At 39.3% G+C, this 115,343-nt stretch carries 98 protein-coding genes (2 of these 98 only partly in view); 49 read left to right on the top strand and 49 right to left on the bottom strand.

Annotated elements, in window-relative coordinates; all coding sequences use genetic code 11:
* From HUW48_RS20175 to ytxJ, 4 genes are all read left to right on the top strand, one after another.
* Positions 1–573: the 3' end of an alpha-ketoacid dehydrogenase subunit alpha/beta gene (locus tag HUW48_RS20175; protein WP_182412659.1), read on the top strand. 1,407 nt of this gene lie to the left of the window's left edge; only the last 573 of its 1,980 coding nucleotides appear in the window; its start codon lies beyond the left edge, outside the window; the stop codon is at positions 571–573.
* Positions 574–732: 159 nt separating this feature from the next.
* Complete coding sequence (locus HUW48_RS20170; protein ID WP_182412658.1) at positions 733–1,008, top strand: hypothetical protein; 276 nt, start codon at positions 733–735, stop codon at positions 1,006–1,008.
* A 33-nt stretch (positions 1,009–1,041) separates the two neighbouring features.
* Positions 1,042–1,395 carry a hypothetical protein gene (locus HUW48_RS20165; protein WP_182412657.1) on the top strand — a complete coding sequence of 118 codons (354 nt, stop codon included), beginning with the start codon at positions 1,042–1,044 and terminating at the stop codon, positions 1,393–1,395.
* A gap of 28 nt (positions 1,396–1,423) precedes the next feature.
* Positions 1,424–1,765 (top strand): bacillithiol system redox-active protein YtxJ, encoded by a 342-nt coding sequence (gene ytxJ, locus HUW48_RS20160; RefSeq protein WP_394368418.1) that lies wholly within the window; start codon positions 1,424–1,426, stop codon positions 1,763–1,765.
* A 152-nt stretch (positions 1,766–1,917) separates the two neighbouring features.
* Here the strand turns inward: ytxJ and HUW48_RS20155 are convergent, their stop codons facing one another.
* Complete coding sequence (locus HUW48_RS20155) at positions 1,918–2,325, bottom strand: OsmC family protein (protein ID WP_182412656.1); 408 nt, start codon at positions 2,323–2,325, stop codon at positions 1,918–1,920.
* A gap of 69 nt (positions 2,326–2,394) precedes the next feature.
* On the opposite strand from HUW48_RS20155, the gene HUW48_RS20150 reads away from it, so the two are divergent.
* From HUW48_RS20150 to HUW48_RS20125, 6 genes are all read left to right on the top strand, one after another.
* Positions 2,395–3,141 carry a hypothetical protein gene (locus HUW48_RS20150; protein WP_246343554.1) on the top strand — a complete coding sequence of 249 codons (747 nt, stop codon included), beginning with the start codon at positions 2,395–2,397 and terminating at the stop codon, positions 3,139–3,141.
* 381 nt (positions 3,142–3,522) lie between these two features.
* Positions 3,523–4,407: a lipoyl synthase gene (lipA, locus tag HUW48_RS20145; protein ID WP_182416457.1), complete on the top strand. Its 885-nt coding sequence runs from the start codon at positions 3,523–3,525 to the stop codon at positions 4,405–4,407.
* 248 nt (positions 4,408–4,655) lie between these two features.
* Positions 4,656–7,625, top strand: a complete 2,970-nt coding sequence (locus HUW48_RS20140) for an ice-binding family protein (protein ID WP_182412655.1) — start codon at positions 4,656–4,658, stop codon at positions 7,623–7,625.
* Between the two features lie 26 nt (positions 7,626–7,651).
* Positions 7,652–8,593 carry a PorP/SprF family type IX secretion system membrane protein gene (locus tag HUW48_RS20135; protein WP_182412654.1) on the top strand — a complete coding sequence of 314 codons (942 nt, stop codon included), beginning with the start codon at positions 7,652–7,654 and terminating at the stop codon, positions 8,591–8,593.
* Positions 8,594–8,613: 20 nt separating this feature from the next.
* Complete coding sequence (locus HUW48_RS20130) at positions 8,614–10,623, top strand: OmpA family protein (protein ID WP_182412653.1); 2,010 nt, start codon at positions 8,614–8,616, stop codon at positions 10,621–10,623.
* Positions 10,624–11,132: 509 nt separating this feature from the next.
* A complete protein-coding gene (locus HUW48_RS20125) occupies positions 11,133–13,412 on the top strand; it encodes a TonB-dependent receptor (protein WP_182412652.1) in 2,280 nt (759 codons plus the stop codon).
* A 109-nt stretch (positions 13,413–13,521) separates the two neighbouring features.
* Here HUW48_RS20125 and HUW48_RS20120 read toward each other — a convergent pair whose 3' ends face one another.
* From HUW48_RS20120 to HUW48_RS20090, 7 genes are all read right to left on the bottom strand, one after another.
* A complete protein-coding gene (locus HUW48_RS20120; protein WP_182412651.1) occupies positions 13,522–14,802 on the bottom strand; it encodes a M16 family metallopeptidase in 1,281 nt (426 codons plus the stop codon).
* A gap of 8 nt (positions 14,803–14,810) precedes the next feature.
* Positions 14,811–15,941, bottom strand: a complete 1,131-nt coding sequence (gene porV / locus HUW48_RS20115) for a type IX secretion system outer membrane channel protein PorV (RefSeq protein WP_182412650.1) — start codon at positions 15,939–15,941, stop codon at positions 14,811–14,813.
* 46 nt (positions 15,942–15,987) lie between these two features.
* Positions 15,988–19,452 (bottom strand): type IX secretion system sortase PorU, encoded by a 3,465-nt coding sequence (gene porU / locus HUW48_RS20110; protein ID WP_182412649.1) that lies wholly within the window; start codon positions 19,450–19,452, stop codon positions 15,988–15,990.
* Between the two features lie 109 nt (positions 19,453–19,561).
* Positions 19,562–19,813: a phosphoribosylformylglycinamidine synthase subunit PurS gene (purS, locus tag HUW48_RS20105; RefSeq protein WP_182412648.1), complete on the bottom strand. Its 252-nt coding sequence runs from the start codon at positions 19,811–19,813 to the stop codon at positions 19,562–19,564.
* Positions 19,810–20,520 (bottom strand): CDP-diacylglycerol--serine O-phosphatidyltransferase, encoded by a 711-nt coding sequence (gene pssA / locus HUW48_RS20100; RefSeq protein ID WP_182412647.1) that lies wholly within the window; start codon positions 20,518–20,520, stop codon positions 19,810–19,812. Before pssA ends, purS begins: the two co-directional genes overlap by 4 nt.
* 125 nt (positions 20,521–20,645) lie before the next feature.
* Positions 20,646–21,281 (bottom strand): MBL fold metallo-hydrolase, encoded by a 636-nt coding sequence (locus HUW48_RS20095; RefSeq protein WP_182412646.1) that lies wholly within the window; start codon positions 21,279–21,281, stop codon positions 20,646–20,648.
* Positions 21,282–21,444: 163 nt separating this feature from the next.
* A complete protein-coding gene (locus HUW48_RS20090) occupies positions 21,445–22,032 on the bottom strand; it encodes an O-methyltransferase (protein WP_182412645.1) in 588 nt (195 codons plus the stop codon).
* A 382-nt stretch (positions 22,033–22,414) separates the two neighbouring features.
* Here HUW48_RS20090 and HUW48_RS20085 point away from each other — a divergent pair, with 382 nt between their 5' ends.
* Together HUW48_RS20085 and HUW48_RS20080 are read left to right on the top strand one after the other, a co-directional pair.
* Positions 22,415–23,488, top strand: coding sequence for an NAD(P)/FAD-dependent oxidoreductase (locus tag HUW48_RS20085; protein ID WP_182412644.1), 1,074 nt, complete (start codon positions 22,415–22,417; stop codon positions 23,486–23,488).
* Between the two features lie 10 nt (positions 23,489–23,498).
* Entirely contained in the window at positions 23,499–26,759 is a 3,261-nt protein-coding gene (locus tag HUW48_RS20080; RefSeq protein ID WP_182412643.1) for a TolB-like translocation protein, read from the top strand.
* Positions 26,760–26,848: 89 nt separating this feature from the next.
* Here HUW48_RS20080 and purQ read toward each other — a convergent pair whose 3' ends face one another.
* Entirely contained in the window at positions 26,849–27,541 is a 693-nt protein-coding gene (gene purQ, locus HUW48_RS20075) for a phosphoribosylformylglycinamidine synthase subunit PurQ (protein WP_182412642.1), read from the bottom strand.
* Positions 27,542–28,123: 582 nt separating this feature from the next.
* Here purQ and HUW48_RS20070 point away from each other — a divergent pair.
* Both HUW48_RS20070 and HUW48_RS20065 read left to right on the top strand, forming a co-directional pair.
* Positions 28,124–29,008 carry a YicC/YloC family endoribonuclease gene (locus tag HUW48_RS20070; protein WP_182412641.1) on the top strand — a complete coding sequence of 295 codons (885 nt, stop codon included), beginning with the start codon at positions 28,124–28,126 and terminating at the stop codon, positions 29,006–29,008.
* Positions 29,009–29,045: 37 nt separating this feature from the next.
* Entirely contained in the window at positions 29,046–30,035 is a 990-nt protein-coding gene (locus HUW48_RS20065; protein WP_182412640.1) for a 2-hydroxyacid dehydrogenase, read from the top strand.
* A gap of 119 nt (positions 30,036–30,154) precedes the next feature.
* Here the strand turns inward: HUW48_RS20065 and HUW48_RS20060 are convergent, their stop codons facing one another.
* From HUW48_RS20060 to HUW48_RS19985, 16 genes are all read right to left on the bottom strand, one after another.
* Positions 30,155–30,541, bottom strand: coding sequence for a VanZ family protein (locus HUW48_RS20060; protein ID WP_182412639.1), 387 nt, complete (start codon positions 30,539–30,541; stop codon positions 30,155–30,157).
* A 42-nt stretch (positions 30,542–30,583) separates the two neighbouring features.
* Positions 30,584–30,964 carry a glycine cleavage system protein GcvH gene (gene gcvH, locus HUW48_RS20055; protein WP_182412638.1) on the bottom strand — a complete coding sequence of 127 codons (381 nt, stop codon included), beginning with the start codon at positions 30,962–30,964 and terminating at the stop codon, positions 30,584–30,586.
* A gap of 142 nt (positions 30,965–31,106) precedes the next feature.
* Entirely contained in the window at positions 31,107–38,411 is a 7,305-nt protein-coding gene (gene sov, locus HUW48_RS20050) for a T9SS outer membrane translocon Sov/SprA (protein WP_246343553.1), read from the bottom strand.
* A 19-nt stretch (positions 38,412–38,430) separates the two neighbouring features.
* A complete protein-coding gene (gene ruvA / locus HUW48_RS20045; RefSeq protein WP_182412637.1) occupies positions 38,431–39,021 on the bottom strand; it encodes a Holliday junction branch migration protein RuvA in 591 nt (196 codons plus the stop codon).
* Positions 39,022–39,211: 190 nt separating this feature from the next.
* Positions 39,212–41,536, bottom strand: a complete 2,325-nt coding sequence (locus HUW48_RS20040; RefSeq protein ID WP_182412636.1) for an NADP-dependent malic enzyme — start codon at positions 41,534–41,536, stop codon at positions 39,212–39,214.
* Positions 41,537–41,745: 209 nt separating this feature from the next.
* A complete protein-coding gene (locus HUW48_RS20035) occupies positions 41,746–43,332 on the bottom strand; it encodes a lytic transglycosylase domain-containing protein (protein WP_182412635.1) in 1,587 nt (528 codons plus the stop codon).
* A 7-nt stretch (positions 43,333–43,339) separates the two neighbouring features.
* Positions 43,340–44,779, bottom strand: coding sequence for an Asp-tRNA(Asn)/Glu-tRNA(Gln) amidotransferase subunit GatA (gene gatA / locus HUW48_RS20030; RefSeq protein WP_182412634.1), 1,440 nt, complete (start codon positions 44,777–44,779; stop codon positions 43,340–43,342).
* Positions 44,776–44,985 (bottom strand): twin-arginine translocase TatA/TatE family subunit, encoded by a 210-nt coding sequence (locus HUW48_RS20025; protein ID WP_182412633.1) that lies wholly within the window; start codon positions 44,983–44,985, stop codon positions 44,776–44,778. Before HUW48_RS20025 ends, gatA begins: the two co-directional genes overlap by 4 nt.
* An 8-nt stretch (positions 44,986–44,993) precedes the next feature.
* Positions 44,994–45,212, bottom strand: a complete 219-nt coding sequence (locus HUW48_RS20020; protein ID WP_182412632.1) for a Sec-independent protein translocase subunit TatA/TatB — start codon at positions 45,210–45,212, stop codon at positions 44,994–44,996.
* 452 nt (positions 45,213–45,664) lie between these two features.
* Positions 45,665–46,945, bottom strand: a complete 1,281-nt coding sequence (locus HUW48_RS20015) for a murein hydrolase activator EnvC family protein (RefSeq protein ID WP_182412631.1) — start codon at positions 46,943–46,945, stop codon at positions 45,665–45,667.
* A 203-nt stretch (positions 46,946–47,148) separates the two neighbouring features.
* On the bottom strand, positions 47,149–47,910 hold the full coding sequence (locus tag HUW48_RS20010; RefSeq protein ID WP_182412630.1) for a DUF4292 domain-containing protein: 762 nt from the start codon (positions 47,908–47,910) through the stop codon (positions 47,149–47,151).
* On the bottom strand, positions 47,903–49,657 hold the full coding sequence (locus HUW48_RS20005; protein WP_182412629.1) for a tetratricopeptide repeat protein: 1,755 nt from the start codon (positions 49,655–49,657) through the stop codon (positions 47,903–47,905). The genes HUW48_RS20010 and HUW48_RS20005 overlap by 8 nt, the downstream gene beginning before the upstream one ends.
* A gap of 33 nt (positions 49,658–49,690) precedes the next feature.
* A complete protein-coding gene (locus HUW48_RS20000; RefSeq protein ID WP_182412628.1) occupies positions 49,691–50,698 on the bottom strand; it encodes a sugar phosphate nucleotidyltransferase in 1,008 nt (335 codons plus the stop codon).
* 346 nt (positions 50,699–51,044) lie between these two features.
* Positions 51,045–51,479 carry a dUTP diphosphatase gene (gene dut, locus HUW48_RS19995; protein WP_182412627.1) on the bottom strand — a complete coding sequence of 145 codons (435 nt, stop codon included), beginning with the start codon at positions 51,477–51,479 and terminating at the stop codon, positions 51,045–51,047.
* 130 nt (positions 51,480–51,609) lie between these two features.
* The gene (locus HUW48_RS19990; protein ID WP_182412626.1) at positions 51,610–53,106 is read right to left on the bottom strand and encodes a lipopolysaccharide biosynthesis protein; all 1,497 of its coding nucleotides are present in this window, start codon (positions 53,104–53,106) and stop codon (positions 51,610–51,612) included.
* A gap of 278 nt (positions 53,107–53,384) precedes the next feature.
* On the bottom strand, positions 53,385–54,167 hold the full coding sequence (locus tag HUW48_RS19985; protein WP_182412625.1) for an enoyl-CoA hydratase/isomerase family protein: 783 nt from the start codon (positions 54,165–54,167) through the stop codon (positions 53,385–53,387).
* 220 nt (positions 54,168–54,387) lie between these two features.
* Here HUW48_RS19985 and mscL point away from each other — a divergent pair, with 220 nt between their 5' ends.
* The 5 genes from mscL (at position 54,388) to HUW48_RS19960 (ending at position 59,889) form a co-directional block, all read left to right on the top strand.
* Positions 54,388–54,804, top strand: coding sequence for a large-conductance mechanosensitive channel protein MscL (mscL, locus tag HUW48_RS19980; protein WP_182412624.1), 417 nt, complete (start codon positions 54,388–54,390; stop codon positions 54,802–54,804).
* A gap of 51 nt (positions 54,805–54,855) precedes the next feature.
* On the top strand, positions 54,856–55,827 hold the full coding sequence (locus HUW48_RS19975) for a DUF3078 domain-containing protein (RefSeq protein WP_182412623.1): 972 nt from the start codon (positions 54,856–54,858) through the stop codon (positions 55,825–55,827).
* Between the two features lie 280 nt (positions 55,828–56,107).
* Positions 56,108–58,024: a 1-deoxy-D-xylulose-5-phosphate synthase gene (gene dxs, locus HUW48_RS19970; protein WP_182412622.1), complete on the top strand. Its 1,917-nt coding sequence runs from the start codon at positions 56,108–56,110 to the stop codon at positions 58,022–58,024.
* 304 nt (positions 58,025–58,328) lie between these two features.
* On the top strand, positions 58,329–58,970 hold the full coding sequence (locus HUW48_RS19965; protein ID WP_182412621.1) for a hypothetical protein: 642 nt from the start codon (positions 58,329–58,331) through the stop codon (positions 58,968–58,970).
* 133 nt (positions 58,971–59,103) lie between these two features.
* On the top strand, positions 59,104–59,889 hold the full coding sequence (locus HUW48_RS19960; RefSeq protein ID WP_182412620.1) for an alpha/beta fold hydrolase: 786 nt from the start codon (positions 59,104–59,106) through the stop codon (positions 59,887–59,889).
* Between the two features lie 271 nt (positions 59,890–60,160).
* Here the strand turns inward: HUW48_RS19960 and HUW48_RS19955 are convergent, their stop codons facing one another.
* Positions 60,161–61,150, bottom strand: coding sequence for an aspartate-semialdehyde dehydrogenase (locus HUW48_RS19955; RefSeq protein ID WP_182412619.1), 990 nt, complete (start codon positions 61,148–61,150; stop codon positions 60,161–60,163).
* A 146-nt stretch (positions 61,151–61,296) separates the two neighbouring features.
* Here HUW48_RS19955 and HUW48_RS19950 point away from each other — a divergent pair, with 146 nt between their 5' ends.
* The gene (locus HUW48_RS19950; RefSeq protein ID WP_182412618.1) at positions 61,297–62,400 is read left to right on the top strand and encodes a hypothetical protein; all 1,104 of its coding nucleotides are present in this window, start codon (positions 61,297–61,299) and stop codon (positions 62,398–62,400) included.
* Between the two features lie 199 nt (positions 62,401–62,599).
* Here the strand turns inward: HUW48_RS19950 and HUW48_RS19945 are convergent, their stop codons facing one another.
* From HUW48_RS19945 to HUW48_RS19935, 3 genes are all read right to left on the bottom strand, one after another.
* Positions 62,600–62,833, bottom strand: a complete 234-nt coding sequence (locus HUW48_RS19945) for a hypothetical protein (protein WP_182412617.1) — start codon at positions 62,831–62,833, stop codon at positions 62,600–62,602.
* Positions 62,834–62,837: 4 nt separating this feature from the next.
* Positions 62,838–63,413 (bottom strand): hypothetical protein, encoded by a 576-nt coding sequence (locus HUW48_RS19940; RefSeq protein ID WP_182412616.1) that lies wholly within the window; start codon positions 63,411–63,413, stop codon positions 62,838–62,840.
* A gap of 74 nt (positions 63,414–63,487) precedes the next feature.
* On the bottom strand, positions 63,488–63,871 hold the full coding sequence (locus tag HUW48_RS19935; RefSeq protein ID WP_182412615.1) for a S24 family peptidase: 384 nt from the start codon (positions 63,869–63,871) through the stop codon (positions 63,488–63,490).
* A gap of 148 nt (positions 63,872–64,019) precedes the next feature.
* Here HUW48_RS19935 and HUW48_RS19930 point away from each other — a divergent pair, with 148 nt between their 5' ends.
* From HUW48_RS19930 to HUW48_RS19895, 8 genes are all read left to right on the top strand, one after another.
* Positions 64,020–64,367 (top strand): helix-turn-helix domain-containing protein, encoded by a 348-nt coding sequence (locus tag HUW48_RS19930; RefSeq protein ID WP_182412614.1) that lies wholly within the window; start codon positions 64,020–64,022, stop codon positions 64,365–64,367.
* Positions 64,368–64,376: 9 nt separating this feature from the next.
* Entirely contained in the window at positions 64,377–64,592 is a 216-nt protein-coding gene (locus tag HUW48_RS27625; protein WP_182412613.1) for a helix-turn-helix domain-containing protein, read from the top strand.
* A gap of 79 nt (positions 64,593–64,671) precedes the next feature.
* The gene (locus HUW48_RS19920; RefSeq protein WP_182412612.1) at positions 64,672–64,980 is read left to right on the top strand and encodes a hypothetical protein; all 309 of its coding nucleotides are present in this window, start codon (positions 64,672–64,674) and stop codon (positions 64,978–64,980) included.
* 412 nt (positions 64,981–65,392) lie between these two features.
* On the top strand, positions 65,393–66,049 hold the full coding sequence (locus HUW48_RS19915; protein WP_182412611.1) for a hypothetical protein: 657 nt from the start codon (positions 65,393–65,395) through the stop codon (positions 66,047–66,049).
* A 153-nt stretch (positions 66,050–66,202) separates the two neighbouring features.
* On the top strand, positions 66,203–66,592 hold the full coding sequence (locus HUW48_RS19910) for a DUF4265 domain-containing protein (protein WP_182412610.1): 390 nt from the start codon (positions 66,203–66,205) through the stop codon (positions 66,590–66,592).
* Between the two features lie 49 nt (positions 66,593–66,641).
* Complete coding sequence (locus HUW48_RS19905) at positions 66,642–66,887, top strand: hypothetical protein (protein ID WP_182412609.1); 246 nt, start codon at positions 66,642–66,644, stop codon at positions 66,885–66,887.
* A gap of 279 nt (positions 66,888–67,166) precedes the next feature.
* Positions 67,167–67,610, top strand: coding sequence for a hypothetical protein (locus tag HUW48_RS19900; protein WP_182412608.1), 444 nt, complete (start codon positions 67,167–67,169; stop codon positions 67,608–67,610).
* Positions 67,611–67,646: 36 nt separating this feature from the next.
* Entirely contained in the window at positions 67,647–68,336 is a 690-nt protein-coding gene (locus HUW48_RS19895) for an SOS response-associated peptidase (protein WP_182412607.1), read from the top strand.
* A gap of 5 nt (positions 68,337–68,341) precedes the next feature.
* Here HUW48_RS19895 and HUW48_RS19890 read toward each other — a convergent pair whose 3' ends face one another.
* Complete coding sequence (locus tag HUW48_RS19890) at positions 68,342–68,536, bottom strand: hypothetical protein (RefSeq protein ID WP_182412606.1); 195 nt, start codon at positions 68,534–68,536, stop codon at positions 68,342–68,344.
* A gap of 24 nt (positions 68,537–68,560) precedes the next feature.
* Positions 68,561–68,860: a hypothetical protein gene (locus HUW48_RS19885; protein WP_182412605.1), complete on the bottom strand. Its 300-nt coding sequence runs from the start codon at positions 68,858–68,860 to the stop codon at positions 68,561–68,563.
* 123 nt (positions 68,861–68,983) lie between these two features.
* On the opposite strand from HUW48_RS19885, the gene HUW48_RS19880 reads away from it, so the two are divergent.
* From HUW48_RS19880 to HUW48_RS19850, 7 genes are all read left to right on the top strand, one after another.
* The gene (locus HUW48_RS19880; RefSeq protein ID WP_182412604.1) at positions 68,984–69,340 is read left to right on the top strand and encodes a hypothetical protein; all 357 of its coding nucleotides are present in this window, start codon (positions 68,984–68,986) and stop codon (positions 69,338–69,340) included.
* 219 nt (positions 69,341–69,559) lie between these two features.
* Positions 69,560–69,943, top strand: coding sequence for a hypothetical protein (locus HUW48_RS19875; RefSeq protein WP_182412603.1), 384 nt, complete (start codon positions 69,560–69,562; stop codon positions 69,941–69,943).
* A 56-nt stretch (positions 69,944–69,999) separates the two neighbouring features.
* The gene (locus tag HUW48_RS19870) at positions 70,000–70,749 is read left to right on the top strand and encodes a DUF3800 domain-containing protein (RefSeq protein WP_182412602.1); all 750 of its coding nucleotides are present in this window, start codon (positions 70,000–70,002) and stop codon (positions 70,747–70,749) included.
* A gap of 223 nt (positions 70,750–70,972) precedes the next feature.
* Positions 70,973–71,539 (top strand): hypothetical protein, encoded by a 567-nt coding sequence (locus HUW48_RS19865; protein WP_182412601.1) that lies wholly within the window; start codon positions 70,973–70,975, stop codon positions 71,537–71,539.
* Between the two features lie 950 nt (positions 71,540–72,489).
* Positions 72,490–73,062, top strand: a complete 573-nt coding sequence (locus HUW48_RS19860) for a hypothetical protein (RefSeq protein ID WP_182412600.1) — start codon at positions 72,490–72,492, stop codon at positions 73,060–73,062.
* 12 nt (positions 73,063–73,074) lie between these two features.
* Complete coding sequence (locus HUW48_RS19855) at positions 73,075–77,010, top strand: RHS repeat protein (RefSeq protein ID WP_182412599.1); 3,936 nt, start codon at positions 73,075–73,077, stop codon at positions 77,008–77,010.
* Between the two features lie 239 nt (positions 77,011–77,249).
* Positions 77,250–77,987, top strand: a complete 738-nt coding sequence (locus HUW48_RS19850; protein WP_182412598.1) for a T9SS type A sorting domain-containing protein — start codon at positions 77,250–77,252, stop codon at positions 77,985–77,987.
* 222 nt (positions 77,988–78,209) lie between these two features.
* On the opposite strand, the gene HUW48_RS19845 is transcribed toward HUW48_RS19850, so the two are convergent.
* The 13 genes from HUW48_RS19845 to HUW48_RS19785 form a co-directional block, all read right to left on the bottom strand.
* Positions 78,210–78,626: a terminase small subunit gene (locus tag HUW48_RS19845; RefSeq protein WP_182412597.1), complete on the bottom strand. Its 417-nt coding sequence runs from the start codon at positions 78,624–78,626 to the stop codon at positions 78,210–78,212.
* Between the two features lie 28 nt (positions 78,627–78,654).
* Positions 78,655–78,963, bottom strand: coding sequence for a hypothetical protein (locus HUW48_RS19840; protein WP_182412596.1), 309 nt, complete (start codon positions 78,961–78,963; stop codon positions 78,655–78,657).
* Positions 78,964–78,992: 29 nt separating this feature from the next.
* The gene (locus HUW48_RS19835; protein WP_182412595.1) at positions 78,993–79,466 is read right to left on the bottom strand and encodes a terminase small subunit; all 474 of its coding nucleotides are present in this window, start codon (positions 79,464–79,466) and stop codon (positions 78,993–78,995) included.
* A gap of 33 nt (positions 79,467–79,499) precedes the next feature.
* Complete coding sequence (locus HUW48_RS19830) at positions 79,500–79,877, bottom strand: hypothetical protein (RefSeq protein ID WP_182412594.1); 378 nt, start codon at positions 79,875–79,877, stop codon at positions 79,500–79,502.
* Between the two features lie 4 nt (positions 79,878–79,881).
* Positions 79,882–83,253: a hypothetical protein gene (locus tag HUW48_RS19825; RefSeq protein ID WP_182412593.1), complete on the bottom strand. Its 3,372-nt coding sequence runs from the start codon at positions 83,251–83,253 to the stop codon at positions 79,882–79,884.
* Positions 83,254–83,487: 234 nt separating this feature from the next.
* Positions 83,488–83,739, bottom strand: coding sequence for a hypothetical protein (locus HUW48_RS19820; RefSeq protein ID WP_182412592.1), 252 nt, complete (start codon positions 83,737–83,739; stop codon positions 83,488–83,490).
* Positions 83,740–83,756: 17 nt separating this feature from the next.
* Positions 83,757–84,866 (bottom strand): DUF6371 domain-containing protein, encoded by a 1,110-nt coding sequence (locus HUW48_RS19815; protein WP_182412591.1) that lies wholly within the window; start codon positions 84,864–84,866, stop codon positions 83,757–83,759.
* Positions 84,867–85,101: 235 nt separating this feature from the next.
* A complete protein-coding gene (locus tag HUW48_RS19810) occupies positions 85,102–86,271 on the bottom strand; it encodes a hypothetical protein (RefSeq protein WP_182412590.1) in 1,170 nt (389 codons plus the stop codon).
* On the bottom strand, positions 86,264–86,479 hold the full coding sequence (locus HUW48_RS19805) for a hypothetical protein (protein WP_182412589.1): 216 nt from the start codon (positions 86,477–86,479) through the stop codon (positions 86,264–86,266). Before HUW48_RS19805 ends, HUW48_RS19810 begins: the two co-directional genes overlap by 8 nt.
* Complete coding sequence (locus tag HUW48_RS19800; protein ID WP_182412588.1) at positions 86,473–86,907, bottom strand: VRR-NUC domain-containing protein; 435 nt, start codon at positions 86,905–86,907, stop codon at positions 86,473–86,475. The genes HUW48_RS19805 and HUW48_RS19800 overlap by 7 nt, the downstream gene beginning before the upstream one ends.
* A 4-nt stretch (positions 86,908–86,911) precedes the next feature.
* Positions 86,912–87,253 (bottom strand): helix-turn-helix domain-containing protein, encoded by a 342-nt coding sequence (locus tag HUW48_RS19795; RefSeq protein WP_182412587.1) that lies wholly within the window; start codon positions 87,251–87,253, stop codon positions 86,912–86,914.
* A 67-nt stretch (positions 87,254–87,320) separates the two neighbouring features.
* Positions 87,321–88,376, bottom strand: coding sequence for a hypothetical protein (locus HUW48_RS19790; protein WP_182412586.1), 1,056 nt, complete (start codon positions 88,374–88,376; stop codon positions 87,321–87,323).
* 11 nt (positions 88,377–88,387) lie between these two features.
* Entirely contained in the window at positions 88,388–89,614 is a 1,227-nt protein-coding gene (locus HUW48_RS19785) for a site-specific integrase (protein WP_182412585.1), read from the bottom strand.
* A 131-nt stretch (positions 89,615–89,745) separates the two neighbouring features.
* On the opposite strand from HUW48_RS19785, the gene HUW48_RS19780 reads away from it, so the two are divergent.
* Positions 89,746–91,290, top strand: a complete 1,545-nt coding sequence (locus HUW48_RS19780) for a lamin tail domain-containing protein (protein ID WP_182412584.1) — start codon at positions 89,746–89,748, stop codon at positions 91,288–91,290.
* Between the two features lie 133 nt (positions 91,291–91,423).
* Here the strand turns inward: HUW48_RS19780 and HUW48_RS19775 are convergent, their stop codons facing one another.
* Positions 91,424–92,002 carry a Uma2 family endonuclease gene (locus HUW48_RS19775; protein WP_182412583.1) on the bottom strand — a complete coding sequence of 193 codons (579 nt, stop codon included), beginning with the start codon at positions 92,000–92,002 and terminating at the stop codon, positions 91,424–91,426.
* A gap of 308 nt (positions 92,003–92,310) precedes the next feature.
* Here HUW48_RS19775 and HUW48_RS19770 point away from each other — a divergent pair, with 308 nt between their 5' ends.
* Positions 92,311–93,066, top strand: coding sequence for a sulfite exporter TauE/SafE family protein (locus tag HUW48_RS19770; protein ID WP_182412582.1), 756 nt, complete (start codon positions 92,311–92,313; stop codon positions 93,064–93,066).
* A gap of 278 nt (positions 93,067–93,344) precedes the next feature.
* Entirely contained in the window at positions 93,345–93,833 is a 489-nt protein-coding gene (locus HUW48_RS19765; RefSeq protein ID WP_246343910.1) for a fasciclin domain-containing protein, read from the top strand.
* A 300-nt stretch (positions 93,834–94,133) separates the two neighbouring features.
* On the opposite strand, the gene HUW48_RS19760 is transcribed toward HUW48_RS19765, so the two are convergent.
* Entirely contained in the window at positions 94,134–95,342 is a 1,209-nt protein-coding gene (locus HUW48_RS19760; RefSeq protein WP_182412580.1) for a Pycsar system effector family protein, read from the bottom strand.
* An 804-nt stretch (positions 95,343–96,146) separates the two neighbouring features.
* On the opposite strand from HUW48_RS19760, the gene HUW48_RS19755 reads away from it, so the two are divergent.
* From HUW48_RS19755 to HUW48_RS19730, 6 genes are all read left to right on the top strand, one after another.
* Complete coding sequence (locus tag HUW48_RS19755) at positions 96,147–99,923, top strand: metallophosphoesterase (RefSeq protein ID WP_182412579.1); 3,777 nt, start codon at positions 96,147–96,149, stop codon at positions 99,921–99,923.
* Positions 99,924–100,237: 314 nt separating this feature from the next.
* On the top strand, positions 100,238–100,897 hold the full coding sequence (pgmB, locus tag HUW48_RS19750; RefSeq protein ID WP_182412578.1) for a beta-phosphoglucomutase: 660 nt from the start codon (positions 100,238–100,240) through the stop codon (positions 100,895–100,897).
* A 206-nt stretch (positions 100,898–101,103) separates the two neighbouring features.
* Positions 101,104–103,425 carry a glycoside hydrolase family 65 protein gene (locus HUW48_RS19745; protein ID WP_182412577.1) on the top strand — a complete coding sequence of 774 codons (2,322 nt, stop codon included), beginning with the start codon at positions 101,104–101,106 and terminating at the stop codon, positions 103,423–103,425.
* Positions 103,426–103,463: 38 nt separating this feature from the next.
* Entirely contained in the window at positions 103,464–105,269 is a 1,806-nt protein-coding gene (locus HUW48_RS19740) for an alpha-amylase family protein (protein ID WP_182412576.1), read from the top strand.
* Positions 105,270–105,579: 310 nt separating this feature from the next.
* On the top strand, positions 105,580–106,956 hold the full coding sequence (locus tag HUW48_RS19735) for an MFS transporter (RefSeq protein WP_246343552.1): 1,377 nt from the start codon (positions 105,580–105,582) through the stop codon (positions 106,954–106,956).
* 23 nt (positions 106,957–106,979) lie between these two features.
* Positions 106,980–107,300: a hypothetical protein gene (locus HUW48_RS19730; protein ID WP_182412575.1), complete on the top strand. Its 321-nt coding sequence runs from the start codon at positions 106,980–106,982 to the stop codon at positions 107,298–107,300.
* An 85-nt stretch (positions 107,301–107,385) separates the two neighbouring features.
* On the opposite strand, the gene HUW48_RS19725 is transcribed toward HUW48_RS19730, so the two are convergent.
* Positions 107,386–108,360, bottom strand: coding sequence for a YheT family hydrolase (locus HUW48_RS19725; protein ID WP_182412574.1), 975 nt, complete (start codon positions 108,358–108,360; stop codon positions 107,386–107,388).
* 341 nt (positions 108,361–108,701) lie between these two features.
* Between HUW48_RS19725 and rpsT the strand changes: the two genes are divergently transcribed.
* A complete protein-coding gene (rpsT, locus tag HUW48_RS19720; protein ID WP_182412573.1) occupies positions 108,702–108,962 on the top strand; it encodes a 30S ribosomal protein S20 in 261 nt (86 codons plus the stop codon).
* 404 nt (positions 108,963–109,366) lie between these two features.
* Here the strand turns inward: rpsT and pyk are convergent, their stop codons facing one another.
* Positions 109,367–110,797 carry a pyruvate kinase gene (gene pyk, locus HUW48_RS19715; protein ID WP_182412572.1) on the bottom strand — a complete coding sequence of 477 codons (1,431 nt, stop codon included), beginning with the start codon at positions 110,795–110,797 and terminating at the stop codon, positions 109,367–109,369.
* A gap of 1 nt (position 110,798) precedes the next feature.
* A complete protein-coding gene (locus HUW48_RS19710) occupies positions 110,799–111,227 on the bottom strand; it encodes an IPExxxVDY family protein (protein WP_182412571.1) in 429 nt (142 codons plus the stop codon).
* A gap of 173 nt (positions 111,228–111,400) precedes the next feature.
* Here HUW48_RS19710 and HUW48_RS19705 point away from each other — a divergent pair, with 173 nt between their 5' ends.
* The 4 genes from HUW48_RS19705 to nadE form a co-directional block, all read left to right on the top strand.
* Positions 111,401–111,637 carry an acyl carrier protein gene (locus HUW48_RS19705; RefSeq protein ID WP_007659745.1) on the top strand — a complete coding sequence of 79 codons (237 nt, stop codon included), beginning with the start codon at positions 111,401–111,403 and terminating at the stop codon, positions 111,635–111,637.
* A gap of 68 nt (positions 111,638–111,705) precedes the next feature.
* The gene (fabF, locus tag HUW48_RS19700; protein ID WP_182412570.1) at positions 111,706–112,953 is read left to right on the top strand and encodes a beta-ketoacyl-ACP synthase II; all 1,248 of its coding nucleotides are present in this window, start codon (positions 111,706–111,708) and stop codon (positions 112,951–112,953) included.
* Positions 112,954–112,971: 18 nt separating this feature from the next.
* Entirely contained in the window at positions 112,972–113,691 is a 720-nt protein-coding gene (gene rnc / locus HUW48_RS19695; RefSeq protein WP_246343551.1) for a ribonuclease III, read from the top strand.
* A gap of 214 nt (positions 113,692–113,905) precedes the next feature.
* Positions 113,906–115,343, top strand: the 5' portion of a protein-coding gene (nadE, locus tag HUW48_RS19690; protein WP_182412569.1) for an NAD(+) synthase. Its footprint extends 434 nt past the window's final position; the window shows 1,438 of its 1,872 coding nt (coding positions 1–1,438); the start codon lies at positions 113,906–113,908; the stop codon falls past the right edge of the window.

Raw genomic sequence — 115,343 nt, 5'->3', positions numbered from 1 at the left:
GAAGCCTGGTTCTTTCATACTCCGGGTTTAAAAATTGTGTATCCGTCTACCCCGTACGATGCCAAAGGTTTGTTAAACGCCGCCATTGCTGATCCTAACCCAGTTCTATACTTTGAACATAAATTACTGTACCGGTCTGTTTCAAATCTTATTCCGGATGATTACTATACCATTGAAATCGGGAAAGCCAGGTTAGTTACCGAAGGGACTGATTTTTCTATAATTACCTACGGCATGGGGGTACACTGGGCAAGCCAGTTATTGCAAACCATGCCCGATGTAAAAGCCGATATTTTAGATTTGAGGACTTTGTTACCCTGGGATCAGGAGGCGGTTCGTGCTACGGTACAAAAAAACGGCCGGGTATTAATTATACACGAAGACACCATAACAGGTGGAGTAGGTGCCGAGATTAGTGCCTGGATTTCAGAGAATTGTTTTCAATATTTAGATAGCCCGGTTATACGAGTGGGTAGCCTGGATACTCCGGTGCCGTTTTCTCCGCCCTTAGAGCAGTTGTTTTTACCCATTCAACGGTTAAAACAAAAAATAGAACAATTACTGCAGTATTAACCAACCACTTACTAAAAATATTTTTACTAAAATTAAACGGCTATCTCTTATATTCAATAACTTAGTTATTGTGGTTGATTTTAGAATAAATGGACTTATGTCTTTGATTTATATTAGGTTATTTATATATTTAGGTCAGATTCTTATTTGTAATTTATTTTGGTAATTTCATCCGCTAATTATTCCCGTATTTTTATTTTTCTCTTCTTGTTCAGCTTCGTTATACTGTCTGGCTGCAATAGTGGCAAAATTCCGTGTCCGGAACCAGGAGGTGGACGTAAGTTTACCATTTTTCGCAAAAAAGCCGATACTGCTAATCCGGGCCAGGAAGGTTTTGGCCAAAGCAAACTGGTGGGTTACGATAAAAACGGATTAATGAAGAAGAAAAGTTATAAAGGCCTTAAGCAGAAACCAAAACGCTTAAAATCAGTATAGTAGGGGTGTGTTGATGTTTTTTAGATAGCAATTATGGTTCCCGTTTCTACTCCCTTCTTTTATTTAAAAACAGCTTTTGTTTCTATCTTCTTTACTCTGATTTTTAGTTTACAGGCTTCTGCCCAGATTGCTATTACGAACGATGCGCAATTAAAAGCCGAAACCAGAAAAAGTAGACGGGAAGCTGCCCGCATAAAAGCAGATTATAAAGAATCGCATCTAAATACAAGTAATTTCACGTATAAGAAAGGAAAATCTGGCCGTAAGCAGGTAGATGTTCAGGAAGGATGGGAAAGCTATCAATTTACAAACAATGGGAATGTACTTTATACAGAACCAGGTAAATTGAAGCTAAAACATAAAGCTGACCGGAAGAAAAAGAAATAGATGTATTTAGTAACTAAAAGTAATTTACATGATTAAATGGCATACGCTTACCTCCGGGGAGCAATTAGAAAATATAAAAGCAGAATCTTTAAAACAACCGGTTATTATTTTTAAACATAGCACCTCATGTTCCATTAGTGCTACAGCTAAAAGCCGGTTAGAACGCCAATGGGACGAAGCAGGACTAGAGAACGTGAAACCGTATTATTTAGACTTACTATCGTATCGGTCTATTTCGAATCAGATTGCGGCAACTTTTGATGTTCGGCACGAATCTCCGCAATTATTATTGATTCGGGACGGCGAATGCACTTCAGATTGGTCGCACTTAGGAATTAGATTGGATGAAGTAAAAAAAGCTTTGGGATAATAAAATTATATTTCTGATATTAAATAAAGTCTTTCCATTAAGCAGCTGATTAAGAATAAATCGGTAAAATAGGAAAGACTTTATTTTGTTAATCAGTTGGTTTGCTACTATTTGGTTAACGTTTAAAAACAATGAAATTTAACAAAAAACGTTTACCAATTAAAGATTACAGTTTGTTTTAAGTCCGGATTCAGGCTAAGTGCTACCGGGCAGGTACGGGCTGCATTTTCGAGTGAGGTACGATCCATTTCAGTAAAATCGTTATTGGGCATAGTAAAGGTTAAAATAATTTCGGCAATTTGACGTGGGTTTGCAATCATTATTTTAACAATTTCTATTTGAGTACCTTCTACGTTTAACTTATGGCGGTTGGCAGTAATACCCATTATAGTAAGCATGCAAGAGCCTAGTGCTGCGGCTACCAGGTCAGTAGGCGAAAATGCTTGGCCGCGGCCATTGTTATCGGTAGGAGCATCGGTAATTAAAGTATTGCCCGAAGCTAGATGCGTAGCTTCTGTACGTAGTAGCCCCATGTATTTAGTTGTTATTGTAAGGTTCATAGCTATTATATTTTTATTTGAGGTGCGCCAAAAATTTATTTAATTGAATTAAATTAAAAGGTTATCAGAGTGCTGAAATATATTCTCTTTTGTTTTGTGCTGGGCTTGGCCGCGTTGCCATCATACGCGCAGCAAGATGATCAGTTACCCCAGAAAGAATTTGTGTATGGGGTAAATTTTAATACTAATGGCGGGCTCATTGGGGGCAGCATGATAAAATCCTCGCGTTACCTACACGATAGCTGGTTTAAATTCTGGGCTTTAGAAGTAGTAGAAGTAAAACACCCTAAAGAAAATCGGCGTTATTCGTCCAGTACTGGTAACTCCTTTATTTACGGTAAATCCAATTATTTATTTGTTTTACGTCCTGAAATTGGGCGCGAATATGTCTTTTTCCGGAAAGCTCCCGAATCAGGGGTGCAAGTAAATGGAGTAGTGGCTGCCGGCCCTTCCATTGGACTTTTAGCACCCTACTACATTGTTTACGATTATACCGATTATTCTCGCGGGCCAAATGCAGTGGCAGATTACCGGGTAGAAGCGTACAATCCGGAAATTCATACTGACTTTGAAAACCGGATTCGGGGTAGTGCTGCATTTTTTACTGGTTTAGGCGAAAGTAAATTCCGACCTGGTTTGCACGTTCGGGGGGGAGTAAACTTTGAATATGGCCGCTACCGCGAAGATGTAACAGGGGTAGAAGTAGGTTTTGTATTAGAAGCTTTTGCCAAAAAAATGGTGATTATTCCGCAAGCAGATAATGCTCAATTTTTCCCATCGTTTTATCTTACCCTGTACTACGGTCGTCGTAAATAGTAAAAAATTGTAAAATAGTCTAAGACCAGCAAGTAGTTAATCCTTAATTGCTAGTGCTTAAATTAAGCTATTGTTGTTTTCAGAAATTGAATAAGCAATTAATCTTATTCCATCTTTCCTGTTATTTCCCAGCCTCTTTTTGCTAAAATTTACTAACTAACAAATCTATCTGGCTCATAATAGCTACTAACAATATACTAGTTTAACTGTTATTTATAAAGTTAGAGTTAAAAACGGGTTAAGTTGTTTTTGGGAACCAACTTGAAAAGTTTTAACCTTATTATTTTAAAGACTTACCTTTTTATATTCCGAAGTAATGTTGCTTTTTTAAAGTGAATTTATTGCTATCGGATAAATGTTTATCTTTGTGTTATGGAAGAGATTGTAATGCTGCCGGTTATTCAACCAGCAGAACCAATAGCTAAAACCCGTAAACCAGATTGGTTACGAGTAAAATTGCCTATAGGGAAAGAGTACGCCAAAGTTCGAAACCTGGTAGACCAATATAAATTACATACAATATGCGAAAGTGGTAATTGTCCGAACATGGGCGAATGCTGGGGCGCGGGCACGGCTACTTTTATGATTTTAGGTAATGTATGTACGCGAAGCTGCTCTTTTTGCGCAGTGGCAACCGGCCGGCCTAATGAGTACGATCAGGACGAACCACGCCGGGTAGCCGAAGCTATTAAGTTAATGGGAGTGAAGCATGCGGTAATTACCTCGGTAAACCGCGATGAATTAAAAGATAGAGGTGCTAGTATTTGGCATGAAACGGTAGTGCAGGTAAAACAACTATCGCCGGAAACAACTATTGAAACCCTTATACCGGATGTAAAAGCTAACTGGGATGCCTTGATCACGATGATATCTGCGGGCCAGGAAGTAGTGAGTCATAATATGGAAACGGTAAAAGAGTTATACCGTATGGTTCGGCCGCAAGCTAAATATGAACGTAGTCTGGAGCAGATTAAACGAATTAAAGAATACGGGAAACGGACTAAATCTGGTATTATGCTGGGGGTGGGAGAAACCCGGGAACAAGTTTATCAGGCAATAGACGATTTAGTAGCGAATGGCCTTGATATTTTAACCTTAGGACAATATCTGCAACCTACTAAACGGCATTTAGAAGTAGCAGAATTTATTCATCCGGATTTATTTGCGCATTATCGCGAAGAAGGACTTAACCGCGGACTAAAATACGTAGAGTCTGGACCCTTAGTAAGATCTTCTTACCACGCCGAACGACACGTATTTATATAAGCTGTTATTTAATTTAATAAAAAGCCTCATCAGGATTCTGGTGAGGCTTTTTTGTTTTTAAAAGCATAATGAAATAACATTCTCAATATAGTATAATAAAGAGATGAACTAATCAGTATTAAAAGGTATTAATATATCAATTGAAAATATTTATTACTCAAAATATAGGAATAGTATTTGCATATCAGAGGAAATAAGAATTAAAATATAAAGATATTCTTTAGGAACAGCTGCAATGTAATTAATGTATGAAAAACTTTTTACTAATTATTTCATTTCTACTAACCACTTTTCGCCTCTGCGCCCAGCAGGCAAAAGTTCCGGATTTAAAAAATGCCCAGGATTTTGCTGTTCTTGGTCCGGCCGGAGTTTCTAATGCAGATGCAAGTGTGGTTTTCGCAGACTTGGCTGTTACTACAGGTACTTTAACCGGTTTTGACCCTGAAATTGGTCCCGGAGTAATTATTGGTACAACGGAGTTAAATACTCCTATGGCAGATGCGGTACTACAAAGCGCAAAAGAAGCTTACGACTTTGTTAAAAATCAAACAACCGAGTATACCCATGGGCCTAAATTAGGAAACGGATTTACTCCGGTTGGTGATCCTGAAGTTACAAACGGAATGATTCTGAGCCCGGGAGTTTACAGTTTCAGTGATCCTAATGTATTGCTTTCCGGTCTTTTACGGCTAGATGGCCAAAACCGGACAGATGCAGTTTTTATATTTAAAATAGAGGGGAATTTTAGCTATGAACCGGGCTCCATAATAGCCATGGAGAGAGGTGCCCAGGCGAAAAACGTATTCTTTCAAATTAATGGGGTAATAATTCCAGCCTCAACCGGCGGTATTCCTGATGCAAATGCAGTTTTGCAGGGTAACTATTTAGTAAATAATAATGGATCGGCCACCGGCGAAGCCATTCGGTTAAGCGAAGGTACCAGTGTAGAAGGCCGCATTTTAGCATTAAATGGTAGTGTCACTCTGCAGGATAATAACATTTATTTGGCAAATATTATTGAAGCAGATTTAAGTATCGAAAAAAAATCAAACCGTAATACTGTTCCTTTGGGCGAGATGGTAACTTTTACCATTACCGTAACTAATTATGGTCCACAAGAAGCCGCTAATGTAGAGGTAGTAGAAGATTTTCCTTATGCAAATTTAGAGGTTGTTGATTACAGCGCCCCCGGATCTGTGCAGGTAATTTTTGAGCCCGATAAAAAGGTGTTTCTTTTTAAGCTGGGTAGCATGAAAGTTAAGGATAAAGTAGTGGTTACTGTTACCGCCAAAGCCATTGCCCCCGCTAACGTAGTTACAAATAAAGTTGCAGTTAAAGCTGATACCCAGGATTCAAATCCCATTAAAAACAATGCAGAAGTATCCATCAGAATACCTACTGCATCGGCTAATTTGTACGTTACTAAAACCGTTAATAAAACAGTTGCTAAAGTAGGGGATATCCTTAACTATGTAGTTACGGTAGAAAACCTTGGTCCAGATAAAGCTACTAACGTAGCCTTAACCGAAACTTTTCCTATTGGTTTTCTTTCAATACTTGGAAATCCAACTGTTAATACCGGTAATTACACCCAAAACATATCCGTAGATCCCACCTCTACTTACAGTCAAAATTTATTTACCATCGGTGATTTAGGCGTAAATGAAAAAGCCATTCTAACGATTAATGCTCGAATTATTAAGAACGGTAGGATAACCAATACAGCGCAAATAACAAATAATGCTGTTCTTGATCCCACAGGTCTTAATAATAAAGCTACAGTAGTTACTGATGCCGGGGCGGTACCTTTAGTAGATTTGCAGATTATTAAAAAAGCCAGCAGTAGCACTATTACCTTAGGTAATGAAGTTACTTATACCCTTACGGCCCGGAATAATGGCCCCACTAATGCTACCGGCGTAGTAGTTACTGATGTATTAGCATCTGATCTGAAATATGTTCGCTCTTCTCCCGAAGGTCAATTTGATGCTAGTACGGGTACCTACAGCTGGATTATTGGTAGTCTAGCTGCCGGTCAGGAAACATCCATAACCTTAACCGCTCTCCCGCAAATAGCAGGTCAAATAGCAAATTCGGCCGTAATTGCAGGGAACGAATTAGATTTAATATCAGGCAATGATTTATCCGAAGTAGTTATATGCGTTGCTCCTTCTAAGCCGGTATTAGTTGCTGGTAAAAAAGAAGTTTGCGTAGGTGATATTATTACTTTTTCGGTTGATAACATAAATGGAGTAACTGGTTTTCAATACGTACTACCTGTTGGATTTACTAAAATTACAGGATCTAACAGTACTATTGTAGTTAAAGTAGATGACACTGCCAAAGCTAACTCTGAAATATCCATCAGTCCGATTAATATCAATTCGAAATGTTCGAATGGAGAGTCACAAATAGTTCAAGTAAAGGTAAACAGACCGCCTGCGTTGCCCGGCCAGATAACAAGCCCACTCGCAGTATGTGTCGGATCTGAGCAGACTTACACTATTGCTCCAGTAGCTGGAGCTGATAATTATACCTGGACTCTACCGGCAAACTGGCAAATCCGTTCTGGTCAAAATACCAATACTATTACGGTGTTAGTTGGTGCTGATTCCGGTAAAATATCGGTATTAGTTTCTAATTCCTGCGGTATTGGTGGTAGCACCGAAACAAATTCGATCACTCCCAATGCTGTTCCGGCTACTCCGGTTATTACCGATAAAAGCGGACCTTGCACTGGTTTAATGTACACCGTAACCGAAGTGCCGGGTACTACCAATTATGCTTGGACGGTTCCGGAAGGATTTACAATTACTGCTGGCCAGGGTACAACCGCCATAAAAGTTACTGCTGACCGGTTAGATCGCAATGGTACTATTACCGTTATCGCAACCAATACCGCTGGTTGCAGTAGCATAGCCGCTACTTTTAATGCTGACGCTAAAGCAGCCGATGCCAATCTTACTTTCCCAACTGCCTTTACTCCAAACGGCGACGATAAAAATGAATCCTGGATAGTAGAAAATTTAACTAAGTTTCCGGACAACGAAATTCAAATATTAAACCGTTGGGGAAATGAAGTTTTCCGGGCCAGAAATTACCAAAATAACTGGCGGGCAACTGGGCTTGGCGAGGGAACCTATTTTTATGTGCTGCGGGTAAAATTATGCGATGGAAATACCAAGCTGTACCGTGGTTATATTACAGTTGTACGTTAGACAAACCAAAATTTAGGAACAATAAAATGAAATTACGTTTATTTTGTGCGGCTATGCTTTTGTCTTTCAGTGCAATGGCTCAATATAAACCGCAGTATACCCAATATATTTTTAACGGGTTGGTTATTAATCCGGCTTATGCGGGCAGTAAAAATGTTATTAATCTAAATGCTTTTTACCGCACTCAATGGACCGGTTTAGAAGGCGCGCCTACTACTCAATCCTTTAGTGTAGATGGAGTTAACAAATCTAACCGCATTGGGATAGGAGTACAAGCCATAAACGACCGCATTGGTGCTCAGCGCCGGACTTCTGCTTCGGTGAATGGCGCAGTAAAATTGAATGTTTCGGAAAGTGGCGTTTTAAGTGTAGGAATAGCTGCTGGGGCTTCGCAGTTTAGAGTAGACCGAAACAAACTTACTACTACTGATCCAAACGATCCTACCATTGATAATGTTGAAACGAATCTGATTCAACCGGATTTAAAATTGGGAGTTTACTTCCACACGGATAGGTTTTTTCTGGGAATATCAGCTACCGACTTGATCGGAATGAAACAGGAAAATGCTTTTAATCCTGAACGTAGCTATTTTCTTACAACAGGTTATGTTTTTGATTTAGGTGAGCATTTAAAGTTTAAGCCATCTATTCTGATGAAAGAAAATTTTCATGGCCCAACGAACCTCGACGTAAATGCTTTTTTATTGATTGAAAACCGCATTTGGCTGGGTGGTACGTACCGCACAGCAGCAAATATTTTTAAAAATAATTTTGAAGCATCTGACCTGGCTAATAAAGATGCCGTGTCTGCCATTGGCGAAGTGTTTTTATCTCCAAAATTGCGGTTAGGTTATTCTTACGATTTTACCCTGACGCAATTAAATAATTATAGTACGCACGAGTTTTCGCTAGGAATATTACTATTCAAAAAAGCGGAAACTAAAATGCTGACCCCTCAATATTTTTAATAATACGGCTACTGTTAATTATGAAATATAACTTTACAAAAATCGTCTTTTTAATATTGGTTGTAGTATTTAGTGGTTTAACCGGAAAGCTACAAGCTCAGTCAGCCCTCCGGAAAGCGAACCAATATTTTGATAGTTATAAATATTCTTTAGCTATTGAGGAGTATAAAAAAACTATTGAAAGAAAAGCTCCGACTCTCCCTGTTACCCAGCACCTTGCCGATGCAAACCGGCTTAGCAATCGTTCGGTAGCTGCTGAAGCGTGGTATGCCGAAGTTTTAAGATTTCCGGAAGCTGAGCCAATAAATATTCTTTATTATGCCCAGATGTTGCATACAAATGGCAAATACGAAGAAGCAAAAGTACAATACTTACAATACGCCGAGAAAGTACCAACAGAGGCCACCCAAGCTCGAAAACTAGCTGAATCCTGTGATCTTGCCGCTCAGTGGCAGAAACGTCCGCCGTTAGTAGAAGTAAAAGCCGTTTCCGAGCTAAATTCCTTAAACTCTGATTTCAGCCCCATTCCTTACAAAAATGGCATTCTTTTCACCTCTGATCGGGGTACAGCTAAACCAAGTGCAAAGAGTAAAGAAAAAGATAAAATTTATGGTTGGACGGGAAGACCTTATTTAAAATTATTTGGGAGTGTGAAGAACGGTACTACCTGGTCTAAACCAGTTCCTCTTTCCACCAATTTAAATTCTGAATTTCATAATGGTCCGGCTGCTATAGATTCTGCTAATACCACTATTTATTTTACCCGTACCAACCTGGTAAAATTAGCAAACAAGAAAGCCAATCCGGACCCAACCAGTTGGGTAGAAAACCCCTTTGCCTCCGGTTTTGTCAATCGCCTGGAAATATACTCTTCGCAAAATAACGGTGGTAAATGGTCGGAACCTAAACCTTTTACTTACAATAAAGTGGAGGAGTATTCTGTAGGGCATCCGGTATTATCACCTGATGGGAACCTTCTTTATTTTATTTCGGACATGCCAGGTGGCTTTGGTCTTACTGATATTTACTATTGCGAGCGCTTGGGAAATGGCAATTGGAGCAAACCAGTAAATGCAGGAAATACAATTAATACAAGTGGCCGGGAAATGTTTCCTTCGTTCGACCAAAAGGGTATTTTATACTTTTCATCGGATGGTCATAATGGGTTTGGGGGTTTAGATATATTTTCAGCAACCGGAGAACGTTCTACCTGGTCTTCAGTATCCAATCTAATGTTGCCTATTAATTCTTCCCGCAATGATTATGGTATGCTGGTAGAGGAGAATGGCCAATCAGGTTTATTTTCTTCGGATCGGTTCAGTGAAGAAGCTACTGCTGATATTTATAGTTATTCTTTGATCCAGCAACCAGCTATTTTAGCAGTAACTACCATAGAGCGCATTGCCGGGCAAATTGGTAAAAAAAGCTTAGCACCATTAAGTAATGTGCGCCTGCGGTTAACTCAGCCTAACGGAAAAGATTCAATTGTGGCTTTTACAGATAAAAAAGGAGAATATTACTTTAAAGTTTTTAAAGGAAATACTTATTCTTTGGTGGGAAGTAAGCCATCTTTCTTAACCCAGCCCGCTACAGTTCAGGTGCCGGACAATGCATTGGATACGGTAAAAACTACTTTAGTTTTCGATCGCATTCAAACGAATATAGCAATTGCTCTGGCTAATATTTATTTTGACTTAAATAAGTGGGAAATCCGTTCGGATGCAGCTTTAGAGTTAGACAAGTTAGCTGTAACGTTATTGGCCAATCCTAAAGTGAAGATTGAAATGGGATCACATTGCGATAGTCGGGAGGGTAATGGTTATAATCAATTGTTATCAGATTTAAGAGCCGAAGCCACCGTTAATTATCTTGTTTCGAAGGGTGTATCCCGTGATCGTTTAACTGCTCGCGGATATGGAGAGACGCAATTAGTAAACCGTTGTGCGGATAATGTGCCATGTTCCGAGGTGGAGCACCAATTGAATCGTAGAACTACCTTTAAAATACAGAAGACATTAGCTTCCAAGTGATAAATTAGAAATACATGATTTCAAACGGCAGCTTCTACTTGAATTTAATTCTGAAGTGAAATTGCTAAGAACTATTTAATAGCATTTAGTACTTACTCTTAATAAATTCAATCCAATAAAAAAGGCTTCTCTTACTAGGGAAGCCTTTTTTATTGGATTGAATATTTACTTTTTAAATCTAGCATGATTAAGAAAAAAGACACAAGTATCAAGCTATTAAATGTTAGACTTTTATGTAGTTAACCGATTGAATTTTAGAATATTATTTCGAAGATATCAATATTGAATATAGTAAATTACTTTAGCCCATTAACTTAATAATATGGGATATAACAGAATTCAACTGCTGCTTTTTTCATAGATACTATTTTTGGGATTATTATAAATAGAAAACAATTATGTTACGTTTAACTTATTCTACACAACTACGTGAACTTTTAAAGCTATATTTGTTGCCTTTTAATTAAATGACGTAAAACGTAAAGTAACCAACAGGTACATATTAATTCATGAGAATATATTTAATAACATTTTTATTTATAGTTTTCATCACGTTTACAACTAAAGCCCAACAAACACTCTCGGGGAAAGTAACTGCAGCCAAAACTCAGCAACCTTTAATTGGAGCAACCATTAGTGTACCTGGAACTTCAACAGGAACAACAACCGATAGCAGAGGTGCATTTACTTTAACTTTACCATCTACTACCGATACGATTGTTGTTTCAATACTTGGGTATCAGACCAAATATATCAACCCAGATACTTTAGTAAATAATTCATTAATATCTTTAGACACAGACTTCCGGGCTTTACAAGAAGTAGTAATAACCGGGTATGCTACTAACCGTCCTCTTCAGCAAACCGCGGCTTCAGTGGGTTTATTAACTCCAAGAGAGCTGGAACGATATAATACTACCTCTCTGGTTCCAGCTCTAAATACTTTGCCGGGAGTGCGCATGGAGGAAAGAGCTACTGCCAGTTACCGTTTATCCATAAGGGGTAGTAGTTTACGGGCTCCATTTGGGGTACGTAACGTTAAAATGTACTTGAACGATGTGCCATTAGTAGAAGCAAATGGCACATTACCTCTTAACTTGCTCGATGCAGGTACTATTGGAAAAATTGAAGTGCTTAAAGGACCTGCTGGTAGCGTATATGGAGCGGGCACTGGAGGAACCGTACGATTAGAAACCATTCGTCCAAGAGCAGGAGAAAGTGCCTTAGAAATTGGTTCTATGGTTGGCTCTTACGGTTTAAAGCGCTATACCGCTACTGCCACTACCGCCTCCGAAACTTCTGGTTTCCTGGTGCGCTACGCTAAACAAGAGCTGGATGGCTACAGGCAACAAAGCGCCATGGATCGGGATGCAGTATTACTTACCGGGCAGTTTTATCCTTCTGATAAGCAAACATTTACTTTTCATACCTATTTTTCTGATTTGTATTATCAATTACCGGGCGCTCTTACCCGGGAACAATATGAAAGTAATCCTCGGGCAGCCCGGCAGGTAAATATTGATCAGAAAGCATCGCTTAAATTACAAGGCATAAACATAGGCTTGGCGCATCAGTACCAATTCAACGAACATTGGCGAAATAACACGTCCTTGTTTGGCGTATTTTCATTCTTAAATAATCCGTTTACCACGGATTACGAGCGAAATGCAAACCAGGCTTTTGGTGGGCGCACGCAAACAACCTATTCCACCTTAGTGGCGGAAAGGCTGCTAAGATTTACGGTAGGAGGCGAATTTCAGCATAGCTTCGTAAATTCTCGTCATTATCAAAATAGAGTGGGAGAACCAGGGAAGTTAAATTTTGACGACGAAGTAGCAGCTGATCAAGGTTTTGTTTTCGCTCAGGCAGAAGCTGATTTACCCGGCAACTTTATTCTTACTTTAGGAAGCAGCCTTAATTTTCTGCAGTATGATTTAACACGGGTTTCCAGTGCGGATACCACCAGTAATTATCGCAACCGCCGGTCGTTCAACCCGCAATTTTCACCCCGGTTAGGTTTACTAAAAGTTATTTCGCCGCAGCTTTCAGCCCATGGTAGTATTAGTGCCGGTTTCTCGCCTCCTACAGATGCCGAAATCCGTCCTTCGGATGGTAGCTTTAATACCCAACTGCAAGCCGAAAGAGGTTTAAATTATGAAGTTGGTTTGCGGGGAAACGCATTAAAACAAAAGCTGGTTTTTGACTTAGTAGGCTTTTGGTTTAAATTAAATGAAACGATCGTAAGCCGTACGAATGCGGCTGGCATTGTAGTTTTTGATAATGCGGGAGCGACCCGGCAACAAGGAATTGAAGCGGCGTTATCGTATGCATTTATTCAGGATTCCAGAAAACCAATTTCCTTTTTAAAAGTCTGGAGTACCTACGCTTATAGCCACTTCCGCTTCCGGGAATACCGTCAGAACGATTCAGATTATTCCGGTAATAAATTAACGGGTACCCCGCCGCACGTTTGGTTGGCTGGGTTGGATCTCGAAAGTAAACCTGGGTTTTACCTGAATGCAACTACCAACTACACTAATAAAATTCCGCTTAACGATGCTAATTCGGTTTACGCCGACTCTTACTTTTTACTAGGGGCGCGTGGTGGTATCCGGCGCAGTCTTGGCTTAAAATGGCAAACTGAAATTTACGGCGGGATAGATAATGCGCTAGATAAAACATATAGCTTAGGTAACGACTTAAATGGATTTGGTAGTCGTTATTTCCAGGCTGCTCCCGGTAGAAACTATTATGTTGGTTTACAGATAAAGTACTTGATTCGTAAATAATCGATAATTAACTAATACTAAAAACGAATCCGACTTACATCCAGTGTAAGAACCGGGTTTAAGTCGGATTTTAGTTTATTCGGTGGTGTTATTTAAAAGAAAAAATTTACTAATCCACTGGTTTGCCAACTACCGCTTCATAAAAGTTATCAAGAATATAGTATTGATTGGCAAGTAGGTTTAATTCTTGAGGTGTTATAGATTTGATGGCCTTAATATAATCCGAATAAAAAGTTAAAGGCAGATTATGCAAAATAATGTTTTTATACTTTTCCGCCTGATCAAATATGGTACTTAAATCATTAGCCAACTTGCCTAAAGTATAATTTTGTACAGTCTGAAGTTCTGAAAGTTCAACCGGCTCGTTCTTTAGTAAATTTACTTCTTTATAAATTTCATCTAACGTCTGCTGCGAATTTTGATAATTAACATCCGTACCGATGAAAAAAATAGTATGATGTTCTTTCGCCAAAATAGAAGAGTAAATGCCGTAAGTAAAGCCTTTGTCTTCCCGGATATTTTTCATTAATCGGGAGCCGAAATAACCTCCTAGTATTTTATTTAATAAGGCTAGTTTATGATAGTACGGGTGGTTCATGGCCGGCCAGGCACTACCCACCCGTACTGAGGATTGTAAACTATCTTCTTTTACTAAAAAATCTTTCTTAATGGTACCGGCAGGCTTGTATTCCTTCGTCAATGCTGGTTCTCCTTGGATGCTGGAACTGCCAAACAGACTTTCTACTTTTGAAATATCTACCGAACTAAAATCACCACAAATAAAAATTTCAGCTTCTGAAAGATTGTAATAAGTGTTATAAAATTCTTTTACTTCTGGTAAAGTAGTTTGACTTAGAATGACCTCATCCATACCGGTAGTGTAAGGATGGCTAGGGCCATAAATATTGCGAGTGAAAAGTTGATTAGCTAAATAGGCGTTTTTCTTTTTTTCAACGCTGATATTCTGGATAGTACGAATTTTAAGTAATTCGAACTCTTTCTCCGGAAACGTTGGCGCATACAGTATTTCGGCGAGTAAATTAACTAACGGTTCGAAATGTTTAGTAAGCGTATACAGCGTAATAGAAGTCCGATCAAAACCTTGATTACTCTCCAGCGAGGCTCCGTATAAAGCAATTATATCTGCAATTTGCCGGGCTGAGTATTGTTGAGTACCTTCCAACAACATTTTAGCGGCTAAGTAAGATACCCCATTATAAGGCTCGTACCACTTACCCGCTTTTAGAACAATCTCGAATTTTAGAATGGGTTGTGTGGCATTATGGATGCGGTGCAATCGACTACCATTCGGGAAAGTAATTATCTCGGCAGGTGGTAATTGTACAGCAGAAATTTCTTTTAAAGCTGGAGCTTGGGTTCGGTTAAGCATGCAATTAATTACTCAGTTGGAACAGTAGTACCATCTTCATTACTTAAGTTAAAGTGCAAAGTAAAACGAAGAGTACTTGCTAAAGGATTGCTTCTATCGCCGTTAGGAACAAGGTAAGCAAAATCAATCCCGAATTTTTGATACCGGATACCTGCTCCCAAACTTAAGTAATGACGATCACCTTTATTAGGGCTTTCGTAAAAGTAACCCAAACGGGCAGCAAATAACTGATTATACCAATATTCTAAACCAGTATTTAACACTACTTCCTGCATTTCTTCGCTAAAGCCGCCAGGAGCATCGCCAAAGGAAGAGAATATAGCACTAGGAACACTCTGGCCGCTGTTAGCACCCAAAGAAGGTACTAATAACTTATTGGCATCTACAGCGAGCGTTAAGGTATTATAAGGGTCTAGCTCCATGGTAAAAGCTGTTCCCAATTTTAAGTTGGTAGGCAAAAAATCTTTACGGTCGGCATTAACATAATTTATTTTAGCTCCGATATTGGATATATTCCCGCCTAAAGCCAGGTTATAATTACGGGCACCAATAGTAAGATCTTTATTATAATAAATACCAATATCGGCCGCCACAGAATTACCGGGTTTGGAATCGTTAATGCCCGCAGAGAGGTTAGAGTGAATAAAACGAGCACCAATACCTAAGCTTAAGTTCTCGCTTAATTGTTGGCCGTAACCAAAACTTACAAAATATTCCTTCGGATTAAATTGTTGAACGGGATTCCCCTGTTCATCGGTAAACTGAATATCTCCTAAGTCAAAATACATTAGAGAGGCCGAAAAAGCCGAACGCTCACTTACTTTCTTAACCCCCGATAAATAAGAAATAGACATATCATTGATGATATTGCGCAACCAGGGAGAATAAGACGCACTCGCACTAAAATCGGTGGTAATAAATCCAAGTTTTGCCGGATTCCAAAAAGCGGCATTATTATCGGGTGAGGTGGCCACTCCGGCGTCGCCCATTCCAGCTGCCCTTGCATCTGGAGCTATCGTTAAAACTGGTACGGCAGTGGTTACAACGTTTGAGCCAGTGAACTGGGCCTGCGACGAATAAGAAATAAAGAAAGAACCAACCGTTAAGGCAGTTGCCAATTTTTTGAAAATTTTAGTCATATTAGGGTTAACAGTTTTAACACGAAATATATAGTATTTGATAATATTAATTCAATAAAATGAGCTTTTGGGTTTTGGACGCTGTTGAACCATCAAGATTGGAACGAACAGTTAGAACATAAATATATAATCCTTTAGCTAAAGCTTGTTTATTTTCCTTCCGACCATCCCAAGTAATAGCATTGAAATGCGGTTTACTGGCAAAACTGGTGCCAGTTAATGTTTTTACTAAGGTACCAGTAATAGAAAATATATTAATTTCTATATTTAGATTATCACCCTGCCGGTTATGATCAAACTGAAAAGTAGTTTGATTATACATGGGGTTAGGATAATTGAATACCTTATCCAGCGCTAGTTGCTTAGAATCAGCAACTTCAAACTCAATCTTGCTTTCTGCTGAGTTATTATACGTGTCCCAGGCTTTAACGCTTATCTGGTGTTTACCAACGGATAAATTTGATAAAGGATATCGAACCTGACCTGTCTGATAGTTATCTGTTTCGGCGGTGAAATAGTTATTTAAGTTAATGGACTGCTTTTTATCTCCATCTAGCACAGCGGTTATTTCATGACCAATGCCAATGCCCGTAGTATTAATTCCATTTTCATCGGTAATATGAGCAAGTAAAGTAGTAGTAGATCCCGTTAAGCCACCCGATTTAAATGTTTCATCATCCATAAATAAACCAATGTTAGGTGGCTGATTATCAGAAGTACTGTTAGGGTTAGCTCCGCCAACAATAATATTGGCATAAGCTCCCTGAGCATCGGTAGTACCCGAATAAGCATAAAAACTAACTTTACCGTTGCCCAAATTGTAGGCTATATCTTTAGGAACCATAAAAGAAATGGAAAATAATCCTGCATTTACTGATGCCGTTCCATCATAAATTATGTTTTCGCGTACAGGTACGGCCCTTACGTTACTAACGCCGTTTGCACTTTCGTCGCCGAGGGTATTTATTTGAGTTTCTTTTTCGTATACAATTACCTGCACCAAACCGTTAAAAGAATCTACTATTGCTTGATTGTTATTTTTAATGCTGCCCGCAAAGGTAATCTTAGTTAAGGCTTTTAAGGTATCAATACCAGCGCTTATATCGGTGCCATTTACTTTATCTAAACTTACCTGCAAATTGGGGTACGCCAAACGCATAGATGGGTCGCCGAGTAAAGCAAAATTCCGGTTGTTAACCTGCGACAAACTTCTATTTTTGGTTAAACGTAACACATCACCTAAACGTGGCATCTGACCGTTTAGAGGCGTGAATGCTATTTCAAAAAAGTTTTTGTTTAATACCCGGTTTCCACCCGCATATACCGGCCGGGTAGTGGAAATAAGACCAATTGCTCCGCCATTTTCATTAATTAAGGCATACTCGGCACCAGATGAACGGGCTGGATCGTCGTAGCGGCCAAATTCGCAAGTGGCGGTTATTAAAAATGCCAGTTTATCTTTATTTTTCCAATTAGTAATTTGAGGGATGGTTACGATTTTTTCCTGAGCTAACGTGGTTTCTCCGCCGTGCCCGGTATAGTTTACGATTAATGCCCCACGTTCTACTGCTTGATCAATGCTTTTATTGGCATCCGGAGAGAGTTGCCCACTAGCGCCATTTTCTTGTTTAAACATATCCAGATAAACTTTATGGATATTAAAAACCGGTTGATTCAGTTTCATGTAATCGGCCAGAAATTCAGCGTCGCGTAGGTGTTCAGTACCATCGCCATCGTCAGCGGCTAATACCAGACGATTTCGCCAGTTGCCGAAGGTTTTGGGATCGTTGTAATGAATAAGTTTGGTTACAATAATTTCAGCTTCCAGAATGGTATGTACCGGTAAACGGCCTACTCCAATATCCATTAAGTCAGGATTCGAAAAATCGCTTTCATCCCAGAAACCTTCGGTATCATCCAAAAAACCAAAATAATCTTCGGAAGAATAACTTTCTAATGGATCTAAGGATTCGCGCGATTGGTAAGTAGGTACATAGTTGGTGTTATTTAGCGTGCGGTTTTTCGGATTATTTGTATTCGCTGATTTGTAATCATAGGAAGCATCGCCCAATAATAATAAGTTTAAGGTTTTTTCAGGAGCTTTGGGGCTGCGCTCATATATCATTTTCATAAAATCGCGAATAGCCGAAATATCCTGCGCTCCCGATGAAAACTCGTTATAAACTTGTTGAGTGGTCACAACATTTACCTGTAGGCCATCATTCGTTTGCCGGTGCGTTGCTAGCCGTTCAGCTTGCGGTAAAAAAGCCGGATGCGTAATAATTACCAGATCTGTTTTGCCGTCTTTGTTTAAAGCGTGCAAATTTTGATTAGGCATTATTCCTACGAAAACCGGTGCAGGAAAATCTTGCCCCGTAAAAGCAATAAACTCTTTTAAGGAATCGGTTGCAACAGTAAAGCTAGCCGTAGAACTTGTAAATGTTAAAGCAGGTACTACTGGGCGGGTTGGACGGGTAATATCCCAGATAGTTGCCCCAACTGGCATGTCGGCCACTTTAAACGTAGAAACTGCTCCCGGATAAATATTTTGCAAAGAGCGAAAATCGGTTTGATTACCAGATAGTTTTAATTGCCTTTCTGCTAGTATTTCTAAATAATCCAGGTAGCCTAAAGCAGCGGCATTGCCGGCAATGTTATACGTAAGGCTTATTTTAAGTTCGTTGGCATTTGAAACTGTGATGCCCTTTTTCTCAAAAGTGCCTACCTGTAAAACACCTACAGGATGGTAATCGAAGTTGCCCCGGCCGGCAATAGAAAGCGTGCCAATGGCGGTATTATTTAGTTTTAAATCGAAAGAACTATTAGTAGGAGAATCGCCGACAACCGCAGCTTTTACCTGCACGATTGAGTTGGGCAGAATATCCGTAATAGGAAAATTAAAATCACGGGTTAAGGTAAAAGAACTAAATTCTTCGCCTACCCAATTACGGCCCGATAATAATTTGTTTTTTAAATCAACCTCATGGAAAATTCTTCCCACGTAAGAGTTTATGGTAGCAGTGGCACCTGTAAGCAGGGCTTGTTCATTTATCCGCAAACCGGTAGTTTCGCCAATTTGTAAAAAATAGTAAGCTGTATCAGAATAAGTATTGAACTCGTGCCGGAAGGTTTGTTGATTAGCATCTAAGCGCCAGGTATGCGGCCCTTGGCCGTAGAAGAGAATGTAATCTTCCGAATCAAATTTCCCGTCACTTTCGCCGACCACGTAAATAGCATTTTCGATTAAATCGTCGGGGCGAAGAGTAGCATTAAGTTGAGGCAGCATGCCCCCGCCATTACCAAAAAGGCGGATATTTTTGGGATTTAGGTTAGCAGTTACAATCCCCATGTTTTGCAAAGCAGCTTTATCTAACTTGTACAAACCGCTACCAGGAATTCCTATCGTATACCAGGTGCCATTACTTAACACGGAAGCATCAGCATAATGACTCTGACCAAAAGTGGTAAGGGACAAAAGGAAAAGTAAAAAGCTAGTTATGCTTTTAAGCATATATCCCAAAGGTATTAACAGATAATCTTATAAACCGGAATAGTATAAGATTATCTGTGTTCAGTTCTAATTATACAATAATGAACTGCAAAGAGCACTGTATTATTGCTTAATTAGCAATAAGTTGGTACGAATACGACTCCATGATCAAATTGGCAAGCAATTTCTTGCAGGCCGTTTCCACTTTCTCCTGAGCCGCTGTCTCGTTTTCAGCTTCTAAGGCTAAGGTTATGTGTTTGCCAATACGTACATCGGCTACCTGCTCTAAACCTAAATGTTCCAGGCCCAGCATTACTGCTTTACCTTGTGGATCCAATAATTCGGCGTGGGGCATTATATCAATTTCTGCCGTAAATTTCATGAGTAAGATGGTTTTATTAAGGATAAAAGTATATACAAAACAATTATAACCGGAATGGCTGCAAATTTAAGCAGAAAGAGCAAGGGTAAAGCAATTATTAAAAAAATAAACCGGATAGAATTATCTTTCCAAGTGAAATTCTTGAATTTAAGCGCAAACAAAGGAATTTCGGCTACCATTAAGTAACTCATAATTAAAGTTAAAACGCTTAAAGTAACGGGGTTTAAAATAAAGTAGTGCAAGTTAAATAAGTCGTTATCTAAGATGAGCGGCAAAGAACTAATTAAAAGTGTATTGGCCGGAGTAGGTACGCCAATAAAGGAAGTAGTTTGTCGCGAATCAATGTTAAATTTTGCTAACCGTAGCGCCGAAAAAATAATTATTAAAAAAGCAAAGAAGGGAAATAATTCCATTGTCAGCAGCGAGGCCGATTCGGAAGAACGAATGGCTTTTTGCATTAACTTAAACATAATAACGCCGGGTAGCACCCCAAACGAAACCATGTCGGCCAGCGAGTCCAGTTGCTTGCCTATTTCGGAGTACGCGTGGAGCAGACGAGCAATCATACCATCTAAAAAATCAAATATGGCGGCCAGATAAACCAAATAAGCGGCAAAAGCTAAACTGTCCTGAAAGGCCGCAAAAATAGCCACACAACCCGTAAATAAGTTTAAGCAGGTAATAGTATTCGGAATTAATTTTTTCATGTTTGTTATAACAAGATAGGGAAAGCAGCAAAAGGTTTAAATTCTAATCTGATTTTTAAATACTACTCGCCCAACCTTTAGTAAATGTAAAAAGCTTAGAACTTAAATTCTTTTACCTGAAAAGTTTAACGCAGAAAAGGGTTGAATTTTTTTTCTTCGCCAATGGTAGTACTAGGTCCATGACCCGGATAAACGGTTACCGAATCGGGTAAAGTAAATAATTTTGTTTTAATACTTTGAATAAGGATTTGGTAATTGCCGCCGGGTAAATCGGTGCGCCCAATGCTACGGTTAAACAAAACGTCGCCCCCTATTACCTGTTCCGACGGAGCATGGTAGAAAACAACATGACCGGGAGCGTGGCCGGGCGTAAATAATATTTGTAGTTCAGTATTTCCAAACTGTAATAATTCGCCTTCTTTTAAATATTTAGTAGGTAATAGTTCTTGGTAGCGGGTAAAGCCGTAACTGGGCGCATATACTGCTACTGCTCGTAAAGTAGGTAAATCTGCTTCGTGAATTACTAAATCTACCTTATATTTATCTGAAATAAACTTGTTACCCAGCACATGATCTACATGGCAATGCGTATTTACCAGTTGCTTTATGTGTAAACCTTGTGCCGCAACAAAACTAGTTAATTCCTCTTGTTCGCTTTTATCGTAGCATCCCGGATCGATAACAATGCATTCTTTGGTTTCGTCGTGTAACAAATAGGTGTTTTCGGAGAAAGCATTAAAGGTAAAGGTGGTAACGTTCATTTTTATATAATTCAGAATATTTCCTGCTTATTTCCAGTAGTGGTACAAACTATAGGCTATTAGAATAAAATATGAGTTTAACGTTGTAAATAACGAAAAAAAAATACGCGTGCTAAAGGTGTAAAGTATGGATTTTGTCAAAATAAGATTCCGCATTTACTTATTAATTTTTCCATTTAGTAAATATCATCAGGCCCGTTGACCAATCTAAGGTAGTAAATACAAAGTTCTGTTTTTGTCTTAAAGTGGTTAACAAAATGTCTACTTTTTCCGGGTGACCAGCAGGCCAATTAGGTTGAGGTAATAAATCATCAATAATATAAAAACCACCTACTTTAACTAAAGCCAGGGTTTCGTCTAAGGCATAGAATTTACCAGGCCAAGCATCCGCAAAAATTAAATCAAATAATGGCCCATCATAAGTTTTGAGCCATTCGTTACCATCAGTGCAACTAAAGGTTATTCTTTTATCATTAGCAAAAGCATTTATGGCAACTTGCTGGTAAGTGGCTTCATTATCAATTGATAAAATAGTAGATTTTAAATCGGCACCAGCGGCTAACCAAGCTAAAGATAAACCAGTACCCGTACCAATTTCCAGGAAATTACCCTGGGGTTTAGCTGCTGCGAGAGTGCGCAGCAAGGAACCGGTTCTTAAATCCGAGAACATGTTAAACTGCAAAGCCTCGCTCTGTTGTTTTATTTCTGCGTACTGGGGCGGTAGCGTGATAGCTTCCTCAAAGGTGAGCATGTTCTATTTAGTTTTAGTTTGTATCTATTTTGCTTTTGCTTGCCGTGGAAGAATCAGTTAAGATTGTTTTCGACTATCCAACCGCCAAAGATAAACGTTTGCTTAAACTTTAAAAGTTGGATCAAAACCAGCCGCGTGTAAAAGCTCCTGTAATCTTACTTCGGAAACAAAATTAATTTAATCGGGGTATCAAATCTTTATTCCTGTATCATAAACAAATGCTCTTTCTCCGGCAAATACCTCGATATTTTTCATTTGTAATCCGGAAAATATTGGTTATAATAGAACAAGGAAATTGCAGTACGTACCAGCCAGGTAATAATATCTTAATAACTTGGCTGGAATTTACAAAATTCAAAATACTTGTAGTATATTCCCTCAGATGGTTTATGATTTTATTATTGTTGGGCATGGATTAGCAGGGGGCATTTTAGCTCGTACTTTAAGCCGGAAAGGTTATAAATTAATTGTTTTTGATACCTATAAGGCTAATTCGGCCTCGCGGGTGGCAGCCGGATTAATTAACCCAATAGCAGGTAAACGATTTGCTAAATCCTGGTTAGCCGAAAAACTGGTGCCTTTTGCCATTAACTTTTATCAGGAACTTGAGCAGGAATTAGGTATTCCGTTTTGGCATTCATTACCTATTTTAAAGTTGTTTTCGTCTGTTGAGGAACAAAATACCTGGATGGGGAAAAGCACGAACCCGGCCTTGCACGAATTTATTAAGGATGTTCATTTGCACTTACCACCTTCGGAAGCTATTTATCAGGAATTTGGAGCCGTTGAAACAGCCCAGAGCGGGTATTTAGAGGTAAATCTATTTTTAGATATCTTACTAACAGAATTGGAAAAACAACATGATTTGGTAAAAGCACCTTTCGATTATAATAACTTGCAGATAAGGCCGGATTTTATTGCCTATTCTCTGGAAAATAATACTATAAAGGCTCAAAAAATCGTTTTTTGTGAAGGATATAAAGCCATTGAAAATCCGTATTTTAATTGGTTGCCTTTTGCTCCGAACAAAGGCGAAGTTTTAGATATTAAAATCGATAATTTCTCGACGGAATGTATCTATAACAAAGCGGTTTACGTTCTTCCATTTGGTGCTAACCGGTATAAAGTAGGGGCCACCTATAACTGGCGGGAATTAAATGAAGAAGTAAGTTTAGCGGCTCTGACCGAATTAAGCGAGCATACTAAACATATAATAAAAAAGCCATTTGATGTAACAAATCAAAAGGTGGGCATCCGGCCGGCAGTGCGCGACCGGCGGCCATTAATGGGGTGGCATCCGGTACATTCAAATGTAGGAATTTTTAACGGTATGGGCTCGAAAGGAGTAATGATGGCACCCTACCTGGCTAAAAATTTTACTAAAAGTTTAACTGGAAGTACCCTGGAACCAGAGGCAGATATAGCCCGGTATTTAAAACATTTTAATAAGTATTAGAACACCTAGTATGAGTAACACTTCTAAACACATTTTTCCTTTTAGTTGGCAAAAGGTGATTTTACTGCTGCTAAGTACGTTTTACGTAACTCTAGCCGCTCAGGCGCAGAATCAGATTGTGGGGCAGGAAGCCTTTGGCAAAAACCGGATTCAGTATAAAAGCTTTAACTGGCAGTTTTACAGTACCCAAAACTTTAACGTTTACTTTTATAGTGGGGGCAAACAAGCTGCTATTTATACCGCTGAATACGCCGAAAAAGAGTTAAAGCGCATTACCAGCATTATCGGGTATTATCCGTATTCTAAAACCACACTTATTCTTTACAATTCTATTGCCGATTTACGCCAGAGTAACATTGGCTTGAACGACGACCGCTACCAGACTGGTGGCGAAACTATGTTCCTGAAAAATAAAGTAGAATTAGCCTTTGATGGTACCCAAACCCGGTTTAAGAAAAATATCAGCTATAATATTACCATGCTGCTCCTGAACGATATGATGTACGGAGGCAGTTTAAAGGAAGTATTACAAAGCAGCTACCTGCTTAAATTACCCGATTGGTTTATTACCGGTGCGGCCACTTATATTACCGAAGGTTGGAACGTGGATATGGACAATTACATGCGGGATATGGTTACCAAAACCAAAAATAAAAAGCCCGAAGCTTTGTTTGTCCGTAACCAGCAATTAGCCGGACAATCGGTGTGGAATTATATTACCGAGCGTTATGGCTATACTTCTATCCAGAATATTCTGAACCTGACGCGTATTACCCGCGATGTAGAGATTGGAATATCCAGTAGTTTAAATATTCCGTACCGCCGTTTTGTGCGCGATTGGAGCAATTATTATCTGCAAATGAATAGCATTACCAGTACTCGCTTAAATCCGGTAGATGCAAATCGGCAATTATTTAAGAAAAACCGGAAAGATAACGTTTATAGCGAGCCCGTATTTACGCCTAATGGCACCAAACTCGCATACGTAGAAAATGACCGGGGCCAGTATGAAATTAAATTATACGACATTGCGAAACGCCGGGTAAGAACAATCCGGAAAGGTGGTTATAAAACGCCAGACCAGCAAATTGATACCAAAATGCCTTTACTCGCCTGGAAGTCCAACACCCAGTTGGGTATTGCCGAAGTAAAAAGAGGCGTTATTACTTTATCGAGCTATTATTTAGACCGACGTAATTTTTCTATTTCCAAGATGATTAAATCTATTTTAGGTAAACCCGAAGGAACTCTAAATCAGTTTACTCAGATTCTGGATATGGATTACTCCGATGATGGTAAAATGCTGGTGATGAGTGCTGTGCGCGATGGTAAAAGTGATATATTCTTGTATAGGGGCCGGAAAGCAGAACAAATAACGAACGATTTATACGACGATCGCAACGCTGTTTTCATGAAAGGTAATCAAGGATTGATATTTTCCTCGAACCGTTTTCTGGATTCTACAGGTTCAGTAGTACCGCAATTTGATAAGATTGTTAATAATTTTGACATTTATTACTACGACTTAAATAAACAAGGTTTTGCCTTTAAACAGCTTACCCGATCTATTTCCAACGAATCTAATCCAAGGCCTTTAGATGAGCAAAGCTTTTTGTATTTAGGCGAAGAGAGCGGCGTGCGTTCGTTATATCGGTATAATTTGGCATCTGGGCAAAATGAACGGGTATCGGCGTTTTTACAAAATATTAAAAGCTTCGATTTTAATCCAAATAACAATAACCTAACTTTAATAGCCGCCGACCGTGACCGGGATTTTGTGTATATGTTTCCGGGATTCAGTTTCCAGACAAATCCGGAATTTAAAACCGTACGGCAACAAACACTGGAGCAACGTTCTATCCGTCCCGCAGCTACCGTAAATAAAGAGGCTACCCAACCTACCCAACCTGCCGCACCAATAGATACTGCGCAAAAAACTACCACTGATACGAAAGAGATTGCCAAAGATAAAGCAGTAGATACTCGTAATTACGAATTTGAAACCGATCAGCAAAAACCTGCCCGGCCTAGAAGTATAACTGGAGCTCGTTCGGCACAATCCCAAATCCAAACCACAGAAGCGGTACAACTAGCCGGTCCTGTACAATACGATCTGCGGTTTAGTATAAATAAATTAATTACTTCAGTGTATCAGGATCCGTTAATGGGCTTTGGAATTGTGGCCGAAGTGGGTATGTCGGATATGTTTGAAGATCACCGGATTCGGGGTGGGGTATTTTTACTGACCGATTTACGATCCAGTAATTTTTACGCGGAATACAGTAACCTGAAACACCGGTACGATTTACGGGTATCTTACCAGAAGCAAAGTATTTTTACATCGTACCAAACCAAAGATTTGCGCTATGGTCGCCACGAATTTACGCCGGCGCTCATTTACCCGCTAACTCATAGTTTAAGCGTGCGACTGCTACCAAAGTTTGTCCACACAAAATATGCGGTAACCAATGTATTGGCCGAAGCCGATAGCGTAATGGATTTTGCCGGTGGTGGAGCGGAAGTTGTTTTTGATAATTCCGTAACTATGGGAGTAAACATGTACGAAGGTACCCGCATGAAAGCTGGTATTATGACTTTGCGTGGCTTAGATAATAAACGGGATGGATTTAATAAATTTTACCTGGATTTACGGCATTACCAGAAAGTGCATCGACAAATTGTTTTTGCCAATCGGTTAACATACGGTCATTATTTCGGGCAATCACCTAACAGATTTATTTTGGGAGGTATGGATAACTGGTTGTTTTCTTCTTACGATGATAACGGTCCTTCCATTTATAATGGCACACCGCCCAGGCCCGCCGAACTGTTCTTTTTGCAGTTTGCTACCAATATGCGCGGGTTTAAATACAATGCCCGGAATGGTACCTCTGCCTTATTGCTGAATTCTGAATTACGTATTCCTATTATTCAATACTTGTTTAAAGATTCGCCCATTGGTTCTGGGTTCTTCCGTAATCTTCAGTTTACCGGTTTCACCGATATTGGATCAGCTTACACTGGCGTGAGTCCGTTTAATCGTAAAAACTCATACAATACCCAGGTGTTAGGTGGTAACCAAGGCGAATTTAATACAAATCCATTCCAGGCAACTGTAGTAAACTACCGCAATCCATTCTTATTTGGTTATGGAGCCGGGGTACGTACCACTTTACTAGGTGTTTACGGAAAGGCCGATATTGCCTGGGGGAAAGAGAACTTTAAAGATACCGGGCCAATCATTTACCTTACTTTAGGCTATGATTTTTAAAAGCTGCTTAATAGGCACAAACATAACAGCATAAAAAAAGCTCTTACTGCATAAGTAAGAGCTTTTTTTATTTATTAATTACAGTAACGTTAAACCGCTACCGTATCCAATATGGATTCAAAAATGGTAAGACCGTCTAAATTTCGTAAATCAGAATCAGCGGCACGTTCAGGGTGCGGCATCATGCCAAATACATTTTTAGCCGCATTACTAATTCCTGCAATGCTTTCTAAACTACCATTACAATTAAAACTTGCTTCGGTGTTGCCATTTGCATCGCAATACCGGAACATAACTTGTTCATTATCATTTAACTGCTTCAAGGTTGCTTCATCGGTAAAAAAACGACCTTCGCCGTGTGCTACCGGAATTTTATAAGCTTTGTTTATATCTAAGTGCCGGGTAGGCAACAAGGAGTTGGTTTCCGGTTTTATATAAACGTTTTTGCAAATAAATTTTTGCTCGATGTTGCGCAGCAAAGCTCCGGGCAGTAAGCCGGCCTCGGTTAAAATCTGGAAGCCGTTGCAAATACCCAACACGTAACCGCCTTTATTAGCGTGAGCAATAACTTCTTGCATAATAGGGGAAAAACGGGCAATTGCGCCAGAACGCAGGTAATCACCGTAAGAAAAACCACCGGGCAGTACAATAAAATCACAATTTTGCAGGTTGTGATCTTTATGCCAAAGCCGGGCTACAGGTTGTTGCGATGTGCGGCTTAAAACTTCGATCACATCCTGGTCGCAGTTAGAGCCTGGAAAAATTACTACACCAAATTTCATAGTGCAAATATAAGGGTTTTGTCTGGCCTAAAACTAATTCTGTTCGGTAATTATCCATCTTAGTTCTTTAATCCGAAATAAAAAGGGCTACTTTTAAAGTAGCCCTTTTTACTAAACGAAAGACTTATAATGAATAAGTTTTGTTTACATAAGTTAATGCTTCCTGCTCGCTAATGAGTTCACAATTTACGGTTATATAATCTGTAACCGCATCGTAGTTATGTAAACACCGCATATAACCATTACCTGGCGTTTTATAAATGGTATAGGTAGTATGAGAATACTTAAAATTATGAGTAGTGAAGGCTATTATCTTAAGTAAGTCTTTATCAAACTCTTTACCACATTTGGTTTTAAGAGTGTTATAAGAATTGAATTTCATAATTGCTAACAAACCTTTCCGCTTTTACTTCGTAGCGCACAAGATTAAGTGTTTTTTAGATAAATTAGTTTCCTTAACAGACTAAAACAATAACTTAAAATTGGATTGTTATTAGATTAGTGCAAAGAAAAAATAAAAATAGAAATATTGCTTTTTCGTGTACTTTTGATGCCTGTCCTAAACAGTAAAAATTAAAACGGATGTTAAAATCAATGACGGGCTACGGCCTGGCCCAGCGCGAAACCGACCAATATAGTATTTCAGTAGAAATAAAATCCCTTAACTCTAAAAGTATGGACTTATCAGTCCGGTTTCCTCGCTTTCTGGCCGACAAAGAGCATGAAATCCGGAACCTACTTACTAAGAACTTAGTACGCGGTAAAATAAACCTGACTATCGATTTTAATCGGAACCGGTTAGCTAAAACGCGTAATACTATTAACACCGAATTGCTGCAATTGTATTATTCGGAACTGGAGCAAGCGGCAGATAGAGTAGGAGCAGATAAAAGTGAACTGTTCCGACTGGCGTTGCAAATGCCGGAAGTAGTGCAACTAACTGGTACCTCGGAAGAAGAAACCGAAGTAATTAGTTGGGCCGAAGTGCAAAGTTTACTCGAAGAGGCCTTGCAGCAGTTCAACAACTTTCGGAACGACGAAGGCAAGGCTCTAACCACTGAAATTATGACGTATGTAGACCGTATCCGGATTTTGTTAGCCGAAATTGATAAACAGGATCCTATTCGGGTAGAAAACATTCGGAACCGTTTACGGGCCCATCTGGCAGAAATTAGTTCCTCTGAAGCTTTCAACGAAAATCGCTTTGAACAGGAAATGATTTACTTTATTGAAAAATTGGATATTGCTGAAGAAAAAGTGCGGCTGATCAACCATCTTCATTACTTTACCGAAACAGTTTTTTTACCAGAGCCTACCGGTAAGAAGCTAGGGTTTATTTCTCAAGAAATCGGGCGCGAAATTAATACCATTGGTTCTAAAGCCAACGATGCAGCTATTCAGCGCTTAGTAGTGGAAATGAAAGAAGAACTCGAGAAAATTAAAGAGCAACTCAACAACATTTTGTAGGAGAAAGCTTTTTAGCAAAAAATTAGAAATCTAGCTTATGCGAGTTGTTTTTTTTAGTGCGAAACCATACGATAAAAAATTTTTTCAGGAGCTAAATCAAACGTATGGGTATGAACTTTATTTTTTAGATGTACCCTTGCACGCTGATACAGCGGTACTGGCGCGTGGCTACGATGCAGTTTGCATTTTTGTAAACGACGAAGCGAACAAAGCAGTTATTCAGCAATTAGCTGATTTTAACGTGCAATTACTGGCTTTGCGTTCGGCGGGTTATAACCACGTAGATTTAGCAGCGGCCCAACAATATAGTTTACCAGTAGTACGGGTACCGGCTTACTCGCCGTACTCCGTGGCGGAGCACACCTTGGCCTTGGTGCTTACCCTTAACCGGAAAACTCATCGGGCCTACAACCGCGTACGCGAAGGAAACTTTTCGTTAACAGGTTTAATGGGCTTTGATCTGCATGGAAAAACGGTAGGGCTAATTGGCTTAGGTAAAATAGGTTTTGCTACTGCGCGTATTTTTAAAGGTTTAGGCTGCCGCGTTTTGGGTTATGATGTTGTAAAGCAACCAGAATGCGAAGAAATTGGTTTGGAATTTACGGATTTAGCTACCCTATATACCCAATCTGATATTATTTCTTTGCACTGTCCGCTTACGCCAGATACTTACCATCTTATTACAGATTCTTCTATTGCCCAAATGAAACGGGGAGTAATGCTGATTAATACCAGCCGGGGTGCCCTTATTGATACGCCAGCCGTAATTGAAGCCCTTAAACACGAGCATATTGGCTATTTAGGGTTAGATGTGTACGAAGAAGAAGGTGATTTATTTTTTGAAGATTTATCGGATAAAGTAATTCAGGACGACGTGTTTACCCGTTTGCTGGCTTTCCCGAATGTGCTGATTACCGGCCATCAAGCTTTTTTTACGCAAAATGCCATGCACAATATTGCCGAAGTAACCTTACAAAATATTACAGCATTTGCCCAAAAAGAGCCTTTAAAGAATGCTTTGTTCTAGATAGTAAGTGGTTCGTTAATGCATAGCTCTTGATCTGATAGCCCAGATAGTCTTTACTGGCAGTTTAGCAACTTAACAACAACTAAATAACAACGATAAACTAATTTAAGTAAGGCAATTTAGCTTGTTCTTTTATAAACCTTAACCAGGTAAAAAAATAAAATACCCAGCAACGCTCCAACTGTATTGTACACAACATCTACTATATCGGGTTGTCGGCCTAAGCGCATAAATCCTTGCAATAGCTCAATAATAATTCCGTAGCTAATCGCCAAGAATAAAGTTAAAAAAATCTGGCTTGTTCGTAATCCGGAGCCGGCCGATGATTTGGTAAAGCCATCTAAAACCAGAAACGCCCAAACCATAAATACAAACAAGTGGGCCAGCGAATGAATGCTGATTATGTTCCAGTCGGGTACTTTAGGTAAGGCTTGAGGAGGAAGCAGCGTTAAAATTAAAATTAACGCTGCCCAACCTACTGCTGGGAGATATGGTTTTGAAAACACAGAAGAATAAGGGTAAAAATACCGAAAGCTCTTTTTCCTTTATTAAGCGCCTACCAAATCCGCGTACGCTTCGGCAGTTAATAACTCTTCCACTTCGCTGGTATTATCGACCGAAAGTTTAATCATCCAGCCATTTCCGTACGGATCTGAATTAACCGCTTCGGGGTTAGAATCAAGTTTGGGATTTATTTCTAAAACAGTACCGGTAAGCGGACTAAATAAATCAGAAATGGTTTTTACTGCCTCTACCGTGCCAAATACTTCTTCTTTACTTACTTTTTTGTCAAGGGTGTCAATATCTACATATACAATGTCTCCCAACTCACTTTGCGCGAAATCAGTAATTCCTACGTAGGCAACGTCTCCTTCAAGGCGTACCCATTCGTGATCTTTAGTATAGCGTAGTTCCTGCGGTAAATTCATAGTTTTTTCAACATTTAGGTGTTTTTGCAATTACTGCCTTAGTATTATTGGTGTTAGAGCAAATATAATAATAAAATAAGCGTACTCCCGTAACTAAATTACAGGTCTACAGTAATACCGGCTTTTTCCATAAAGGTTTTAATTATTGCGATAAGCTGTAACGTAATTGAATTCCACCTTCCGAAACTGTATTTTTAAACGAGCTCGATATTTTTGGCTCCGATACTACCCGGGTAAAGTAAAACTGAATATTCAGCTTCTGATTTACTGTATAGTCGATGGTAGGTTTAATTTGAATTTGCTTGGTGCCGTTGGTAGGTACATTATCACTTCGTTGATTCAAGACTGTACCCAGACCCGTATTCGTGCTATCGCTAATAATGGACCGCTGAATAGTAATATTATCGCGTAAGGTAAAATCAAAACGAGCATTTAATTCGTTTTTAAGCACAATACGTTCTCCGTTTATTTTAAATGGCACCCGGAAATTAGTGGTAGCATAACCTAAACCAATTACGTAATCCTTAATTCCCACTTCAGTTACCTGCGCGTTGGTCATGTTCAAAGCTAAATTACGTTCCGTGCGGTATTCTATACGGCCAATCACGTTCTTCTGAGTTTTAAAATTAATGCCTAGCAGTGGGGTTAAACGTTCCATAAGCGTTACCTGACTAATAACGTAATAAGGAATAAACTCATTTTTAGCATTTATCTGGTTAGAAAAACCGGTTTCCGGCTCCGCTTTGTATTGCAACGAAGTAGAGAAACTATTAATGCTATACACCGAGCTGTAAGCATGCGTCAAAGAGAAAGAGCTAAAGTATTGTTTAATAAAAGGCAATTCTGCTAGCCCATTATAATCTACCCGCCAGTTGGGCAGCGGTATACTTTTAAATAAATTAGTAGATCTTTCGGCTTTTTTGGTTGGATTATAAGAGCCAACATCTTTACCCAAGTACGCATACATGAAAGCCGGAATTAATACATCCTGCGAGTTATTATTATAAACACCGCGCTTATCCGGGTTTGCTGCGGCCAATTTTTCAGCAATTGCCTGCCGGTTAGCAATAAATGTATCGAAAGCTTGTGAGTTGTTTCCCCGGCGACTTTCAAACATAGTACCTAACGAAATGATGGACGTACTAAATGAACCAGTATGAAGCGGACTTTGCAGCGAATCAATATTATTTAATGGTTTATTTCCTCCTTCCGCTACAGTTAACCGATAAAATGCTTCTTCAATATCGGAGCGTTCCCGGCGGGCTTCTACCTGGATGTTAAAGTTTTTGAAAGGAACCACATTGGTACGAGCCGAGAAGTTTTCAGTACGTAATCCACTAAACGGAGTATTTAGTAAATGACTACTATCCGTGTACCAACCGTTCTGATCTACCATATCGTATAAATCACTTAATGGGAACTGTTTACCTAAAATAAACGGCAGGCCGGGCGCACTAAATTCTTCATCGAAGCCAAAGAACTTAGATTTAGGTAAATAGCCCGGGATTAAGTTACCGCGTGTTAATTGGTACGTAAAGTTTATAGACTGCACGGCCATTAAAACTTTTAAGGTAGCCTTTAGTGCTTTTAACTCTGGTTTTTTCTCGGTGGTATCTTGAGCGGCTGGGGCACCCGGTACAGTTGGTTGCGGCGGCCGGGCTCCGGCAGCAGCTGTAGCAGGTGCTTCGTTTATGGCTTTTAAGAATTTAACTTTATTATACAAGCGCATTAAATCTACTTTACCCGTTACACTGGCGTCGCTGTTGTTCTGAATGGTATTACCTAAACCCAACGTATCACTAATTAAGACAGTGGAACCCGAAGTCCAGGTATAACCGGCGGCGTAGCGGGCATCGGCGCTCACCCAATCCGTTAATGGAAATTTATCGAGTGGTAACCGGTACGTTACGGCAGCGGACTGGTCAAAATTAGTAGTTCTGCCTCCTTTGTATAAGTTTTTCCAAATAACATCGCTTCTTTCCCGAACCAAAGGATCTTCGCTATGACTATCAATCTGCCCGCGCGGTTCATCTACTACCGAGCGATTGGTGGCGGTGTAATCAAATGATAAACTTTTTGTTAAATCCCATTTTAAATCATAAACCCGGTTAAAGAAAAAGGTCTTTTGAAAAGTAGCGAATTTAGGATCTAAAGGTTGCGGCGGCGCATTAGGATCGGTACGCCGTTGCAGGAACAGCTCATTATAACGGCGGTCCAGGTCGGCGCGGAAAGATACCCTACTCGGCAGGGGAGTAAAATTAAACTCCTGCAAAAATTTTAAATACGGCGATTTAAGAGCGGCTACTTTACTTAAAGGAGTATAGTTTTTAGGAGTACCATTAAAAGTATAGGCAAAACCACCGGTGTAGGTTTTAGTTAAATCTTTTTGAGTGAAAATATCCGTGTGCAATAATTCACTGTAAGCGTAGGACAAGGATACATTTTCAATATCATACGGGCGCGACTTCGCATCCGGGTCCGTTTTTTCTTTCCGGACGTTAAGTAAGTTAAAGCTTTTAGTAGTGGTTTGATTAACTACTTTTTTCCGGTACTCTCGCCTGGCTTCATCGCTCGTAAACTTTTTCAAAGATTGTTCGAGCGGTGTATCCGGATCTAAAGGATCATAACGAGGTTCCTGGGTCGTTTTGCCGTATTGCACTGCTACCGGAATACGAATACCTAATCTTTCGGGTAAAAACTTATCAGCGGTGATATTGGCATTTACGTCGAATTGAGCCGTGTTGGAACGAGCACGTTGCGCAATTTTTTCCTGTAAAGACCCAAACCCAACGGTAGTATAAGACCCGGTAGCTGAAATATTTGCTAAATCGGCAAGTTTAATATTAGCCCGCGCGTTTGCTGCCCAACCAGCTTTTTTATCAAAATCTGCTACGCGCAATTCATCGGCCCACACGCAGAAAGATTTATCGGCCCGATCCGTTGATTTAGGATTTAATACCCCTAACATAATTCCTTGCACCGAGCTGAAATCCGGGTTACCAACTACTACAATGCGTCTACCATCTGGCAAGTCTACAGGGAAGGGAACTAATAAACTAGCTTGCGCTTGATTACGGGCAGCTTTCGCATTAATAAAGTCCTGGAAAGCTACATCAATCATGTTTTCAACCTTCCAGATTTCCTGTTCGGCTGTTTCCCCATTCCGGGTCATTTTTAGTGGTAAGGAATATTCGTAATAGTTTTGAGTGTAATCGGTACCAATCCGGATAAAGGCACGTACTTCATCGTCGCGCGTGCTACCGTTCAGGCTTTGGGCATGGATAAACAGCTTTAAACGCTTGTAAATAAGCATATCCATGGTTACGTTTTTGTAAACTGCTTTCCCGAATGAATCTTTTAAATCATCCACACATATTTGCAATGATTGCTCGTTTTGGCGGCGGGTAGTAACCGATGAATTATCAAACTGCCGGTAAATTCCCGGTGGAATTACGTATTTAATATTGCCCGGATCTGCTTCCCCGTTTTCTTCCAGGTTTACCGTTGATACCGTAAAATTCTCTACATCGGTATCGCAATTACCCGTACAGGGTACACCTCCATCCGATACCGAACCCAGGTATTTACGCCATTGGTTCGATACAAATTGCATTTGAACGGTACGTAAAACTACGGGCTCCTGAAACTTGGTCAAATACATCCGCATGAACCGGATAGATTTAAAGCCTTGAATATTGTTTACTTTACTAGTTGGCTGTCGCACGGGTATCCGGAATAAATACCAATTTATGGAATCACCTTCTTTGGAGGTAGTAACTCTATCTACAATATAATTCTGACCTACTGCTAATTTACCGGGCCGTAAGTCAATTTTATACTCGTAATAACTTTCAACATCCGAAACAATATTATCTTTATTTAAATCTTCTTTATCCGGATAAGCATAAGCAGCTTCCACACTGTTTTCGGCGGAGTTGTTTTCCATGCCGTTAAAGTATTTATAACGGCCTAATATTTTTACATCCCGGTTATCGTAATCCTGGTTTAAATGGTGCCGGAAGTCATCGTTAGAAGGGTCAGGGAATTGCTGGTAAACGCCGGTGAAAAATTGCTTTTCTTCGGAATTATTTAAACCTTCCAAGCCAATATCCTGAAATTGCCGACTGCCAGAGTTATTATCGAAAGCATCAGTTAAAAACTGACGGCGTGTTACTACTCCCCAATCGGTAGGATCGGTATCCCGTTTAGTAGTACCCGTAGATGCTTCTGTGGGTAGGCCATTCTCAAACTCATAACGGTTCTGGTCTTTTAACAAATCTTCGGAAACGTTACCTAAGTTAAATACCAACTCACCCCCGGTAGTATTGGCTTTATCATTACCATCCTGGTCGGTAATATTGGCCAGCTTGGTATTCGGATTCGTTACTTGCAGAAATGGGTCCATCATCCAGAACTCCAAGTATTCAATATTGGCGTTATCAAAGTCAGTATCGAAGGTGATTTCCCGGCTAATACCCGCCCAGTTATCAATTGGGTTTTGAAAGTTGGGCAATAATTTACCATTTTTTACCGGCGCATCTGGCCGGTCTGTAGCATTAGGATTGTAATTATACTGTCCACGTTCGGCGGGGTAGTAGACTAAATCAAAGGGATATTCGTAATTGTTTACCGCATCTAAATCACGGTTTGGGAAAATCTCTTTCCGGTTAATTCCTCTTATATAGTGATTTCGTAAATCGCCGTCTGTAATATTATTCGGGTGCTGGTTACCGTTACGGTAGTATACCCCTTGGTCAATAGTGTACCAAGCTAAATGCGCCCGGTTATCGGCATACGCCCGGCCGGTTCTACCACCAATAAGGGGAGCAGGGGTAGCTGCTAAGCGCCAGTTATTGGTATTCGTGCTGCTAGACAGAGAGTAAGACGACTCTGCTCCTTCAAAATCATCAATATAAGAAACACCATCTTCCCCTTTTAATTTAGAACGAGCGGGTAGCAATTGCGCGAATTCGGCGTTAAAGGCTATAGCGGATGGTTCTTTGGTTTGAATAAAAGGTAGTTTATCCGTAAGCGTGGTTAACAAACGAGATTCCTTTTTCAGGTTGATATCTAAACCATAAATGGTGTTGTTTGAAGGTTCGTCGCCCAGGCTCACCCGGTTGTTGTTATAAGGTGTTTCGCCGAGATGCAATAAAGTAGCACCAATGCCGATATCACGACTTAAAGCATAATCAAAGCGGGCGCCAACCATAGCCCGTGGCTGCGGATTAATAATTTCGGCTTTCTCAAATTCTACTGCCAGGTTACTCGCCGAATTCAGATAACTCGGATTTAAAATTTTAACACGACCCAAGGCATAATCTACCCGGTAGTCTACCCCTTCCGTTAGTAAATTTCCGCCGGAACGCACCCGTACCGATCCTTCCGCCACCTGAATTCCAGGTAAAGCAATTTCGTCGGTCGCACTCGCCTGATAACGGCCTTTTAAGAAAAATTTAGATTTACTGGTAATCTGTTGGGCATCACTTTGCGTTTGGTCATAGAGTTCCTGATAAACGTATTTTTGTACCAGGTTCTCTTCGCCGGGAACAAATTTACTTTGCAAGTAAGAGCCAAACGGCTCTACTTCCGGGAAGAATATCCGCCCGTTTTCCGGATCAATCGTTAGCCCGGTTAAAAAGTCGAAGTTACCATCTGGTGGGGCATCGTTGTTGGTATTAACTTTATCTAAATTAAATACTTCTACTAAAGGTACATTTTGAATACTTCTACCTTCTTTTAAGCTGGTAATATCTACGCCGGTTTCATCATCTTTGTAGATAATATTCATTTGAAATCCTTCCCGGGTAATTTGGTTGGCGTTGAGTGAATAAACGTTCTTCATCATCAAATCCCAAGTTGGGTAACTCAGAGCCGGATTCGTAGATTTAAGCATTTTCAGGAATATTACCTCATTGTCGTTCACATTTTGGTAATCGTCCTGCAATTCACCTACGCGGTACACCCGGCCATTTAAAGTATATTCATACGCCACTCCTAGTACCTGTTCCGGCAACATCTGAATATTAAGAGAAATGTAACCTAGCTCCGCATTAAATTTATACTCCTTAGGATCGAGCCGGCGGGCTCGTACGTGTTCAAAATCTACAGTTTTCTGAAGTAATAAAGCAGCTCCTTGTAAGGTTTCATCCACCGTATTGTTATTCCGGTTGCCGCTTACTCTGCTATATATATTATTGGCATCGTTACTGGATGGGGCAGTAAGTGCAACACCAGCCTTGGCAAATTGATCCCGTAAAGTTTTGGTAGTATCAGCCTCGGCCAAATCCATCAAGGTAACTACGTTGCGTAAATTTTCCGTGGACCGGTTATCGTTGGTAATGTATACTTCTAACCGGCGAATGGTAATACCCGATTTTAACTGCGGTAAATCGCGTAAAGAGCGGTCGTACCGATCGCGAAAGAATTGAGAAAGAAAATAATGCCGGTCGCGTTCGTACTGATCCACCTTAATTTCAAAAGGCCGGTTTTGAGCGCCATTCTGAATATTTATTTGGTCGGTACGGCCGCGTACATTCGACATTACTGTTGTTACCCCCAAACGGCCAAATTGTAATTGCGCTTTTACCCCGAACAAGTTTTGGGCTCCACTGATTAAACTATTATTTAAAGGTAGGCTAACGTTACCCGCTTCAATTTTCCGAATAATTTCTTCTTCGAAGCCGGTATAGTCCATTTTAATGTTGTTCTCAAACTCAAAGTTAGCTTTGGTATCCCAATTAAAATTGAGTTTAAGTTTTTCACCAATTCGGCCTGTAACGTTTATTGCTAAATTCTGATCAAATTCAAAATCGCCTGTTCGTTGCCGCCGCAATGGTAAAGACTGGTTGAAATTGCGGCTAAACCGGGCTCCAAATTTAAGACCGGCATTTCCGTTGGTTTGAATATCCACGAAGTCGCCCCCAAAAATGCGATTGAACAACGGACTTACTACGGGTATTTTAGGACTAAGTAAAGAACGGCCCGAGGCTTTCTCTCCGGTCACCCCGCCTTCGGCTTTACTGCGCCAATAATTTCGAATGGCTTGCTGCTGCTGGTACTTAGTATATTCCTCGTACGTCATAATGGTAGGGTTCCGGAAATTCAGGTCTCCTACTTTTTCTTTAATTTCAAAATAACGTAAGCTATCATCCAGGTCGACGTTTAGATTAACATTGTCCGGATTTTTAAGTAATAAAGGTGAACGGGAGGTACGATTAGAAAAAGGGTCGCCCACCCGATCTTTTGGTCGGAAATCCGGGCGTCGCGATTTACGATAACCTTCGCTGGTAGTAGTATCTATAAGGGTAGTATCGGTAACAAAATTCCGGAATGCATTTAAATTTAAAGGATAATTTCCGGTCAATGTTCCAGCTTCCGATAGCCAACCGAACAGGGTAACAACCGCAACGGACGCAATTATTACTTGGTGTTTACTCTTATTCAAGCGGAATATAAAATTTTACTTAGGAAGATTTTAATGCTAATTTGATATATTCCTCCACCGTAAGGTGGCTGCCTTCTCGCTTTATAATGGCATCAAGCGTTTTTTCGGCAACGGTCCGGGCAAAACCTAAGGTAATCAAAGCTGATAACGCTTCGTTTTGATTCGTATTGTGCGATGCTGCGGAAACGTTTACCTGGTCTACAAGAACATCTTTTTTGAGCTTATCCTTCAATTCTAAAATAAGCCGCTGTGCCGTTTTTGCTCCAATCCCTTTAATTCGTTGAATGGTGCGAACATCTTCACGCACAATTGCCTGCTGAATTTCTGCTACACTTAACGAAGATAAAATCATCAGACCCGTATTAGGCCCCACGCCGGAAATAGAAATAAGATGCAAAAAAATATTTTTTTCAGCCAATTCGCTAAAGCCATACAAAGTATGCGCATCTTCTTTAATATGCAGAAAAGTAAATAGCTTACAACGTTCGCCTTCGACTAAACCTGCGTAAGTATTTAAAGAAATTTTAATTTGATAACCAATACCACCTACTTCAATAATCACGTAGGTTGGATCTTTATAAGTAAGTTTGCCGTCGATGTATGCAATCATAGAACAAATAAAAATTTATCCTTCGACAATAATTATGCGAAGGTACAACAAAGCTCGCCCCGTATGCTTACGAGCCAGAAAATACGTATTTATTATTAAGTAAAAAAGTAGGGTTTAGTAAATAGTTATTTAAGATGGAAGAAATATAACGCCATTTTTTACATCTATTTGCTAAACCTTATTTACTAAATTATGCTAAAGAATCCACTTTGCCGGCTATTGCTTCGGGCAAAGTTACTTTTCGAGCATTCCGGCTTTCATGATTTTGTGCATCTACTACAGCAATAGCAATCATATTTACAATGTCGCGCGTAGAAGAACCAAGCTGCAAAATATGTACGGGCTTGTGCATACCCATTAAAATCGGGCCAATTGTTTCCGCTTCGCCTATTTCCTGCAGTAATTTATAGGCAATATTACCCGAAGTTAAATCCGGGAAAATTAAAGTGTTTGCTCCTTTTTCGGCCAGTTCGCTAAACGGGTAATGTTCTTGTATTAAACTTCTGTTTACGGCTGTGTTGGCCTGCATTTCTCCATCAATAAGTAAATTAGGATAGCGCTCCTTTGCCAACTTGGTAGCTAAAACAGTTTTGTTTGGTACATCGCCGCGGTTAGATCCAAAGTTGGAGTAGGACAGTACTGCCATGCGAGGTTCAACGTCGAAGAAATGCACTGCCCTTGCAGTTAGCCCGATAATATCTACCATTTCTTCGGCGGTAGGATTAATATTTACCGTGGTATCAGCCAAAAAGTACGGTTCTTTTTTATTCTGGATAATATACATGCCCGCTACACGGTTCACGTTTTCTTCTACCCCAATAATTTGCAAAGCCGGTAAAATAGTTTGAGAATAATCTTTGGTTAAACCAGAAATAAGAGCATCCGCTTCTTTGGTTTCTACCATTAATGCCCCAAAATAAGTACGTCCCCGCACTAGTTTACGGGCATCATACAAGGTAATTCCTTTGCGTTTGCGCTTTTCGTAGAAAACCCGGGCGAATTTTTCTCGTTTTTTGGCTTCTTTAGATGGATCAATAATAATAGCGCCATCCAAATCCAGAGCATTTTCGGCAATTAAAGTTTCTATTCGTTTTTGATTACCTAATAAAATAGGTTGGGCAATTTTTTGATCTAATACAATCTGAGCGGCTTTTAAAATTTTGTAATGGTCGGCTTCGGCAAATACAATGCGTTTTGGATTGGTTTTAGCCTGATTAATAATGCGGTTCATTAATTTCTGGTTAATGCCAATACGCTCCTGCAATTCCTGGTCGTATTTTACCCAGTCGTGAATAGGACATTTTGCTACCCCCGAATCCATAGCGGCCTTAGCTACTGCAGGTGAAACCGTGGTAATTAAACGTGGGTCTAATGGCTTAGGGATTAAATACTCACGCCCGAAAGCAATGGTTTTATCGGCATATGCTTTATTAATAATTTCAGGTACCGGTTCTTTCGCTAATTCAGATAAGGCATGTACGGCAGCTAATTTCATTGCTTCGTTAATTTCAGTAGCCCGCACATCCAATGCTCCTCTGAAAATATAAGGAAACCCCAGTACGTTATTTACTTGGTTAGGATGATCGGAACGCCCGGTTGCCATAATTAGATCATTCCGCACTGCCATCGCTGTATCGTAGGCAATTTCCGGATCGGGGTTGGCTAAGGCAAAAATAATCGGGTTTTTGGCCATTAGTTTTACGTATTCCGGTGGTAACACATTACCAGCCGATAAACCAATGAATACGTCTGCCTCCGTCATGGCTTCGGCTAGCGTTTTAATCTTTCGGGTAGTGACAAATTGCGCCCGATATATATCTAAATCATTCCTTTCCGGGTCAATGATACCATCTTTATCAAACATCACAACGTTATCAATTTTAGCCCCCAGAGCCAGGTATAATTTAGCACAAGCAATGGCAGCAGCACCAGCGCCATTCATTACTATTTTAATTTCCTGTATCTTTTTACCTACTAACTCCAGCGCATTTAGTAAAGCCGCGCTGGAAATAATAGCCGTGCCGTGCTGGTCGTCGTGCATTACCGGAATTTTCATCTGCTCTTTTAAAGCTACCTCAATTTTAAAGCTTTCGGGTGCTTTAATGTCTTCTAAGTTGATTCCGCCAAAAGTTGGTTCCAGCGAACGCACAATCCGGATAAATTCCTCCGGGTCGGTGCAATCAATTTCAATATCAAAAACATCAATTCCGGCAAATTTTTTAAATAATACTCCTTTCCCTTCCATTACCGGTTTAGAAGCATCTGGGCCAATATTTCCTAAACCTAATACAGCGGTACCATTTGATATAACACCAACCAGGTTTCCTTTAGAAGTATATTTATAAGCGTCTTCTTTATTATTGAAAATTTCTTTACAAGGTTCTGCTACTCCGGGCGAATAGGCTAGAGCTAAATCAATTTGGGAGGAAAGCATTTTGGTGGGTACCACCTCTATTTTCCCTGGTTGACCCTGTTGGTGATAATTAAGCGCATCTTGTTTGTTTATTTTAATCATAGCCGGATAAGTTTTTCAAGGCTGTTTGATGGGTTACCAAACAGACTCTTGTATTTAAGTAAAATTAAACAAAAGCAGTCGTTTAAGCTATTTACTTAGAATACTATTATAAAAATGCGAATAGATTGGTGTTTAGAGAATAAAATTCACTGTAAATAAAAATATCAGGCACTTTACCTGATATAGTATAAACAAAGAAGATTTTTTAATTAGCTGATAACCAATTTCATACCTGGTTTTAGGCTATTGTTTTTAAGCCGGTTTAGTTTTTTGATTTTCTCTACCGGAATGTCATTATAGCGCCGGGAAATACTCCACAAGGTATCATTCGGTTGTACCGTATGAACCAGTTTTACCCGGGAGACAGATTTCTTATTTTGCGTATTCTTGCGCGAAGATACTGATTTAACAGATGTTTTAGCCTCGCTTGCTTCATCTACAATTGGTTGGGTAGAAGCATTACTCGCTAATAAATTGTTTGGAGCAGCCGAAGTAAATATTGTTAATTTTTGCCGAGTGTACAACTTATCACTTGGGCTCATATTATTCCAGGTACGTAACTGTTCTACTGTTATATTATAACGATTGGCTATACGAGTTAAATTATCACCGGCAGCTACTCTATATTCTTTTTTCTGCAAAGAATCGGTTGTAGCCGAGTCGGGAAGAGTAGTGGTGGGAACAGCGGCAGGAGTAGCTCTGTTTTTAGCAATTAAAATATTTTGATAAGATGGCTGAGTCAGGTCGGGCAATTTACAGGAATCTAAAATAGAAGTTCGATTGCTCGCCAGTAAGGTTTTATGAGTAACAGGTACTTTTAACGGATAATTACGAACGGTTACCGGCAGAATCGCTTTTTTAACTTCCGGATTTAATTTAGGTAACTCATCCGGCGCTAAACTTAGTTGTTGCGATAACTTCTTTAAATCCAGCGATTGGTTTATTAAAATTGTATCCGTGAGGGTTGCGTAAAGTAAAGTGTCCGGCTTTATCTCGTGGTCTAAGGCATGGTTCATGGTGTAAATAATGGCCGTTAAGGAAGGTACGTAACCACGGGTTTCTTTCGGTAAAAACGGGAAAATAGCCCAGAAATCAGCTTGACCACCGGCGCGTTTAATGGCTTTACGAACATTGCCAGGCCCACAATTATAAGCAGCCAAAGCAAGTTCCCAGTTACCCCCAAACATGCGGTGAAGATTACGCAGATACCGGCAGGCAGCATCTGTAGCCTTCTCCGGATCCATGCGCTCGTCGATATAAGTGTTAATTTTTAACTTATAATCAGAAGCTGCCGAAGGAACAAACTGCCATAAACCTACAGCCGCCGCGTGAGAAACTGCCCGGGGTATTAACGCCGATTCTACTACCGCTAAGTATTTTAGTTCGTTTGGTAAATTGTACTTAGCTAGATATTGCTCAAATAATGGAAAATAAACGTTTTCCCGAGATAATACCCGGCGAGAATACTTACGGTTGCGAATGGTAAAATAATCGACAAAGCCCCGCACATAAGCGTTAAAATGCAAGGGTATATCTTTTTGCAGACAACTCAGCCGGTCCATGATAAGATCGTTTGTTACCATAGGAACGGAATCGGGGAGAGCCAAACCTAAAATTTCTTCCAGGTGTGTGGTATCTGCTAATGCAACCGTATCAGATAAGGCTGTTGGATACAGGGTATCCGCCAGAACGACTACTTTATTCTTTGTATTTAAAAAAAAACCGGCCTCACTTTCAAAAGACAGGAGCAGGCCGGAAAATAAAAATAAAAGAGAAAGGAGTCTGATCTTCATCATAAACGAGCTAAGCAATGGTTATTTTTTCAGTAACAGATTTAGAAAAAGCCAAGAGCTTGGTTTCAGCAAAAGATTTAGTTAAAATTTGCATTCCTATTGGTAAACCATCTTTATCGGTACCTACCGGTATTGAAATAGCTGGTACACCCGCCAACGAAGCCTGTACTGTAAAAATATCAGCCAGATAAATGGCCAAGGGATTGGTAGGATTACCCCCAATTGGAAAAGCCGTAGTTGGAGTGGTAGGCATAATCAAAAAGTCGAACTGACTTAATAGTTCTTCGGTTTTTTCTTTGATTATTCTTCTAACTTTCTGCGCTTTAGTATAGTAAGCATCGTAATAATCCGCGCTTAAAACAAAAGTACCCAACATAATACGTTTTTGTACTTCGTGACCAAAACCTTCGGCGCGCGATTTCTTGTACATCGAAAGCAGATCCGTAGCCAAATTGCTGCGATATCCATACTTTACTCCATCAAAGCGAGATAAATTAGAGCTGGCTTCGGCGGTAGTTAATATGTAATAAGTAGGTACAATGTAATCTAAATAATGAAAATCTACGGCTTCTACCGTGTGACCTTCTTCCCGTAAATTTTGAATCGTAGACTGCATGGCTTCCCGGATTTCCGGGTCCAAACCTTCGCTTTCCAAAGTATCACTAATGTAGCCAATCCGGTATTTAGGATCACCTTCTGGGTCCAAAAGCTGACTATAAGCCGGTACTTCCCGTTGACTTACCGTACTATCGTATTCATCCGGTCCCGCCATTATTTCGAGCAATAAAGCGGCATCATCTACGCTGCGGGTAATGGGACCAATTTGATCGAAAGAAGAGGCGTAAGCCGTTAAGCCGTAGCGCGAAATGCGGGAATAAGTAGGTTTTAAACCAATTACTCCACAAAAAGCAGCCGGTTGCCTTACAGAACCACCAGTATCAGAACCAATAGAGGCCAGACATAAATCGGCTTGTACCGCAACTGCCGAACCACCCGATGAACCACCAGAAACTCGGGTAGGGTCAATTTCATTCAGTACCGGACCAAAAGCGGAGGTTTCGTTCGAAGCACCCATTGCAAATTCATCACAGTTTTGGCGGCCAATAACAATGGCATCTTCGTCTAGCAGGCGCTGTACGGCGGTAGCAGTAAACAAAGATTTGAAACCTGTTAGAATTTTGCTGGACGATTGCAGCGGATGGTCTTTGTAAGCTAATACATCTTTTAAACCTAGTACCATACCAGCCAAACGTCCGGCTGTACCATTAGCGAGTTTTTGATCTACTTCATCGGCTTTAGCCAGCGCTTCATCCGAATAAACTTCGAGGAAAGCGTTTAAATGTTTTTTACGCTCGATATTCTCTAAATAGTAATGCACCAGGTCGCGGCAAGTAACAGTGCCATTTGCTAAGTCCTGGTGCACTTCCAATAAATTATTGTAACGCTTCAAACTAGTGGGGGTTCGTTTCGATTTTTTACTTCTTTATCTGTATGGGTTGGTTTTCCTTTGGTAGCATCTTTAAATTCTCGAATTCCTTTACCCAAACCGCGGCCAATTCCCGGAATTCTACTGGCACCAAAAAACAGCAATAATACAGCGATAATTAAAATTACCTCTGTTACTCCCAAAAAGGCGAAAACAGTATACGCAAGCACCAGCTACCTTATTTAGAAGTAGTGTGAGTGTCGTCTTTAACGGCGTTTTCTACTTCGTTCTTAATTTCTTTGGTAGCATCCTTAAACTCCCGGATACCTTTACCTAAACCTTTGGCTAGTTCGGGAATACGCTTAGCGCCAAAAAGTAATAAGATTACCAACATAATAACCATTACTTCGCTGGTACCTAAGCCACCAATAAAAGCCAAAACATTGTTCATTGCCATAACTGTATTATTTAAAAGTTAGAATTACAAAAGTAAATTAATATTTTAATTTTAGGTATAAAAGAGATTAAACTTTAAAAAGGTGCCCATATCCAAAAGTATTTTTCCAAAACGCAGGTGAACCACTTTCTTAATTGTTTTTCTTTTACCTATCTACGGTTTAAGCGCTGCAATCAGATTTAGTTTTAAATAATTTAGTGCTTATTATATAATCTGAATTCTGAAAAATTTACTTTTTTGTTTTAAATGTATAAATTTTATTAAATAATTAAGGATTCTGTTAGCTGTTTTTTGCCTTAAAGAATAAATTAAGTTTAAGAATTCAGATAAAATTGAGTGCAACGTAGAGGGATAAATGTATTCCCGCTTTGCTTTAAAACTATATCGTAAATTCTTAAACTATCTGTGAAATAGTAAGTTTTATTATATCCTGCTAATGAATTATGGCGAAGTTACCGACTTAATAGCCAGGTTTCCGGGTTTAGCTTAGTAGTGTTACGCCAAATCTCGAAGTGTAGCTCGGTGGTGCCATCGGCGTTGGTGTATACTGTACCAATTACTTCCTTTGCATCTACTTTCTGTCCCTCGCTTACACTAGCCGATTTCAGTTTGGTAAAGGTGGTAAAATATTCCCCATGTTGAATCATAACTACTGTATGGTAAGGGGGCACTTCTAATACTGCCCGCACAATGCCGGTAAAAATAGATCGCACACTTTCGCCCGCGTTTGTTTGAATATCAACGCCGTTATTGCGGGTTGATACATTTTTAAGGACCGGATGCGGATGAACGCCAAAGCGTTGCGAGATAAACCCCCGTTCTACAGGCCAGGAAAAACGACCTTTGTTTCCACCGAAATTAGAAGATAAAAGAGCTGTTTCAGGAGTAAGGGTTACCTTGTTTGCCGAAGTACGTGCCGCTGTGCCTCCTTCGGCTGCGGCCCGACTTTTAGCTAAACGAGCGGCTCGCGCTATTTCTTCGCGCACCATATTGGCAATTACATTATCGAGTTTACGTACTGCTGCTTGCCTACGGTTTACTTCATCGCGTAATTCTTTTTCTTTCTGGCTAAGTTGCTGTACTACGTTATCCTGCTGACCTTTTAACGAAAGTAAGTTACGGTTTTCATTTAGCTGGACGTTTAATAAAGTGGTTTTTTGCTTTTTTTGCCGGTTTAATACGGTTAGTTTCTGGCCTAAATTGGTAGTAACCCGGCTAATTTCGGTAACCTGGCGTTTGCGCGATTCGGAGTATTGACGCAAATAAGTTAAACGGCGGATAAACTGATTGAAAGAATCGGCCGCAAATAAAAACATGAGTTTGTTGTAGCTATTCGCTGTTTTAGATGCCCCGTAAATCATAGTAGCATATTCCGCTTTCAGTTTCTGCAAGTCGGTTTGCATGTTGCCTACCACTTTTTCGGTTTGCTTTACATCCGATTCGATAAAATTTATTTCTGACGATATATTGGTAATTACCTTTTTCTGAACGGTAATTTTTTCTTTAATCGCATTGAGTTGGCCCAGCGAAGCTTCTTTCTGTTGTTTTGTTTGTTCAAGAATCCGATTGGCTTCTTGAATCCGGTTTAAGTTTTCGCGTTTTTCACGTTCAAGTTGGGCTTTGCTTTTGGTAGGTTTACGCGTACGCGAAGATCGTTGCTGAGCATCGGCCAGGGAAAGCAGCGTTACCAGAAAGATAAAAGTGACAAAGAAAAATTTAAACCGAATGCGCATTAAAAAAGGGAAGAATAGCTTAAGGTTATAAAAAAGTAAGTTTATAACGCTTTGGTCATGAATAATAAGACTAAGATGAAAATAGCTAACATTCTTTATTAGTAAAATAAGTAATGTAGTTATTTAAATCTGCTAACAGAACCCTGTTGCAAGACAAAATTAGGAATCTGACGAGCAACAACCAGCAATTCTTAGTTTAAAATTTATTTGCGTCGGTAATCAGGTGGAATAGCAAACGGAAAATCCAGGTCTTTGCTGTCTATATCCACTTTATTTAAATTAATAGAAGCTATCATTTTCTTGGTCTGATTTTCCTTAATGGTATTCGCCACCACCAGGGTAGATTTAGCCATTGGTTTATCTCCTACATTTTCAAAATCAGAATAATCTACCGTAATGGTATTCGGCGATTCAGGATCAGAAATCTGCAGTTTTTTAAGCTTATAAGTTTCAGTAGAAATAAACTGGTCTAGGATAGCAGCACCAAGGTTCTGGCGGGTATGTTGAATGGGATCTTGATCAATTAATTTTTCATTGCCATTCTGGCCAGGTACGTAATTGCCCACCAACAGCGATTGTACCATATTAAAAGATAAATCTACGTTGAACCGGTTTTTTAAACCTTCTACATTATCGGCAAAATAAGTTTTTTCCAGACGATTAATAAAAGCTATAGAGTCGGGCGTTAGCCGTAAACGAGCTACTTCAATGCCTAAAGCAGGAACTACCGAAATCCAGATAATCGTGTCTTTTTTCATCCGGATAGTAATACCCGTATTAATTTTTTCTCCCTCATTCTCAAACTGCATCCGACCTTTAGCAGAGAGATACGTGTAATCGAGATTAATAACGTTTACTTTATTTATTTTTTCGGGCGCTGAGGAACTGGAGATGCTATTTCGTTTACAAGCGGAAAACCAGACAACCAGACATATTGCGTACAGAATATGAAGGCGTTTATTCATATAATTTTTGATCTTTAATCTTTTTATCGATGAACTCAGAGGCTTCGCCTAAGGTTTTGGCACGTTGCCACTGTTGCACCGCTTTGTCTTTCTGACCTAGTTGGTACAGCACATCGCCGTAATGTTCGGCAATTGTTCCGTTTTTAGTGTTTACCCCAATCTTTTCGAAGTACTTCAGCGCGTTTGGAAAGTCTTTTAATTTATACAATACCCAAGCGTGCGTATCCAGATAAGTCTCCTCGTTCGGAAATAAAGTTACTAATTTACTCGAAAGTGCTTTTGCTTTTGCCAGGTTTTGGTTACGTAACGATAAATAGTAACTGTAGTTATTTAATACCTGCGGATTATTCGGGTCTTGAACCAGTACCGCTTCGTAGGCCTCATCCGATTTAGTATAATCTTTCAGGGAATTATAACTATCGGCTAAACGCAGGTTAAACTGTAGTACTAATTCCGGTTTATCCAATGACAATTTTTTACCGTACTCCAAAGATTTTACTGCCCGCGAATAATTTTTCTTAAATAAATAAGAGGTTCCATTATAAAACCAGAATACCGCCTGATTGGGAAATAACTCTAATGCTTTTTCGGTGTGGGCTAATAAAGAATCTGTTTGATTTAACTCGGCATCTAAAGCTACTAACTGGTTCCAGATACTAAAATGAGAGTTATCTAAATGCACCGCTTTGATGTAATTATTGCGGGCTTCCGTTTTTTTATTGGCCAGATTTTGAACATCGGCTGCTACCGCGTAAGCTTTGGCCTCTTGCGGGTGCGCTTTTAATGTTTGTTCGGCTAAATCGAGGGTGGTATTTAATAAAGGTTGATTTTTACTGGCGGGCTGCGGAAGTTGCCGGATGTATTCAATCAGTATTTTTACTTTGGCATCTATATCCAAACCAGGATTGCCGAAAGCCGTGTGCAATTGAGTTACAGCTTCGGTTGTTTGCCCTTTCTGACGTAAAAGCTCCGCGAGCATTAAACGCGCTTGCGCATTATTTTGATCAATAGTAAGCGCTTTATTTACTAATTGAATGGCCTGGTCAATTTTTTTATTATTAGCCAGCACTTCGGCCTGCGCTAATGGATACCGAATTTCGGTGGGATCACTGGCAATCAGGGCTTCTCCTTCTTTCAGTGCCTTTTCTAGATTGTTTTGCTTTAAATAAATTTGTTGTCTTTTAAACGATACTTCTTCAATAAAACCATATTGTTTTTCGATTTTCTCGTAGGTTTTTAAAGCATCATCAAACCGGTTCCGAGCCAGATACAAGTCGGCCAGGTTAAATAAATATTGTTCCGTTCCCGGAATATCTTTAGTAAGTTTGGTCAGAACTTTAATGGCTTCGTCGTACTTCTGGCTGCCAGAATATAACTGAGCTAAAAGTAAATAATAGTAAGGATTAGACGCATCGAGGGTAACGGCAGCTTGCGCAAAAGGTAAGGCATCATTTACCCGGCCAGCCAGCATGTGCGTTTCGGCAAGTTTATAATTTAAGGCTGCATTACCAGGGTTAAGCGCGTAAGCCCGCTGAAAACGCTCTAACGCTTTATCGTACTCTTCGAGTAATAAGTATTTAACACCATCCACGAAAAAAGATTCGCCGGCTTCTTTTTGCCGGGCATCCGCTAACAAAGGGTCGGCTTGTTTTTCAACTTCGGTTTGAGCCTTTTCTGCTTTTTTTCGCTGGCGTTTACTTTGGCCGTAACTCTGCCCGGTTGTTAAACCCAGGCAGAGTACCGCCATAAGAAATAATTTAATTAAATCATTCAAAGTATATTACTCCTTCAAAACATTGTAGTCACCCAAACTCAAGTCGGTTGGTGTTCCTGTAAAAGAAACGAAGCTGCCCAACATGGAGTTCGTAATGTTCGCACTTTTTATAACTGTATTTTCCTGTACAATAGAGTTACTGATAACGGTATCTGTTACGCTAGTGTTCTTTCCAATAGAAACGTGTGGACCTACCACTGAATTGTTTATCACAGCATTTTCGCCAATATAGCTAGGTTGAATGATAATTGAATTAGTAACTTTTGCAGAAGAATTTACTAAATCCTGTTCGTCTTTAATGTATTCCAGGTAGCGTTGATTGGTATAAACGGTTGCGTCTTTGTTGCCGCAGTCGAGCCATTCCGAAATTTTACCGGGTACGAACACCGTGCCTTTGTTCTTCATGTTCTCTAACGCATTGGTCAACTGAAACTCGCCTTTATCTTTAATATTATTGTCGAGCAAGTATTGTAGTTCATCGCGCAGGTAAGCGCCGTCTTTAAAATAATAAATACCAATAATTGCTAAATCCGAAATAAAGGTTTCAGGTTTTTCTACGAAATCGGTAATCTCGCCGCGTTCGTTTAATTTAACCACGCCAAATGGCCGCGGATCTTCCACCTGCTGTACCCAAATGGTGCCATCGGCGGAGGTATCTAAAGTAAAATCGGCTTTAAACAAAGTATCGGCAAAAGCAACTACCACCTGACCTTCCAAAGATTCCTTGGCGCATAAAATAGCGTGCGCCGTACCTAGTGGCTCTTCCTGGTACGAAATGGTACCCCGAGCACCTACCGAAGCGGCAATATCTAATAATTTTTGCTCCACGGCCTCTCCGAAGTGACCAATAATAAATGCTACTTCTTCAATAGGTTCTTGGCAAACCTTTGCTATATCTTCAACTAAACGCTGTACAATTGGCTTGCCGGCAATCGGCACAAGAGGTTTCGGAACCGTTAAAGTATGCGGGCGCATGCGTTTGCCCATGCCGGCCATAGGAACAATAATTCTCATAGTATTTACTTTTAGATGTTAGATATTAGATACTGGATATTAGATTGAAAATGTTTCTAGTATATACAGGTTTTTAGAAAAAAGCGTGTATTTAGTAAATTACGATAGACGCTGGTTAAATAAATTTTACTAAATAGCAAGCGAACCCAGTTTACTTACTCATAGGTTTTGCCTTCGCAAGTGTAAGGATAGACGAGTACCGTATCTTTCTTGTGAATATAAAATTTTAGTTCACCCAATTTTTTAAAACTTTATCACCTAAATAGTATTAGCAGCAATACAAAACTTACCAGCTTTAGCATTTAAAAATAAAATTTTAGTAAGCCAAGCTACTCGAATATTCTATTTATTTAACGCCGGTACTGCCGTAACCACCTGCGCCGCGTTCGGTGTTAGAAAGCTCGGCGGCTTCTTGCCAAACTACTGTTTCGTGCCGCGCTACCACCAATTGCGCAATGCGCTCGCCATCTTCCACGGTAAACTCCTGATCCGATAAGTTTACGAGTAAAACTTTTAATTCGCCCCGGTAATCAGCATCTATGGTACCTGGAGTGTTTACAATGGAGATACCATGTTTATAGGCCAAACCACTCCGGGGTCTGATTTGTGCTTCAAATCCAACGGGTAATTCAATAAATAAACCGGTCGGGATTAAAGCCCGTTGCAATGGTTTTAAAACAACTGCCATTTCCAGATTAGCCCGTATATCCATTCCGGCCGAACTGCTGGTCTGGTACGAAGGCAGAGAATGCTTGGACTGATTAATAATATTTACTTGCATGGGTGTGGTTCTTACTGATAATAGAGCGACTTAGTTACTGCAAATGGCGATGAAATTAAAAGAAAATAATGATAAGGCAGAAATATTTACGGAATTGTTTTGTTAAATCGCTGGTAATACTGGTTAGAACTTAGCGTTTGATAAAACGAAGGGGCTTTTCCAGAAGAAAGATGAAGAGCAGGTAAATAACGCACAAACCTAAATGAAAAATGTGACGGAGAATAAAATCGTTAATATTTATATAATTAGCAGCAAGTATTAAGCTAATTGCCAGAATTAAATAACCAACAATTGTTATTACAGGATAGGGGATAGGGTAATACTTCTGCCCAAATAAATAACACGCCAAAGCCATAGAAAAGTAGCAGGCCAAAGTAGCCCAGGCGCAGCCCATGTAGCCTAATACCGGAATTAATAAAATATTTAATAAAATGGTTATGGCAGCCCCTCCAAAACTAATAAAAGTGCCGAAATAGGTTTTATCAGTTAATTTAAACCAGGCCGATAAGTTATAATAAACCCCTAAAAATAAGTTAGCCAGAAGCAAAATAGGAATAACTGCCATGCCCTGATAATAACTAGGCCGGCGGAGCAAAAACTTAAAATCTTCGAGGTTTACACTGATAAATAAGAAAATAAAAGCACAAACAATTACAAACCACTTGGTTACCAACGCAAAGGTAGCGGCCGAGTTCTTTTCTTTGGCCTGCGAGAAAAAGAATGGCTCTCCTGCGTACCGGAACGCCTGAATGGCTAAAGTCATAAAGGTGGCTAGTTTGTAACACCCACCATACACCCCTAAAGCTCCTTTACTGGTTAAATTAGGATAAAAATTGTCTGGTAAAAGTTCTAGTAATAAAATCCGGTCGAGCAGCTCATTTACAATGCCAGCAAAACCCATCAGCATAATGGGATACGCATAGCGCAACATTGGCTTCATGAACGAAAAATCCAGCGAAAACCGTAAACTACTGAACTCGCGCCATAACAACGGGATAAGAAGCAAATTAGCAATAAGATTAATCAGGAAAATATAACCGAGCTTCCATTCCGGGAAATATATTTTAGAAATAATCGGTTTTAAATCAGCCAGGAAGTTTTCTTGGTAAACGTTATAACAAAACCAGTAAATAAAAACATTGGCTAGTACCGTAATTAGTACATTAGTCATTTTAATGGCCGCAAACTTACCGGCTTTATTTTCGAGCCGCAAACGGGCAAAGGGAATGCTAACAATAGCATCTACGGCTAAAATAATAGCCAACCAACTAATAAATAATTGCTGATCCGGAAAGTCTATTAACCTGGAAATAGGATTAATAAATAAAAGAATAAGGCTGGTTAACAGAACACTCGAAAAAATCAGGAAGCTGAGTACCCGGTTAAATAGTATCTGCCGATCGGATCCGGCCTGATTGGCAAACCGGAAAAAGGCAGTTTCCAGTCCGAAAGTAAATAAGATATTAAAAAAGCCAACGTAAGCATATAACCCATTAATTACACCGTAATCTTCGGGGGCAAAAATGCCTAAGTAAAGGGGAAATAATAAGAAATTAAGTGTGCGACCAATAATACTACTCAGACCATAAGCCGCGGTCTGTCCAACCAGTTTCTTCGCTACACTCATTTATTTAGTTGATGGCTCATGGTCAATGATCCACAGTTTTAATATTTATTTTTGAATGGTTAGATCGTTTTTAGACAATAGCCCCGTATTAATAGTCTACAGAAGGTAATTGCTAGATGGTTATAAGAAAAATTCCTCCAGCAAAAGCTAATGGCAATTCACTTAAGAAATTTCTAATAACATCTTCCTCTTTTATTATTAACTTCAGATGAATTGCCATTAGCTTCAGCCAGTAAAAACCTTCTAACCTTTTAACTTTTCAACTTGAAACTAAAACATCAGGTTCCTTTAAAATTCGGTTTACGTTTTTGAAAAAAAGCGTTTATACCTTCCACAAAATCATCGGAACCACAGCACCGGCTAAAAGAATTAGCCTCCGTTTGGTAGCCATGTTCTTCTTTATCGTACCACGCATTTACGCAATCTACAATCATACCTACCGCTAACGGAGCTTTGGAAGTAATTTTACGCATAATTTCCAGGCATTTTTCCATGAGCATGCCCGGGGTGGTTACGTGATTGGCTAAACCTAGCCTTAAAGCATCGTCGGCGGTAATCATATCGCCGGTCATCATTAATTCCATAGCTTTGCCTTTGCCTACTAATTGCGTAAGGCGCTGCGTGCCGCCGTAACCCGGAATCAAGCCTAGATTTACTTCGGGCTGGCCAAAGCGGGCATTGTGGCTAGCTACCCGGATATGGCAGGCCATCGCTAATTCGCAGCCACCGCCTAAAGCAAATCCGTTTACGGCCGCAATTACCGGTTTAGTAGATTCTTCGATCATGGCAAAAATATCCTGACCCCGTTCGGCAAACCGGCGCCCGATTACTTCGTTAAGCTGGGAGATTTCGCCGATATCGGCTCCGGCAGCGAAAGCCTTATCTCCTTCGCCGGTAAATATTATTCCTTTCACCTCGTCGTTGTCATAGGCTTCCTGCATGGCCGTTTGAATTTCTTCTACTGTCTCAATGTTCAGGGCATTAAGTTTAGACACCCGGCTAATGGTAATAATTAGAATACCTTCCTGCAGGTCTAATTTGAGGTTATTATAAGTTGTCATACATCCGTTTGGATCTATTTAGGCTAAAGTCCGGCGCAAATATAATTAAATCGGCAATGGAATATCAAACAACGCTGTCGGAATTAAATGTACCCATAGAAACTGAGTAAGTATTAGAAGGCTTTTGAAAATCAAAAATGAATAATATTATATTAAAATATTATTTTATATTTGATTTTAGTCACCTGTCTTATTGTTCCACCAACTATTATGAGAAATTATGAGTTTAATATCTGAATTTAAGCAATTTGCGGTTAAAGGTAACGTAATTGATTTAGCCGTTGGTATTATTATTGGCGCTGCTTTCGGTAAGATTGTTACTTCCTTGGTAAATGACATTATAATGCCACCTATCGGACTTGCTATTGGCGGAATTGATTTTAAAGATTTAAAGTACGTTTTGAGTGAGCCCGTTATGCAAGGCGGTAAAGTAATTACCGAAGGAGCTTCTATTAATTATGGTAATTTTATTCAAAGCCTAGTAGACTTTTTAATTATTGCATTAGCTATTTTTGCGCTGGTAAAAGCAATTAACGCCATGAAACGGAAAGAAGAAGCAGCCCCCGCCACTCCTACTCTTACCCGCGAAGAATTATTGCTTACCGATATCCGGGATTTACTAAAAAATAAACCATAATTTATTCATTTTAAATTAATCTTGATTGCTCTTGTCTCATACCCACAACGTATGAAAAAATATTGGTTGTTAAGTTGTGTGTTGCTTAAGTTAGTTAGTAAAGTTGCGGCTCAAACGGTTCCTGTTATTGTATTACCAGCAGATACTACTGCCAAGGTAAATCCCTGGAAGTTTGGAGGAATTGGTACGCTTAATTTTAATCAAATAAGTTTATCGAACTGGGCTACTGGTGGTCAAAGCTCGGTATCCGGGTTAGGCTTGGTAACAATTACCGTTAATTACAAAGACGATCGCAGTTCTTGGAACAACACGAATAACTTTACTTACGGCTTACTTAAAGTTACCAAAGATCGGCTTAAAAAAAGTGACGATCAAATTGATATAACTTCTAAATACGGCCGCAATTTATCTAAGGCCTGGTATTATGCCGCCCAAGTTAATTTTCGGAGTCAGTTTACCCGAACCTTAGATAAAGAAACAAATGTGCTGGTTTCCCGTTTTCTGGCACCTGCCTTTATTCTGGGTTCCCTTGGGCTTGATTACAAGCCCCGGGAAAACTTCTCGGTATTTTTATCAGCGGTTACGGGTAAGGTTACGATTGTGCGCGATCGAAGGCTGGCCGATGCCGGAGCTTTTGGCGTGCAGCCTGCCAGGCGTGATACCGCCGGGGTAATTATTCCGGGTACCGGCGACAAATTCCGGCGGGAATTCGGCGGGTATTTAAACGCCCGTTTCCGGACGCCGCTTATGCAAAATATAACCTTTCAAACCCAACTCGATTTATTTTCTAACTATGTGCGTAATCCGCAGAACATTGATGTAAACTGGCAGAATACCATTAACATGAAAGTAAATAAACTCATTGATGTAAGCATTTTTACCCATCTTATTTATGACGATGATATTCTGACGGAGGTAGATTCCAACGAGGATGGTATTATCGACAAAAAAGGGCCACGGCTCCAGTTTAAAGAAACTTTAGGAATAGGGCTTACTTATAAATTGCCAAAGCAAAAAAAGTAAATTTACAGTAGCTACTTAATACTAAAGGTTATTGGTAGGTAAAATCTCTGATTAACAGCTTACTATATTAAAAAACAATTACTAACATAATTTTATTGCTGGTCTAATTTTAGGAGTAGTATTTGCTAGTAGCCAGCTTGATTTTAGAGAATAAGACAAGGTTATGAAAGTCGTCATAAATAAAATGACTAATTTTGTCCCTTCTCCGTAAATACGCATACAAGGCCGTAAACTTATTACGCATAACCTTGTTTTGCTTTTATAAACTAAGAATTAGCTCATGTTAATAAAGCCCGGAAAGCTTCTAGCTACCATTAATTCGCCCGCCGATCTCCGGAAATTATCCCAAGAACAGTTATTAGAAGTTTGCCAGGAACTCCGGCAATTCATTATCGACAATGTATCTATTTACGGCGGACATTTTGGGGCTAGCCTGGGAGTGGTAGAGTTAACGGTAGCATTGCATTATATTTTTGATACTCCCTATGATCAACTGGTTTGGGATGTAGGGCACCAGGCTTACGGGCATAAAATACTTACCGGCCGACGGGATAATTTCTATACCAACCGGAAATATGGCGGTTTATCGGGCTTTCCAAAACGCAAGGAAAGCGAATACGATATCTTCGGCGTAGGCCATTCTTCTACCTCTATTTCAGCGGCTTTGGGCATGGCGGTGGCTTCGCAGTACAAAAATGAAACAAACCGCCAGCACATTGCGGTAATCGGCGATGGCGCATTAACCGCTGGTATGGCCTTCGAAGCCTTAAATCACGCGGGAGTTACTAATACCAACTTGCTGGTTATTCTCAACGATAATTGCATGTCTATCGACCCCAATGTAGGGGCTCTTAAAGAATACTTAACCGATATAACTACATCGCGCACATACAATAAACTGCGCGATGATGTATGGAATATATTAGGAAAAATAAGCAAGTTTGGTCCTAATGCTCAAGCCATTGCTTCTAAAGTAGAAAGCGGAATAAAAGCTACGCTACTTAAGCAAAGTAATTTGTTTGAATCTTTAAAGTTCCGGTATTTTGGTCCGATTGATGGACACGACATTAACCACTTAGTTTCGGTACTAAACGATTTAAAAGATATTCCGGGCCCTAAACTATTGCATTGCCTCACGGTAAAAGGCAAAGGTTTTGCGCTTGCCGAAAAAGATCAAACGAAGTGGCACGCCCCGGGTACATTTGATAAAATTACCGGCGAAATTTATAAAGTACACTATGATACCCCGCAGCCGCCTAAATACCAGGATGTATTTGGGCATACCATGGTAGAGTTAGCCCAGCAAAATAGTAAAATAATGGGAGTTACCCCGGCAATGCCCTCAGGCTGCTCCTTAAATATTATGATGGCGGCTATGCCTAACCGGGCCTTCGATGTTGGAATTGCGGAGCAGCACGCCGTTACTTTTTCGGCTGGTTTGGCTACGCAAGGATTGATTCCGTTCTGCAATATCTATTCTACTTTTATGCAACGGGCCTACGATCAGGTTATTCACGACGTAGCGTTGCAGAATTTAAACGTAGTTTTTTGTTTAGATCGCGCTGGTTTTGCTGGTGCCGATGGCCCTACTCACCACGGCTGCTACGACATAGCTTTTATGCGTTGCGTGCCAAACATGGTCGTATCTTCGCCCATGAACGAATCTGAATTACGAAACCTCATGTATACGGCTTCGCAACCCGATATGGGCCCATTTAGCATCCGATATCCACGCGGCGAGGGGGTTATGCCCGAATGGCGTACTCCGCTTAAAAAAATTGCCGTAGGTACCGGTCGAACTATTCAGGAAGGAGAAGAATTAGCTGTATTAACGATTGGTCCGGTAGGTAATTACGCCGTAGAAGTATGCCGTAATTTACAGATAGAAAACGTTAAAATAGGGCATTATGATATGCGTTTTGCCAAACCTCTTGATGAAAAGCTCCTGCACCAGATCTTCCAAAAGTATGATAAAATTATTACCGTAGAAGATGGTTGTTTGCAAGGTGGCTTTGGTAGCGCGGTACTGGAATTTATGGCCGACAATAATTACCATGCCCAGGTAAGACGCTTAGGTATTCCTGATACTATTATTGAGCATGGCTCGCAATTAGAATTACACCGCGAATGTGGCTTCGATCCTACGGGTATTGAACGAACCGCGCGCGAATTATTATTTCATGCGGTAAGTGTATAGTTGTTGCGTTAAATTGCTGATTGTTTATTTACCTAAAACGAATCCTCATTTAAATTAAGTAGAAAAAGAGTCGGACTAATTATTGGCAACTATTACTTCCAATAATTAGTCCGACTCTTTTTCTATAGTTTTCTTAAGCCAGCTTGTTCTTTCCTTTGTAATTTCAACTTAAGTAAATCTGGTGTAATCTTGCTTAATACATCCCGCCAAAATAGCCTTAAATATTTTTATTACAGCAACTTGAATTTTTTCATTTTAATTTTTTATTATTAAGCAACAATCAACTTATCTTATACTTATGCACATGAAAAAATTCTTACAATTAATTCTGACTTTCACGATATTAGTCTGCCTGGCGTCCTGCAAAGGTGAAGATGGTGAAGATGGTGCTCCAGGTCCAGCTGGTCCCGCTGGCCCTACTGGTGCAATTGGTCCGCAAGGCCCTCCTGGTGCTTCTGCCGACTCGGCTCGGGTATTTGATGCAGGTGATATAAATTTCACTCCAGATGCGGATGGTAATTTCCAGGTTGGTATTGAGTACGAAGCTAATGAAATTGAAGTGGGCCCAACAGATGTAGTATTAGTTTATTATTTAGTTGGAACTGCTGCTAATGGTACTATTCCTTTCTGGAGCCCTCTGCCGCAGACGTTTTTTTATTCAAACGGACAGCCTTTTACTTATAGCTATGCTTACTCTAATGTTGCTTTAATTTTAACTCTGACTGCTCAATTTGATTTGGCCGAAGCTGGTAAAGATTATACTGCTATTACCAATAATAATACATATCGGTTTGTTATTATTCCGAGCAGAGCAGGTCGTACAACTGGTGAACCAATAACAAAAGCGGACCTTAACAAATACCCCATTGATCTGAACAACTACAGCGAAGTAGTGAAATACTTCAAGATTAATGATACAAACGTTAGAAAAATTTCGCTTAAGTAATCAACCAAAAGAGTAAACATATAAGCTGAGATACAAATTTATCCCTTTGGATATAGTAAATATTTCAGCATTAATTCAGGAAAACCCGTAAGAAGAATCGCTTACGGGTTTTTTCATGGTTAAATTAAAAAAGATGAAAGAAATAGATCTACAAACTGTTTCCGACTCTGGCGGTTCGGATAAAGTACTTGTATTTTTACATGGCTTTTGCGAAAGTAAAGAAGTTTGGGAAACCTTTGTTCAGCCTTTCCGCGAATCGTATCGGGTTATCGCCATTGATTTACCTGGCTTTGGTAAAAATACCGCTCCCCGACTGAGTTATTCTATGGAAGAAGCGGCGGCGTACGTGCATAAAGTTTTAAAGAATCTGGAAATTAAAAAATGCTTGTTGGTAGGGCATTCCATGGGTGGTTACGTGGCTTTGGCCTTTGCCGAGAAACACAACAATATGGTTAATGGTTTGTGTCTTTTTCATTCCAGTGCCTTACCCGACTCCAAAGAAAAAAAAGCTACTCGTACTAAAACTATAAAATTTATTAAAAAAAATGGCTTATCTGTTTTTATGGATGCTTTTACCGCACCTTTGTTTTCACCGGTAAATCGAAAATACTTCGCAAAGGAGATAAAAATGCTTACCGCCATTGGCAAAGAAACACTTCCGGAAGCTGTAATAGGAGCTATTAAAGGCATGCGCGACCGGAAAAAAAGAACTAAAGTTCTGAAAGATGCCCGATATCCGGTACTATTTATAGCTGGTAAAGATGATCAGGCCGTAACCTTAGAACAAACACTCGCGCAATGTTATTTACCGGCCCATTCTACTGTTGTTTTCTTAGCAAAAACGGCTCACCAAGGTATGTTTGAAAAACCAGTAGAAACCCGCAATGCGTTGCGCAGTTTTGCCGAAGGTATACTTTAGCCGAAATCGCAAGTTTTCACTAATCTTACAGATTATTTTAACAGCAAGGAATCTGCGAAAAAATCCATCTCTCCCAATCATTACTTTTCTTAGGCAAGGAGTTTCAAAACGAGCTAAATCTTATTCTTTAGTTCAGTTCCTTTTAAACTTCAGCTTTTTTATGGCAAAATAGAATCAGAATAATCCGAGAGATCCTTAAAATCCGCGATTCAGAAAAAATAAAGCCCCAACGTTTCGGTTGAGGCTTTTATTTGTTTGTGAAAAGCTACTATTATACCAAGTCGTGGGTGAGCAAATACTCCGCAATCTGTACGGCATTGGTAGCCGCGCCTTTACGTAAATTATCTGCTACAATCCACATATTTAAAGTACGTTCCTGGGTTTCATCTAACCGGATACGTCCCACAAATACTTCATCTTTCTGGTGCGCATCTTGCGGCATAGGGTATTTTAAGTTTTTAACATCGTCAACTACTACTACACCAGGCGTTTTTTCCAGAATAGCATACACTTCGTCTAAAGTAAAATCTTTCTCAAATTCTACGTTCACCGATTCGGAGTGACCGCCCATTACCGGAATGCGCACAGTTGTAGCGGTTACTTTTACGCTATCGTCACCGAAGATTTTTTTGGTTTCTTTTACCATCTTCATTTCTTCTTTGGTATAGCCATTTTCCGTAAACACATCAATATGCGGGATCACGTTTAAATCAATTTTATACGGGTAAGCCATATCGCCTTCTTTCCCGGCGCGCTCATTCATAAGCTGATCTACGGCTTTTTTTCCGGTACCAGTTACCGACTGGTACGTAGAAACCACAATTCGCTTAATTTTAAAACTTTTATGTAACTCATTTAAAGCTACTACCATTTGAATAGTAGAGCAATTAGGGTTCGCAATTATTTTGTCATCTTTGGTTAATTCCTGAGCGTTAATTTCGGGTACTACCAGTTTTTTGGTCGGGTCCATCCGCCAGGCCGAGGAATTATCAATAACCGTAATACCGGCCGCCGCAAAATTGGGAGCCTCAGCTAAAGAAGTACTACCACCCGCCGAAAAAATAGCAATCTCGGGTTTAGCAGCAATGGCTTCTTTTACACCAATAACAGTCAGTTCCTTACCCTTAAAAGTTTTCTTGGTGCCGATTGATTTTTCGGAAGCAACTAATAATACTTCATCAACGGGGAAGTTACGTTCCTCCAAAACTTTCAGGATTTCACCGCCTACCAGGCCGGTGGCACCTACTACTGCTACTTTCATGGGTTTAATTGAATTAAAAAAAATAAAAAATGTTAGCTATACGTTGCTGAAAACCGGTTTTAACTTAAATAACAGCTGGTTATAATTAAAACTATTTTCAAAACGAGGCGCAAATAAAATATATTTTTCAAGACTAACTGCTTTTAATGCGAAAAATTTTACTTTTCTTTTTATTATTTTACAGATTTATCAGCTTTGCGCAGTTGCAGGAGGATTTTACAGACGGAAATTTTTCCCAAAATCCGGTATGGCAAGGCAAGGTCGAATCTTTTATAGTAAACCCGGCACATCAGCTACAAAGCAATGGGCCAGCAGTAACGGGTACGCAATTACAACTCACTACCGCTTCGCAGTCGGCCGTAGATGTATCCTGGGAATTTTGGTTACAGCTTAACTTTGCTACCTCTGCCAGCAATTACGCCGATGTTTATTTATTATCAGATTCTACTAATTTACTTGGTAAAAACAGTGGATATTTTGTGCGTATTGGCGGTACCGCCGATGAAGTGAGTCTATTTAGGAAAGATGCGGGTAAAACGCCGGTAAATATTATTAATGGAGTAGATAAAACAGTTGCTAGTAGTACCTTAAACACCGTAAGAGTAAAAGTAAACCGCAATGTAGCAGGCGAATGGCAATTGGCCGCTGACTTTTCGGGTAAGGGTTCGAATTATACCTTGCAAGGCACTACTACCGATAACACCTACAAAAAAGCAGCTTTTTTCGGGATTTTAGTAAAGTACTCTTCGGCAAATGCTAAAAAGTTTTTCTTCGACGATATCCGTATCCGCGATACTAAAGCTCCTTCTTTGTTAACTATCAATCGAACGGGTTCTCAGACAGTAGACGTAACTTTCAGCGAAGCTGTAGAACGAACTTCAGCAGAAACAACTAATAATTATACAATCGGCCCTGCCAATGTACATCCGCTTACCGTTACTCAAGATGTCAGCAATACAAGTTTGGTGCATCTTACTTTTGCCGATGAATTTATCAATGGCACCAATACTTTAACTGTAAATAACGTCCGCGATTTATATGCAAATGCACAAACGGGGCCAGAGAATCGTGCTTTTACGTATTTGCGGCCTGTAATAGCGCTGCCCGGCGACGTACGTATTACCGAAATTTTGGCCGATTACTCGCCAGCCGTAGGTTTACCAGAAAGCGAGTACTTTGAAATTTATAACACCAGCGCCAAAACTTTTAACCTGGCAGATTGGAAGTATTCCGACGCCACTACTACATAAGAATAATAATTTAATTGTTATTGTAAACAATTGTAAATCAGCTTGATATGTATAGTATTTTACAAGTTAAATTATTATTTGCACACGATTTGCACACAACTGCTCTTAATCCTTACCTTTCCTCGCATTATCTTCTTTCAATCGCATCCATCTTGAAGTACTTACTTTAGGGTAAGTGCTTACAACGCTTACTGACATATTATTTCATAAAAAAGGGTTCTTCCGGATGTTCTTTCTGATGCTGTAGGATTTGGTCTAAAGTATCGTCAGAACTAAGTAGCTCGCGGGCGTTCTCATATCCCAATACCCGGGCCATATCGTAGGAGTTAACGTACAGTTGGTTTGATTCCTTGTCTTTGTAAAAGCGAACCGGCCAGCCTTCCACACTATCTAGGTATGTGATCCGGTTCTCATCTTCGGCGATAATTTGCATTGGATTAACTGGCCTTTCTAAAGTAACGATGATTGAATTCTAATTTAGCTGCTTCCTTTTGTTCATCAGTACGGCTTTGAAGCCAACTTTCCATTTCAATCTTGTTGGTAGCTCGCATAAAAGCGTTTCGCACCTCTCGCAAAGTAGAAAAGTCGCTTTTTGTACTTTTGCCAAAGTCTTCCGATGGAGTGTAAAATATATAAGAATGCATAACAGAATCCAAAGTACTTATCAGACTTTCTATCCCGAACATGTCTATTAACCCAAGTATAGGTCTAACATCAAAGGGCTCATCCAAATGATTAAATATAAATTTATCATTAAGTTCCGCGCCTGGTTGAGATTTAATTTCTTCTGCCTTTTGGATTTTTTCTTTCATGCGGTTTAAGTGAAATTCCACCTCCGAAATGTTATTTCTAAGCATGGTTTGAGGCTGTAGCGCATCTTCCCGGTAACTAAGCTTTAAAGCGGCTTTCAGGCTAATTGCATCAATAGCATCATTCTCAAATGCTTCTAATGCAATTTTACGTAATTCTTCTCGCAATGAATCTTGTGCTGGGTTTACTGTTGTGGTTTTCATGGATGTAGGTTTTAAGTTTAATTAAAATGAATAATCATTAGAATGATGGATATGTATTTACTTGCTAGTTTTGCTTAGCAAATGGTCTTAAGAATTTGAGTGATTATAAATAACCCTTTGACTAGGCTTTTATCAATTTCTTGATCGTTATAGTGTTCACTATTATCTCTTTTTAATAGCCACTTATCAGGAGTAGAACCTTTGTAAATTCTGGCAACAAAGGCCAATTGTGAGGTGAAAATCAAATAAGAACACCCGAACTGAATCCAACTATCCGGCTTTTGCATTCTAACCTTCAGATGATCACCAGGACCTATGAAAGGAAGCATACTATCACCTCGATGCTTGATAATATATTCAGCCTCAGGATCCTGTTCATTGAAGTTGTCATTTCGTTCTAGGAAAATACCCCTTGCTAAACTGGGTAATTTACTTGGAGATACGATTAAGCTTTCCATGGTAATTATTTTTAAATTGTAACTTTTAGTTTTGATAAAAAGAACTATATTTGTATAAGTTCGTATTAATAGAACAAATATATAGTTTAATAACGAACTATGCAAATAAAAGTTATAAAATAACGTACTTATTTTTGATTAGTTATTTATGGAAGAACTAACCACCTTTGGAAAGAGGTTAAAACATTATAGAAAGGCAAAAAAGTTAAGTGGGGAGGAGCTTGGCAGAATTATAGGGACAAACAAAGGGCAAATCTCATACGTCGAGAATGATAAGGCTTTACCTACATTAGAGGGATTTATCAAGCTTTTAAACGCCTTTCCTGAACTAGACGGTAATTGGTTAGCCTGCGGAGTAGGGGAGATGCTAAAAGTTGAATCAATGCCTCAGAATAGCCTAGAAGCGGCTAATTGTTGGAAGCTATTAGAATTAGAACGAGCTAAATCTAATACTTACTTGGATCTGTTAAGGAACAATAATATAAAAATTGAGTAGTTTTATTTTATGATAACGATTCAGTTACCTGATAAATTTGCTTTAACGGTGGAACAAGTAGCTGATCTGTTAAGTGTGGATGAAAGAACAGTAAGGAAATATGGAAAGTTAGCAACAACTGACCACAGACACCTTAGAATGTTCGCTTTTGGAGGAGAGTATAGAATAGAGCTAGCGGAGTTGATTTCTTACATTAAACGTAATTATCAGAATGTAGATATCTAGTTTATATAAAATATCAATCGCGTTAGCTCTCGAAGGGAAGCTTACCTTATTAAAGTTTGAATCACCAAATTATTTAATCATGCCAGATGTGCCCTCTAGAGAAGAATTTGTGGCCTTACAAAACGAGGTTAACAATTTAAGACAAGAGATATCACTTCTAAAGTTAAGGCCTAACTATAAGAACTGGTTAAAGCCAAAAGAAGCTTTGGAGTTCTTGAATATCAAAGATAATGCTACCTTAATTTCTAAACGTAACCAAGGCTTGATTGAATACCGCAAAACGGGTAAAAAAGTAGATTACTACCTACCCAGCCTGGAAGCTTACATTGATAAACTTCATATCAAACCTGAGATTAAACAAGACCGGCTAAAGAGGATATCCGAATGACCCTCATTAGCCTTAAAACAACTACCTTTGCAGCCCGTTTATACTATTTAATATCGTAATATCAAATAATATAATTTATTATATTGGTAAGGCTTAAACCTTACTTATATGATAACAGATCCAGAGCAATTAGATTCGCACTTGTGGGTTTCTCGTCAGGAGGTACTAAAAATTATAGGTGAAACAAATAACGGCTATCTTAAATATTGCTGCGGAGAAGGATATATTAAGTTCCGGAGGGAGAAAGGTAAGGGCAGAAGAATAAGTTATTATAAACCAAGCTTAAGGGCATATCCCGCAATTCGCTAGCAATTAATTGATGACGTAGCGGATAGGGTTTACGGAAAGAAGTAAAACACCCTTGCACTTCTTGCACTTTCGACACTATTAAATCTTTGATAAAGTCTTGGTAATGAGGAAAGATGATTTTATTGACCACCTCACAGAAGCATTCATTTTGTTGGGTTGTATAGGATTAACCGGCTTAGTTTTTTACGCTGCTGATGAAATCTTAATGCTTATTAAAGATGCACAACAAAGCGCTATTACAGATTGGATACAGGCCATAGCTTCTATTGTTAGTGCCGCTGGTATAATACTCACTTACAAGGCTCTAAAAGAACAAATCAAAGTCAATAGATGGCAAATGCAGAAAGATGTTATCGAAAAAAAACCAAGATTTAGAGTCCTGAATTCTAGTTCACATCTTTATAACCAAGAAGATATAATTTTAAAGTTTCAAAATATTGGACAAGATGCTATTAATATAAGTGCAAGAATTTATCAAATTTCAAAGTCTTATCAAATTCCACCTCGGAAATATGTTCAAAGTATTATGAATTTGGTTGATATTGTCAAAACAAATGAAACAATTGAAATAAATTTGTTTGATATGCTCTACCAGGACAATATAGAGGTTGTTCTTGAATTTTATGATTCATTTAATATTGCTTATTACCAAATAATTTATTCATATCTTCTTAAAGACAATATATTTTTTAGTATATATAATGTTTATGAGCAAGATGAGGAGTACTTTAGTCGCGTAAGGTCTGACTCATACTATTAACTTTTGTAATATATCCTTATTATTCAATTCTACTTTTCAAAAACAATATCTTAAGTAGGAGATTAATTACTCCAGTTTCCATGGATGATAACTTAGAATTAACTGTAACCTACAAAGGCGAAACGTATTAATAATAATTATGCAATTCTTGTTATGGGAGAAATTAACATCAAATTATATAATCCTGAGGATGGCTGGAGTTGTACTCTGGATGCTCTACAGCTTTCTGATATTGAATTTGAATTAAGGAGTAATCACCTCTGGGAAGAAAGTTTAACCTATGGAACAATTATCCAAGTCGTAGAGAAACAAGAGCCGGATAATTCATATGTATTAAAAGCTATTAGGAAAGAATCAGACTTTTATACAAGTAGATTCCTGTTAAATTCTAATACTGATCAATCTAAATTAAGAATGATTGGTGATGAAATTATGGAACTTGGTGGTTATTGGGAAGTGGTTTTTGGTGGCTACGCTATTGTTAACATTCCCAAAGATTCTAACTTTAAATTAGACGAAAGGATTAAATCCATAATGGGATAAATGAAGCAGATTATCTTACACATTGTGCATTATTAGCTAAATTCTGTCTATGGAAGATAACCTAGAGTTACCAGTAACCTATAAAGGCGAAGAATATACTTTTCCTGTCCGAATTGTACAAACCGGCTACACCCACAAGCTAGAGGTAAACGTAAATGGACAACGTATTTTGTTTGAACCAGATGAAAGCCAGGAGTACCGGGCCCTGGTGGATGAATCAGAGTTAAAGAATTTTAATGTAGAAGTAGGCCTATTACAAGCTATTGCCCAGGTGATTGAATCTATCCGGCAGTAAGTTTGTCTGCTTAGCATGCAATTGTATGATTTTATAAAATGTAACAGCGACCAACGTAAGGCTATGGTTTGGGAGCATGGGCAGTTTGTAGCGGATCGGATCAGCGGGGATTACACTGTTTGCCTTTATCACATGGGTAAGTTCTTTGCTGAGATCTGGTACCATGTAGCAGATAACGAAATACAAACTGTAAGAGGATTCAAAAGCTTAGCCCAATTAGAGCCATACTTAAATCTTGTGGATATTTCAGAATTTAAAAATTAATTATCTTACCAATCTATGACAAGAATTTATACCTTACTATTTGTTTTCTTTCTCTCTTTGCATGCTTTTGCGCAAACCAAAAAGGATAATACAATTACGGTTAATACGGGGCTACCAGCTTCGGAAGCTTTTACCGCCTGGGGTATACATTTAGCTGCTAATGGCTACAGTATTGATAAAAGCGATACTAGTTCCTTTACTATTTCTACAGGATCTAAAGATACAAGCCGCTTAAACTATGCATACATTGTTAATTCATCAGTGACAGATAGTGGACTAGTAGTAATTAGGATGAAATGGCAATTAAAATCAAGTGCTTTAGCTGGAACAAAAGCAACAGATTTTTATGATTGGGAGTACGCTACAGCCAAAAGCAACGTACAAAACATTATCTTTCAGGATATAAACAAGGTTATTCAATCATTTGGGCAGTATCCTGTAAGTTACTCTGTAAAATAGTTAGTCTAAGTGTTGGCTTTTCTTGACTTTAAGTATATGTGCGGACGTTACTCAGAAACTAAAGATATTAATGTATTGGAAGAGCGGTTTGACTTGCAAATAGATAAGAAGTATAAGCCCAATTATAATGCCTCTCCAGGGAATGTGTTACCGGTGATAACTAACAAAGATCCAAAGAACCTCACCTTTATGCAGTGGACGCTTTTGCCGCATTGGTCCAAAGAACGTAAAATTAAATACAGCACATTTAATGCGAAAGCAGAAGAACTCACTGAGAAGCCTTCCTTCCGGAGCCTTATTACTACAAAGCGCTGCTTAGTGCCCGCTAGTGGCTTTTATGAATGGAAGGATGTGACTCCAGAAGAGACGGACATGTTTGGTCAACGATTACCTAATCCGAAAACCAAGAAGGAAAAGCAAATATATTTTATCAATTTAAAATCGGACGAGCTCTTTGCCATGGCTGGTTTATGGGATGAGTGGATAGATCAGAAAACGGGAGAAATAGTATCTTCATTCACCATTATTACCACAACTGCCAACGAGTTAGTAAAACCTATTCATCCGGAACGAATGCCGGTAATATTAACCCGGGAAACGGAAAAACTCTGGTTGGATAATAGCTTATCAAAGGAGCAGTTATTAGCCCTTCTAACGCCCTATGAAGCCCAGGAGATGAAAGCAAAGCCACTACCTGGTATTGTTGACTTTCCTAATCCTAAATAAGGATCTTATTTAATCTCGCTTTTTCTGGTAATCATATCTTTAAAGAAGTATACTTTTACATAGCCACCATGAATGGTAGGATATTGTAAGTTTTTAAACACCTTATTGGCTTCTGCTTCGGTGAGGTGATCTATAATCATTAAGTCCTTTTCGCTGTTTTCTCTGCGCAGCACTATTTTGTAGTTAGGCTGTATATCCATGCTTTTACCCTTTCGTGTAAACATTTACTTTATTAAAGGATTATTTTTCAATACTTCCATCCAGTGAGCAAGATGCTTAGTCTCCGGTTCAAAATCTCTTCTGAGAAAGTGTAGGTTATTAGCTGCCCTAGCCATGTTGCCGCAACACTGGTTCCAGGCCGCGTTAAACTGGTGGTAAGTATCATTATTCATATCAAACCGACCGACCATGTGAGGTTTTTGCTTAAGGGATTCAATGTCTTCGTGTAGTTGTTGCATCAACCCCTCGCAGGAGTGCAGCATATCAATTACTCTTTCAAAACTCTCTTCTTGTTGCTTTGTCATAATGCTATTATACTTAGTTATTTTGTGTATAGTTAGTAAATAAATCAAAATAACTAAAAATATTAGTAAAAATAATTTTGTATTCGTACTTTGGCAGTATCAGAAAACTAAAAAATAAAACATATGAGACTTATATCCACTATTACCAGGGAGGAATTAATTGAGCTAGTAGGAATAGTGCTTCCTTCAGATTTTAAAGTTAATCCAGAGGATTGGAAGGTACTTGATTATGGAGATGAACCAGGCACTGCTTTTCGTTACGATGCAGAAGAGTATGAACTACGAATTACCTGGGAAGAGGAAAGTCCTATTTGTGTCTTTATAGTTGCTCAGGGCCATTTTGAAGCCTTAGAAGCGGACCAACTTAATAATATTCAGCAAAAACTCCAAGAAATGGGTTTTAATATCCTAGCTTTAGGAACATGGGATTCTCCGGTTACAGAGTGGGATTTTGATATTACCCCCAATTTAATAAGATAGATGTAGGCCCTTCTTGTTTTTTCTAGTTATTAACCGGCAACCTACAGTCCTTAGGGTTTAAAATAGAAAGTAAATAAAAAGCAAAAGCCCGATATAGTGTCGGGCTTCTTTATTAAATGTTTTGTTTTTTCCGAAGAACTACCTTTTAGAGAGATAGTATGTTCATTAATTTAATTTATATTTACATGATAACATATTTAATAAATACTATATTTACTAATGTTTAGGAATCCTCATCAGGAATTAGACAATGTGCTTACTTTAATAAATAAATATCCTCGTTCAACAGTTAATATAAATGATTTATCAACCGCTCATGAAGGGTTAATTTTTGAAGAAGGAGAGTTGCTGCCCATTTTAGAAAGATTGATAAAGGACGGGTATGTTGGGCGCCAAATTCACACATCTGGAAATACAACTGTTTATTTAACGTTTGACGGTAAATATTTCTTAGCTGAAGGTGGCTATATCGAAAAACATAAAAAGGAAAGATACATTGCGTGGTGGATTAAGGCCAAAACAATTGCAACAGTTTTATATTCAGTTGCTGTTTTAGGTGTGGCTATATGGGCAGTCTGGGTAGAATTCTATAATGATAAATGAAATAGTGCTTTCATGGCGATCAGAAAATATATTAATAACAGGTATTAGATAGATTTATGTATTTAATGTATGTTGATGAAAGCGGGGATGCTGGAGTCTTTACAGGTGGTAATTCTCAACATTATATATTAAGTGGGATCATAATTCATGTAAATGATTGGAAGGATTGCTTAGAAAGATTAGTTAAATATAGAAAGTCTTTAAGAGACTCTATAGGTTTACAACCCAGGGTTGAGTTACATTGCTCTGAACTTATTCGCATTCAGAAAATAGAAGAATATAAAGCAATACCTAAATACCTGCGTATGGCTTTGATAAATTCCTTTGTTAGTGAAATGCCGATAATATTTTCAAAAGGCAAGATAATTAATATCTGTTTGAAGAAACTAGAACTTCCACAATGCAAAGATTTTCAAGTTTTAGCTTGGTCTAGGTTAATTCAAAGATATGATACCTTTTTAAAAAAAACGGATAACAGCAAAGGAATAATAATAAGTGATGATTCCGGAGAAGCTATTTTAAGAGCATTGCTTAGAAAAATGAGAGTTTATAATCCTGTCACCTCACATTTTCAGAGATATCACAATCCAGTTATTGATAATATAATTGAAGATATATTTTATAGAGATTCGTCTCATTCACATATAATACAAGCTGCTGACTTTATTGCTCATTGCTTATATAGAAAAGAATTCCCGAAAGGAAGTTTAAAGAAGTATGGGTTAGATCGAGTATTTAATACACTTGAACCTATTTTATTAAAACAAGCAAGTAATATCGATCAATTAGGAATAGTGCGCAAATAAAAAAAAATGCCCCGGTTACAAACCGAGGGCTTTTCGTGGCCTGGCAAAGAGCACGGGCTCCAAGCAAGTCACATACAAATATACGAAAAATTTCTACAATAGGTATAAAATTTTATATATTTAACTATGTTAGTGCAATTTTTATTGGAATAATACTAATTTATCCTAAATTTTTTTCACTTAGATATGAGGTAATAAATTGATGAATTTAAGTTAAAGTGAAATGAAAAAAGATTGGTTGATGATTTTCTGGATGGCTTTTCTTGGTTGTCTAATTATAGGATATTTAACTTGGGCTGTTTTTTTCGTGGATAAGCCAGAAACTAAAGTGTCAGTTTTTGGTATTACAGCAGCTATATCCGCTGCTGTTACATCTGTGCTTGCTGTAAATATTAATCATAAGAAAACCAAAGAGCGTGAGTTTGAATTTTTAATACTAAAAGAAAAGCAAAAAGTTTATAGTCACTTTTATAATGCATTATTTGATTCATTTCACAATTCAAGGGTGGGTCAGGAGGATTTTTCTCAAGAAACCTTGAATGAATTAATGAACTTTAAAAAGGGCTTAATTAATTGGGGGAGTGAAAGACTGATTAAAAAGTATTTAACTTATGATAATATAATAGCAGGTAATACAAACGTGCTTGAAATAATTACTGCTAGTGATGAATTTTTGCGAGAGATTAGAAAAGACCTTGGTCATGAAGAAGCTAAAAACATCAATCTGGTTGGTGTAGTTTTAAATCCAGAGGCAAGAAAAGAGTTATATAATCTCCAATCGAATTCTTAATTATTTATAAATAGCCTAAACAAAGGTTCGCTGTAATTTTTATTACCTATAATGCCATTCCCTATTCCTCTGCCCTAAACTCCTAGATATTATCCTAGATGGTCCTGCTGTTACCTGCAAGTGATTCTAAAATATATAGATCAACCTTAGATCTGCTTGTTAAATAAAACACATAGCCATAATTAAGACCTTTTTGCTTGTTCTTTAAATTGCAGGATTAGAATTACCTTCTCGCGTTGGGAGCAAGGCTAGTAAATTAATAGTCCACAACAAAGCCTATTACAATCCAGCAATATAAACTTCTGAACAGTACGCCTAATATTTCCTTGTACTAAGGGAACGGAACAGGTCTTTTAATTTTTTAATTACTCCTTTTCGGGTTAACTAAGGGATTAATCTGCATACTATAATTTAGCTTCTCTGATACAAAAAAATCTTAAAATATTCTAGCCATTTTGGGGTAACAATTTGGCTATTAGTTGTATATTTATATGAAGCTTCATTATTAGTTTATTCATTCAAGCACATCCTTAAACGCTGCCATGTAATGTTGGATAAGGCCACCAACAACTAAGTAAGATATGAACCCACATTGTCCCTGTTATTTTTATTTTCAGGGGTGTAAACGGAGGAACCACCTGCAATTCTCTCCTATTTATTCAGATTTAGTTATTATTCAAGTTCATTATTTTATCAGAATTACTTTTGTAGGAATATATAGGATGCGTTTCCTGACCTAAAGCATTTTGCTTTTCCTTCAATTAAGTTTTATTACTTCCTCAAGTACTCAAAATCAAGGCATATTATTGTCCGAGTATCTTATTGCCTTTTCAGCAGTACTGATTGTGGATTAGAAGATCGAGGCAGGAGATTTAAATTGACCATTCAGTTAATAAAGCTACTTGTTTGACGCACGCTCACCTTATTTTTTACCCTAATGTTTACTCAAAATGAAAAATCGAAAACTAGTTCCTAATAGTTTACATCTGCCTTTAATTTATATAACTGCTATTATCCTTCTTCTTTCTTATACAGGGCAGTCTCAGGACTTGCATTCTATAGATGATTTCGAAGTACAAAGTGGCGAGAAGGCCTTTTGTGAAATAAAAATAAGCAACCCTTCTCTAACAGGAAATGCAAAATCCAATTCGGGCGTTAAGAAAGCCCAGCAAAATAAAACGAAACAAGTGGATTCAAAAAAATACCAGCTACAAGCCAATGAGTTTGGGCTATTTGACCAAGTTTCCGGTATTCAGCCCAAGCAGAAAGTACCCGTGCAATTAAATTACCCAGCAGGAAGAGTAGGTGAAAAGGTGGCGATAATCATGTTAGATGGAGGAACTCTCGACAATGGCAAGAAAGTAAAAGTTACGCAACTGGATACTCAAAAAAAGATGACTTTTGAATTGCAAGTTACCTCCGATCCGGGCCTTTACCGAGTGCTTTTAAAGAAAGGTAGTGACACTAAAACAGTACAGCTTTGGGTTGGCCCTAAATTACCCATGTCGCATAATAAACTTTAAACTGTTAATCTTATGAAATCAATACATTCTGTAAAAGCTTTTTATGGGCTTTTACTAAGCTTAATGATAATATGTGCTATTCCTGTTCCAGGTTATGGTGGCAAATGTGGTAATGATGATAATTGTGGTCTGGATTGCCCCTGTGACTGTGAAAATAATTGTGATGGAGGAAATAAATTCTACCCTTATACTGGTAATGTCCACCGTGTAATGAAAGATTTAGAAGCATGGGGAAGTGTGGGCGAAATTCCATTAACCTGGATGCGAAATTACAACAGCCGCGGAGGCATTGGACGGGGAGGCTTTTCTATGTGGCGTTATAGCTTTCAGTATGATATGTACATGGATAAACCGAATGAAAATGGCCAAGCTCAAGTGTATATCCATTACCCAGAAGGAGGAAGGAATCTCTTTGTTAAAGATAAAAATGCAGATGTGTGGCATCCGGCTAATGGAGTAGATAAACAGCTTTTTCAAAAAGGGGATGATTTTTACCTTCGGGAAGCGAATGGTCAAAGATATCATTTTCGCCAATTCACCACGGCATCAAAAATTGACTATTATCGGTTATTGGACATTAAAGATAGCCAGGGTAATCTTTACCAGTTACACTATAATAAAGACCGATTATTAAGCCGGGTTACTGAGCCGGCTGGCCGTTACTTGCAGATAACCTATAGCACAATAAATAATAAGCAGGTAATTACCCAAGTAACCACAAATGAGGGGCGTAGCGTAAGATATAATTACGATGTGTATAATGATGGTGTTTCCAGTTGGGAACGCTTAGTCAGCGTAGATTACAGCAACGGGGAAAAAGCTGTTTATTCGTACAAGCAAAGCGAACAATTTGGTGTTCCCTTGTTGGAACATGCCGTTGATACCCGCTATCAAGGGCCGGCTTCTAATATGATTTATGTTTATAATGATAGCATTGCTGCTGGTTACATACGGGAAGAACGAAACGGCAAAACGGGTGAGATAATGGCCAGCTTACTTGTGGAGGATGGAAAGAGACAGGTTTGCTTCCCTAATGGCAAGGTAAATACTTACGAAATAGCAGCCTTGGGCAAAGTGCAGGAATTTAGGGATGGCTTAGGGCGCCGCACCCGATATACTTATGATGAAGGTGGAACCGGTTTTATTAAGACAATAGAAGATGCACTGGGCCGGGTAACCACCTACAATAAGCGTACTATTTACGGCAGTCCCTTAGAAATAACCTACCCGGATGGTTCGAAGGAAAAGTGGACCCGTGATGAATGGGATTTGGTATTAACCCACACCGATGAGTTAGATCGGGTAACCAACTATACCCGGGATTTCCACCATCGGGTAACCCGTATTGATTACCCGGATGGAGCAAATGAGCGGTTTACTTACAACAACTTTGGTCAGGTGCTTACTCATATTCGGAAGAATAGAGGAATTGAGAAAAATGAATATGACAGTAAAGGACAGCGCATCTCCTTTACCGATGCTTTAGGAAATATTACCCGTTACACCTATAATAGTGCCGGTTTAGTAGCTTCTATAACTGATGCCCGGGGAAACACATCTCAACAAGAGTGGGATAATGATCGGGGCCTACAAACCAAAATAACGTACCCAGATGGCAGTTCTCGTTCTTTTGCCTACGATTCTTTTGGGAGCCGCACTTCGGCTACAGATGAATTGGGTCATACCTGGAAAACTGTTTTTGATGAATTTAAGAGACTTCAAAGCAGCACCGATCCACTCGGTCGGACAATCAAGATTTATTACGATTTGCCGGGTGGAATTTGCGGTTGTACCCATACGGATAATAAGCCTACTCAAAGGGTTTTACCCAGCGGCTTAAAAACTGAGGTAGAATACGACTTAATGTGGGAAAAAACCCTGGAAACAATAGGAGCTGGAACGTTGGAAGAGGCTACTACTTTTTATGAGTACGATGTAGTAGGCAATTTAACTACCCGCATTAACCCGGAAGGAAAACAGTGGGCAATCAGCTACGACGCAAGAAACCGCCGCAATGCTATTACCGATCCGCTAGGAAATAAGACCAAATGGACCTATGATGCCGTGGGTAATAAGATAACCGATATAAGGCCGGATGGTGGCATTAATAGCTACACGTACGATGCTTTGAACCGAGTGACGAGTACTACTGACCCGAAAGGACAGTTAACCAAAATGACTTATGATGCCGAGGGCAATATGCTTACCCTAACGGATCCGAAGAATAATACCTATAATTTTACTTACGACAAGTTGAACCGCCAAACCCGAATGACTTACCCGGATGGTACCTCGGAACGATACACTTACGATGCTTTAGGAAACTTAATTAAATATACCACTATGGCAGGTCAGGTACGCTCGTATACTTATGATAGCCGTAATCGCGAGATAGCATCTATTTGGACCTCACCTTACAACGGTGAAATTACCCCGGCCATTACCCGCACTTATGATAAGGCCGGCCGACTTTTATCGGAAAGCAGCAGTGTAAGTACCTTAACTTATACCTATAACGAGGCTAATGAACGGATAAGTGAAACTCAACAGGTAGCTGGCGCGGGCAGTGCTAAAAAAGTAAGCTATACCTATAACCAAGATGGTTTACTTAAGACCATTACCTACCCGGAAGGTGCCGAAGTGGGTTATGCTTATACCGGTAGGAACCAGATTAAAATCATCGGGAATGAGGAGGCACCTTTGGTAACCTATAGTTATGATTTAAATGGTAATCGCATACTAAAAAAATTGCAGAATGGTACCTTTACGGATTACACATATGATGCGGCAAATCATCTTTTAAGCCTAGATCATCAGAAGTCTAAATCTTTTGGACGGTTTGACTATAGTTATGACAAAGTAGGCAACAGGACTTTTGTGCAGCGGGATAATGCCAAAGGGGATGTGTATGCTTATGATGCCACGGACCAAATAACGAAGGTGCAGTATAATGTTTCCAACCCTGGTGGTACACCTACTAATGCCAGCAGGGAGGTAAACTATGCTTGGGATATGACGGGTAATAGAACCATGGTAACCGAAAATAATACATCTACTGATTATAAAAGCAATAACTTGAATCAATATATCCAAGTTGCTGATAATGTTCTGTCATTTTCCAAAAACAAAAATTTAACAGTACATAATGGCTGGACTTACTCTTACGATTCGCAGAATCGATTAGTGAAAGCAGTAAAAGGAACTACTACTTTTACTTTTGCTTATGATCCGCGAAATCGTTGTGTCAAACGTACCATCAATACTACAATCACTTTTCTTTATTATGATAAGTGGAACTTAATTGAAGAAAGAAATGAGAATGATGCCCAGGTATTTTCTTATTTTAATGGAGCTGAACTCGACGAAATTTTAATGAGGGCTTCATCTATTGAGCCAATTTTTTACCATCAGGATGTTCTTGGTAGTGTAACTCAGTTGACAAATTTCTCTGGTAATGTAGTAGAAAAGTATAATTATGATGTGTTTGGAAGCCCCACGATTAAAAATGCAACTCAAATAACTCTTGCCACTAGTGCTTATAAAAATCGCCTTCTGTTTACCGGAAGAGAATTAACTCAAGAGTTGGGCTTATATGATTTTCGCAATCGAATGTACTCACCTTCATTAGGAAAGTTCTTGCAACTCGATCCAATTAGGTTCGATGCACGTGATTACAATCTATATAGGTATGTTGGGAATAATCCATTGAATAATGTTGACCCTTTTGGATTAAAAACATTATCTCCACCTCCTGATGTAGAGGAAGGGGATAGATGTGGGTTTTATCAATCTGTCAGTAGTGATACATTTACTAAAATCACTATGGAAGATTGTTGCCCACCAAAAGGCGGTAGGCGAATAGTAACTGAAACGTGGACTTGTGAACTGAATCGTATGGGAACTCCTGTTTGGAAAATAACTAATCGAAAAAATGGGGAGTGTCGATAAAATAGGTTTAGAATAAATTAATTCAACAATAAGTCCTTTCTACTTAAAGACAGAATAATAACTGACTTAGTATTTGAAATTACTAAAGCTGCTTAAATATTAATCTGTTAAATATAAAGGAAGAGACTTCGGTATAATGCCTTTATTTCATATACAGTAATTTAATTATATCAATAATCTTTTCAAAAATGATAAATATTCAACCTTATAATATATTTCAATTGTTAAAGCTAAACACAATGAAACCAACAATATTTTTTGCCCTAAGCTGGCTTTTAATTGTATTTAAAGTTTCCGGTCAAAGTGAATGTCCTGGATGCTGCCAAATAATTGTAAGCCCAGTTGTACCTAAACCTGCAGCAGGGGATATAGTTTCTGTAACATGTACTACGCTTACAGTGAAATGGAAGGGCAGTAGTGGTAATCAAAGCTACCTTGTAAAAGGAACTTATTTAGATCCATTTTCTAACGAGAAAACTGAAACTGATTCAGCCAACAATATTGCCTGTACAAGTAATCAAAATTGTACCGCAACTATTCCAGTAGTACCGGGTACAGTTGTCAAATGGACGGTACAAGCTGTGCAGGTAATAGATGATAAAACCTTTGTAAGCTACCCACTGCGCGGCAACCAAGAAGCTCATATTCTTACCTGTGAGCCAAGCCAAGTAATTAATAGTCCTACTTTTATTCCAAGTAAATCTCTTTTGTTAAATTCTGAAGGAGGAGCTAAAATGTACCCCAATCCAGTTACATCTATTTTAACCATTGATCTAAAAAATTCGTCGGAGAAAGTTATTTCCAAGAATGATGTAATTCAAATTTATGATGTAAAAGGTAATAAGGTCATTTCTAAACCAAGCACTCCTAATAATATGCGTTTGAATGTAAATCAATTAAAAAATGGTATTTACATTATCCAAATTGAAAATAGCCAGGGTAAAGTAGTTTACAAAGCCCGGTTTATAAAAGAATAATGTTTGTAATAAACAACTTAGTTAATTTAGAATAATCTTTATCAAACAACTTTTTTCTTTCGTAACTCTAATTTTTAATCAAAAGGAGTTACGAAAGAAAATTTAAATTATACCAATATATCTAAATACAGCAGTAATTAAGTTCAAAGGATTACTTCCACAAGTAAAATCATTAGTCTGCATTTATGATATCAATGTGAATCAGGTGTTTCCTTTTAATTATTAGAAGAATAAATTTACTTGTTGAGTCTTATTATTAAGAGCCAAGGACCGGGCTATAATAAGCGGGTTAAAAGCTCCCACGCATGCCCCTTCAAACTGCTGCACCCATATTATTTTTTCAATGCGGATAATGGTGAAATATAGTTCCTGTTCATGGGGCGCTAGACTAGCTTTTAATTGTTTTAAGTAGTTAACACCAATTTTATTAAATTGGCAAAATCCGCGAAGGGTATAGGGCCTGATTAAGGAGATACAGTCCTGTTTTCCATACCACCTATTCAATTCTGGTTTGGTAAGTGGATTAATGTCGCACCATTCAAAGTACGCACTAGCAGCCTGCCATAGAGCCTCAGGAGTGATAAATCTGCGAGGCCGTCCGTGTTTGGTTCGTCTTTTACAATTATTACCTTGTATCATTTTGCCTTCTATATGGTAGATATTATATTTAATCAACGTATTCTTCTTCAGAATCTACCCCGAATTTTAGATTCACATCCGTTTTTTGCAAAGCTTTACCATAAGCCCGTTCTAATAGGACCTCGGCTGCTCTTACATCTCCTTTTATTGCTTTGTCTCTTAACGCTAATAGAATAGCTTTAGCAGATATTGTCCCATTTATTGGATCTTCCAAGACTTCTGCTAACAGTACATCTATAGCAGGGATCTTTCTATTCTCACCACTAACATTGCGGCGATCATCTACTCCCTTTTTAAAGGGTTTCAGGTTATTTAAGTGATTCGGATTGTTTGCCATTTGTCACAGGTTTATCACAGCTTTGATAGTTATTCTCTTACTGGGAGGGGAGCCCGTCTTTTTAAGGAGAAAGTATTTTTAATGATAGTTTCCGGTTTTTTCTGGCTGTTGTGTTCCTCAAAGAAGCCAATATGTTTACCGATTAACTCCGTAGCTTTAACAGCGCCGGCAGAATCAAAGCGATATTCACCCGTTTCTTCCATTTGCTTAGTTTCCGGATTAAACCAAAGGACCGGCTCAACCTGCATGGCCCGGTTAGAGATGTCAATAAGGCGCTTTAATACCCAGAAAGCATCTAAATGCAGTTGTTCCGCCCGGTTAGATTTTAGCTCTCTTATACGCGCGTGAATACTAAGTTTTGCTAAGTTCTGGGAGCCTTGTTCATTAGCAGTTTCTCTGCTATATCCAGCCCGTATGGCAGCTTGGGTAGCATTTAAATCAATTAAATATTCCTGGCAGAAGCGTTCTTGCTTATCGGTAAGTGTTGTATTTTCAGTATTCATCAGTTTACAGTTTTTAAGTGGTTGTAATTGGGTTTATTCTTCCTTAAAGCTATCCATGAAGTTCATGAGACTGGCGGCTAAAGGGTTCAGATTATTGAGAGCTGCTCTTATGTCTTTGTTTAGGATGGAATTAGCAAAATTTAAACATTCATTATGGCTTTGGGTGGCCCACTTGGCTAAATCTTTATCCTTCCCTGCTTTTGCCAAGTCCCGAACATCAATTGTTAGCTTGGTAAGATTTAAAGCTTGGCGGGATATATTCATTAGAGTAGAAAGGTGTTGTTCCCGGGTATCCGCTAACTTCTGCTCATAAGCTGTTTGTTGTTGCTGAAGCTCATTTTTAAGATCCTCTATTTGTTGTTGAAGCAGGCGTTTGCCCCTGAACAAATTCTGAAAAAATGGAATTTTCATAAGTTTAGGCTTTATGGGTAGTTCGGGTAACATTTCCTTTAGTGGTAATCTTCGTACCATCAGGCAAGTAGTCAGTCTTATTTACGGTGGCCGCTTGCTTTTTAAAGTCGCTTACTTCTTTGCGTAAGTGCCGGACTTCTAATAATAAATCTTGGCTAGATGTTTCTTTCGATTGCTGGTAGGATTGCCATTGGCGGTTTACTTCTTTGGGCGTTTCCGGAGCTGGAACTACGTTGGTTCCTTGCAATAAATACTGTAAAGAAAGATTAGCTAATTCCTTTTGGTCATCTTCATTAATCGCATTTAATAAATGCCAGTATTTTTGATTAGATTTTCTATTGACTATTCTTTCCCCTTCCTCTATCTCTAAAATATCGTTGTGGCTATCCATAGACACGTATTTATTGCCCCCTTGCGCGTGTCTTTTGCCTCCTACATAATCCCATCCTTTCTCCGCTTTAGCAATACTGCCGGCTTTAGCTTTCAAGGCTATAAAGGAGGCGAACATAGCAGCAACGGCGGCAAGCCCAATAACCTGACCAACGAAGGGTAAAGAACTCCACCCCTGAATAATATTGGCACTGGCGGTAGCCAAAGAACTAAGTTGAGATAAACTATCAATTTGGGCCTGTCTTTTTTGGGCTTTCTCCTGCTCTTTTAATGCTTGGGCGCGGGCGGCTTTGGCATCTTCTAACTCTTTACGACGGGTTTCTACATTACTGGCAAAGCCTTGTTTATTCAGTTCAATTTCAGTGTTTAAGGCCGCTTGTTTTTCCTCCACTTCTTCCCGGCGCTTTTCTAAAGTTTCGTTGGCGGCTTCTAGTTGTTTGGCGGTAAAATCCTGAATAGAGCCAGCAATGATACCTAAGCTTTCCTCCACAGCGGCGCGGTCCTCTTCATCAATCCCGAGCAAGGCCATAATATTAAAATCAGCCTGCTTTTGCTCTTTTTGAATATCTGCTTTAGATTTCTTTAAATCCTCTATCGTATTGGCTAGAGCTAAACGGCGTAGGGCAGTTTCTTCCCCAGTCTCCGTTTCCAGTAAGTTCATTCTTTTTTGTGCGTACTCTATTTGCACATCCAGAATGGCTTGCTGTTTATCGCGTTCTAATTTTATGGAATCCGTTTGTGTGTTATCAACCTTGTAGGCAATGGCTGTTTCTGTAGCCAGGGATTCTTCCTTGTCCAATTTGTTACTAGCCTGCCGAAATTTAGCCTGGGCTAGTTCTCGTTGTTTGGCGGCTTCTAAGGCCTCCGCTAATTGCCGGTTGTGGGCAATGTGAGCCAGATCAATTTCCGCCTGGTATTTGAGCTCTATTTGAGCTAGTTCTTTCGCATCGGAATCTTTTTGCAGGTCGAGTAATTTCTTACGGTGGTCGAGCTCTACGTTGTATTCGTTTTCCTGAAACTCCCGTAAAGCTTGCTCTCTTAGGAGGTTGATTTGTTCTATTTGTTTGGTATCCAGTTTACCATCCCCCCCGGCTTTTTTATCCAGCCGTTTAAGGGTGTCCTCCATAATATCAATCTCTTTGGTGCGCTGCGCGTAAAGCTCCAGTTGGTATTCCTTGCTGTTTTTATCCAGCATATCCAGGCGGGCTCGGTTGGTTTCTTTTTCGAGGTTTTCCAGTTCCCGCTTTAACTCGTCGGCGGCTTTCTTGCGTTCAGCGGCTTCTTTTTTGGCAGCTTCATCGGCTTTTTTCTTGCGCAATTCATCGGCTTTGGCCTGGGCTGCCGCTTTAGCTTTGGCGGCTTGCGCGGCTTCAAACTCGGCCTGTTCTTTTTCTTTCTTTAGCTTATCGGCTATTTCTTTGTTTTTTGCCGCATCATTGGCTGCTTTATCTTTGGCTGCCTGCCGGTTATAGCCTTCGTTATAGGCGCCGGATACTTTGGAACCAAAATTACGGAGTGAATCAGCAGCCTGGGCAATGTTGGCCGGGGTAGGTAAGGCAATGGCCTTGAATACATCAATAGCAATAGAACCTAATGCTTTTAAAGCGGAAAACAAACCTTGCGTGACCGCCCGTACCTGCTCGGATTTATTGTACCAAAGCACTAAGCCCGATACCAGTAAACTAATCGCGGCAATGACTAATCCAATCGGGTTGGCGGTTAAAGCGGCGTTTAATACCCGTGTGGCGACGGCGGTTGCCTGGGTAGCAATGGCCCGGCCCCGTTCTACTGCCGCGTGATACAAGGTAGTAGCAGCGGCCTTAATATTGGCGGCGTTTAAAGCGAGGATAGCTACCCCTAACGCGTAGAACGCAACCTGATTATCCTTAACGAATTTCGGTATTTCTTTGAGCACCAATACCGCCGCCGTAGCCCCTTTAACGAAAGAAGCAAAGGCCGAAATAGCACCCGAAATAAAGTCCGAGGTAGCATTACCAATGGTTAAGAATAATTCGTCTATCGTATCGCCTAAGTTGGATAATTGCCCCCCAATGGTGCCCGATATGGCTTCCATCGAACCGGCCACCCCGTCTACTTTGCCTAAAGAAATCAGATATTTATTAATAGCTTCGGCGTTGTTCTCTACTTCGGTACGTACCCCTTTAAAGGTAAAGATGGTCGTTTCGCCGTTTTTCTGTGCTTTGATACCGAACTCTTTTAAGCGTTCGTTCTCGCCGTTCATGGCATCCAGCGCAGCTTCTGCCAGTTGATCAAAGCTCTTGCCGGTTGAAGAAGCTAAATCGCCTAAAGAAATGATTTCATCTTTCGCCAGAACTACCCCTTGGTTAGCGAGTTTAACAAAAGATTCGGTGAGTTCCGCTACTGAGAAAGGAGTAGTAGCGGCCACGTCCTTAATAGTGTTTAAGGCGGTCTGCGCGACGGAGGAAGAGCCTAAGGTATTGGTGAGAACGGCATCAAACTTCTGGAATTCGGCGGTAGTGTCTACTATTCCCCCGAGAAAGCCTTTAATGGCATCAATGGAGAAGTAAGCGGCCGCACCCGCTAGAGCACCTTTAAAGATACTGCCTAGCCCGCTGGCTTGCTTACCGGTTTGCTCGGTCGTATCGCCTAAATCCTGCATTTGCTTGCGTACCTTGGCGGCTTCCTGCTGGATTTTATCGTATTTAGCTTCCGCCGTTAATCCTTTTTGGGCTTTCCCCGCATCCACTAAGGCTTTGTTGACCCCTTTTAGCTCGGTTTCAAAGGCTTGGGCGCTGGTTTCTATTTTCTGGAAGATACGGGTGCCTTGCGCGAGTTCCTGGTTGAAGTCGCGAGTAGATTTCACACTGTCGCGGAACAGGTCACGGCCTAAATCCCCCGACTTTTGCAGCGTGGTATTATAGGCATCTAAACTACGGGCTAATTCACTAAGATTAGCCTGTGATTTACCGGTGTCGAGTATCCAATCGGTCGTTACTTTTCCCACAATTATTCAATTTATCAGCACAGCTTATGAGTAGTGCTTAGTAAGACAAAAAATAAAATAAATGAGAATAGATAGGGTAGAGAGGAGCGATAAACTTTAATAAATATACGTAAATTATGCTGATTTACATATTGGAATAAGGTAATTTTTAGCCAAATTCTTAAGAATCAATCTTTAGAGTAACTTTATTCGAACGGAAAGGAGTTGTATATTACTCTTCAAAGTACAATTTGTTTAGCAGATTTTATATTCTGTTTCTATCCCGATTTTTTTATAGATGCTTTCTAAACGGGTGATCTGCTCACCAGTTAACTCAATGTGCATAGCTGATTGATAAAAGAACAGCGCATCTACTAGAATATCAGTTTCAAGTGGAGTAAGGGTTAGGTTTAAGTCTTTACCATTAAGAGTAGGACAGCATTTTTCACTTATAAGTGAAATAGTATCAAGGGTATTCTCTTTAGGGTTGTTTGTTACAATTTTCATTTTATTTTTATTTAAGATTATGCTGCTTGATATATAGGTGTAGGATATTCTTGTATTAATTCATATTCATTGAAGTTATACCGGATTAAACGGTCTGCTAAGTCTATTCCTTGCTGTCTTTCCTCTTGGGTAGAAGTGGCTTCCAGGTAATCTGATATTTTGAAGTTAGCTATATGAGAAAGTTCTAAGGCCCGGTTATACCATTTTTCATAAGCATTCACGTCTGGGTATAGGATAACATCACGGCCATATAAAGCCTTGCATCTTTCTTCGGTTAGATAAGATAAAGCTCCAACGGCAATCCAGATAAACTGCGGCAGGTAAACGCTGGCAATTATGGCAGTTTTGGGTGCCTCTACTATGGCAATGGGTTTGGTTTTATCTTTTAACAGATGTTCACCGAAAAAGCAGAATATCTTTTTGCTTTCTATGTAATTGGCCAGCCATTCGGGGAGATGCTCCTTTTTTTTCTGATAGCTCCACTTTAGCGGAGTATGGATACCATCAGTACAACTAGCTTTATCTCCCTCCCTATTAATGTATTTAGCCGTATGCCCGTTCTCATCAAATAATTTTACCTGACCAGCTCGTATCCTTCCTTTTATATCGATAAACCAAAAGATAGTGGCGCCTAACCAATACCCTGTTTCCTTTCGAAAACAATCATTAGAGGTGCCTATGAAATATTTGCCTATCAGTTTATTTGTTTCTTCAACTCCAAATAGCTTAGTAAGGAACTGAATAAAAGTGTTTTGCTCGTAACTGTGCCGGCTTTGTTTAAGGATATCAAAAGGAATGAATGTTACTGGCTTATCAGTCTTTTTAGCGTTTCCTATTTCCATTTTCTTAGTGCTCGGAAACAGGAAACGGCTTAAATCCTTATTTTCTTTTATTGCTTTAGCAAACCCATCCTTGTAAGGGTTGAGGTGATAAGCACAATTCACTTCACGATCGCATCTGGAATATTGTTCAGGTAGGTAAGCACCTGTTTCCTTATCCTTGTACCTGACAGCTGTTTTTTTGCCGCAATTAATACAGATATGTTTGCGGCTTCCAGTCTCTAATATGTATTGATGGTCCTTGTTCATATCAAAATACATTAATAGTGTGAAGAGTTGATTTCTCATTTGCAAATTGCAAACCCCTATATAGGCCGTTGCAAACTTGCAAACATGTACTAATAAAGAAGTAGACGGATTTACACATATTTATTTAAAAAATTCAGCTTCTTGGTTTCATGCATTGTGATGATTTTCATTTGCAAATTGCAATAGGGTATATAGGGGGTTGCAAACTTGCAATCGTTGCAAAGTTGATTTGCAAATGAAATTTCAAAATTGCAAACGATTGATTTTGAGATATTTAGCATGGTTTTAGGCTGTAAAATAACGTTTTGTCTTTTGTCTCTTTAAATAGAGTACAAGGATTCCCTTCATTGTTATTAATTTCTTGTTCAGAGCTAATTATTTCTTTAATTCTATCCTCAATTGTTCTTTGGCTTGCTTTGAAGTCCTTACATAGTTTGTCCAATAGTTCAATCCTGGTCATAGTGGAACCATCACCCAAATAAGTTTCTATAAACTCAATTATATCTTCCGTCCCAGCTTTATGCTTTCGATTGTTTATCAGGCTTGATACTTCTCCTTCATCTGCTAATACTAGCCCTTTAGTCTCATTACAATATTTGATATAAAAGGGAGTATGCCGGGCCGTACTTCTGCATTTGAGATATTTAACCCGAACTAAATCAGTATCATTTTGATTTGCGTCTTTTTCAAAACCAACCTGAATAACTGTGGATGCCTTATTCTTTAGTTCTGTTCCGAAATGCCCTCTGGCTTTATCACTTCCAGGGTTTTCATGGATTAAGCAAAGAAAAATTACATTGTGTTCATTGATAGCCATATTCATTAAGTCTATCAATTCCATACTTTTATCTGTCTTATTGAAATCTTCTATACAATCAGTAGAAACATCTAAAACGATAAAAAGGGGATCGGTTATAGTCTTTTTTAAGTAATTAAGATATTCATTAAGTGCAGCAAATCTTTCTTTTCTATTTATCTGCAATAAGGAAATGTATTCAAAATTCTCTGGGTGATCTTCTTTATTATAACCTGCTTTTAATTGAATGGACTGTAAAGCGTAGGGTAGCTGTTCGGTTAAATTTCGTTCCGTATCTACATAAACAACTGTATAAGTAGAGTAAAGACTTAGTCTTTCAAAATTCAACAGGTTATTATCACAGTTTGGACGTTTGATGAATGCAGCCGAAATATATTCTGCTAATCTACTTTTATGTACACCTGCCTGACCCTGAATAACATTAATGGTGTGAGGAAATATTATAGCATTGCCGTTCTGGATTAATACTGGATCTGAAAACCTGATATCAGCACCTTTAAGCGCTTTTAACTTTTCTCGGGTTGCAAGGATAGTTTTTAAATTTTCAGATTGGTCTTCTTCAATATTAGGGTTTTCAAGAATCTCATCTTGAAAAGAAGGGTTGTATTTATATTTTCTATCATCCATTTTGTCCTCCCTTCCAGGTATTTTCCTTCTCAAATTCTGCAATATGAGCTTTAAGCTCTTCAAGGGTAATACCAAACCGACCGGCAATATTTTTCAATCCTGTTTCTGAAAAAATCAAGTGGGGGAGAGCTGAAAGAAAATGGTTAATTTTTGTATCTTTGTCTTGCCCGAACAAAGATTTATTGGAGGTGTAGGTATGATCTAGCATGCTACACCTCCCTTCTTTTTAGTAATAATCCAGTCATAGAAGCTCTGAAAGTTTGTTGCGATATAGTAATATCCTCCGGCCGCTTGTACCTGCTCCTGAGTAGCTTTTTGAAAATCACTCTGTTTATCAGCACCTATCTTTATCTCGATGGAATAATGAATACCATCTAAACACCCATGGATATCAGCCGTGCCTTTAGTTGTAGTTCCCTTAGTAAACTTGCCTAATTTTTCATTATATTGCCCTTGGCTATTAATGCGTACAGCATAGCCGCCATTTAGCCGGAAGTAATCTAAAATTGCCTTGGTAAGCTCATTTGCATTTTTATCCCCGTATTTGGGAGTAACTAACCCTTTATCCGGCACTGATGGGTATTGCTGCCTTTTCCTTTTTAAGGCTAGACGCGAAAGCTCGTTTAATGCTTCCATTACCTTAGCGATTTTTTTGTTTCGCTCGAGCACTCTTCGCTAAAGACAAAAGGGTATCCTGTTTATTAGAATTATCTAATAATTGGGATTCAATCCAGGAAATAAGTTCTTTTCGTGAAAATACCAGTCTGGATCCAAAGCGCTTGGCTGGTAGTTCGTTTGCAGCAGTTAATTTATAAAAGCGTGATTCACTTATTTTATAGCCTTGTTCATTTAAAAACTGTATAGCCTCTTCTTTATTACATCGGTCAGAAGGTAGCTGTGGGGATTGTTTATTAATAGCTTTACTTACAGCCCTAGAAATAACAGCTTCAAGTTCGTCTGGTGTGGTTAATATTAATTCCATAACACTTACATTTAATTGTATAGTGCTAAGGTAAATGAATGAAAAAGTGCTAACCGGTCAAAACCGGTCAAAAGTAGTCTCTATTTTTCTTATATTGATTTTTATTATCTTCCAGTTTCTCTAAGTCTTTCCTTGCTTGTTTGCTACAAGCTTTTTCAAACTCGAGTATTTTAATTACTTGTTTTATATCTTTCAACTTTACTCTGTCACTTCTACCCATTTTAGATATACCTAAAGCCGTGCGATCGTTTTCTGTTTCGTATTCTACATAATGCCTCATTAACTTCTCTCCGGAATTTTGCCCATATTCTTTAGCAATGAGACTGGCATTGTTATCGTTCAATGGTCTTTTTTTATAAATGCATAATAAAGCAATTTGAGGTAAAGTAGGTTTAGATAAGTCAGATTCTATGTTATTATTTTGCTTTAGGTTTTGTATGGTGGGAGTTTGCTGACCATCAGAAACATTTTTCTTGTTATTAAAATTATTTAACCAGTGATAGTATAAATTGATTGCTTCAACCTGTATATACTGGCAATCATTACTTTGAATGTAACATTTCGGTGAATTCGTACGGGAATAATCTTTTAAACCTTGTTCAACAATTCTATTATATTTTTCACGAATATCTGAAATATCCATAGTGGTATATACATTCTCGTATCTAGTTTTTATCTTATCCTTCCCAAGCACGAATCTTTGAAAAAAACCTACTGGTACATATGGCTGCCAGATTATCAAACGCATGTAACTTGGCCCAAGTAGATCGGGTCCAGTGAGATTTGTAACTATTGATGGCAAAGGAAGTTTTTCATTAAAGAGAAGCATTTCATAATTAGCAATTTCCTTCATTAAAAGTCTTTCTGGATTGCCAGATCGATTCCATCTCACTATAAAATAATCTTTAAATTCTTTGAATAAATAATTAACCTTTTCCCAATAATATTTTTCTGCCTGGGCTTTTATTTTATTTAATTCATCCATTGGCAAGTAGGCATAACTAATATCTTTCTCAATCCACTTCTTATTAGCTTTTATCCAACATCCTATATCGCCATTTAAATAATCGACAAAATTGTACTCAATTACTTCAAGCCCTTTATCGTCTATATATTTCTTCATCCTAATAGTAATTAAAAATTAGTTAGTAAAGCTGCGTTCTTAGCCCGTTCTTCCTGCTCAAAGGAAGCCAGGTAGTTTTCAGTAGTTTTCAGATCACTATGCCCTAGGCTCTCTGAAATAAAGGCAATATTAGCTCCAGACCGCTTTAATACACTCGCGAAACTATGCCGGGCCGTGTACGTGCTAATATGACCTATCCCTAACTTTTTGCCAATCTTTTCAATTTGGTCATTAACTAAGTCAAGAATTTTAGCAATAGCTTTATGTTCTTCTACTGGCGTTTCTCCACCTTTTAGAAATGGAAATAAATAAGTATCTGGTCCATTGTTCGTATTCCCAAATTCTGCTATAATATTTGCCATCTCAGAAGTAATAAGCGCTCGTATTAACCTTTTTCTTTTTGATTTTGCCGTAGTCTTTTTCCGGTAAAAACAAATCTCATTGTTCTGTATGTTAGAAAACTTAAATCTGCAAATATCGGCAATATTGGCACCATTGCAGAGATAACTAAATAGCCAAATAGCTTTTCCTAGCCTAGCTTTGGGGCGTACACAATCATAATTAGCAATCCTACCAATATCTTTTAGAGGAAGTGCCATATTGCGGCCAGAATGCTCTGGTATTTCATATTTACCTTTCCCAAATGGATGCCGTGCTACCTTAGTAATTCCAGCATTTTTTGCTTCATTCATAATTGTTTGCAAGGCCCTGGCGTGCATTGATATTGTTGTGTAACTATAGCTCTTGTTTAATAGATATTGTTCGTAGCGTTTAAGCCAATCCACCGTAATCTGATTGAATTTTATATTTTCCCCGCCAAACCTAACAAAGCTATTTAAAGCATCCTTATACCACCTAGAAGTGTTTATCTTCCCATCATTGAATAAGTCTGCAACACGGACCTTAAAAGCACTGTTAACGGTGTCTCCCCAAGAATTTCCTAACCGTTTATTCAAATTGTCAAAAGAGAAATAATCATTTTTGATTAAATCCTTAACTTCATCCTTAACTTTATCCGAAGCAATTTGTACTGCATTTTTAATACCTGAGAGCCGTTTACTTTTTGCATCTGCTAATCTTTCCCAGTCTTCAATAGATAGAGCTTTTCCAGTAGAATAGTATTTTCTCTCCCTTTGGTAAGTAACCCGTACTTTAATAGGAAATAACCCTTCCTTATTAGCTCTTCTATTATCGAGCATAGCCGTTACAGTAACGCCGCTATCAGAAAAATCAAACATTGCTGATCAATTATTTTAAATAAGTTGCACACACAATTTGCACACAATTTAAGAAAATTATTGACAATTAGAAGATATAGAAGATAAACAATTCTCTGATTTATAGCCTTGAAAGGCTATTTAGATAATCATTGAACATAGATGAAAACAGAAGAAATTATACTCCTGATGCCACTACTTCGGCAGGAGTTTTCCCAACATTTTCTTTGCGCCCGGGTGATTACGCCATTGTGTGCCGGGCAGCAGATACCTTAGAATTTAAACCTTTTGGTAAGGTAGTAGGGTTAAAAACTTTTCCAACTTTAAACGATGGAGGAGATGCAGTGGAATTGTTTGATCAAACGGGTAAATTAATCGATAAAGTAAATTTTACCTCAGCCTGGTACCGGGAAGCCAACAAAGCCGAAGGAGGATGGAGCCTTGAAATAATCGATTTGCAAAATCCCTGTGTTTCGGGAAACAACTGGGTGGCGAGTACCAATTCGGCTGGTGGTACTCCGGGTAAAGAAAACGCAGTAAAAGCCAGTAACCCCGATAATTTACCGCCTACCTTGTTAAAGGTGCAAATCAAATCCGCGAAAGAACTCATTCTTACCTTCAACGAAAAGCTGGACAGTGCGCTTTCGGTGCAGCCAACTTATTATACCATTAGCCCCAGTATGGCAGTAGTTAAAGTAGTGGTGATAAGCCCGGATTTTACCACAGTTGAATTAACCCTGAACAACGACTTGCAGCCAGGAAAAAAGTACGATGTACAGGTTGCCAATATTCGTGATTGCAGCGGTAATATTTTAGCTAATCCGGTACATTCCTCTTTTATGTTACCCGAAGTTGCTGTACCTGGTGATATAGTTATTAATGAAATTCTCTTTAATCCTCGAAGTGGAGGCGTTGATTTTGTAGAACTGGTAAACCGGTCTTCTAAATACCTCTCGTTACAAAACTGGCAAATTGGCAATGTAAAAGCCGATACGGCCCTCGATGCGCGTGCTATTACCACTGAACCACTGGTATTGGCTCCGCAGCAATATCTGGTGGTTACTACACGCCCGGATATTTTGTTGCAACATTACTCTAAAGCGAAAACAGATGCTTTCCAGAAAGTAAGTAGTTTACCTTCTTTTCCCGATGAAGCGGGCACGGTTGTAATTTTGGATGCTAATAAACAAGAGATTGATCGTGTTGTCTACCACGAAGACATGCATTTTAAACTGATTAGCGATGTAAATGGCGTATCGCTGGAACGAATCCGGTTAGAGAGGCCGAGTATTGCCAGTAATTTTCACTCGGCAGCCAGTAATGTAGGATATGCTTCACCGGGTTACCGTAACTCGCAGGTGCAGGAATTAGCAATGGCAACGCAGGTTTTTACCATAGAGCCCAAAGTCTTTACCCCGGATGGGGATGGTGATCGCGATTTTACTACCATAAATTATGAAGCGGCTAAAAATGGTATGGTTGCCAATATTACGGTATACGACACCAATGGCCGCTTAATCAAGAATCTAGTAAAAAACGAATTATTAGCTAACCAAGGGTTCTTTCAATGGGATGGTACGAATAATCAGCAGCAAAAAGCACCAATTGGCTATTATGTTTTATTTATTCAATTATTTAACCTGCAAGGCAACGTACAAACTTTTAAAGAAACAGTAGTAGTAGGCGGAAAGCTTTAAGGTGCTTCTACTTTTAAAATTAAAAAGTTTGAATCAAAAAAGAACCTTAAATAAACTAGCAAAGAGTTAAAATAGGCTTTGTAAATGTAGTTTTAATAAATTTAATAGAGGCCCTGCTAGGAGAAAAAATATATTAAACTGCTTGTATACCAATTGTTTCGCTATAAATTTCTTGCAAAGATAACCTGCATGGAATACTGTTAAAGATTAAATTATCTTCAGACTGTTTATAATCGGTAAGTATCCAATGGTTCTCAGCATTACGCGTATATTTTCCAATTAATCTATATTGCGAATCAATAAGAATGTACTCCTGCAAAGCAGAAATACTCCTATAAAGCATAAATTTTTTCCCCCGATCATATTTTTCGGTAGCGGGAGATAGAACCTCAAAAATAACAGTGGGGTTAACAACAGTATCTAGTTGCTGGTCTAAAAAGGTGGGTTTTCCGCAGATAATAGTTACATCTGGGTAAGTATAAAGGCTATTCAATGGAATATGTAAGCGTAAATCATTACCAAAAGCTCTGACATCCATTTTTTTCAAACTAAACAGTAATCCTAATAAATTAGCCGCTATTACATTATGGTTAAAACTTGCTCCCGACATAGCAAATACTTCGCCTTGATAGTACCCGTTTTTAAATTCTGCCTCCCTTTCGGCGGTTAAATATTCTTCGGGATTAATAAATTTTTTGGTTTGAACAGCCATACAACTCAGCTTTTAAACAAATATAAGAAAAGCACCTTTTCTTTGTTCCCATTTTTTATTTTACAATGTTAAGTTTAGTAAGTCATGAGAACCTTCTCACTGTACCTAGAAATGTACTTTAAAGAATGTTTTGTTTAGGTAAACCGGTTAACTTCACTGCTTATTAATCGCTTTGTATTTATAATTAATGGCTTATTTGTTTTTGTAAAGCGTTTAAAACGCGCATAAAATCATTCTAAGCAAAAATGAAATTATGCTTACTTTTGCGGCACAGGTTCCCTTTAGTAAAGGTCTTAACAGATTAATCTTTGGAAATATTTTACCTCTGCTTTTTTGCTTTTCTGGCTGGTTTTATTGATTCAATCGTAGGAGGCGGCGGGCTGATCCAAACACCGGCTATGCTCGTTTTACTACCTCATGTACCCATTGCCAGTTTATTAGGTACCGGTAAATTAGCCGGAATTTCAGGCACTTCTGCGGCTTTGTTACGTTATCGCCGGAGCGTTCAAATAAAATGGGTGAGCATAATACCGACCGCAGCTGCGGCTTTTATATTTTCTTTTATTGGTGCTCGTACGGTAAGTTCTATCCCAACTGAAATGTTGCGGCCCGTAATTTTAGTTTTGTTAATTGGAGTAGCTGTTTACACTTTTTTGCGCAAAGATTTCGGCAGCCTGCATGCTCCCCGCCTATCCGAAAAGAAAGAAAAGTTATACGGATTGGGCATAGGATTGATCATTGGGTTTTACGATGGCTTTTTTGGCCCTGGTACCGGCAGTTTTCTGATATTTATTTTTATTAGTTTGTTTGGGTTTAATTTTTTAGCAGCTTCCGCCTCCGCTAAAGTGGTAAACATAGCCACTAACTTATCGGCTCTTCTATATTTTGCTTTTACCAACCAGGTTTTATATCGAATTGGTATTCCAATGGCTATTTGCAATGTCTTAGGATCTACGCTAGGTAGTAGACTGGCTATTCAAAAAGGTACTAGTTTTATTCGAGTGTTTTTTCTGATAGTTGTAATAGCCATAATTAGCAAGTTTGCCTACGATAGTTTCTTCTAAGAGCTATAATACGTTTTTAATAACCAATAAAAATAAAGCTGGGAAGATTATACTTTCCTAATTACTTTTTACTTCTTGTAAACCTTCAAAATTTGTAATCCATTCTTAATTGTTCTAGTAACTATTTTTTACCTGCCGCAATCCGGATAGCAGTGCAGCCCGTAGGTTTGGTCATAATGTTTATAACCCAACAACCTATTATGAAAAAGTTAATTACAGCTAGTGCTTTCATGCTGGCAATCTGTGCTCTCTCTACTTCAAATATTTCTGCGCAAACCATGGCCAATTCTAAAATGGCTAAAGTAAGCGGTACTGAAAAAGGAGTAATGGTGGGTGGTGCCATGATGGTGCCTTCTAAAAACATCGTAGAAAATGCCGTAGGCTCCAGCGACCATACTACTTTGGTAGCGGCCGTAAAAGCAGCTGGTTTAGTAGAAACCCTAAGCGGAACCGGACCTTTCACGGTATTTGCGCCCACTAATGCGGCTTTCGAGAAATTACCGGCTGGTACCGTAGATGAATTAGTAAAACCTGAAAACAAAGAAAAGTTAACTTCTATTCTTACTTTTCACGTGGTTCCAGGAGCTTTACGCGCGAAAGATCTAAAAGATGGTCAAACTCTGAAAACTGTAAACGGCGAAATGCTTACCGTAAGTAAAAAGGGCGGTAAAGTGATGATCAACGGAGCGAATGTTTCTGTTGCGGATGTAATCTCCAGCAACGGTGTAACGCACGTGGTAGATACTGTAATTTTACCAGGTAAATAATTTTAAGCGTTCCGAATTTTCCATTGTTCCTGTTTTGCAAAACGCCTACTCCATTGAGTAGGCGTTTTTGTTTATAAATTCTTTATTTTGCTTAACCTACTTTACCCCTTATAAAAGGGGTAAAACATTAATTTTTCTAATAATTTCTGCTCCGATATTAAAAGCTGAAGTAAGCTAATCTGGTTTACCTGCTTAAATGTAAAATGCTTAATCTTATCTAAAAAAAGAATAAATAGAGATTTGATCCGATAGTGCTTTTAGTAAATTTTTATCTAACTCATTAAAAGCCTAATCATTTACCTACCGGCTTATTGCTATTACAAAAGCAATTACGGTAAGAATTAGCCCAATCATGAAAATAGTGTAAGAGATACGTAGCAGGCGGTATTTTTTGGCCAGTACATCGCCCAAATAGTAAATATCAGTAATCATGTTGGTGTATAAAGCATCTTTTTCGCGCATAATTTCATACATACCCGCCTGAAAATCTTCGAGCGGGAGCTTGGTAAAATTTCCGAAGAACAACAAATTTACTTTTTTACTTTGCACCTTATTGGGCTTAATGTTAAAACTGGTTACCTCGGGCTGCGCCGACATAATAGCCGATACTACCGAACCCAAAGTGGTTAATAAAAGAATGCCAACCGGAATCATCAAAATAGGATTGCGGGTAAACTCGGTACCAATAACTGAGGTTTTAGCGCCCAAATAGGTAATTATCACCGACATAATAATCGCATTGAGGCTAATCATCATATTAGCTTTATTATCGGCAATAGAACTTAGGTTCATGTGGTTGCTGTAGGTGCTCTGAAACATGGTTTCAATACCACGTTTGGGTTGCGCGTAAGTTTTGCGCTTCTTCTTTTCTGCCTTTTTTTCTTTTTTAGTGCTTTCGGCCAGAATATCCTGCTGCTCCTGAATGTTTTTAGCTAGCTGCTCGCTATAACGGCGCTGCGCAGCTTCGGTACGGAAATGCGTCGCCTGTAAAAAGTCGAGTTGGTATTGAGCCCATTCGGCATCCGTATAAAATTTATTTAAAAAAATTTCCCACTCGGCTCGTAGTAACTCCGCATTCGGGAAAAAAGTTTTTCTGCCAATATTCGAAATGTCTGCGTCGGCCAGAATTTCTTCTAGTAAATTGGTGGGTTTCACGCTGGCTTTGGTGGCCAGAATACACGAATTTATTCGCTGAATTTGGTTGGTTGGATAATTTTCCTGTTGCAAAAAAGCGGTAGCAATTTCTACGCTCCGCTCTTCGTGACCTTGGTAAACGTCTAAGTAACCGGTATCATGAAACCAGGCAGCTAAGAGTAAAATTTCTTTTTCGGTTTGTGGTAATTGGTACTCATCTGCCAGAGTATCGGCTTCCTGCACAATATCAGAAGTATGTTTATAATTGTGATAAACGTATTTCTTAGAAAGTTTTTCTTTAAAAAGCGTAAAAACATAGTTACTCGCTTTTTTAATAATTTCTTGTTCTTTTCTTAAGGTAAGTGGCGTTTCCATATAATAACGACGCGGCGCATAGGTGATATTAAAGTAATTGAGTGGTACTAAGCTTTGTAAAGTAGTAAAACGCTAATAATTAAGGTAAGGTTAACTTAACCTTTCGGGGATTGTAGGTATTATTAACCGAACTAAATTAACCTTTTTTCCAGAATTATTAGTAAGTACTTCTTTTTGTACCCAATAAATCACAAAGTTGCCGTTGTGTTTTTAGATTTAGGATCAAGTACTTAAAAATAATCTTAGTTTTATTAAGCGCCCGCAAATTCAGTTAAAACAGAATGCACCACAAGTCTATTATTTAGCAATTTTATTCCGAGGTTTTACTAAAATAGCTAAGTAACTGGTTAAAATTAATTTACTATCCTTTCTAACGAGAATGTAGTAAAAAGGCCTTAATATTTAATTGTCAATTCACACAAAAGTCTAACATCTTGATACTTGTATTTCATTGCTTGATAGTTTGATATAAAGACAAGGGTAAATAGCTGAAAATTAAATATGTAAGAATGTTGTGTCTGGAAGGCTTTGGTCGCTTTATTTACTCCGGCTTCTTGTCTTATTTTTTTAAAGCGCTTGACATAAATATGGTCTTAGAAGAAAACATTTTCCTTTCTATACATTGGGTAAGATAATGCGTATACTTTTACCAGTTGGTCAGAAAACGAGGCGTTTCTTTCGGAATCTATTTCAGATGATATGGCTAGTAAAAACAGCTAATTAGAAATTCGAAAAGAACATCAGCCATGTAAGTAAACCAATAAGCGCTACCCGGAGTATTTGCTTTGTATTGAATATGTTTCTATGAATAAAATTTACCTGAGCCGTTTCTCCTTCTGGTTAATTCTTTTTTTAATAACAGCATGTGCCGTACATCAACCTTATTACCGGCAAGATGTACTAAACTGGCAGCAGAATACTCCACCCGCAGCTAACCAGTTAAATTATTCTATCTTTTTAATCGGCGATGTGGGAGCGCCCGCCCGGAACCCGCTAGAACCTTCATTAAATTTTCTGCGCAAGCAATTACAAGTGGCCGGCGAAAAAAGCGCCGTTGTATTTCTGGGCGATAATATTTACTCTTTTGGCTTGACTGAACCGGGTAGCCCTGGCCGGAAAACCGATGAAGAGCGCATGCGCACCCAACTGGATATTTTACAAGGTTACAAAGGCGAAAAGTACATGATTCCGGGTAACCACGACTGGGCTCAGGGGCGACCAGGTGGCTTGCAATCCGTTATCCGGCAAGAAGTATTTGTGGAAGAGTACCTGCAAGATACTTCGGCCGTGAATGGAGGTAACTTTTATGTGCCCGACGAAGGCTGCCCCGGCCCGTACGAAGTTTTTTTGCAAGAAGATCTGGTATTAATTGCTCTTAATTCCCAATGGTGGTTGCAAAGCGAAGAGCGCCCCTACGGCCCTAACAATTACTGCAATGTTTCCGACGAAGCGGAAGTGCTCGTGCAACTGGAAGATATAATTAGTAAAAACCGGGGCAAAAACATTATGGTAGTAGGGCACCATCCTTTACAAACCAACGGTACCCACGGCGGTAATTTCCGGTTAGCCGATCATATTTTTCCGTTAACCATGTTAAATCCGTGGTTAGTAGTACCTCTGCCAGTAATTGGTTCTATTTACCCATGGGCTCGTCGGTACGGAGGTATTAGTCAGGATATTCCGCACCCTAAGTACCAGGCCTACGTGAACGGCTTAATGAATATTTTTAAGAAATACCCCAACGTAGTATATGCCGCCGGCCACGACCATAATTTACAATACTTTAAAAAAAATAACGTACCCGCTATAGTAAGCGGCTCGGGCTGCAAAACGCAGTACATGAAGCGCGGAGGAGACGAAGCTCAATTTGGCCACGAACAAAAAGGCTTTGGCGTAGTAAATTATTATAAAAACGGCGAAGCCTGGCTCGAATTCTGGGAACCCAAAGGAAACGGCGACCAGGGAGAATTACTATTCCGGACGAAAATATACCAGCGCCAGGATGCTGCTCCGGTTAAACAAACGCCAATAGTGGCATCTACTCTAAGTTTTAAAGATAGCAGCATTACCATAGCGGCAAATCCGGAACAATACCAAGCCGGTAAAACCAAGCAATTTTTATTAGGCGCACATTACCGCCGCGAATGGGCTACTCCCGTAAAAATGCCCCTTTTAGATTTACAAACCGAACAAGAAGGTCTGGTTCCTTACCGTTTGGGTGGTGGTAAACAAACTACTTCGCTTCGGTTGCGCAACGAAGCCGGCCGGGAGTTTTCCCTTCGTTCGGTCAATAAAAACCCGGCCCGTATTCTGCCACCTGATTTGCGCCAAACCTTGGTTCAGGATTTACTTCAGGATCAGATTTCGGCGCAGCATCCGTACGGAGCCTTAATCTTGCCCCGTCTGGCCGATGCCGCTGGGGTATATCACGTTAATCCTAAATTGGTGTACGTGCCCAACGACCCGCGTTTAGGTAAGTATCAGGCAGTTTTTAATAACCAGGTAGCCATTCTGGAAGAAAATCCCGACGAAGATCACCGTAACGTAGCCAGTCTGGGTTTTGCCAGAAATTTAGTAGGTACCGATAAAGTGCTCGAACGCAAACGTCAGGATAACGACAATACAGTAAATGAAGTAAGTTATGCCCGAGCGCGGCTTTTTGATATGCTAATTGGAGACTGGGACCGGCACGAAGGTCAGTGGCGCTGGATAGAACGTAAGACCAACGACGAACGGGTTTTTGAGCCTGTGCCTAAAGACCGGGATGTAGTATTTTTTAAAGCGGATGGTTTTATTCCTTATTTACTTACCCGCAAATGGGCCGTGCGCAATGTGCAAAATTTTGATTACACCTTTAACGATTATATTGGCCTTAATTTAACTGCTTTAACTACCGACCGTACTTTTTTAGCTTCTGTAACCAAAGAACAATGGATAGCCGAAGCGGAAAAAATAAAGCAAAACGTTACGGATGCAATTATTCAGGAAGCCATTCAACAGTGGCCTTCAGAAATTACTAAATTATCCGGAGCAGAAATTGCTGCTAAACTCAAATCCCGGCGCAACTACTTGCCGCAATTAGCCGCCGATTATTATTATTTTCTGGCCAAAACGGTAGATGTGGCCGGAAGTGATAAACGCGAAAAATTTGTTATAACCCGCTTAAATAACGATCAAACCCAGTTATTAGTAAATAATATTCGTCGCGATGGCTCTATTGGCCGCCAGGTATACAACCGCACTTTCCGGACAGATGAAACCAAAGAAATTCGTTTGTATGGATTAGGAGGGGACGATGTTTTTAACGTGAGCGGGCGAGTAGATAAAGGCATCCGGGTGCGTATAATTGGCGGTAGTGACCACGACAGCATTTCGGACAATTCCGTTGTAAAAGGACTCCGCCGTAAAACCATAGTGTACGATACCAAAGCCGACAATTATCTGGCTTTCGGGGCCGAAACAAAAGACGAAACAAAAGAATACAAAGAAGTAAACAGTTACGACCGCACGGCATCGCAAATGCCATATTTTGGCCCGCGCTTGCCTTTCGGTTTTAACCCCGACGATAAATTTTACCTGGGAGTAGGTTTGGTTTACCGCACCCGCAAGTTCCGGAAAGAGCCTTACGCCGCTGAACACCGCTTGCAGGGCAATTATCTTTTTGCTTCGTCGTCGTTTAACATCCACTACCAGGCAGACTTAAAACGCTTGTTCGGTAATTATGATTTAGGTATAAAAACTTCTTATTATAACCCGCAATTGTTATTTAATTATTTTGGCCAAGGTAATAAAACGGGCGCAGACTTAAGTGAAATTAAAGATTATAGACTAAAATTTTCCCGGTTGTACTTTTCGCCTACCATTAATAAAGATATTGTAAGTTTTTTAAAATTTGGTATTGGTCCGCAATACGATAATTTTCGGATAGATTCGGCGGCTTCTGGTAACCAAGCCCAAAGATTGGCACGAACCACCGATGAAAACCAAGGCGTTTACGAAACAAATAAATACTTGGGGCTGCGGCTATTTCTGAACCTGGAGGCGGCGAGCAACCCATTGAATCCGTACATTGGCATTAAGTTTTTGAACGAAGTAACGTTTAACCGCGAAATAGGGCATAACCGTTTACGATATACGAACATAAATTCGCAGGCAATTTTTTATCTCACCCCAAATTTTCCTTTTCAGTTAACCTGGGCCGGGCGTTTGGGAGCCGCTCATAATTTTGGCGATTACCGTTTTTTTCAAGCTAACACTTTAGGCGGAACTACTAATTTGCGCGGCTATAACCGAAACCGCTTTGCCGGCCGCAGTAGCGTTTACGCCAACGCCGAAGCCCGCATTCAATTATTTAAATTTAACTTGTATTTGTTTCCGGGTAAGTTTGGTACGTTGTTATTTTACGATACCGGTCGCGTATTTGCCGATACAGATACGTCGCAAAAATTATTTAAAGAGTTGCATCACAGTTATGGGGTAGGAGCCTGGGTAGATCTCTTTAATAAAGCTGTTTTTTCCGGTACGTATTCTATCGGCGGCGAAACCCGGTACTTTAATCTTACTTACGGTTTTTTATTTTAAAATTAAAGTTCTCTGATAAGAAGCATTACTTACCGTTAACAATAAGGTAAAAAAGATTTAGTCCGAATGGATTTAATCATTTAATCAATCTCACTTAAAAAAGCTAAACCTACCTGTTAGGAATACCGGCAAGATGCTAATCGTCAGAAATTATATAAAATTTACGCGGAGCTGAAAACCAGTAAAGTTATTAATTAATATAGTAATAAATTAATTTTTTAATATATTACCGCTGCTTTCGAGTAAAAGAAAAAATAAGCTAATATTCAAAATTTCAGCTGTGGGCTGCAGACCACAAATTATCGACTAAATGTATGATTAAGGCCTGTATTTTTGATTTAGACGGAGTTATTGTAGATACCGCAGTGTATCATTATCAAGCCTGGAAGCGGTTAGCTAATGAATTGGGGTTTGATTTTACCGAGCATCAAAACGAGCAATTAAAAGGAGTAAGCCGCGTACGGTCGTTAGAGTTAATTCTGGGCTGGGGCAATGTAAGCAAAACTCCCGTAGAGCAAACCGAGTTAGCTACCCGCAAAAACCAATGGTACGTGGAAATGATTAACCGCATGCAGCCTTCTGAAATTTTACCCGGCGCAAAAGAATTCTTACAAACCGCCAAAGCAGCGGGCTTAAAAACGGCGCTTGGGTCAGCGAGTAAAAATTCAGCTACTATTCTGGAACGGGTTGGTTTGTTGCCGCTCTTCGATGCCATTGTAGACGGAAACCACGTAACCGCTTCTAAGCCAGATCCGGAAGTGTTTTTGAAAGGGGCTGAAGCGCTTGGTTTAAATTCAGCGGAGTGCGTTGTTTTTGAAGATGCAATTGCGGGAGTGCAAGCTGCTAAAGCCGGTAGTATGAAAGTAGTAGGTATTGGGTCGCCGGAGGTATTAACGGAAGCGGATTTAGTAATTGCCGGATTACACGAAATGACCCTGGAAAAATTACAGGCATTAGATTTATTGCAAAAATAGTAAATGGTACTTGGTAGCTGATAAATAGTAAATAAGCCTCCTGCCTTGGATAAAGAGGGATTAGAGTGGTTGATAACTTCGTGGCTAAACCGTTTCTTTTTGAATACAAGCAATTTAATTTCTTATTGTTCCAACTAAAAGTAAAAGCAGTTAAGAAGAATATATTTTAGGACTCTAAACGTTTTATTCTAAGCAATCGAATCATCATGAAAAATTATATAAAAGTAGATGAGTGGAATATTATTGAAGAAGGTTTCGATCCGCACCTGAACAAGATATCCGAAAGTATTTTTAGTTTGGGCAACGGCCGCATGGGGCAGCGGGCGAATTTTGAAGAAACCTACACCGGCGAAAGTTTGCCGGGTAATTATGTGGCCGGGGTTTATTACCCTGATAAAACCCGCGTAGGCTGGTGGAAAAATGGTTACCCGGAATATTTTGCCAAAGTACTTAATGCCGCCAATTGGATTGGTATTGACGTAAAAATAGACGACGAAACCCTTGATTTGCACACAGCTAAAATTTCCGATTTTCGTCGGGTACTAAACATGCGCGAAGGTTATTTGCAGCGTTCGTTTACCGCCGAGTTACCCAGCGGCAAACAGGTAAAAGTAAACACTAAACGCTTCTGCAGCATCGTTGACGACGAGGCCGGTGCTATCTGCTACCGTATAACACCGCTTAACTTTTCCGGTAATTTTACTTTTACTCCTTTTATTGATGGTGATGTAAAAAACCAGGATGCCAACTACGACGAAAAATTTTGGGAGGAAGTTACGAAAGAAGTAAACACCGATACGGCTTTCCTGACCATGCGCACGAAGAAAACGGCTTTTGAAGTTTGTACCGGAATGCAGATTGCCGTTTACCAGAATGGTCAGCCAGTAGAGGTACAATCCCAAACTATCCAAAGAGAAAAATATGTAGCCAGCCAGTTTACTGTGGCAACTAAACAGCAGGAAGAAACAGTCATCTTTAAATTTGCTGCTAACTTATCTTCCGAAAATTATCCTAAAGAACAGCTATTACAACATTGCCGGGAAGTAATCCAAAAAATATCGCATAAAGGTTTTGACCAGATGTTGCAGGAGCAAGCAAAAGCCTGGATAGCGAAATGGGAAGAAAGTGACATTGCAATTGAAGGCGATATTACCGCACAACAAGGTATCCGGTTTAATATTTTTCAATTAAACCAGACCTATACCGGCGAAGATGCCCGCTTAAATATTGGCCCGAAAGGTTTTACCGGCGAAAAATACGGCGGTACTACTTACTGGGACACCGAAGCTTACTGCGTACCTTTTTACCTGGCTACTGCCGATCCGCAGGTAACTCGTAATTTACTTATTTACCGCTACAAGCACCTGCAAAAAGCCATTGAAAACGCCGAAAAACTAGGATTTACTAATGGTGCGGCCTTGTATCCAATGGTAACCATCAACGGCGAAGAATGCCATAATGAGTGGGAAATTACCTTCGAAGAAATTCACCGGAATGCTGCTATTGCCTTTGCCATTTATAATTACGTGCGATATACCGGCGATGCCGCTTATTTAAATGAGTATGGTTTAGAAGTACTATTAGGCATTGCGCGGTTTTGGGCGCAGCGGGTAAACTGGAGCGAGGCGAAACAGCAATACGTGATGCTGGGCGTAACCGGCCCTAACGAGTACGAAAATAACGTTAATAATAACTGGTACACCAGTACTATGGCCCTATGGTGCCTCGAATATACCCTGGAAGCAATTGAAAAAGTAAAAAATAATTCTCCGGATAAATTCGCCGCTATTATGCAGCACACTAGCTTTCGGGAGCAGGAAGAAATAGCGCAATGGCAACACATTCTGCAAAATATGTATTTGCCCGTGGATGAAGAAAGAGGTATATTCTTACAGCAAGATAATTACCTGGACAAAGAAAATATTCTGGTAAAAGATTTAAAACCTGCTGATCGGCCGCTTAACCAAAAATGGAGCTGGGATCGTATTCTGCGCTCTCCGTTTATTAAACAAGCCGATGTGTTGCAAGGCTTTTATTTCCTGGAAGACCGGTTTGACTTAGAAATTATGCGCCGGAATTTTAATTTTTACGAGCCCCGCACTGTCCACGAAAGTTCTTTATCGCCGTGCGTACACGCGATTTTGGCCGCCAAACTTGGCGATGAAGAACGGGCTTACCAATTTTACCTGCGTACTTCCCGCTTAGATCTCGACGATTATAACAACGATACTGAAGACGGTTGCCATATTACCTCCATGGCAGGCACCTGGATGAGCGTGGTAGAAGGTTTTGGTGGCATGCGCGTACGTAAAAATCAATTGCATTTCAATCCATTTTTGCCCGGCAAATGGCAGTCGTTTTCTTTTAAAGTTGGGTTCCGGGGTGTTTTGCTGAATATTAAAGTAAGTAAAGTAGGTGTCCAGTTAACGAATCAGTCAGGTAAAGATATTTCGGTAGTAGTATACGATAAGCCGTACGAAATAAAAGCAAAAGCGCAAGTTTTAGCCGAGCACGAGTTTGCCGCTTAGTAAGAGAACTTGTACCTCTAATGATAACTAAAAACCTGATGAACGGTTTAATAGTTACCAGCCTGCTGCTGGCAGGATGTACTCCCAAAGCTGTGCCCAAAACAAATATGAATACGCAATACACTACCGAAGAACCGGTTAAAGACAATAAATTTATTATTTACCAGATAATGGTGCGGTTATTTGGTAATAAAAATACCACTAATAAACATTACGGTTCCCGTGAGGAGAATGGCGTAGGTAAGTTTAACGACATTACCGATAAAGCCTTAAGCGAAATAAAAGCTTTAGGTGTTTCGCATATTTGGTATACCGGCGTTATTGAACACGCTACCATGACAGATTATTCGGCATACGGCATACAACCCGATGACCCGGATATTGTAAAAGGTATTGCCGGTTCACCTTATGCCATAAAAGATTATTACGATGTAGCTCCGGATTTAGCCATTGAGGTTAAAAACCGGATGACTGAATTCGAAGCATTAGTCCGGCGGACGCATCAGCATCAATTAAAAGTGATTATTGATTTTGTGCCCAATCACGTAGCCCGTACCTATAACTCAGATGCTAAACCAGCCGTAGTAATAGATTTTGGAGCGAATGATGATAAAACCAAAGCTTTCCATCCGCAAAACGATTTTTATTATATTCCAGGACATTCGTTTGTAGTGCCGGCCGGTACCAATGCCGGAGGCGATGCGTTTACAAGTTCCTTAAAAGATGGTAGATTCGACGAAAATCCGGCTAAAGCAACCGGTAACGATGTGTTCTCGGCTACTCCAAGTTTAAATGATTGGTCGGAAACTATAAAACTTAATTATGGAGTTGATTATCTGGATAACCGGAGAACGTATTTCGATCCGATTCCGCCGGTTTGGGAAAAAATGCGCGGTATACTGGTGTTCTGGGCGAAAAAAGACGTAGATGGTTTCCGCTGCGACATGGCCGAAATGGTGCCGGTAGAATTCTGGAATTGGGTAATACCCGCGGTAAAAAAAGTAAATCCCAATATTATTTTCATTGCTGAAGCGTATAATCCGCAGGAATACCATAAATATTTTACCATTGGCCAATTTGATTTTCTGTACGACAAGGTAGGTTTATACGATGGCCTAAAACGCCTGATCCGCGATGAACCAAACGCGCACGTAAATAATATTACCTATGTGTGGAGCCAGGAAAGCCGTGGCTTTTCTTCCCGGATGGTTCGTTTTTTAGAAAATCATGACGAGGAACGGATTGCCTCAGCAGGTTTTGCGGGCAATCCATGGTTAGCTAAACCCGCAATGGTCGTTTCGGCTACCTTATCTTCCGGGCCAGTGATGATTTATTTCGGGCAGGAGGTAGGAGAGCCCGGTCGGGGCAACGAAGGTTTTGGGGGCGAAGATAATCGCACCACTATTTTTGATTACTGGGGTGTACCCGAGCATCAGAAATGGATGAACAATGGTCAGTTTGATGGGGGTGGATTAAGTGAGGGCCAGAAGAATCTACGAGCCTTTTACCAGAAATTACTTACCACAACCGCCCACAACCAAGCCATCCGAAGCGGTAAATTTTACGAACTAGCCCATCTGCCTGGCTTTTCACATAAACAATACGCTTATCTCCGCTTTACCGAACAACAACGGGTATTGGTAATTGCTAATTTCGACCGGCACCAGGAGTTAAAAAGTACCATACATTTACCCCAGGATTTATTCGAAACCCTGCAAATTTCCGGTAAAAAAAGTGTAACTTTTAAAAATATACTGACAGGTGGTTCCTTTTTTATAACGGATATTCAAGCGGGTATTCCCGTAAATGTTCTGCCTGCGGATGCTTGGTTGTTGGAGTTTTAACCAGTAGTTAAAGCTAATAGTAATTTATAAGACGTTATTGTTGATTTTGTAGACTCGTGTAGATATTAATCAAAGCGTCATTATGCCTAAAGATAGGAGTCAGTCTCTCGACGGGCGGATCTCTGCTTGCTAAGGTTTTACTAAATGAGAGACTGGTTGTTAAACATTAACTGGTTATAACTCCTATGTGAAGGCTAGTGTCAGGATAAGTATTTTATAAATTAGATTCTATTTATAACACCGGCTACCCAATTTATTGCCTCCATTTTTAAATGAAAGCCTTAAGGCTAAAGAACTTTATGTAAAAAATATGGCACAAGTATTTCAATCCGCTTCTTCCAAAGCAGCCATCGAAAAGCCTCGTTTATCCTTCTGGCAAATCTTTAACATGAGCTTCGGATTTTTAGGTATCCAGTTTGGGTTTGCCTTACAAAATGGTAATGCTTCCCGCATTCTGCAAACCTTTGGGGCCGATGTGGAGCATTTATCTTTATTCTGGCTGGCTGCGCCCATTACCGGCATGATTGTTCAACCTATTATCGGCCATTACAGCGACCGCACGTGGAACCGCTTGGGTCGGCGGCGACCTTATTTTTTAACTGGTGCCATTTTATCGGCATTGGCTTTAATTATTATGCCGAACTCGGCAGTACTGGCTAATCTGTTACCACCTATTTTAGTAGGGGCCGGAATGCTGATGATTATGGATGCTTCATTTAACGTAGCCATGGAGCCTTTTCGGGCGCTGGTAGCCGATAATTTACCTGATGCTCAACGTAGTGATGGTTTTTCAATCCAAACCTTTTTGATAGGAGTAGGAGCAGTGGTAGGTTCCTTACTTCCCTACATCATGGCTGAATGGTTAGGAATCTCTAAAACGGCCGCACCAGGCCAGATACCTGCTAACGTTATCTATTCTTTTTACACCGGGGCGGTTTTTTTAATTGGAGCTATTGTTTGGACGGTAATCACTACCAAAGAATATTCGCCGGCTGAGTATGCGAAATACCATCCGGATGAAGATGGAGTGGAAGAGCAGAAAGGTCTATCTACCATTTTTACGGATTTCTCTAAGATGCCGGTTACTATGCGGCAATTAGGACTAGTGCAGTTTTTTTCCTGGTTTGCCTTGTTTTCGATGTGGGTGTATTCTTTACCAGCTATTGCAAACCACATCTACCATGTTGCTCCAGGCGATACTTCTTCCGCTAAATTTGCCGATGCTGGTAATTGGGTAGGGTTTTTATTTGGAATTTATAATGGGGTTTCGGCGATTTATGCGTTGTTCTTACCAGCTATTGCCCGGGCTACCAGCCGTAAAATAGCGCACGCAATTTCGTTAACCGCTGGCGGTATTGGGCTTCTGTCCATTTACTTCATTCAAAATCCAGATTATTTAATTTTTTCGATGATTGGCGTAGGTTTAGCGTGGGGTAGTATCCTGGCTATGCCGTATGCCATTTTATCCGGCTCTATTCCGGCTAAAAAGATGGGTGTTTATATGGGCATTTTTAACTTTTTTATTACTTTCCCGCAAATAGTAAATGGGCTTTTTAGCGGTATAATTGTAAAACAAATCTATCAGGGTCAAGCCATTTACGCCATTGTATTAGCCGGTATATTCATGATTTGCGCTGCTGTTTCAGTTTTGTACGTGCACGATAGTAAAGTTACCATTACCCATTGATTTTTAAATGAATTAAGATAATTATGGAAACTGCGGATAGAAAAGAAATTCTGACTTTAGTAAATCAAGCTCATAGTTTAGTAGAGAAATTGTATTTGCAAGATCCGACGGCTAAAGGTTCTGCAGAATGGTTGAACAAACGCCGATTACTTTTGGCTGATTTATCATTGCATCTGGTTCAGGCATCCGTATCTGGCGAAAAGATGCGTCCTGAGTTATTGAAACGATACTTGTATTCTGTCCTTACTATTGCTCAGGATTTTTTACCTGAAATAGACCTAAGCCATACTGCAGAGCAGCTAATGACGGACGAAACAAATCAGGTTTTGGAGATGCCAAATTAATTAAGTACATGCTAAACTAGATTAAAAGGAACAATAGAATTAATAAATTCATTAACAGCCGAGTTGCATTCTGTTAATCCGCTAATTAAACCAGATTTTTAGTAAAAAATTCTACAGCTCTTCGTTCAGAATAATATTGGTTCTGCCGGTAATTTTCCACGAAACCAACGTGCCCACCATCTTTAGGCATTTCCAGGTATAAAAAGGGATTAGCTTCTGCCTCCACTACTGGAAAGCACTCCGGCGATAAAAACGGATCATTCTGAGCGTTTACGAGTAACGTAGGAATACTAATATTAGATAAATATTGTTTAGAACTGCACTTAGTGTAATATTCGTGGGCATCTTTAAAACCGTGGATAGGAGCAGTATAACGATCATCGAACTCCGGAAAGGTGCGTAGATGGTGGTAATTTTCTAACGTCATGGTAGCAGGCATTAAAGATTCTTTAGCTGCTAATTTATGCCGTAAAGATTTAAGAAACCGCTGCATATAAATCCGGTTTTCAAGCTGCGCCATTTTGCGGGAAGCGCTGTTTATGTGGCAAGGAACCGAAAAAACAGCTGCTTTCTTAACTTGAGTTGGTACTTGCTCCGGTCTCTGCCCCAAATAATTTAAAGTAATATTTCCGCCCATGCTGAAACCGATTAGGTATAAATCCTGGTATTGGTTGGTCTGTAGAGCATATTGTACCACCAGTTCCAAGTCATCGGTAGCACCCATGTGATAAGACTGAAGTAATTTGTTCGGTTCACCGCTGCAGCTTCTAAAATTCCAGGCCAGCGTATCAAAGCCAGCCAGGTTCATTTCCTTAACCATACCTTTAATATAAGGCCGACTAGCATCACCTTCCAGACCGTGCGATAAGATGACCAACTTTTGGTTTTTTGATTTACTTTCGCTCCAGTCTAAATCCAGAAAATCGCCATCAGGAGTAGTAATGCGTTCACGTTGATACATTACTCCAGATACTTCCCGGAACAAACCTGGAATTATAGTTTGAATGTGACCGTTGAAAAAATAAAAAGGTGCCCGGTACGAGCTCTTAACTACTGGCATGAAAAGCTGAATTTATTTAGGTAATAACTTTTGGTATTACACTTTATTTTATTGTATTAACAGATTTTGAGTGTTAAATCTTACGTTTTTAAACCGTTTGTCAGTAGTTAACTCAATAATAAAGAAGTTGGCGTACTATTTATAAATCATAGAATAAAAGTATAATAAGTAGTGGTTTACTCTAATTGTTTAAAAGAGAAGTATTTGTAATCCTGAAATGGACAAGATAACTTACTATTTACTGAAAGATATTTAAATTAATAGTTTGGAATTAAAAGTAAATACTCTTAACTTTGCCCACTCATTTAGAAAAAAGTACAAGAAAATTATATTAATATATCATGGCTAACCATAAGTCGGCATTAAAAAGAATTAGAGCAAACGATGCGAAGCGCGTTTTAAACAGATATCAGGCAAAAACTACCCGTACTTTTGTTAAAAAGCTGAAAGGCACTACGGATCAGGCAGAAGCACAAGAACTGTTCAAAAAAGTATCTTCTATGCTAGATAAATTAGCTAAGCGTAACATAATTCATAAAAATAAGGCCGCTAATAATAAGTCTAAATTAGCCAGACATATTAACGCTTTAGCTGCTGCTTAATTTGTAAAAGAGTTATTCTTAACTTTTTTATAATTTTAGAAGCTTTACCTTTCTGGTAAAGCTTTTTTTATGTCTTTTAAAAGATAGTTTTGTTCCTAGGCGGAATTTGCTAAATTGTTAATAATAAATGAATTAACTTTTTAATTACGGGTTATTGAGGTTCTATTTATTTTATAAGTAAGTGGTCAAAATCAGTTTAAGGTAGAGCAACATGATCTTTTACATTATTCAGGAGAAAACTATTTGGCTTAGAAGCTCAGTAGTTTCTTCCTGAAGTACAGAGTACTTTAACTTATTTTAGTTCTCGCATTTATATATTTATCTTTTATTCATATACAAAGCCATAAAAAGTAAAAAGTCCGGGCGATTAGCTCAGACTTTTTACTTTTAACTTTAAACGTTTATTAGGCAATACTTAATTTTATTGTATTTGCGCTTATACGTTCCCGCACCGGAATACTGGTTACATTAATATAAATATCACCGGGCTGCAGGTGGTTGTTTTGGGTCAAGACTGCGCGGAAATCAGTAATTAATTCATCTGTTGATCCAGGATCTCCTTCGTAGTAAAAACCTCTTATCCCCCAAACTAAATTTAATTGATGCAGCAATTGTTGATTATCCGTGAAGATAAAAATATTAGCTTTAGGACGGTGTTTGGCAATTTGAAAAGCCGTGTAGCCCGAGCGGGTCATGCAAATAATAGCTTTGGCGTTAGTGTCGCGGGCAAGCGCACAGGCATTGGCTACTAGCATCTTGCTATAAAACGATTGAACGTTAGGCGCTAAGTTAATGACCTTATTAAACACTCCAGGTTGTGCTTCTACTGAAGCAAGAGTCCGGCTCATGCTACGTACCGTCTCCAGAGGGTAAGAACCCGCCGCTGTTTCAGCGCTCAGCATAACTGCATCGGCTCCATCTAATACAGCATTAGCCACGTCGTTCGTTTCGGCTCGGGTTGGCCGGGCATTAGTAATCATACTTTCCATCATCTGGGTAGCTACAATTACCGGCTTGCCGGCCTTATTACACTTATCAATCATCATTTTTTGCAGCATCGGTACTTCTTCTGCCGCAATCTCTACTCCCAAATCTCCCCGCGCTACCATAATACCGTCGGTAACCGCAATAATTTCATCTATGTTACGAATGGCTTCTGGCTTCTCAATTTTAGCAATAACCATGGTTTTTTTGCCGCGTTCCGAAATAATGCGTTTTATTTCGTGAATATCTTCGGCTCGCCGCACAAACGATAAGGCTACCCATTCTACGTCGTTATCTAAGCCAAAATGGAGATCTTCAATGTCTTTTTCCGTTAAAGAAGGAGCCGAAACGGACGTATCGGGCAGGTTAATACCTTTACGGGGTTTTACCGGGCCACCATATACCACTTCAACGTCTACTTCTTTGTCATTGTCTGTAGCTAGTACTTTTAATTCTATTTTACCATCGTCAATCAGGATGGCATCACCGGGATTTACATCTTTGGCTAAATCTAAGTAAATAGTAGAAAGCCGGGTAGCCGTACTAACAGAGTAATCGCAAACTAATTTAATTTTATCGCCAGCATTAATTTGCACCATGCCATTTTCTACATCGCCCAATCTAATTTTAGGGCCTTGTAAATCCTGCATTAAGCAAATGCTTGTGCCTAGTTCCTGGTTTATCTGACGGACCGTATTTACCACATGTTGATGATCGGCATGTTTACCGTGCGAAAAATTCAAACGAAAAACGTCGGCACCTTCCAAAACGAGCGCTTTCAGCATATCGTACTGGTTACTGGCAGGTCCGACGGTGGCAATTATTTTGGTCTTATTAAAGCTTATTTCCATATTAAAACATCAGGTTTTCCTTGAACTGAAGAGTATTCGGGTCAAATTTTTTAACGTATTGTATAAGAGGTACTACTTTAAAAATAGAAGTTAGTTCCTGGCGCCAGCTATCATTTATCTCTCCGTTAATTTGGATTAAGTAATCGTATTCTTTTATGTCAGGAGCCAGAAAAGGTTTCTTTAAGGTACTTAAATCAGCAGATTTATTACGTAATAACCGGAAAGTACGGTATTCGGTGCAATGCAGGTAATTAGAAATTACTAACCGGCCTTTATTCAAAAAATCAAAGCAAAGATCTTTTTGCTTTACTAATCTTATTCGTAAGTATTTATTTAAAGCCCAAGCTAGTTTATGTTCTCTGCTCGACGAAACCAGTCCGAACAGCTCAAAATCATAATCATAATCCAAGTCAAGGCAGAGAGTTTTCATAATAATTGGATGCAAGGTAAACAATAATATCGGGGTGTTAAAATTAAAAACTCACAGTAATAGTTGTACCGAAAACCGGAAAAACTTTTTTCCACAAGTTATTAAGATATTTTTTTTGAAATTGTCTATTTAAATCTATTAATTTGCACAGTATTTCAAAAAAAGCTAAGAAAATGTCAGAAATCGCAGAAAAAGTAAAAGCAATTATCATTGATAAATTAGGAGTAGAAGAGTCAGAAGTAACGCCCGAAGCAAGTTTCACCAATGATCTAGGTGCTGATTCTTTAGATACTGTAGAGCTTATCATGGAATTCGAAAAAGAATTCAACGTGTCGATTCCGGACGATCAAGCAGAAAATATTGCAACTGTAGGCCAGGCTATTAGCTACCTGGAAGAACATGCCAAATAATTCCTTTCTATTTATTAAAATTTTCTTTTTAAAATTTACTTCATTTTTACTTCCCTCTACATTCGCTTATGGAGCTTAAGAGAGTTGTAGTTACTGGACTCGGTGCACTCACTCCAATCGGTAATACTGTTTCGGAATATTGGAACGGTTTATCCAATGGTGTGAGTGGCGCTGCGCCTATTACCCGCTTTGATGCCAGCAAGTTTAAAACGCAGTTTGCTTGTGAGGTAAAAGGCTACAATCCAGATAACTACTTTGAGCGAAAAGAAGGGCGAAAAATGGATATGTTTACCCAATTTGCCTTAATCGCCAGTAACGAAGCTATTGCTGATTCCGGTATTCTGGAAAATGTAAACCGCGACCGCGTAGGCGTTATCTGGGGTTCGGGTATTGGTGGATTGAAAACTTTTCAGGAAGAATCTATTCAATTTGGGCGGGGCGACGGTACACCCCGCTACAATCCATTCTTCATCCCTAAAATGATTGCCGACAGTTCGTCGGGTAATATTTCGATAAAAAATGGTTTTCGGGGACCTAACTTTGTTACGACATCCGCTTGTGCCTCCTCTTCCGATTCTATAGTTACTGCTTTAAATTATATCCGGCTGGGAATGGCCGATGTAATAATTACCGGTGGGTCAGAAGCAGCTATTACTGAATCGGGTATTGGCGGGTTTAACGCCTTAAAAGCCATGAGCGAACGTAACGATGATCCCTTAACCGCTTCCCGTCCTTACGATAAAGACCGGGATGGCTTTGTGCTCGGGGAAGGATCAGGTGCCTTAGTACTCGAAAGCTACGAACATGCCGTAGCCCGGGGTGCTAAAATTTACGCCGAAGTAATTGGCGGGGGATTATCATCGGATGCCTACCATATTACGGCTCCAGACCCAAATGGCGAAGGTGTAGTTATTGTTATGCAGAATGCTTTACGGGACGCAAACATCCGACCTGATGAAGTAGATTACATTAATACGCACGGTACCAGTACTCCATTAGGTGACGGCGCTGAAGTTACAGCTATTCAGAAAGTCTTTGGGGAGCATGCTTATAAGCTAAATATTAGCTCTACAAAAAGCATGACAGGGCATTTACTGGGTGGCGCAGGTGGCATTGAAGCAGTAGCAGCTATTTTAGCTATTCAGAACGGCGTAGTACCCCCAACGATTAACCACTTCACCGACGACGAGACCATTGATCCCGGATTAAATTTTACCTTTAATAAGGCGCAAACCCGGCCTGTTAATGTGGCTATCAGCAATACTTTTGGGTTTGGCGGACACAACACTTCCGTTATTTTCCGTAAGGTGCAATAGAAGTGTTTGATTAAATAGGTGTTACAATTATTTCGCAAGATATTTAGGCAAGGACAGAACTTAGAAAGGTCTATCCACAACGTAACAGGTGTTTCGCCTGGTAATATGCGTTTGTACCATTTAGCCTTAACCCATACTTCTTTCGGTAAGCCTCAAAGTAACGAACGCCATCAAACCAATGAACGGTTAGAATTTCTGGGAGATTCTATTTTAGGAGCTGTAATTGCTGATTTTCTCTACAAAAAGTTTCCGTATAAAGATGAAGGCTTTTTAACAGAAATCCGCTCCCGGATTGTAAACCGCGAATCTTTAAACCACATTGCCTTAAAAATAGGTATTAATACTTTAGTAAAAGTAGATCAGGCGAGTCATTCTGCCCGGTATAAATCCATTAATGGCAATGCTTTAGAAGCTTTAGTAGGTGCTATTTACCTCGATAAAGGCTACAAACAAACCAAGTACTTTATTCTGGAGAAACTTATTAAACCGCATTTTGATTTAAACGAATTAGTAAGCACTACTAAAAACTTTAAATCAAAGCTTATTGAATGGGCCCAGGCGCAAAATAAAATAGTTAAGTTTGATATTATTAATCAGAAACAATCGGGCAGCACTACCGAATTTACCTCGGAAGTAACTATTGATTCACAACGTATTGCAACGGGCATCGGTTACTCCAAGAAAAAAGCGGAACAAGCCGCTGCTGAAAAAGCCTTACTTGTTTTACAGGTACCTTAATCTTTATAATTAGTCTGGTACTTAAATTAGTGGTGTAGAGCTTTTAATTGTTCTGGCAATAAAAGTGCTCTGGTGGTTCGTGCCCCTTCCTAAAGCTTTATTCGCCAATATTTAAAGCAAGAAATACCGCTACCTTACTCGTACTTCTTAACGGGCTATCTAATTTCCAAAACTTCTGTTAACTTGGCTGACGTATATTCCGTTCAATGCCTACATGAAGACTAGCCTTAAAATAGCGGGTGCGGCTTTAAATCAGACGCCCCTCGACTGGAAAAATAACCTGACCAACATAAAAAATGCCATTACGGAAGCGCAGGCCCAAGGTGTAGAAATTCTTTGTTTACCCGAGCTGGCTATTACCGGTTACGGCTGCGAAGATATGTTCCTGAGTTCGTGGTTACCCGAAGCTGCTTTCGAGAAATTATTGGAAGTGAAAGAATGGTGTACCAACATAACTGTGTGTGTAGGTCTGCCTCTGCGGTTATATAACCATATCTACAATACTACCTGCGTTATTAAAAATCAGGAAATTATTGGCTTTACGGCTAAACAATTTTTAGCAAATGATGGGGTACACTACGAGCCTCGCTGGTTTACTTCGTGGCCGGCCAATGAAATACATACTTTTGAAAAAAACGGCAACAAGTACGAAGTAGGCGATATTATTTACGAAGAACAAGGCGTAAGATTTGCTTTTGAGATTTGCGAAGATGCCTGGCGTTCGGATAATGATCGGCCGGCTGCCCGGCACTTAACCAAAGGGGTACATTTAATAATTAACCCCAGCGCCAGTCACTTTGCTATGAGTAAAACCGATGTGCGCTATAAACTGGTGCTCAATGCGTCTAAGAAATTCCATTGTGCTTATTTGTACGTTAACTTATTAGGTAATGAAGCCGGCCGGATGATTTACGACGGAGAAATTTTAATCGCACAGAATGGTAATTTAATTACCCGAAATGTATTGCTTAGCTTTAAAAGTGTAGATGTAGAATCAGCAGTAGTTAATTTTGAACATCCCTTACCACCCGTTGAAACAATTCCGGAGCTAGGCCCAATTGATGAAATTAAAGAATTTATTTCGGCTATTACATTAGCTTTGTTCGATTACCTGCGCAAAAGCAGGAGCAGAGGTTTTGTTCTTTCTTTAAGCGGAGGAGCTGATTCTTGCGCCTGTGCTATTGCCGTAGCCGAAATGATACGACGGGCAGTTTGCGAAATCGGGGTAGATGAGTTTGCCAATAAATTAAATATTTTCTCACCGGAAGAAGTAGCTCATTATAAAACTTTATCCGAAGACGAACAAGTAAAAGCGGTAACCGGGCGTTTACTTGTAACTGCCTACCAGGCGTCCCGCAATTCTTCCGAAGATACTTTTAACTCTGCAAAGGGCTTAGCCGATTCTATTGGCGCTACTTTTTACAATTGGTTTATCGACGAGGAAGTAACCAGTTATACTCAAACAGTAGAAAAAGCAATTGGCAGGAAGCTTACCTGGGAGCACGACGATATCACGTTACAGAATATTCAAGCCCGGGTACGTGCTCCGGTTATCTGGATGTTCGCTAATTTAAATAATTCCTTATTGCTGGCTACTTCCAACCGCAGCGAAGCTTCCGTTGGATATGCTACCATGGATGGGGATACTGCCG

This window comes from Adhaeribacter radiodurans, assembly GCF_014075995.1.
In the GTDB taxonomy this organism is placed as follows: Bacteria; Bacteroidota; Bacteroidia; order Cytophagales; family Hymenobacteraceae; genus Adhaeribacter; species Adhaeribacter radiodurans.
The sequence above is the reverse complement of the archived record's forward strand: the minus strand, read 5'-3'. Positions and strand labels throughout refer to the sequence as shown.

Coding starts and splice junctions, on each gene's coding strand:
- HUW48_RS20165 (WP_182412657.1), top strand. CDS start 1,042: ATGGTTCCCGTTTCTACTCCCTTCTTTTATTTAAAAACAGCTTTTGTT.
- ytxJ (WP_394368418.1), top strand. CDS start 1,424: ATGATTAAATGGCATACGCTTACCTCCGGGGAGCAATTAGAAAATATA.
- HUW48_RS20155 (WP_182412656.1), bottom strand. CDS start 2,325: ATGAACCTTACAATAACAACTAAATACATGGGGCTACTACGTACAGAA.
- HUW48_RS20140 (WP_182412655.1), top strand. CDS start 4,656: ATGAAAAACTTTTTACTAATTATTTCATTTCTACTAACCACTTTTCGC.
- HUW48_RS20135 (WP_182412654.1), top strand. CDS start 7,652: ATGAAATTACGTTTATTTTGTGCGGCTATGCTTTTGTCTTTCAGTGCA.
- HUW48_RS20130 (WP_182412653.1), top strand. CDS start 8,614: ATGAAATATAACTTTACAAAAATCGTCTTTTTAATATTGGTTGTAGTA.
- HUW48_RS20125 (WP_182412652.1), top strand. CDS start 11,133: ATGAGAATATATTTAATAACATTTTTATTTATAGTTTTCATCACGTTT.
- HUW48_RS20120 (WP_182412651.1), bottom strand. CDS start 14,802: ATGCTTAACCGAACCCAAGCTCCAGCTTTAAAAGAAATTTCTGCTGTA.
- porV (WP_182412650.1), bottom strand. CDS start 15,941: ATGACTAAAATTTTCAAAAAATTGGCAACTGCCTTAACGGTTGGTTCT.
- porU (WP_182412649.1), bottom strand. CDS start 19,452: ATGCTTAAAAGCATAACTAGCTTTTTACTTTTCCTTTTGTCCCTTACC.
- purS (WP_182412648.1), bottom strand. CDS start 19,813: ATGAAATTTACGGCAGAAATTGATATAATGCCCCACGCCGAATTATTG.
- pssA (WP_182412647.1), bottom strand. CDS start 20,520: ATGAAAAAATTAATTCCGAATACTATTACCTGCTTAAACTTATTTACG.
- HUW48_RS20095 (WP_182412646.1), bottom strand. CDS start 21,281: ATGAACGTTACCACCTTTACCTTTAATGCTTTCTCCGAAAACACCTAT.
- HUW48_RS20090 (WP_182412645.1), bottom strand. CDS start 22,032: ATGCTCACCTTTGAGGAAGCTATCACGCTACCGCCCCAGTACGCAGAA.
- HUW48_RS20085 (WP_182412644.1), top strand. CDS start 22,415: ATGGTTTATGATTTTATTATTGTTGGGCATGGATTAGCAGGGGGCATT.
- HUW48_RS20080 (WP_182412643.1), top strand. CDS start 23,499: ATGAGTAACACTTCTAAACACATTTTTCCTTTTAGTTGGCAAAAGGTG.
- purQ (WP_182412642.1), bottom strand. CDS start 27,541: ATGAAATTTGGTGTAGTAATTTTTCCAGGCTCTAACTGCGACCAGGAT.
- HUW48_RS20070 (WP_182412641.1), top strand. CDS start 28,124: ATGTTAAAATCAATGACGGGCTACGGCCTGGCCCAGCGCGAAACCGAC.
- HUW48_RS20065 (WP_182412640.1), top strand. CDS start 29,046: ATGCGAGTTGTTTTTTTTAGTGCGAAACCATACGATAAAAAATTTTTT.
- gcvH (WP_182412638.1), bottom strand. CDS start 30,964: ATGAATTTACCGCAGGAACTACGCTATACTAAAGATCACGAATGGGTA.
- ruvA (WP_182412637.1), bottom strand. CDS start 39,021: ATGATTGCATACATCGACGGCAAACTTACTTATAAAGATCCAACCTAC.
- HUW48_RS20040 (WP_182412636.1), bottom strand. CDS start 41,536: ATGATTAAAATAAACAAACAAGATGCGCTTAATTATCACCAACAGGGT.
- HUW48_RS20035 (WP_182412635.1), bottom strand. CDS start 43,332: ATGATGAAGATCAGACTCCTTTCTCTTTTATTTTTATTTTCCGGCCTG.
- HUW48_RS20020 (WP_182412632.1), bottom strand. CDS start 45,212: ATGGCAATGAACAATGTTTTGGCTTTTATTGGTGGCTTAGGTACCAGC.
- HUW48_RS20015 (WP_182412631.1), bottom strand. CDS start 46,945: ATGCGCATTCGGTTTAAATTTTTCTTTGTCACTTTTATCTTTCTGGTA.
- HUW48_RS20010 (WP_182412630.1), bottom strand. CDS start 47,910: ATGAATAAACGCCTTCATATTCTGTACGCAATATGTCTGGTTGTCTGG.
- HUW48_RS20005 (WP_182412629.1), bottom strand. CDS start 49,657: ATGGCGGTACTCTGCCTGGGTTTAACAACCGGGCAGAGTTACGGCCAA.
- HUW48_RS20000 (WP_182412628.1), bottom strand. CDS start 50,698: ATGAGAATTATTGTTCCTATGGCCGGCATGGGCAAACGCATGCGCCCG.
- dut (WP_182412627.1), bottom strand. CDS start 51,479: ATGCAAGTAAATATTATTAATCAGTCCAAGCATTCTCTGCCTTCGTAC.
- HUW48_RS19990 (WP_182412626.1), bottom strand. CDS start 53,106: ATGAGTGTAGCGAAGAAACTGGTTGGACAGACCGCGGCTTATGGTCTG.
- HUW48_RS19985 (WP_182412625.1), bottom strand. CDS start 54,167: ATGACAACTTATAATAACCTCAAATTAGACCTGCAGGAAGGTATTCTA.
- mscL (WP_182412624.1), top strand. CDS start 54,388: ATGAGTTTAATATCTGAATTTAAGCAATTTGCGGTTAAAGGTAACGTA.
- HUW48_RS19975 (WP_182412623.1), top strand. CDS start 54,856: ATGAAAAAATATTGGTTGTTAAGTTGTGTGTTGCTTAAGTTAGTTAGT.
- dxs (WP_182412622.1), top strand. CDS start 56,108: ATGTTAATAAAGCCCGGAAAGCTTCTAGCTACCATTAATTCGCCCGCC.
- HUW48_RS19965 (WP_182412621.1), top strand. CDS start 58,329: ATGAAAAAATTCTTACAATTAATTCTGACTTTCACGATATTAGTCTGC.
- HUW48_RS19960 (WP_182412620.1), top strand. CDS start 59,104: ATGAAAGAAATAGATCTACAAACTGTTTCCGACTCTGGCGGTTCGGAT.
- HUW48_RS19955 (WP_182412619.1), bottom strand. CDS start 61,150: ATGAAAGTAGCAGTAGTAGGTGCCACCGGCCTGGTAGGCGGTGAAATC.
- HUW48_RS19950 (WP_182412618.1), top strand. CDS start 61,297: ATGCGAAAAATTTTACTTTTCTTTTTATTATTTTACAGATTTATCAGC.
- HUW48_RS19945 (WP_182412617.1), bottom strand. CDS start 62,833: ATGCAAATTATCGCCGAAGATGAGAACCGGATCACATACCTAGATAGT.
- HUW48_RS19940 (WP_182412616.1), bottom strand. CDS start 63,413: ATGAAAACCACAACAGTAAACCCAGCACAAGATTCATTGCGAGAAGAA.
- HUW48_RS19935 (WP_182412615.1), bottom strand. CDS start 63,871: ATGGAAAGCTTAATCGTATCTCCAAGTAAATTACCCAGTTTAGCAAGG.
- HUW48_RS19930 (WP_182412614.1), top strand. CDS start 64,020: ATGGAAGAACTAACCACCTTTGGAAAGAGGTTAAAACATTATAGAAAG.
- HUW48_RS27625 (WP_182412613.1), top strand. CDS start 64,377: ATGATAACGATTCAGTTACCTGATAAATTTGCTTTAACGGTGGAACAA.
- HUW48_RS19920 (WP_182412612.1), top strand. CDS start 64,672: ATGCCAGATGTGCCCTCTAGAGAAGAATTTGTGGCCTTACAAAACGAG.
- HUW48_RS19915 (WP_182412611.1), top strand. CDS start 65,393: ATGAGGAAAGATGATTTTATTGACCACCTCACAGAAGCATTCATTTTG.
- HUW48_RS19910 (WP_182412610.1), top strand. CDS start 66,203: ATGGGAGAAATTAACATCAAATTATATAATCCTGAGGATGGCTGGAGT.
- HUW48_RS19905 (WP_182412609.1), top strand. CDS start 66,642: ATGGAAGATAACCTAGAGTTACCAGTAACCTATAAAGGCGAAGAATAT.
- HUW48_RS19900 (WP_182412608.1), top strand. CDS start 67,167: ATGACAAGAATTTATACCTTACTATTTGTTTTCTTTCTCTCTTTGCAT.
- HUW48_RS19895 (WP_182412607.1), top strand. CDS start 67,647: ATGTGCGGACGTTACTCAGAAACTAAAGATATTAATGTATTGGAAGAG.
- HUW48_RS19890 (WP_182412606.1), bottom strand. CDS start 68,536: ATGGATATACAGCCTAACTACAAAATAGTGCTGCGCAGAGAAAACAGC.
- HUW48_RS19885 (WP_182412605.1), bottom strand. CDS start 68,860: ATGACAAAGCAACAAGAAGAGAGTTTTGAAAGAGTAATTGATATGCTG.
- HUW48_RS19880 (WP_182412604.1), top strand. CDS start 68,984: ATGAGACTTATATCCACTATTACCAGGGAGGAATTAATTGAGCTAGTA.
- HUW48_RS19875 (WP_182412603.1), top strand. CDS start 69,560: ATGTTTAGGAATCCTCATCAGGAATTAGACAATGTGCTTACTTTAATA.
- HUW48_RS19870 (WP_182412602.1), top strand. CDS start 70,000: ATGTATTTAATGTATGTTGATGAAAGCGGGGATGCTGGAGTCTTTACA.
- HUW48_RS19865 (WP_182412601.1), top strand. CDS start 70,973: ATGAAAAAAGATTGGTTGATGATTTTCTGGATGGCTTTTCTTGGTTGT.
- HUW48_RS19860 (WP_182412600.1), top strand. CDS start 72,490: ATGAAAAATCGAAAACTAGTTCCTAATAGTTTACATCTGCCTTTAATT.
- HUW48_RS19855 (WP_182412599.1), top strand. CDS start 73,075: ATGAAATCAATACATTCTGTAAAAGCTTTTTATGGGCTTTTACTAAGC.
- HUW48_RS19850 (WP_182412598.1), top strand. CDS start 77,250: ATGAAACCAACAATATTTTTTGCCCTAAGCTGGCTTTTAATTGTATTT.
- HUW48_RS19845 (WP_182412597.1), bottom strand. CDS start 78,626: ATGATACAAGGTAATAATTGTAAAAGACGAACCAAACACGGACGGCCT.
- HUW48_RS19840 (WP_182412596.1), bottom strand. CDS start 78,963: ATGGCAAACAATCCGAATCACTTAAATAACCTGAAACCCTTTAAAAAG.
- HUW48_RS19835 (WP_182412595.1), bottom strand. CDS start 79,466: ATGAATACTGAAAATACAACACTTACCGATAAGCAAGAACGCTTCTGC.
- HUW48_RS19830 (WP_182412594.1), bottom strand. CDS start 79,877: ATGAAAATTCCATTTTTTCAGAATTTGTTCAGGGGCAAACGCCTGCTT.
- HUW48_RS19820 (WP_182412592.1), bottom strand. CDS start 83,739: ATGAAAATTGTAACAAACAACCCTAAAGAGAATACCCTTGATACTATT.
- HUW48_RS19815 (WP_182412591.1), bottom strand. CDS start 84,866: ATGAGAAATCAACTCTTCACACTATTAATGTATTTTGATATGAACAAG.
- HUW48_RS19810 (WP_182412590.1), bottom strand. CDS start 86,271: ATGGATGATAGAAAATATAAATACAACCCTTCTTTTCAAGATGAGATT.
- HUW48_RS19805 (WP_182412589.1), bottom strand. CDS start 86,479: ATGCTAGATCATACCTACACCTCCAATAAATCTTTGTTCGGGCAAGAC.
- HUW48_RS19800 (WP_182412588.1), bottom strand. CDS start 86,907: ATGGAAGCATTAAACGAGCTTTCGCGTCTAGCCTTAAAAAGGAAAAGG.
- HUW48_RS19795 (WP_182412587.1), bottom strand. CDS start 87,253: ATGGAATTAATATTAACCACACCAGACGAACTTGAAGCTGTTATTTCT.
- HUW48_RS19790 (WP_182412586.1), bottom strand. CDS start 88,376: ATGAAGAAATATATAGACGATAAAGGGCTTGAAGTAATTGAGTACAAT.
- HUW48_RS19785 (WP_182412585.1), bottom strand. CDS start 89,614: ATGTTTGATTTTTCTGATAGCGGCGTTACTGTAACGGCTATGCTCGAT.
- HUW48_RS19775 (WP_182412583.1), bottom strand. CDS start 92,002: ATGGCTGTTCAAACCAAAAAATTTATTAATCCCGAAGAATATTTAACC.
- HUW48_RS19765 (WP_246343910.1), top strand. CDS start 93,345: ATGGCCAATTCTAAAATGGCTAAAGTAAGCGGTACTGAAAAAGGAGTA.
- HUW48_RS19760 (WP_182412580.1), bottom strand. CDS start 95,342: ATGGAAACGCCACTTACCTTAAGAAAAGAACAAGAAATTATTAAAAAA.
- HUW48_RS19755 (WP_182412579.1), top strand. CDS start 96,147: ATGAATAAAATTTACCTGAGCCGTTTCTCCTTCTGGTTAATTCTTTTT.
- pgmB (WP_182412578.1), top strand. CDS start 100,238: ATGATTAAGGCCTGTATTTTTGATTTAGACGGAGTTATTGTAGATACC.
- HUW48_RS19745 (WP_182412577.1), top strand. CDS start 101,104: ATGAAAAATTATATAAAAGTAGATGAGTGGAATATTATTGAAGAAGGT.
- HUW48_RS19740 (WP_182412576.1), top strand. CDS start 103,464: ATGAACGGTTTAATAGTTACCAGCCTGCTGCTGGCAGGATGTACTCCC.
- HUW48_RS19735 (WP_246343552.1), top strand. CDS start 105,580: ATGGCACAAGTATTTCAATCCGCTTCTTCCAAAGCAGCCATCGAAAAG.
- HUW48_RS19730 (WP_182412575.1), top strand. CDS start 106,980: ATGGAAACTGCGGATAGAAAAGAAATTCTGACTTTAGTAAATCAAGCT.
- HUW48_RS19725 (WP_182412574.1), bottom strand. CDS start 108,360: ATGCCAGTAGTTAAGAGCTCGTACCGGGCACCTTTTTATTTTTTCAAC.
- rpsT (WP_182412573.1), top strand. CDS start 108,702: ATGGCTAACCATAAGTCGGCATTAAAAAGAATTAGAGCAAACGATGCG.
- pyk (WP_182412572.1), bottom strand. CDS start 110,797: ATGGAAATAAGCTTTAATAAGACCAAAATAATTGCCACCGTCGGACCT.
- HUW48_RS19710 (WP_182412571.1), bottom strand. CDS start 111,227: ATGAAAACTCTCTGCCTTGACTTGGATTATGATTATGATTTTGAGCTG.
- HUW48_RS19705 (WP_007659745.1), top strand. CDS start 111,401: ATGTCAGAAATCGCAGAAAAAGTAAAAGCAATTATCATTGATAAATTA.
- fabF (WP_182412570.1), top strand. CDS start 111,706: ATGGAGCTTAAGAGAGTTGTAGTTACTGGACTCGGTGCACTCACTCCA.